We start from the raw sequence: 115,343 nt of genomic DNA, 5'->3' as shown, positions 1-115,343 counted from the left end.
CCAAAATGTGTAAACTTGCTTCGTGACTTTTTATTTTAAAGAGATAGTTAAAAATATTTTCCCATTAGCCCCGAATCATGACTTCATACAAGCGATACAAACTATTTTTGTGCCTTTTTTTTATTTATGATTTTTCTTTCTTTGGTGCCCATTCTTTTAAGAAATTCATGATCTTTTCTGCATCATAAGATTTTTCTTTTTCTAACTCGCCCGTATTCTTAGAGAATAAAAACTTTCCGTCAATTTCTAGAATAAATATGTGCGGAAACCCGGCTACCTTTGGATACTGAGAAAGAAATTTTTCGTTCTTGTTTTCCGGACTCCAATTTACTTTAAGCACCACAAAATTATCATGCATAAAATTCTTGAGTTCCGGGTGTGCATCGAAAAATCCATCTAAACGATGACACCAAATACACCATTCCCCTCCAACATCAAGCAAAATTCTTTTACCTGTAGTTTGCGCATCAACTATTACTTCTTTCAAATCCTTAAAAGAATCTCTTGCCGGATCAAATTTAGGTGTTGTATTTTCTGATTTATCTTGAGCAATTAAATTTGTCGTAAGAATAACAATTAATGCAAAAACAATAAATGATACTTTTTTCATATTCTCCTCTAATTTCTTAATCAAAAATTAATTTGAATATTATTAATATTAAGTTGGTTATTACAAAAATAATATTATTTTAATTAATAGAAACATGTTGAACAAATCATCAATCACAACTTTATTGTTAATATTTTTTTGTTTAGATTAATTTTGTAGAACATCATCGAGGTTTATATGTCATTATTTGGATTTCTTCTTCTTCTGTTGATTGCTTCCATTTGCGGTGCAATCGGTCAAAGTCTTGCAGGTTATTCTTTGGGTGGATGTTTTGTTTCAATAATTGTTGGATTTGTCGGCGCCTGGCTCGGTCCATTAATTGCTAAAGAACTTGAATTACCAATGTTTTATACTATTAGTATTCAAGGAAAAGACTTTCCCGTTATTTGGTCGATAATTGGTTCAGCTTTGTTTGCACTTGTTGTCGGTTCAATTACAAGAGGTCGTAAACAACACTCATAACAACTACTATTAATATTTAAAGTTATACGATCAATCTGAGAAGTATTATTTAATGATATCACAAAATAAAAATCCTAACAGTCTTATCAACGAAAAAAGTCCTTACATTTTACAACAAGCACACAATCATGTTGATTGGTTCCCATGGTACGATAAAGCTTGAAGGCAAATCTCCTTTTTTATTCATAAAATATTATTTATAATTTTCCATAAGAACTCTCGTTTGACAGCTTCATTGAAGAGTTACAACTTATGAATAAAATCAAAGGATATATCATGAAAAAATATTTCCGCTTACCAGCAGCCATATTAGCATTTGTATTCCTTCCTTCTTTATTTCTTAGCGCACAAGAATCAAGTGGAGTTAGTGCTATCAAAAAAGAAGAATTAATGAAAACTGTTAATTACTTGGCAAGCAAAGAACTTGCAGGAAGACTGTCGGGAAGCGACGGTTACACCAAAGCTGCGAATTTTATAGCAGGAGAATTAGCCAAGTTAAATTTCAAACCCGGCGGTGATGATAACTATTTTCAAAAATTAAAAGTTGAATACAATGAAATATTAGCTCCCGAACATTTTTCTATTATTAAAGATGGAAAGACGACCAATTATAAAATTGGTGATGATTACGCTTATCGTGGATTTACCGGTGCGGGAAAGTTTATAGCTTCCGTAGTTTTTTGCGGGTATGGTTTATCTCAGCCTGAGTTGGGTTATGATGATTATTCCGGAATAGATGTTAAAGGAAAAATTGTTTTAGCATTTAAGTACAATCCAAAATGGAATATTGACGGAAAAAATTTTACAAATGGAAATCCGCGTGAGAAAGCAATTGTTGCGGCTAATCATGGTGCTATTGGAATATTGTTCGTTTCATTTCCTAACGATGCAGAACCTCAGAGACCGATTGGAAGTGTTATACATGGCGAAGGTGAACAAATGATAAATTTTCCGGAAATACATATTGATCTGCCTGTTGCAGATGAAATATTTATCGGAAGTAACCGCACATTAAAAGATTTGCAGACATTAATTGATTCAACAAAAAAACCATATTCCATTCAGCTCGTTCCAAAAGTTGATCTTGAAGTTCACACTAAATATGAAAAAGAAAAAGAAGTAGTAAATGTTGTTGGAATAATCGAAGGAAGCGATCCCGATCTAAAGAACGAGTATTTGATTATCGGTGCGCATCTTGATCATGTTGGTAGTCAAGCGGGTAAAATTTATTTCCCAGGCGCTAACGATAACGCATCAGGTTCGGCTGCTTTACTTCAAATTGCACGTGAATTTTCTAACACTAAAGAAAAACCGAAGCGTTCAATAATTTTTGTCTTTTTCGCTTGTGAAGAACAGGGATTGTACGGTTCAAAATATTTTTCAGAAAATATGAAATTCTCAAAAGAAAAAGTTAAAGCAATGGTAAATCTTGATTGTGTCGGTTATGGAGATAGTATTCAGATAGGCGGCGGAGAAAGTGCACAAGCGCTTTGGAACATTGCAAAACAGATTGATAACGAGAACGATAAACTTTTAGTAACAAGAACATGGAAGGGCGGCGGTGCTGATGCAGAACCATTCTTCGAAAAGGGAATACAAACTTTATACTTTGTTACAACAAATAGCTATAAACATCTCCACATGCTCTCCGATAAATCCGAAACACTAAATCAAAATCTTTTAGAGGCAATTACGAAATTAATTTTTAAGACTGCACTTCATATTTCTAAGATGTAAGTAATGTTTAAAAAACAAAACCCCGCCATAGGCGGGGCTTTGTTTGCTAATAGCTAAAAGCTTATAGCCAATTGCTGATTACTTCATCAATAACATCTTCTTAACTTGTACAAAGTCACCAGCTTCGATTCTGTAGATGTACATACCGCTTGAGAGTTTTGTAGCATTGAAATCAACAGTATGATATCCAGCCGGCATTACTTTATTAACCAATGTTTCAACTTCTTGACCTAATACGTTATAGATCCTAAGTGTAACATTAGATTCTTTTGGTAATGCAAATTTAATATTGGTTGTCGGGTTGAATGGGTTCGGGAAGTTTTGATAGAGTGCGAACTCAGTCGGAATAGCCTCACCTTCAACATCTGTCAAACCAATATTAACAGGGAAACTGTATGCAAAGAAATCATTGTTAGCAGCATCAATTGCTGTAACTGTTATAACAGCATCACCAATTGCAACCGGTGTAACTGTTAATGTTGAACTAGCAATAGCTACAGTAGCAATTGTATTATTTGATGATTGTGCTGTGTATGATAATGTACCAATGTTTCCTTGGAAAGTATTTGTTAAGGAAATTGTCTTAGAGCCAGCAGATATAACTAACCATTGTTTTGGAATTGCATTCTTTACAGAAATATTTGACTGCATCTCCGACAATTGTCTTCTCCAGATTATTCCACCGCCTCCTCCAGAACCGCCTCCTGATCCTGCAAATAAGTAAGAACCAATAACGGCTAAAGATGAAATAGTAATACTATTTGGAAATCCAGTGTTCACTTGTGACCAGCTTGCCCCATTATTAATAGTTAAATAAACACCACCTAAAACAGTACCCGCATAGATATTGGAACCACTAACTGCAAGCGCATTTATAGTTAAGTGAACTTGATTGGTAAATCCATTTATTACGTTTGTCCATCCGCCACCATTGTCATCAGACAAATAAACACCACCGCCTGCAGTACCTGCATAAATCTTAGAGTTACTAATAGCAAGAGCAAGAATATTTATATTCAAGTTATTGCTAACTTCTGTCCAATTAGTACCTTGATTTGTAGTATGAAAAACACCGTAATATGTACCAGCATATAAGTTCCCGCCATTGACTGCAAAAGAATAAACACGGTTATCAGTTAAACCATTTATAATTTGTGTCCAATTGCTACCATTATTAGTTGATATAAAAGCACCTCCGCTTTCAGTTCCAGCAAAAACATTTGTTCCTATGGTCGCTAGTGAATAAATATTTTTATTACTCTCCATTCCGCTCAGAACAGGTTCCCACATAGCTCCATTGTCTGTCGAACGGCGGTTCACACCACCGCCGTAAGTACCCACATAAATATTTGTGTTATTGACAGCTATCGAGTTAATGAGAGTATTATTTAATCCCGCCGAAGCATTAGACCAATTATTTCCATTATCTGTTGATAAATATACTCCCCCGCTATATGCCCCAATAAAAATATTTGTCCCGGAAGATGCTATACATTTAATATCACCCGGGAAAGCTGCATTTGTTGCAACCCACTGTGCGGTTAAACATTGTGACATAAAATAAATTAATAAAAAATATTTTTTCATATTAATCACCTAAAAATTAATTCGGTATTTCTAAAAAAATGAAAATGTTTTTAGTTCATTTTTTCTACTAAAGATAATTTAGGGAATACTTTATGTCTTTCAAACAAATATTCCAAAGATGTTTAAAAAACAAAACCCCGCCATAGGCGGGGCTTTGTTTGCTAATAGCTAAAAGCTTATAGCCAATTGCTGATTACTTCATCAATAACATCTTCTTAACTTGTACAAAGTCACCAGCTTGGATTCTGTAGATATACATACCGCTTGAGAGTTTTGTTGCATTGAAATCAACTGTATGATATCCAGCATTCATTACTTTGTTAACCAATGTTTCAACTTCTTGACCTAATACGTTATAGATCTTAAGTGTAACACTAGATTCTTTTGGTAATGCAAACTTAATATTGGTTGTCGGGTTGAATGGGTTCGGGAAGTTTTGATAGAGTGCGAACTCTGTCGGAATAGCCTCACCTTCAACATCTGTCAATCCAACATTAACTGCAAAGCTGTAAGCAAAGAAATCATTATTAGCAGCATCACTTGCTTTAACTGTTATAACAGCATCACCAATTGCAACCGGTGTAACTGCTAATGATGAACCAACAACAGCTACAGTAGCAATTGTATTATTTGATGATGTTGCTGTGTATGATAATACACCGATATTTCCTTTGAATAAATTTGTCAATAAATAACTCTTTACACCAGCAGAAAGAACTAAGTATTGTTTTGGAATTGCAGTTTTAATACTCATATTAGACTTCAGACCTAATGTAAAGATAGCTCCACCACTTCTTAAACCGGCATTAGAGTTTCTGTTTATGATTGAAGGAATTCCATTATTTAATTCGTTATCATAAACTAATGTACCGGCAAGCATTGCAGCTAGATCACCCTGGAATAACCATTGGTTAGATTGATCTGCACCAGTGTTTGTACCATGACGACGGATGATTCTTACGTTGTTAATATCATCATAATCTGAAAATCCGGTAGCACCAAGTTCTAGATCGAAGAATACATTGCTAACACTGGTTGGAGATGTTTTAATGTTCCAGTAGAAAGCAGGATATCTTGCTATATCAATACCTTGAGCAACACCGTTTGTAATAGGTAATTCAACAGCACCAGTCGGGCTTGCATCTACATGATTTGCAATTATTGTAATGTTTGGAACTGTAGGTACACCAAATTGCGATGGGAATGTTAATGCAACCTTACGATATCTGTTTAAACTACCAATCGGGAATTCACTTCTTGTCTCTGTAGCACCAGCTAAAAGACCAGTTGTGTTTCTTAGAGTCTTAGATAATAAACCAACAACGTGACTAAGATCAGTTGCTGCAACAACATGTGTAAATCCTTGACCACCACCAAGAAGTGGTGCTGGAATGTTAAAGATCAAAGGATCAGGAACAATGAACAACCCGTTTGTGAATGTTACTGTACCTGTAGCTGCAAGATTACCACCAGCTAATGTAATTTTATAGATTGTACCAGTTGTTTTATTGAATGTAACTGCGCCAACAGTTGCACCGGCAGTTGGAATTGTTAATGTTGCATCAACAGAACCAAAGAATGTTAAATTAGTAGCAGCAGCAAAAGAACCACCTGTACCAACTGTAACATTGCCACCAGCTGCTAATGAACCGCCTGTGTAAGCGCCGTTAATTGTTGTATTACCGTTAACCGTCAAGTTGCCATTGAATCCAGCAACTGTTGCATTACCTGTTACTGTCATTGTTGGTAAAGTTGCAGAAACGTTAGGAGCTGCACCAGTACCTTCATAGTCTTCTGTGCCGAATGAACCAGCTAAAGTTGCTGTTGCTGCAGTAACAATAACGTTCTTAATGCTAGCATTTGCTGTTTGTGTCAATGTACCTGCAACTGCTAATGTACCATAAGTATAAAAACCGCCAGCATTTGCATAACTAACCAAAGCACCGCGTGTTAATGTAGCAGTTGGTACATTGGTAACTGTTAAAGTAAAACCAGCAAGATCAAATTGCGTTCCGTTTTGTGGTACTGCTGCACCATCTGTAACTAATTCGAAATCACCGCATGATCTGCTAGCATGAAGCGCTAATGGAGCTGCTGCACCACCAACTGTAGGAACAGCAATGTTTGTAGCTACTGTTAATTTAAGAATAGTATTAGTGGTTGGGTATTCTCCACTAAGAGTAGTTGTAGCTGCTGTGTTAATGTAAGTTAAGTTATACGGACCGCCAAGTAAGTTTGCACCCGTTGTAGCAGCCACATTAATTTTACCATCAACTCTTGTAACCAATGTATTGGCAGCCATTGTCATTGTTTTTACGGCTGTTGTTAAAAGGTTACCGCTTACTAATCTTAATTCATTATTTACTGTTGTTGCAGCATTTAAAGTTACTGCATTAGCACCACCAGGAGCGTTCCAGAATTGTTGGATTTTAGTAGCACTGGTTGTTAATTCTTTTCCGGTAACAAATGCACCGGCAGTATTATATACATAATTAATACTTGTACCAAAAGCAGGAACTAAATCCATTGTACCTGCAACCATTTCAATCCAAGCACCATCACTAAATACCAAATTACCTGCAGTACCCATTACAATATTTGCACCCTGTTTCAAATACTTAGAAACAGTAAAAGTTGGTGCGCCAGCAACTCCGCCACCTGTATAGGTTACTGGAGAAGCAGCATTTATTGTAAGATTTGGAATGACCAACCCAGCAACAGTATTAAATGATTGAGCAGCACCGGCAGCAAATGTTAATTCGCCATAACTATTATCTACCAATGGAACTGTTGTTAGTGAAGCAGCTGGTGTAGTAGCGTTGATTGTTCCGCCAGCGTAACTAAATGCATCACCAGGAATACCTGCTGTAGTACCAACTAAAAGAATGTCAATGTTCTGCATGTTAATTACACCAGAAGTCATTGTAAATACACCTGCAGTGCCAAGACCTACCGTTAGGTCAGGAACTGTTCCAGCTACACCGTCATTATCAACTAATGTAAATGTTCCGGTGGTAGTGTTATCAACTTGAAGATTTGGAATGATAGTACCAACACCCAAATTCATTGTTACAGGACCAGTAATATAGAACAAGCCTGCGGCTCCAGTATAAAGACCGGAAGTGTTCCATTGTTTAACAGGACCAGTACCAGAGAGTGTTAAAACATTACCGCCTGTAGCAAGAGTACTTGTAGTCATATTGTTATTAAATATATCACTGATAACGCTATTACCGCCTAAAGTAACGGTGATAGTACCAGCGAGAAGTGGGTCAATGTCAACTCTCGGAACAGCTACTGTACCGCTATTAAATGTAGCACCTGTTGTTCTAAATTGTAAATAACCGCCAGTAGTTGCACCGGTAGTTAAGAATGTTCCGCCGGTTGCAGAGAAGGTACCAGCAACTGAGAACCACAAGTTGTAATTAGCAAAATCAAATGTACCGCCTGTTAAAGAAAATTGCGAAGCAGCGATACCGGTTGAAATTCTTGCATTATTAGCAAGTACAACAGTTCCACCTGATTGAACAAAATTATAAAGAGGCGATGGAACTGGTGCCGCTGTTTGATACATATTAAGAGTAGCTGTACCAGCCGTCATATTAAATGTTGAAGTAGTACCTGTTTTACCAAATGCATGGAAATTGTTGAAAGTATATGCAGCAGATACTGTTGATGTATTAACAATTAGATTTTCAATTGTAGCTACATCTGCAGCAGTAGTGCTACCAGTAACAGTACCGTCGCCCGTTAATGTAAATGCATCAGCAAGAGCTGTTGAACTTAATAATCCTGCAACATTATGAGCAGCGCCGGTTTTTGAGGCAGTTAAAACACTGCCATTTAAATTCAACTGGGATCCAGCTGGTATTGATAAGTTACCAACCATTGTATAAGCTGCACCGAATTCAACAAAATCTGTTGCAGTTGCACCGGTTGAAGTAACTGAAAGATCTCTAACATAAAGAGTTTTAAATTCATTACCGGCAACTTTAGCGCCAGTTGTAATATTTCCCCAATATGTTAAATCATAAGGTACATTCAACACATCAAAACTACCAGTAGTATTGAATGAATTAGCACCACCAGCATAAGGTTTACCTTGCGGGAAACCTGTTGCTGCATAATTTGACATATTAATAACTATTGATGCAGCGCCATCTATTGGGTTAAGCTGAGCGCCACCTGCTGAGTTATCAATACCGCCTCTTGTAAATCCTAATCTGCCTGTCCAAGAAACAACATTGGCAGCGCAAGTTACAACGTCGGATGCGTCAGTTAATCTTATTTCAATATTTGAATATTTTCCTGTTCCACCAATTGTAGAAACTGATCCGGTTGTACCAACACCACCAGCATCAGGACCTGAAAATATTACACTGCCTAAACCTGAAGAGAAAATCTGTCCGCCGTTGGTTATTGTACCACCAGCGCCAACCATATTAATATTTAAAGATGCAAGTTGTAAGCTTGTATTTGCAGCAATATTACAATCACGTACAACTTCAACAGAACCGGTTGATAAAGTAACGCCGGTTCCAACACCTGTAATTGTTAAGGTGTATACTCTAAAGTTAGCACCGCCGGCAAGAATCTGACCTTGACCGCCTGAGCTAAATTGAAGTACACCGGCTGCATTTGTTACATTACCTGTTGTACGTGTAAAGTTTTGTTTACAATCTAATGTATTAGCACCGTTAAAATTGAGTGTGCCGGAATTTTGAACATAATTACCTGATAAGGTTACATTGCCACCCATTACGAATGTACCGCCGCTCAATGTTAATGAACCAGCTATGGTAGCATTGCCACCCATTGTTAAAGTACCAAGAGTAAGAGAAACATTACCGCCAATAGCAGTAATGCCGCCTAAATTAGTTACTGCCTGGCCGCCAACTAAAGATATGTTGCCGGTAAGACTCGTTACTCCACTAAGGGTTAATATACCTGCTGTAGCGTTAACAGTAACGTTTCCGTTTACTGTTGTAGTAGGTGTCATGTCTACGCTTTGTGTTCCGTCTGTTTGAATATTAGGAACAGCACCGGTACCGGAAAAAGTAATTGTACCACTAGTACTGGGGTTGTTAAAATCAAGCAAACCAGCAGCTGTACTTGTAATAGAACCGGCATTTCTAATTGCGCCGGCAGCAGCCGTTGCAATCTTTAGTGTATTTCCGCCAAGTGCAATTATGCCACTAGCAGAATTATTAGAAAGAGGACCAACTAAAGCGCCTGCATTTGATTTCATTGTAAGATTGCCAACCAAGTTGATCTTACCAGCCGCACCATCATTTTCTATTTTGCCATACCAAACTGATGTTGTGTTACCAATTTCAGTTGTAGCACCGGCAATGTTTGATAATGTAACGTAAACATACCAATCGGCTGGTACACCGTCAGTATATTTACCAAATGTAATTAAACCTGATAAAGATAGTTTACCAGTAGTATTATTATTCTTTACAATATTTGTACCGCCAGCCCATGCACCGTAAGCGGCTCCGTCATCTAAATCTGATCCGGTAGTACCGCCATGGTTAATATTAAGAGCGCCGCTTATAGTTAAAGTACCTGCGCCGTTTTTATTAATGAAAGTTCCCCATGTTTCATTCCGTGAACTGATTGTAACTGTATTTGATAAAGTTAAAGCACCTGTGCCTGTTAAGGAGATTGTACTTGGAGCTGCAGCGGCACCGGCAATTGTAACTGTACCGGAAATTGTTGCAGAACCTGTACCTGTATTTCTTAATGTACCGCCGGTTGTCATTGTAAGATTTTGTGTAATACTTAATGAACCGCCAGTTTTTGCAATATTTAAATCACTTGCGCCACTCAATGCTGTCTGTAATTCACCGCCTGATGTTTGTGCATCGGCTGCAGCACTATTATATAACATAGTTCTAGCAGCTGCGCTATAAGTAAATGAACCAACAAGGGTACCGCCCGTTCTTGTCATAGTAGTAACAGAACCACCAACATTAAAGCTAAGAAGACCGCTAACATCTAATGTACCTGCTGTTAGAGTAATAGCATTTGTTGCTGTATTAAAGAATGGGCCATTGTTAATGCTTACTGATTGTGTGGCCGGATCTGCGCCTTGGAATTTAATTGTTTTACCAGGGGCATTAACTACAAAAGCACCCGCAACAGTTCCATTCAAATAAACTACGCTAGAACTATTATAAGTTTGGATTATAAAAGTCATGTTTTTAGCAGGACTGTCAAACTGAACACCATTATCATCATTACCACCAGAAGCACCATTGGCATCTACTGCGGTTATTTGATTGTAATGATATTCGCCAGCCTTCATATAAACAGTACTATTAGTAGGGAATGCGGAATATGCACCCTCAATGGTCTTTTTGGGACCAGTACCGAGAGGGCTATTAGTCTCATTCACTCCCGTATAGCTGTCATCACCATCAGTCGAGTTCAAATATCGAACCTGAGCGAATGATAATGAACTTAGTACGATCGTAAAAAGAAAGGCGAGCGTACTAAATTTTAAGAGGTTTTTGAAATTCATTTGTTACTCCTTAATTAATTAAATATTCAAATTCAGTTTTACACACACACATTAAAAACTCTAACGTCCTTAAGTTGGTAAGAGTTCTTGCATGTATATCCTCCTTTGTTTTTGTTATTACTTTGTTATTTAATTTCACACACTCTCCGTCGAGATAAAAACTTAACTTCATTTATTTTATATGCTTATGTTAATTGATCTACAACTTTACTTTAAAAAAATAAAATGAATATAGATCTTCATCTATTTTCATCACACACAACAACGATAATTTGAGCATATTCACTATATTTTTTCTTTGTCCTTACCAAGGACAACAACAAAATATGAATTCAAATATTACTTGTCAACATAATTTTTAAAGAAAAAATCTTTTTAGGAGGTATATCACAGAGACAGGAGGACACCAATTTTTTAAGAATTTCCCGTAAAAATCTCTATCCCGGATTCTTTAGCACAAATAATTTGATCAGCTAATCCAATAAACAAACCATGTCCCACTATTCCAGCACGATCATTTAAAATATCCGAAAGCTCTTTCACCTTTCTTATTTTGCCAAAGTTTGCATCAAGTATAAAATTGTTTTCGTCCGTTATGTAATTAGATCCATCAGAATTTTTTCTTAGTTCAACTTTAGCATTGAGAGATTCTAAAAATTTTTTTTCTGTACCGACAGAGAATTTCAACACCTCAATAGGCACCGGCCACTTTGTTCCAAGATGTTTGGAATGTTTTGATTCGTCTGTAATGATGATCAATCTTTTACTTGCTTGTGCTAATATTTTTTCGCGTAATAGCGCACCTCCGCCGCCTTTTATAAGATTAAGTTCATCATCAAATTCATCTGCGCCGTCAATGGTTAAACCAATTGAGAATTGCGAACCTGCCTGTCGGCAGGCAAGGTTGAGAATTGAGGATGATCTTTTACTTTTAATTCTCCATTCTCCATTCTCAACCTGCCTGCCGGTAGGCAAGGTTATCAATTCATTAAGAGTCGTAAGCGGAATTCCGAGACGAATTGCTTCCTTTTCAGTTTTTGAAGAACTCGGAATACCAACAATATTTTTAAGTTCGCCATTTTTTATTCTTTCAGAAATTTTTTCTAAGGCAAATTGAACTGTACTGCCTGATCCGAGACCAATTACCATCCCCGATGAAATTTCTTCTACAGCTTTTTCTGCGGCAAGTTTTTTAAGCTGATTTATATCCATAAATTTTTTCTCAGTACTAAATCATTTATATAAAGATAACAAATTAACAGAATACTGATAGTGCCGTATGTATTCATAAAGGGGAATAATATTGTAAATCTAACCCAATCTTTATAACTTTTCACCCCCGTTTTATTGATAGTGTTTCTATCACGAACAAGTATAAAGACCATGAACAAGAGCAAAAATAATATATACATCGAAACTTACGGCTGCCAAATGAATTTTGCTGATACTGAATTGGTAATGGGCATTTTGAAAAATCAAGGATATGAATTAGCAAAAGAAATTGAGGATGCTAATGTAATTCTTCTTAACACATGCAGCATTCGCGATAATGCCGAGCAGAAAATTTATTCCCGACTTGAACATCTGCGCGGTATCAAAAGAAGAAAACCTGGAACAGTTATAGGTATATTAGGATGTATGGCAGAACGCCTGCGAAAAAATTTGATCGAAGAGAAAAAAATTGTTGATCTTGTTGTTGGTCCGGATGAATATAGACGGTTGCCTGAATTTATAGATTCTGCTTTTGGCGGAGAAAAAGGAATTGGAGTTAAACTTTCCCGCACAGAAACTTATGATGATATTATTCCGTATCGTGAAGACGGATTGAATGCATGGATTTCCGTTATGCGCGGCTGTGATAAATTTTGCACATTCTGCGTTGTTCCATTCACCCGAGGGCGAGAGCGAAGCCGCTCGTTAGAATCAATTATTGAAGAAATAAAACAACTTTCAGCAAGAGGATTCCGCGAAGTAACTCTTCTTGGACAAAATGTAAATTCTTATTCTGATAACAAAAACGATTTCGCCGATCTTCTCGCAGCTTCGGCAAAAGTAGATAATTCAATTCGCATTCGATTCACTACTTCTCATCCGCAGGATTTATCAGACAAACTTCTTTACACAATTGCCGAACATCAAAATATTTGCAACTATATTCATCTGCCTGTTCAATCCGGCTCTAACAGAATACTTGAATTGATGAACAGAACTTATACGATAGAACATTATCTTAACTTAATTGAAAAAGCGCGCACAATAATTCCGGGTGTAAGTTTTTCAACTGATATCATTGCCGGTTTCCCGGGTGAAACAATTGAAGATCATTTGATGACACTTGACATCATTCAAAAAGTTCGTTACGATGGAGCGTTTATGTTTAAGTATTCTCCTCGTGAAGGGACAAAAGCATTTGATATGATTGATGATGTTCCCGAAGAAGTAAAAGCCAAACGGCTCAACGATATTATTGATCTTCAGCATAAAATTTCTTTCGAAATAAATCAGTTGGAAATTGGGACTGAAAAAATTATTCTTGTTGAAGGCAGTAGTAAAAAATCGGATGATTTCCTTGCCGGAAGAACAGATACGAATAAAATTGTCGTGTTACCGAAGAATGATGAATTAGTTAAAGGCGATTATGTAGAAGTGAGAATAAATCGCGCTACATCTGCAACTTTGTTCGCTGACGTGGTTGAAAAGGAAATCATGGTTAACTAATTATCATGATCATGAACATGATCATGAAATAAAATAAATAACTTCAAGTTTTTCTGCGACTTTATGAAAAAAATTTTTGTTATATCATTATTTTTTTACTCTGCCCTTGTTGCTCAAGAAGTAGATATTGTACCGGCGCTTCAACAAATTGAAAATGGAAATATTAAATCGGCAGAAACAATTCTTCGCGATCTAAAAACAAAAAACGCAAATGATCCTTCCGTAATTTTTCTTGATGCGGTTCTTACAAAAGACGGCGATGAAGCACTTAAAAAATATTCTACCGTATTAGAAAAATATCCTGAATGCAAATATGCAGATGCGGTCATTTACAGGATCTTCTCTTATTATTATTCGCTCGGTTATTATAGAAAAGCGGAAACATATTTAGATAGATTAAAAAAAGATTTCCCTGAATCACCTTACATTAAAACTGCGGATAGAAAAATTCCCGATATCGAGGAACAACCATCTCCGCCGGTTATCACTTCTTCTCAATCTATTCAAACCGAAAAGAAGGAAACCAAGATCTATAATTTTACAATACAAGCCGGCGCCTTTTTGAATGTTGAGAATGCAAAAAAATTGAGCGAACAATTAAATCGCGAAAATTATTTTACCGAGATTACAACAAAAGATATCGGCGGCAGTATTCTTAATGTTGTAAATGTCGGCCGCTTTACTACAGAAGATGAATCTAAATCTGTTCTAGTTCTTCTTGAAAAAAAATTCAACCTCAAAGGAAGAACCGTCCCTATTCACAAATAGCTCATTATTGACTAATTAGAACAAGACAAATTCATTTAAGTTGTTCCAAAAACACTTATTTTTAGGGCGCAATTATTCTTACTATATAATAGATAATGAAAGTAGAAGAATTCCAGAAAAAATTCGGTATCATCGGTAAGTCACAGGAGATTCGCGATCTTGTTGATATTACTATGCAAGTTGCACAATCTGATATTTCAATTCTTATAACCGGTGAAAGCGGCGTAGGTAAAGAAATTTTTGCACGTGCAATCCATGGTTACAGCAACCGCTCCGGTAAAGAATTGGTTAGTGTAAATTGCGGTGCAATTCCGGAAGGAATTTTGGAAAGCGAATTGTTCGGTCACAAAAAAGGTTCGTTCACAGGAGCTATTGATCACAGAAAGGGATATTTCGAAATAGCTGATGAAGGCACGCTGTTTCTTGATGAGATTGCAGAAATGCCGTTAACAACTCAAGTGAAATTATTACGTGTTCTTGAAACAAAAGAATTTATGCGTATTGGAAGCGAGACGGTTACTAAAGTTGATGTTAGAATAATAACTGCGACAAATAAAGACCTTCAGCGTGAGGTTGATACAAAAAAATTCCGTAACGATCTTTATTTCAGATTAAAAGCAGTTTCATTAAATATTCCGCCGCTTCGAAGCAGGCGTGGAGATATTCTCGAATTGGTTGGTCATTTTTTGAAAAACTATTCTTATAATAATAGAAGGACGGAGCCGAAAATAACAAAGGAAGCCGAACAACTTCTTGTTAACTACAATTGGCCGGGTAACATCCGCGAACTAAAAAATGTAGTCGAAACTGCAATTGCTCTTAGTAGAAACGGTATTTTAGATGCTGAAACCTTTACTCCTTTATTAAATGAAACCCGATCAGAAGATGATTTCAGATACTTACCTGTTCACCTCAATCGTTCCGCAGAATCACTTGATAGAGAAATGATCTATCGGGCTTTAATTGAGATCAAAAAAGATTTGATAGATTTAAAACAGATCGCAGCCAAAAATCAAAATGAAGAAACTGGCACTCCGATTAATATTAATCCAAACGAAGTTGTAGCACTCGATGCAATAGAAAAACAAGCTATCATCAATGCTGTTAATTTTACAAAACACAACAAAAGAAAAGCTGCTAAGCTGCTTGGAATTAGCGAACGAACCTTATATAGAAAACTGAAGGATTATGGTCTCGATTAAATTTTTGCGTTACATTATTTTGTTTCTTGTAGGAATTTTTCTGTTAGGATTAACTGCGTGCAGTTATTCATTTTCGGGTGCATCTGTTCCTTCTCATTTAAAAACAATTGCGATTCCGATTTTTTCCGATAAAAGCGGATCAGGTGAGTTCGACTTAAATCAAAAATTAACCAAGCAGTTAATTCAAAAATTTATTGATGATAATACTTTGCTTGTAAGTGACCGGCTGAATTCAAATGCTCTCTTAGAATGTACAATTACGGCTCTTAGCGATGCACCGGCTATCATTTCCGGAGGAGAAAAAATTACAACAAGAAGAATCACAATTAGCGTTCGTGTAGTTTATAAAGATTTAGTAAAGAAGCAGCAAATCTTCGATAGAAATTTTTCTAATTATGGCGATTATACCGTCGGCGGAGATATTACAGCGGTTCGCAAACAAGCAATAGATATAGCTATTGAAAAGATCGCAGAAGATATTTTGCTAGGAGTAGTTTCAAATTGGTAATTAATTACAGGCTATTGAATGATATTTGATGAAATAATTCTTTTTACTTACATCTTCTCTCTATGTATAATATTGATTTTCGGAAGTCATGGATTCGTAATGATATTCTATCATTATAAATACAGAAAGAACATCCATCTACAAAAAGAAACCAACGATGAAGACTTGGTTACTATCCAACTGCCGATGTACAATGAAATGTATGTTGCAGAAAGATTAATCAACGCCATCTGTGAAATAGATTACCCAAAAGATAAATTGGAAATTCAAGTTCTTGATGATTCAACTGACGAAACAGTTGATATTGTTTCAAAAGTAGTAAAACAAAAACAAGATGAAGGTTTTGATATTCAGCACGTACGACGGGCTAATCGTCTCGGCTTCAAAGCAGGTGCGCTTAAAGAAGGATTGAAATTCGCCAAAGGAAAATATGTTGCAATCTTCGATGCAGATTTTATTCCTAAGGTTGATTTCTTACGAAAGACTTTAAAATATTTTACTAATGATAAGATTGGATTAGTGCAAACTCGATGGGAACATCTTAACCAAGACTATTCGATTCTAACAAAGATACAAGCACTCGCACTTGACGGACATTTTGTAATTGAACAAACTGTCCGCAACAAAGCCGGATTCTTTATTCAGTTTAACGGCACCGGCGGTGTTTGGCTTAAAGAATGTATTGAAGATGCCGGCAATTGGCACGCAGATACATTAACGGAAGATTTAGATCTAAGCTACCGCGCTCAACTAAAAGGATGGAAATTTATTTACCTCCGCGATTTTACAACTCCGGCAGAACTTCCTGTAGAAATGAATGCACTTAAAGCTCAACAATTCCGGTGGACTAAAGGTGCAATTGAAACAGGAATGAAATTACTTCCAATGGTTTGGAAAGGAAAAATTCCGCTTCGCGTAAAACTGCAGGCAACATTTAATTTAACTAACAATTTGGTTTTTCCATTTACTCTTCTTGCCGGGATATTAAATGTTCCGCTTATCTTTATTAAGAACGCGGGACCGTATTGGAACTTCTTCAATTTCATGGCAATATTTGTTGTAGCGTTCATAAGTACATTTTTGTTTTACTTGTTCTCCCAGAAAGATGTTCATGCTGATTGGAGAAAAAAGATTGCTCTCTTTCCTCTTTTCATGGCAGGAAGTATGGGCTTTGCACTTAACAATACACGCGCGGTTATCGAAGGATTAATGAGCAGAAAAAGCGAATTCGTCCGTACTCCTAAATTCAATGTCGAAAAGAAGACAGATCAATCAACAATAAAAAATAAATATTTAGTTAAGACAAAAATTCAAGCGTCCACATATATTGAGCTATTGCTTGCATGTTATTGCTTAATCGGTGTTGGTGCAGCAATATATTTTATGGAAATTGCAGCATTACCTTTTCAGTTGATGTTCTTTATCGGATTCGCTACAGTTTCTATAATGTCTTTAAAACAAAGCTTTACCAAAAAACATAGGTTAGTATAGTGAATGGAACAGAAAGAGATCTAACTACAGATAAGATCAAGTTGATCTTCGAATTCAATAATAGTTCTCCTCTTTTTGCCCGCGTTGCTGCTTCTGAAATGGAAAGTGCTAACATTTTGGATGCAATCAAAATCCTTGAAACCGGTTTGGAAATGCATTCACATTATCCTACTCCCTATTTACTACTTGCTCTTGCCAATGCTTATGCCGGAAGAGAAGATGAAGCAAGAAGCAATGCAATAATGGGAAGTGAACTTCTCGGTTCATCCGATACGCTTGAATTCTATCTGAAAAAAATTTCAGACATTATTGCCGAAAGAAATTCGTTGAGCGATGCAAAACGTCCAACATTTCTTACAGAAGCGAAAGAAGAAAAAGTTGAAGACGAATTTGAAAACCTAGAAGACAAACTTGATCTCCTTGCAGAAAGATTAAGCAAAGCTAAAATTGTCCTTAAAGGAATGGGCGAAACAATGCCGGAAATTTCTCAGCCTGAAGTAAAAATAAAACGGATCGTTTCCGATACTATGGCAGAAATTTTTCTCTCCCAAAAGAATTACCAGGAAGCAATTTCCATATACGAAGAACTGCTCGAGTTAAAACCGGATAAAGCTGATTTCTATCTTCAAAAAATTGCCGATCTTAAATCTCTTCTAGAATAATTTTGTTATTGTTTTATTCCGTTTAATAAATGAAACCGCAAAAAAAACTTCCGAGAAAATTTTACACACGTGATGTTCACATCGTTGCAAAAGAACTGCTCGGTAAATTCTTGGTTAGAAAGATCGGGCGAAAAAATCTTGTTGGTAGAATTGTAGAAGTTGAAGCTTACGATGGTTCGGTTGATGAAGCTGCTCATACTTACATAGGGCAGACAAAACGGAATGAAGTAATGTTTAACGGTGGCGGATTTCTTTATGTTTATTTCACATACGGAATGCACTTCTGTTCTAATGTTGTTGTGGGAAAATTAAATGAAGGCAAAGCTGTTTTACTCCGCGCTGTTGAACCTGTTAACGGTTTAGATAAAATGGCGGTTAATCGTTTCGGGAAAAAAAATGTCTCTGCTGTGGAGTTGAAAAACCTTACAAATGGACCGGCAAAAATTTGCCAAGCTTTTGGTATAGTGCGAAGTGAGAACGGAATGGATCTTACAGGGAAAGAAATCTTTATACTCGATTCGCCAAAACTAAGCAAGAATAAAATTGCAGCTTCTACAAGAATCGGCATTAAAAAATCTGTAGATTTGCCGTGGAGGTATTATATCAAGAATAATTCTTTCTTATCGCATAAATGAATCAGCCAAAAAATATTTTAATTGTTCGCACAGACCGGATCGGCGATGTTGTTCTGTCTCTTCCGTTAGCTGCAATCATTAAAAAACATTTTCCGGATTGTAAAGTAACTTTTCTTTTGCGCGAATACACAAAACCTCTCGCTGTTAATAATCCGAACATAGATGAAGTAATAATTCTTAGAGAGGTTGAATGGAAATCTTCCATTAGAGAAAACATTGAACTCTTAAAAAATAAATTTGATATTTGCATCGTGGCTTATCCGACTTATCCTATCGCTCTGATTCTTTTTCTATCAAATATTAAAACACGCGTTGGAACCAGTTACCGCTGGTATTCTTTTCTTTTTAATAAAAAAAATTACGAGCATAGAAAATACGGCGAGTACCACGAACTTGAATATAATGTTCATTTACTTCGGCAGTTAGGGATTGATGAGAACGTAACTGAAGAGAATGTCTCGTATGGAATTACACCATCAATTCAAGAGGAAGAGAAAGTAAAGAAAGATTTAAATGAGTTGAAAATAAATTTTTCAAAACCGATTATTATTGTCCATCCCGGAAGCGGCGGAAGTGCAGTTGATCTTCCAATTTCAAAAATGAAAGAGATTGTTAATAATCTTTCTAATGAAAGAGTTGAGATATTAATCACTGGCACAACTGCCGAGAAGGAACTTTGTCAATCGCTGGTTGTTAATAAATCAATAATTAATCTTGCGGGAAGATATAATTTGAGTGAATTGATCGCTTTGATTAACCAATGTAATGTGATGATAGCAAATTCTACCGGACCTATTCATATTGCGGCAGCTCTCGGGAAAAATGTTGTGGGCTTCTATCCGAAATTTACAGCTGCATCAGCAAAACGATGGGGACCATATTCAAATAAAAAAAATATTTTTACGCCGGATATTGATTGTACAAACTGTACACGTAAACAATGCGAGGAACTAAATTGCATGGATAGTATTCGATCTAATAAAGTTGCTCAAACGGTTAAAAGCATTCTTGATAAAATTGCTTCGGAGAAAAAATGAAACCTATCGAGAAGAGCAAGGACAAAAGCAAGATCATGAGTGGAGGGATTTTTTTTAAAGTCTTGATCATGATCTCATTCTTGATCTTGCTCACTTCTAATTACAACGCTCAAACCAAATCTGAATTCCGCAAAATTGAGAACAAAGCTTTTAAGCTTGGCGAAAAATTAACCTTCGATGTGAATTACGGTTTTGTTACAGCGGGTATTGCGGAATATTCAATTCCAAAGATTGTTAAACTTGCAGGACGCGATGTTTATAATGTTGTGTTCAATGTCAGTTCTCTTTCAGCATTCAATCCTTTCTTTAAAGTGCACGATCATTATGAAACTTACATTGATGTTGAAGGAATTTTCCCGTGGCGTTTTGAACAGCACATTAGAGAAGGCGGATACTCAAATGACTTCTCGGCTTTTTTCGATCAACGCAAGGGAAAAGCAAAAACTTCTGAAGGTTCTTATGATATACCGAAGTATGTTCATGATATAGTCTCCGCATTATACTTTGCTCGTATTTTTGATTACACAAAATTAAAAGACGGTGATAAAGTTCACCTTGAGAATTTTTATAAGGATAAAACCTATCCGCTTGATATTCTTTTCAAAGGAAGAGAAACAGTTTCCGTTAAAGCCGGAAAGTTTGACTGCATAATATTAGAACCGCTTGTTCAAGAAGGCGGACTTTTTAAAAGCGAAGGAAAAATTGTGGTTTGGTTAACCAATGATGATTTAAAAATTCCGGTTAAAGTTAAAACAAAAATTTTAATCGGCTCCATTGATGCGGAATTAAGCGATTACGCAGGACTTGCGGGAGAATTGAAAGCAAAGAGAAAGTAAATCCCAAAATATTAAAAGTGATCGGGGAGATATTTTTAGCAAGTATCTCCCCTTTTTTATAATTTGGAATCATCATGAACGAAGAATATCAAAATCAGCAAAAACCCATAGACGAAAAGCACGAGGAGATAAAACCGTTTTCAACCATGTCACCGATCTCTGCTGCTTTTATTGCATTGATCGGAATCTTTCTGCTTTACCAATTTGGCGGAGCGTTACTTACACTTTTGATCTTCGGATTTAATTTTGAAAAAGCAGATGTTAATGCGATCCGTCTGCTTACAATGGGCGGACAAATTCTTTTAATGCTTCTTCCTACTTTAATTCTGGCAAAATATGTTTACCGGGATAATATTTCTATAATTCTAAGAATGCGGTTCCCGTCATTCAAAGAGATAGGCGCTTTTGTTCTTGGATTAATTCTTCTAACGCCCCTACTTCAAAATTTTCTTTACATTCAAAATTTCTTGCTGCAAAAACTTGCGGCATTCAGTCCGTTCGTAAAGAACATAATGAATTCACTTGACCAATTAGACACTTTAATTGAAAAAACATACGGCAGTCTGCTTACTTCCCACTCTGTGTTTGAATCGTCCTTTATAATTTTTGTCGTAGCGGTCATTCCGGCACTTTGTGAAGAAACTCTTTTCCGCGGATTTGTTCAAAAAAGTTTTGAACAAAAATTAAAACCGTTTTGGAGTATTTTCATTACAGCAATATTTTTTGGTCTTTACCACTTCAATCCATATGGATTGATAGCTCTAATTGCACTTGGAGTTTATTTCGGTTATGCGGCTTATGCAAGCAATTCTATTTTCGTCCCAATGATACTTCACTTCTTTAATAATTTTATGGCAGTCTTAGCATTTATAATTCTAGGCAAAGAAGAAATAATAAACACCTCGGCAACAAAAAATGATAACGTTTTCCCGCAGCTTATCAGTTTATTAATTTTTTCAATCCTCTTCTTCTCTTATATTACTTATGTGAAAATAAACTATCATAAATTATTACCTAAGCATTCGGAGGAGTTATGATTTGTCCAAAATGTGAATGCGAATATGTTGACGGGATAAAGGTTTGTTCGGACTGCGGAATTGATCTTATTCCTGTTGATGAATTTGAAGGAAATCTTAGTCACCCTAAAGATTGGGTTATTGTTTACACCGGTAATGATCTTATAGAAACCGAAATGCTGAAAGCAAATTTAAACGGTGCGGAAATAGATTCTATTATTCTTTCGCAAAAAGACCGGAGCTATATATATTTAGGTGAAGTCTCCCCCATAAAATTACTTGTTAAAAGAAAAGATGCCAATGAAGCTTTACAAATAATAAATGATATTTTTGAAAGCAAAGCCGATGATGAGGAATAGATGGCAAAAAAATTAGGTAATTTATCTACGCGTGTTATTGTTGGTCTTATCGGAATTCCGTTACTTGTAATTTTAAGTCTCATCGGAAAAATTCCGTTTTTAATTCTTGTGCTTGCAATCGGTTTGGTCTCTTATTTTGAATTTACCCGGATGATGCGTAACAAACACAGTTACACAAACAAACTGATCGGTTATCTTTCCGTTGCTGTGATAATTGTAAACGAGTACAAACCCATTATTGATTATCATATACTATTATTATTGATCATAGCTTTACTTTTGCTTTTTGAATTGTTCAGGAATAAAGACTCGGCTGTTTCAAATATCGGATCAACACTTTTGGGAATTTTTTATATTGGATTTTTTTCAGCTGCAATAATTGACTTGCGAGAGTTTTACAGAGATTCCGTTTTTACATATCCTCAAGGAGGATATTTGATCATCTCAATCCTTGCATCAATCTGGATTTGCGATTCAGCCGCATATTTTATCGGATCGGCTTACGGTAAGCATAAATTATTACCTCGTGTTAGTCCTAATAAAAGCTGGGAAGGTGCTATTGCCGGTTTTGTTTTTGCGATTGCGGGAATGATAGCCGCACATGAATTCATTATTGATTTCATGGAATTAAAAGATGTAATCGTTATTGGATTTATTGTTGGTCTATTTGGGCAGATCGGCGATCTGATAGAAAGTTTAATCAAGCGTGATTCTCACGTAAAAGATTCATCGTCAATAATTCCCGGACACGGCGGGATTCTCGATCGGTTTGATTCATTACTTTTCACTGCACCGGTAGTTTATCTTTACCTCACATTAATTCGCTAGAAAGGTTTATTATTTCTTGTTCTTGCTCATGATCTTAATCTTACTCTCACTTAAGATCATAATTAAGATCATGAACAAGAAAAAATTTTTATTATGAAAAAACAAAAAATCTCAATTATCACACTCGGCTGTTCCAAAAATACCGTTGATTCCGAACGTTTAATGAGCCAGCTTAAGCTTAATAAATTTGATTTGACCGATGATCCTAATCAAGCGGATTCTGTTGTAATAAACACATGCGGATTTATAGATGCGGCTAAAGAAGAATCCGTAAATACAATTCTCTCTGCAATCGAACTAAAGAAACAAGGAAAGTTAAAAAAAGTTATTGTTGCAGGATGTCTTTCCGAACGATATATGGATGATCTAAGAAAAGAAATTCCTGAAGTGGATTCTTTCTTCGGCACTGAAGCATACGAAGGAATTGTACGCGAGTTCGGCGGCAACTTAAAATATGAACTTCTCGGCGAGAGAATAATTACGACTCCGAAACATTTTGCTTATCTGAAAATCTCCGAGGGATGCGATAATCCGTGTTCATTCTGTGCAATCCCTTTAATGCGCGGACTTCATAAAACAAAACCAATGGATCAGTTAATCCCAGAAGCAGAATCTCTCACTCGTCAAGGCGTTAAAGAGTTGATTCTCATTGGTCAGGATACAACAGATTACGGAATTGATCTTTACGGAAAAAGAAATCTTGCCGAGTTAATGAATAAACTTTCAGAAATTAACGGCATAGAATGGATCCGTTTACTTTATGTTTATCCGTCTCACTTCCCCGATGATCTTATGAATGAAATTGTAAACAATTCTAAGATCTGCAAATACATTGATATTCCACTCCAGCATATTTCCGATACGGTCTTAAAATCTATGAGGCGCGGTATAACGCAACGCAGAACAAAAGAACTTTTATACAACCTTAAAGAAAGAATTACAGATCTCTCTTTGCGAACAACTTTCATAGTCGGTTATCCTAACGAAACCGAAAAAGAGTTTGAGGAACTTTGCGATTTTATCCGTGATATAAGGTTTGACCGTTTGGGTGTTTTTACTTATTCGATCGAAGAGAATACTCCAAGTTTTATTCTTGGCGATCCGGTTTCTCAAGAAATCAAAGAGGAGCGGAAAGCAGTATTGATGGAGATTCAAAAAGAAATTTCTGAAGAAAAGAATCGATTTTTTATTGGAAAGAGAATGAAAGTTCTTATTGATTCGTTGGATAATGATTACTATGTGGGACGTTCCGAACGCGATGCGCCCGAAGTAGATGGTGAAATTTTAATTGATGCAAAAAGTAATACACTAAAGATCGGAGAATTTTATCACATTGATATTTACGATTGCAATGAGTATGATTTATTTGGTAATTTACCTGTAATAGGCAGGTTTAATTGAGAATAAAGGAGTTGAATAAGTGAAAAAAATCTTTTTAATAGTGATTCTTCTGGCTTCTATCGCTTCAGCACAAGTTGAATATTCTTCTAACTTGGGGAATGCAAAATCAATGAGTTTTTCTGTAGATGTCGGCGGATTTAAAAGTTCCGTTTCAAATAAAACACGAATGGATTTCTTTGTTCAAGTTCCTTATTCAAGCATTCAATTCGTTAAGAAAGACAGCGGCTTTTATGCTAACTATAATATTACATTGTCTTTTGCCGATGAAAGTAAAACAAATATTATTTTTGAACGGAATTGGAAAGAAAGGGTAAAAACAACCGATTTCGAACAAACACTTTCCGTGGAAAATTTTAATCTTAGCTATAAGACTTATGATCTCAATCCGGGAAAATATTTTGTTAAATGCATTGTTGAAGATTCTGATTCAAGATCTGCTTCATCAAAAGAAATCCCTTTAGTAGTAAAACAAATATCTGATTCACTGGGCGTAAGCGATTTAATATTAGTTTCAGAATTTGTCAAGGATTCAGCAGGCGAAAAAATTGTTCCAAACGTTACAGCATCCGTAACTAATAGAAGTACTTCAGTACCTCTCTATTTTGAAATTTATTCCAACAAAACACGCGAGATCAATATTGAATACTCGTTGGATGATCTTAAAAATAGTACATCATTCAAACAGATGGAACATTTGACGGTAAAGCCCGGAACAAATTTGGTAAAACATACAATTAACAATGTAAGTTTTTCCGTCGGAGGATATCTTCTTAATGCGGTAATAAAAGACAATGATTGGAAAATAATTACTTCAGTAGAGAAAAAAATATTTTCAAAAATTCACGGCGTTCCATTAGTGATTACAGATCTTAATAAAGCAGTTGAACAAATAGTTTACATAGCTTCTCCCGAGGAATTAGATTTCATAAAGGAAGGAAAAAACTACGATGAAAAACTGGAACGGTTTTTAAGTTTTTGGGACAAGAAAAAGCCAAATTCCAAAATAGATGATAACCCAATTCTATATGAATATTTCAGCCGTGTTGATTATGCAAATAAACATTTTAAAGGATTGGTAGAAGGATGGCGTTCCGATATGGGAATGATCTTCATTACATTAGGTCCGCCAAGCAGTGTTGAAAGACACCCGCTAGACTCTGATTCAAAACCATATGAGATTTGGGATTATTATGAACTGAATAGAAGTTTTGTCTTTTCGGATCAAACAGGATTTGGTGATTACCGATTAGTGGATCCCGATTACAGCAGATGGCCAGGTTATAGACCGTAAAAAATTATGAATTTTTAGTATAACTAAAATCTTATTGTAACTGCCTATTATTATAGATTACTGATAACTGACAACCGATAACAGATCACTGAAATGATTCTCACTGTAACATTAAATCCTTTGTTGGAACGAAGATTATTTTTTGATTCCATCGAACTTGGAAAATCAAACCGTTCCGAAAAAGAATTTTTCACTTCCGGCGGCAAAGGAATCAATGTAAACAGACAATTAAATATCCTTGGCGAAAAGAATTCCGCACTAACATTTCTTGGCGGAAAAAACGGAAAGATTTTGCGCCACTGCCTCACACAAGATAAAATTGATTTTACTATTGTCTCTACAAAATCCGAAACGCGTTCTGCTGATTTAATAATTGAAGAAAAAAATAATCGTGTTACCGCTTACTTCGGCTTGAATAGCAATGTCACTGTCGAAGAAGCCGCGGACTTCAAACATAAACTTGATAAAATGATACAGAACTGTTCGATCGTAGTTTTCGCGGGAAGTTCACCATGTACTACGACTGATGATATTTTCCCATATGGAATTGAACTTGCAAACCGGTACGATAAAATTTCTATACTTGATACTTATGGTTCTCATTTAATGAATTGCATAAATGCGAGCCCGACTGTAATCCACAACAATGTTGATGAAGTTGAGAGATCACTCGGTATTGCCCTCCGTGATGAAAAAGAAAAACTTGAGTGTTTACATCAGCTTTATGCAAAGAATATTAAGTTGATGTTTTTGAGTGACGGTGCAAATTCTCTTTATGCAGAAAAATTTGATTTCAATTATAAAGTTGATCCGCCGAAAGTAAATGTAATTGATGCAACCGGAAGCGGCGATGCTTTTGTTGCTGGGGTCGCTTACGGTTTGGAAAACTCTCTCGTGTTCGATGAGTTTTTGAAAATTGGAATCTCGTTAGGAACTGCTAATTCCGCTAAACTATCAACTTGCGAAGTATCTTTTGATGAAATGAACAGATACATTGAACATATTAAAGTTTCTGCGATCGGTAAAAAGATGAAGATAATAGATGACTCCCCGAATTATTAAACAACTTTTATAACTTAAGAGGTATTGTCATTTTGAGCGAAGCGAAAAATCTCATACTTAATTTTACATTGAGACTCTTCACTACGTTCAGAGTGACATTACTTTTACTTTCATTAATTAATTCCTTTCTTTACACACAAACAATATCCAAAATCGAAATCAGCGGTGCAAAAATCTTTTCAGAAAATAATTATCTGAGTTGGATAAATATTCCTCCCGGACAAAAATATTTTAAGGGAATAGAAGATTCTGTAAGGATAAGAATAGCTTCGGCGTTGAATAAGCGCGGATATTATAGTTTTTCCTTCAACAATATTTCCACAGAAAAAATTGATTCACTAAAAACACTATTAAGAATAAACATAACCGAAGGGACGCCAACTCTTATAAATAAGATTCACATCAGCAGTTCTGCTAAAGATTCTGTCATCGTAAATAATATTCTCTCGCAGCTAGAAAAAGAAATTTTTACTAGAACAAACATAGAATCTGTTTTCTCAGAAATTATTGATCACTACGAAAACAAAGGATTCCCTTTTGCATCTGTCAAAATTGAATCTGTAGAATTTATCCGCGATTCGACAAGCGATAATCATTTTGTAAATTTTTATTTAAGTATGGATGTAGGAACAAAAAGCACAATTGATAAAATAGAAATTGCCGGCAATGATAAAACAAAAGATTATGTAATAACACGTGCCGCTCAGATTCGCATAGGAGAAGAATATTCTCAAAAAAATATTGATGCGGTTCCCGAAAAATTAAATCGTCTCCGTTTCTTTGAACCAGTTGAATCGCCGGCTTTTTATTTCAGCTCTAAAAAAGAAGGTGTGTTAAAAATTTCCATCAAAGAAAAACAAACAAATTTCTTTGACGGCATTGCCGGATATGTCCCAGCGACGAATGATAAAGAGAGCGGTTATTTAACCGGATTTGTAAATGTGAACATGCGTAATCTTTTCGGAACGGGACGCGCTGCTTCTTTCCGATGGCAGCAGGAAAACCGCTTCTCACAGGAGTTGGAACTGCGTTATCTTGAGCCATGGCTTTTTGGATTTCCATTCAATTTAGAAGGCGGATTGTTCCAACGAAAACAAGACTCAACTTATGTTCAAAGGAATTTTGATGGACGTTTGGAGTTTCTTGCAACAAGCGAAATATCAGCATCGGTATTGGTTGCCGTCCAATCAACAATTCCAACACAACAAAATGCAAATACATTTACCGTATTTAATTCTTCCGCCTTTACAAGCGGAGTAAATTTGAGAATTGATTCACGGGACGATTTCTATTCGCCGACCGAAGGAATATTTTTCAACAACACTTATTCATACACCTCTAAAAAAATAAACGGTCCGGTTGATTTCATCACTCCTACAACAACCACTAAAGTTACTTTACAGCGGCTCGAATTTGATTTTGTATTTTTCAAACAGTTCTTCAGCAGACAAGTTGCAGCACTCGGAGTTCACGGCAGAGAATTACGCGGCGATGATGTTGAATTAAGCGATCTCTATTTTCTCGGCGGAACAAATTCTCTGCGCGGCTACAGAGAAAAACAATTTCAAGGGAATAGAATTTTGTGGTCTAATCTTGAATACAGATTACTTCTTACGCGCCGTTCTTTTGCATTTTTATTTTTTGACAGCGGATATTTTTTACGTAATGAGGACAAGCAAAAAAGTATACCGGAGAATTCATCTTTTAAGATCGGTTACGGATTCGGTTTGAACATTGAAACCGGACTCGGTGTTCTCAGTGTAAGCTTCGCTCTTGCAAAAGGTGATTCTTTCGGCGAAGGAAAAATTCATTTCGGAATTATTAATGAGTTCTGATGAACACACTAAAAACATTCGATAACAAATTCCTTTCCCGCAAAATAAAACTCCTCTCCGGAGTTGATGAAGCGGGACGAGGACCGATAGCCGGACCAGTTGTAGCGGCGGCGGTTATATTCAATAAAAAAACTTTTCATAGAGAGATCAATGATTCAAAACAAATTCCAGAGAAGAAACGTGAAGAATTATTAGATTGGATTACAAAAAACTGTTTATGCTACGGAGTTGGTATTGTTGATCATCTGGAGATTGAAGAAATAAATATTTTACAAGCATCGCTAAAAGCGATGAGGATTGCAGTTGAACAGCTTTCTATCAAACCAAATCTGATTTTAATTGACGGGAATAAATCTTTCCATTCTTCGATCCAAACAAAAACAATTGTTAAAGGCGATGCAAAATCATTTTCTATTGCCGCTGCTTCTATAATTGCGAAAGTAACACGTGATAAGATTATGAAAGAAGCGCATGAAAAATTTCCGATGTACTCTTGGAACCACAACAAAGGTTATGCAACTTTAGAACATAGAATTGCCGTTAAAAAATTTGGCGCTTCTCCTTTTCATCGTAAAAGTTTTTTAAGAAATATTCTAAAAGAAGAACAAGAAAAACTTTTTTGACCTCCCCCATATCCCCCTCCTTAACTAAGGAGGGGGAATTAAAGGGGGTGGTTGCTAAAATTATGGAACAGAACAAACGTACAACAGGAAACTACGGCGAAGAGCTTGCATGCAGGTTCTTAAAAAATCTTGATTATGAGATCGTCGAACAAAATTATCAGTTCGGGCATGGTGAAATTGATATCATCGCAAAGGATAAAGAAACACTTGTCTTTGTGGAAGTTAAATACCGACAAAATTTGGAATATGGTCCACCGGAATTGGCTATTTCCAGCTCAAAGCAAAAACAGATAAGAAAAACCGCAGAAGCTTATCTATATAAGAATAGAATCAGTGAGCAAACTTGCAGAATTGATGTTATAGCAATCTTGCATCTCAAAGATTCAAAACCGCAGATAAATCATATCCTTAATGCTTTCTAAATCATTATGGCTACGAATCTGTGTTTTAATCTATTCTATACTTTTGCTATTTTGATCTGACTAAAAAAATTAATACTTATCTAAATGAATTTACCTCGCATCAGATACGGAAGAAGATTAAACTACTCGGACTATATCTACAATTTCTTCGCTACGATTACCGGTTTAACAATATTCAACTGGGAATTTTTCAAGCAGGCTTTTGTTCCTCCATATGAAATTAGTGAAGTTAGAAAACATATGGATGAGCTTGGCGTAAAAACTTTTGGAATTGTAAGCGTCACGGGATTCATTATAGGACTCGTTCTTGCAATGCAGAGCCAGCCTGTTATGCAGAGATTCGGTGCAAGTGATTTTCTTCCCGGAATGGTTTCACTTTCTGTTGTGCGAGAATTAGGTCCGGTTATTACTGCTTTGATTTTTGCCGGACGTGTAAGTTCGGGTATCGGTGCGGAACTTGGTTCGATGAGAGTGACAGAACAGATTGATGCAATGGAAGTTTCTGCGATCAATCCTTTTAAATATCTTGTTGTTACACGGGTTATCGCAACAACTATGATACTTCCCATTCTTACAGTCTATGTTATATTTATTGCAATCATCGGCGGATATCTTGCAATAATTATTACCGAACCGATGAGCTTTGAATATTACAAATCTTCGGTGATTCAATCTATCGAGTTCGGGGATTTTATTCCGGGAGTTGCAAAAACATTTGTCTTCGGTTATTTAGTCGGGCTTGTTGGTTCATACAAGGGATTTACAACCGAAGGCGGAACTGAGGGAGTTGGACGTGCATCTACAACTTCTGTGGTGCTTTCATCCTTACTCATTTTAATTTTTGATATGATACTTGTAAAAATTAGTTTATGGTTATGGCCGACACTCGGGTAGTAGAAATATTAAATCTAAGTAAACGCTTTGATGATCTTGTCGTACTTGACAACATTTCTCTAAGCGTAACACTCGGCGAGAATCTTGTTGTTTTCGGAAAGAGCGGAACGGGAAAAAGTGTTTTGCTTAAATGTATAATAGGATTGATGGCGCCGGACGGAGGAAAGATCTATATCAACAGACAGAATATTTTCGAGCTGTCAATTAAAGAGTTGAACAATATCCGTAAGAATATCGGTTTCTTATTTCAAGGTTCGGCTTTATATGATTCAATGACCGTTAGAGAAAATCTTTCGTTTCCGCTTAAGAGACATTTTCCTGAGATGACAATGGATCAGATAGATGAAAAAATAAAAATTGCACTAGATAATGTTTCTCTTGAAGAAGCAATTGATAAAATGCCGTCGGAGCTTTCCGGCGGAATGAAAAAAAGGATCGGACTTGCTCGATCAATTATTACAGATCCTGCGCTGATGCTTTATGACGAACCGACTACGGGACTCGATCCGATCACTTCAAAAGAAATAAGCGTACTTATTTTAAACTTACAGAAAAAACTGAATATGACATCTATTGTAGTTACTCATGACCTTATCTGTGCGGAAATTATAGCAGATCGCGCAATCTTTCTGCGTGATTCTAAAATTGCTTTTGAAGGAGAGATAAAAGAATTGACAAGTTCAAACGATCCTTTCTTGAAAAACTTTTTCAGTCATGAATTAATAAAAGTTTAATGGAGAAGAAATGTTAAAACAACTTGAAGGCGCTCGTCTTGGAATTTTCATTTTCCTTGGAACTATATTATTGATACTCGCGATTTTTCTTCTTGGCAGTAAGGAAAAATTATTTACGAATACAATCGAGATCAAAGCATACTTCGATCAGATAGAAGGATTAAAAAGCGGAGCGCCCGTCCGCCTAAGTGGTTACGATATTGGAAGCGTTAGTTCCGTTTCTTTTGCAAACGACGCATCGGCTAAAGTTGAAGTAAAGATGAGGATAGTAAATGATCTTAAACATTTGATCAGAATTGACAGCGAAGCATCTATCGAGACGGAAGGACTGGTAGGCAAAAAAATTGTCGCAATTACCCCCGGCTCTACAGATGCTGCTGAAGTTGCAAGCGGCGGAGTCATAAAATCAAAAACACCAATGAACATTGCTAAAATAATTGAAGAGACGGAATCTGTAATGGGATATATGAAAGATCTCACAAAAGATTTTTCTGAAATTTTTGCTAAAGTTAATCAAGGCAAAGGTTCGATCGGTAAACTTGTGAATGACGAACAGTTATACAAATCAGCAGTTAGTGTTACACAATCTGCTGATAAAAGCATGACCACAATTACCAAACGATTGGATGAGATCTCGGATATTATAGTTAACACAAGCGGAAGTTTAAAATCAATTGTGGGCAATGTTGATGCTGCAATTATCGATCTTAGAAGCCTTCTATCAAACATTAAAAATGGAGAAGGTGTTCTTGGAAAATTAATCTCCGATAAAAAAATGGCTGATTCTGTAAGTTCTGTTGTCCGAAATTTAGTTAAGATATCAGATCAAACACGTATAGCCACTTCAAGTTTAGCAGAGAATATGGAAGCGCTCAAACATAACTGGCTGTTCAAGAGTTATTTTGAAGAGCGTGGATATTGGAGCCAATCTGAATATGAAAAAGCGATTGATCTTCAATTAGGTGAATTGAAAAAACAGCAAGAAATTGTAGATCAGAAAATGAAGGAACTGAAAGAATTTGAATTACGTTTGCAGAAAAAATAAATTCTGTTTACGAATTACGATTTTTGATTTACGATTCTTTTCATGTTTCATTTTAATTCGAAAATCATAAATAATTCATGTCAAAAAAATCCAATACAAATCCTAAAGACAAAATAATTGTTAAGGGTGCACGCCAGCATAATCTAAAAAATATATCGCTGGAAATTCCCCGCAACAAATTAGTTGTGTTCACGGGAGTAAGCGGCAGCGGAAAATCTTCTCTCGTGTTCGATACGATTTATGCCGAAGGACAGCGCCGCTATGTTGAAAGCCTTTCCTCTTATGCGCGTCAATTTCTTGAGAGGATGAACAAGCCAGAAGTAGATTTTATTTTCGGAATCTCTCCTGCCGTTGCAATTGAACAGAAGACCGGCGCTAGAAATCCCCGCTCAACTGTTGGAACAAGTACAGAGATTTATGATTATCTACGTTTGTTCTATGCACGTATTGGAAAAACAATTTGCTTTAGCTGCGGTAAAGTTGTCAAAAAAGATACTGTTGCTACTGTTTCGGAATGGCTTGAAGAACAAAATGAAGAAGATAAATTTTATCTCGGCTTCCCGATTCATTCTCATGAAGGAAGAACTGTAAAAGAAGAAATGGATCTTCTGCGCAAGAAAGGATTCTTCAGAATTTTTGTTAAAGATAAACTTATTGATCTGAACGAAACAAAAACACTCCCGAAATCAAAACAAGAAATAATAATTGTTTTGGACAGATTTAAAATTAAAAAAGGGAAAGTAAGAGAATCTTTCGCTGAGTCAATCGAATCAGCTTTCAAAGAAGGCGAAGGACGGCTTGCAATCATTAATACAGACACCAATTCAATTAAGAAGTTTACAAAATTTTATGAATGCTGCGGAATTCGTTATGAAGAACCCGAACCGAGATTTTTTTCTTTCAACAATCCGTTCGGCGCTTGCCCCGTTTGTCAAGGATTCGGAAAAACTATGGGCTATGAAATGGATCTCATCGTTCCGAATCCTAATCTAACTCTGATGGAAGGAGCAATTGCGCCATGGCGGACGGTTAAGCACAGTAAATATATGCGAGATCTTATCCGTAATAATAATAACAGAATTCTTCTTAATGTTCCCTTCAAAGATTTATCATCGGAACAAATTTCATTTATCAAAGAAGGTTTCAAAGGATTTGAAGGCATAAACGGTTTCTTCAAACATCTTGAAACAAAAACTTACAAGATGGGAATCCGAATTCTGCTAAGTAAGTATCGCGGCTACACAATTTGCGCAGCATGCCGCGGTTCACGTTTACGACGCGAAGCACTTCAAGTTCAAATTGACGAAAAATCAATTCACGATATTGTGCTGATGTCAATCGAACGTGCTTTAATATTTTTCAAATTACTTTCACTTTCTGATTATGAAAAATCTATCGGGCAAAGAATTTATGATGAGATTGTAAAACGTCTTACCTTCTTAAATGATGTTGGATTAGGTTACCTCACTCTCGATCGTTTAAGCAGTACGCTTTCCGGCGGCGAAACCCAGAGAATAAATCTTGCAACTTCACTTGGCTCAGCTTTAATGGGGACACTTTACGTTTTAGATGAACCTTCAATCGGTTTGCATCCGCGTGATAATGCTAAGCTGATCAACATTTTAAAATCGCTTCGAGATCTTGGCAATACCGTCTTAGTTGTAGAACACGATCCGGAGATGATGAAGGAATCAGATCTAATCTTTGATATGGGTCCGCGTGCGGGAATAAACGGCGGAGAAATTGTTGCATTCGGCACTTACGATGAAATAATTCAAAACGAAAAATCGCTTACTGGGAAATATCTTTCCGGAAAAGTAAGTATTCCAATTCCGGCAAAACGTAATACAAAAGAAACTGAAGTAATTAAGATTAATGGTGCCAGAGAAAATAATTTGAAGAACATAAATGTTGAATTTCCTCTTAAGAAATTTGTTGTTGTAACAGGAGTCAGCGGTTCGGGTAAATCAACTTTGGTGCATGATATTCTTTACGGCGGAATTGTTAAAATGAACGGCGGCAATCCGTCAAAACTCGGCAAGTATGATTCGATCGAAGGTTCGCGTTACATAGATGAAATTGAAATCGTTGATCAGTCTCCGATTGGAAAATCTCCTCGTTCAAATCCTATCAGCTATGTAAAAGGTTATGAATTGATTCGAGAGCTTTTTGCAAATACGCCACAAGCCCGATCACGCGGATATAAACCCGGTTATTTTTCTTTCAATGTAACGGGCGGAAGATGCGAGACTTGCCAGGGTGAAGGTGTTATAACAATTGAAATGCAGTTCCTTGCCGATCTTCATCTTGAGTGTGATGACTGTAAAGGGACACGTTTCAAAAAAGAGACGAGAGAAATTACCTACCGCGGAAAAAATATTGTTGATGTTTTAAATATGACCGTTGACGAAGCAATTGATTTTTTTGAGAACAACAATAAAATTGTTTCCTTACTTCAAGTTCTTTCGGATGTTGGCTTGGGTTATATCAAACTCGGTCAACCGTCAACAACTCTTTCCGGCGGCGAGGCACAGCGGGTTAAACTAGCGCTTCATCTTTCTCAGCAGAAAAAAAATCAGCATACACTTTTTATTTTCGATGAACCTACAACCGGCTTACATTTTGACGACATCGGTAAATTATTAAAATGTTTTCAGATGCTGATACAGAACAATAATTCTGTTGTTATCATCGAGCACAATCTTGATGTAATTAAATGTGCGGATCATGTGATCGATCTTGGACCTGAAGCGGGAGAAAAAGGCGGAGAAGTTGTTGCAGTTGGTACACCTGAAGAGATTGCCGCAAATGAAAGATCACACACAGGTAAATTTTTAAAACAATATTTATGAAAGGGCAAAATCATGGCAAATGAATTAATGGTAAGAAAATCCATAAAGATAAATGCAGATAAAGCAAAAGTGTGGGATGCTTTAGTTAATCCGGAAAAAATAAAACTCTACTTATTTGGAACAGAAACAATCTCCGACTGGAAAGTTGGATACCCTATTGTTTTTCAAGGTGTATGGGAAGGCGCAGTATATAAGGATAAAGGTACAATCCTGGAATTTATTCCTGAACAAAAATTGAAGTATGATTACTGGAGTTCGTTTTCCAAATTGGAAGATGTACCGGAAAATTATCAGCAAATCACATTCGATCTTATGAAACAAAATGAAAAAACAATTCTTACCTTAACCCAGGAAAATGTTCCTAATAAAGAGGCAAAGGAACATTCCGAAGCAAATTGGGGAAAGGTGCTGGATCAACTTAAAAAAATTGTTGAAAGTAACTAAAAGAGAAATTATGACTGCTAAATACTGGCTTATAAAATCCGAACCGGAAATTTTCTCAATAGATGATCTTGCAAAAGCGCAACCGCTTATCTGTAATGCCTGTAACTAAAGAGAAATTCGAAGAGATTGAAAAAATGGCAAGTCCCTAAAGCCTTTCCTTACGGAAAAGGCTTTAAGAATGTTCCTATTTTTTAATTGTTCCAATTACTTTTTTAAACTCTTCATAAGATTTACTGCCGGAAAGAAAAACTTTCTTATTCCCTTTTGTATCAAAAATAAAAGTTGCGGGTAAAGCTCCGTTCCATTTTTTATCAAGAGCATTAATTAATTCTTCGTCACCGGAAAACCCGTTAACATAATTAGTAAAGTTGACTTTGTTCGATTTTAAAAATGGAATAATCTTGGAATCAACTTCATCGGGAAAGTCAATACTTATACCAACAAATTCAACATCTTTCATTTCATCTGCTAGTTTAACTATAGAAGGAAATTCCTCTCTGCACGGAACGCACCACGTAGCCCAAAGGTTTAGAAAAAGAATTTTCCCTTTTCTATCTTTTATGAGTTTTGTGAGTTTTGTTTTGTCAATTGTTTCAACTGTTATCTTTTCAGACCGCTGCGGATATACGTTAGCAGAATTAAAAAGTAAAATGATCATTAAGAGTGATATAAACCTTATCATGAATTAGTTCACTCTCTTAATTGAACAGCCAAATGCTTTTGTTTCCGACACAGAGACTTTCTTCCCGGATAGAATTTCGTCTAATGCTGCACGTAAATCTTTGGTCTTCACATCTGATTCGCGGCGGCCGTCATCTATTCTTCCATGATATAATATTTCCGAGTTGCTATTTAATACATAAATCTCAGGGGTGAACGAAGCATTAAATTTATCGGCGACAACATTATTGAGATCTTTCAGAATAATAAAATCAAGCTTGTTGGATTTAGCATGGTCTTTTATTTCATCAACACTTTCTTGCTTATTGGAATTAATTCCTAAAAATGTAACACCCTTTCCTTTATAATCTTGATAGAGTTGTGCCATACGGGAATTGTAAGCATTTGATACCGGGCATTGGGTTGCAATAAACATTACAACTACAGCTTTAGAGTTTTTGAAATCATTAAGCTGATATTCTTTACCGTTGTAATCTTTCAGCTTAAAATTTTCTGCTTTCCTGGGTTCACTACCGTACAAAAAAGCTGTTAGTGATATTGTTAAAAGTAGTAATAATGAAAGTGTTGAATATATTTTTTGTTTCATAAATTATCCTTTCCAATTATTGATTCGGCGGTAAATATATTCAGTCACACTATATGGGTCAACTTAAATTCAGTTAAGAAATGTTAAAGATAAATTTTTACATCAACGATTAACTTCGGACAATACAATCTCAAATAACGGTAACATCTTAGTTAATATTAAGATTGAGATAATCAGTACAAATCTTTTTCATAGCTGTATTGGACGAATTGAAAGCCCAAATAATAGAACCGCCTTTTGTGCCGGCAGTTAAATCACCAAGCAAGAACAATCCTTGAACAGACGTTTCGTAATATTCTCTTAGAATCGGTTCAGCTCCATCGAATTCAATTCCAATCATCTTTAGAAAATTATTTGGTGTGGTACCGCCCAAAGCATAAACAACAAAATCAAAAATTTGTTCACCTAATTTTTCCTCTTGAAATTTTACACAAGGTTTTCCGTCTCTATCTTCGACTGCAACAATCCCTGATCCTAAAAGGATTTTAACCTTTTCTTCTTTTTCAAGTTCAAGCAAACTTTCGCGGTTAATTTCGTTCATTCTGGTAAATTCATTTTTGCGGTAGCTTAGAGAAACTTCATTCCCGTTCTGAACTAAATATTGGCAATATTCGGATGCAGAATCGCCGCCGCCAATAATCAAAACTTTTGAGTTGGCAATCTTAACAGAGGTAACATTAAATAATGCTTTCTCTTTTAGAACAAGTGGAATTTTATATTCCGGTTTGTTTGGTTTGCCAAGTATTCCGATTGCGATAGTAACAATTTTACAACGGTATTCACATTTGTCGGTGTAGACAATAAATGATTTGTCATCATTCTGATGGAGTTTCCAAACAGTCTCGCTGTAATGAACTATAAGCTGATTATCTAATATTGCTTTGTCTAAGTAAGAAATAGTTTCATGCTTTGTCATATCAAGAATGCACATTACTCCCGTACACTTTGCTTCGAATCCTTTATAGTTTGCTGAAACAAGTTTGGAATCAGGATAATACTTTTTAATCGAAAAGGAATGTTCCTCTGTTTTTTCAATTAAAAGAATTTTTGAAGGATCTACTCCGGCATGGCGTGCTTCTGCTGCCATGCTTATTCCTGCTGGACCTGCACCGATAACTAACAAATCGTACATCTATCCACCTTTAAGATTTTCTGAAAATGAAATAATTTTATTTGTTCGAAATCTAACAAAAAACTATGAGAGAAAAAGTTATCACTTGGTGATTAACTCTTAAACTTTTGAAAATCACTTTTCGTAAGTTTAGGGCAAATTTTAAGTGAGAAATGAAAACTTATAAATATTCATTTTTTTCAAAATTGATTTACAGATATGGAAATATACCTGTTACAATTCTACTGTTGATCTATCTCGCCATATCAATCATCGGATTATTTTCTTACTGGTATTATATTTTTTTTACATTAATTAATTTATCTCTGCTGTTTTTACTCAATAAATACTATACCAAAACCTATAGACAGTTTCCGTTTGAAATTTCCGCCGACAATGAAAAGATTATCTGTACAAATTTCCTATTTAGCAAAAGAAAGATTGAGCTTCGGATTGAAGATATAGACAAATTAACCGGTGGAATATTTTCGGGCTACCCGACACGGCCGGTATACATACATGATTCAAGACAAAATATTACAATCGGCTTATATGCAAATGTCGGAAAGTTTCCTGAACTGCTTAAAATCATTTTGCAAAATGTTAAAGAAGACTTATATAAAGATCTTGTAGGAAAAATTAATGAATTGAGAAAAAAGAAATGATTGTTAAAAGAAAGCCCATCTTTTGATGGGCTTTCTATTTTGAATAATTATTTTTTATAAATAAGAATGGCATCTTTTGCTTGTTTAGCAATTCTGAATTTAACAACTTTTTTTGCCGGTATTGCAATTGCTTCACCGGTTTTTGGGTTTCTTCCCATTCTTGCTTTTCTATCAACAAGAACTAATTTGCCCAATCCGGGAATAACAAAAGATTTTTTTGCTTCGTGATAAGCGAGAACAACTAATTCCTGAATGAATTCTCCGGTTGCTTTTTTACTTAATCCGGATTTTTTTGCCATGTAAGTTAACAGTTGGCCTTTTGTCATTGACATATTGTTGCCTCTTATTATTTGTGGATTAATTTCGCTTGAAATTTAGTATTTTTTTAATTGAAAACAAACACTTTTTGTCATTTCTAAACATTTTGATTTAGAGCCGGACGTTGATATCAGGCAATAGATGTGCGGGTAAAATCCTGCTGGAAATCTTCTTTTGTTTGAAAAATTATAAAGATTATTTTGTGAATGAATTTATGAACAACCTACTGAAAATATTTTCTCGAAAAAAAATTTTATTAATACTTCTTTTTTTTTCATATCAACTTTTTGCTCTTGATGATTTCCAAGTTAAGAATGAAAAAATTTCCGCAGACTCTTTAATAATTAAGACTACTGTTCCTAAAGATTCAACTTCTGCGGTAAAACGAATTCCTGCCCGCATTCCTTTAAGAATTACTTCTCTGCTTAATGATAATTTTAAAACTTCAATCATCAGTAAAAAAGCTTTAGAAACAACCGACTACAGAACTACTGCCGATTTCTTTACAAACGTTCCTTTCGGATTTGTAAGAGATCTTGGTTCCATTGGGCAATCGAACGAAGTATTGATCAACGGACAAGGATTTGGAAATGTTTCTTTTCTCTCGGATGGTCTATCAATCAACAATAGATTATCGAATGCATTTGATCTTAACTTATTCCAATCTGAAAGTACTGATTCGATCGAAGTGCTTCCGCTTTCTCGCGGATTTCTGTACGGTGGAATGAATAATCCAGTCTCGGTAAATTTTATTTCCCGACAACCGGAATTACGTAAGCCGTATTCGCGCATCAAGTATTATCAAGCCCCAAACAGCGAAGGATTGATGGACGGAATCTTTAGCTTAAATCCTTTTAAGAGAATTAATGCGTTTTTTGAAATTACAAACCAAAACACAAATCCATCTTTTGTTAATACCGATCACAGCAATTGGATGGGCTATGCTCGGCTCCATTACTTTCTCTCAAATAATATAAACATTATTGCTAGTTACAAGTACATCCAAACTATCACGCAATTGTTCGGCGGAGTTGATGCAGATTCGATTAGTCGCGCGTATTTCCCTTCCCAGTTCAATCAAATTCTTTATGACATATTTAGTGCACCCGTGAGGTTTACAAACCGATACCAAAAAGTTTCGGGACATAATTTTAGTTTGCGTATGCTTGGGAATTTTATTGAACACTCTCCGACTGATATTTCGTTTTATTACCAAACTAATTTTACCGAGTTCAGACAAAATGAGAGTAATTTTATTTTTCAGAATAATGCTTCAGCAATTTTTGATGATAATGAAAGTAGAACAATAGGTTCAAGTTTACGCCAAGATTTTAATGTTGATTTTATCAAACTCACATCAGTCACAAATTTTGAAAGATCTAAATTCATTACGCCTCTCTTATCGCAAGAAATAAATAAAACACTCTTCTCAACAGCAGCAATAGCAAGTTTCAACTTGATAAATAAAACATTAACCCCTTCTCTGTTCGTAAAATATTTAAATTATTCCGACAACAGTTTTCTCGGTTTTGGAGCCGATGCGCATTTCTCTCCGGATCAATTATTTAACTTTTATTTAGGATTTTCTTCGTTCGAAAAACCTCGAACGATATGGGAAGAACGTTTTATCTTGCCAGGTATTCAATCCGGTAAACAAAAAATTACTTCTTTCGAACTCTCAGCAAACTTTAAGAATACATTTGTTAATGCATCTATCGGCTACTTCAATAAATCAACGGTTAATTCTCTGCTTCCAGCTTTGTTAAAAGAAGATGCAGTACAAAATGATAAGGTTGTTTATGCTGCAGTAAATGATTTGAGACTTCAAGGAATAAATCTAAAACTAGATTTAAGTATTTGGAAAATTCTAATCAGTACAAATATGAGCTACTATTTTTCTTCTGATGACAGACATAATTACAACTTGCCCCAATTCTCTTTATATGGCGGTATTTATTATGTAGATACTCTCTTCAACAAAAATTTACATCTGAAATCCGGATTTAATTATTTCTCAATTGGAGAACGGGATTTTACTTCAATAGATTTTGAAAAAAATATTTCTACAAATTTTTTGTATGATCCGGCAACACAGAATGTTTCATTAATTTCATCTTCGCCTATTTCCACTTCATTCCAAATAGATTTCTTCCTTGCCGGAAAAATTCAGAACTTGGCAACAGTTTATTTCGTGTTTGAAAATCTTTTTAATGCGAAATATTTCATTGTTCCTTATTATCCCAAGCAAGCTCGCGGTATTCGTTTCGGATTGGTTTGGGAATTTCTTGATTAGCACCACTGCCATACCTAAATTGACACATCAATTTTTGAAAATATAATTGAAGACCGAACTTATTATGAAAATTAAACTGATAGCTTTGTTAACATTCTTTTCTGCATCTGTTTTCGCACAAACGACCTTTGTAACTACACCTACTTACCCAACTCAAACCGATCAGATTACAATTTTATTTGATATTACAAATGCAACCAGAATTGCCGGTTATATCGGTAACGTTTATGCACATACTGGCGTTACAATTGTAACAAATAATGGCGCTCCCCAACGTTGGCAAAAAGTAAAAGGAAATTGGGGAGATAATGGTGTACAACCACAACTAACATATGATAGTTATAATCATTATAAAATTGTTATTAGTAATCCGAGAGCTTATTATTTATCTATAGCTGATCAAAATAACTCTAATATTAAAATTACTGAGCTCTGCTTCGTTCTAAGAAGTTCAGACGGTACCAAACAAACCGAAGATATATTTGTTCCTCTTTATTCGCCCGGAATTTCTGTTGTGCTCAATTCTCCAATAGTAAACACAAGTTTCGGTGATCCATCTCGCTCACCGGTTTTTGTTTTGCCAGGCGGAACTGTTTCGATCTCGGTTTCAACTTCAGAACTCGGAACGAAAACAAAATCAATAACATTATTTATTAACAATATTCAGAAGGCACAAAGCTTATCCAATTCCTTAAACTATTCATTCGTTGCAAATGAAAATCTGACATCTAAGAACGAAATAAAAATTATTGCTTCTGATACTGCCAACGTGAAAGACTCATCAAAGTTTGTGATAATGAGAAATCCGACAATAAAAAATCTTGCACCTCCTCAAGGAACAATTCAGGGAATAAATTATGGAAGTGATCCAACTAAAGTTACACTTGCACTTTATGCACCACAGAAAAGTTTCGTTTATGTGATAGGTGAATTCGGAAACAGCGATTGGAAAGTTGACACAACTTATTTTATGAATAAATTTATACCTAATTCCGCTAAACCTGATAGCGTGATTTGGTGGACTACTATTTCGAATCTAACATCAGGACAGGAATATGCTTACCAATTTTTAATTGACGGCAGTTTGCGCATCTATGATCCTTACACAGATAAAATTCTTGATCCTTCAAATGACAGTGGAGTTATTGCATCAGGTGTTTATCCGAATTTAAAATCATATCCATTAAATAAAACTGATAATGTCGTTGGCATTCTTCAAACAGGGCAACCAAGTTACAGCTGGCAAGTTCCATCCTTCAATCGTCCTTCAAAAGAAAAGTTAGTTATTTATGAATTGCTGATACGCGATTTTGTAAGCACACATTCTTATAAAACATTAATTGATACACTGAGCTATTTCAGAAAACTTGGTGTGAATGCAATTGAGTTAATGCCGATATCTGAGTTTGAAGGAAATAATAGCTGGGGTTATAATCCGATGACATATTTTGCACCGGATAAATATTACGGAACGAAAACCGATCTAAAAACATTTATAGATGCATGTCATCAAAACGGTATTGCAGTGATAATGGATATCGTGCTCAATCATGCGTACAATTCAAATTCTATGGCACAGATGTATTGGGATTCGGCAAACAGCAGACCTTCGGCAAATAATCCATGGTTCAATACTGTCGCACCGCACCAATGTTATTTTTGGGGAAATGATTTCAACCACGAAAGTTCTGCTACAAAATATTTTGTTGACCGCGTTACATCATTCTGGCTGACCGAGTACAAAATGGATGGTTTTCGTTTTGATTTTACAAAAGGTTTTACAAACACACCATCGAGCAACACTAATAACAGTTGCGGATCAACCAGGGATCCTTCAAGAATTGCAATCTTAGAAAGAATTGCCAGCAAAATTTGGAATGTTTCTCCAAACGCTTATGTGATACTAGAACATTTTGCAGATAATGATGAAGAAAAAGAACTTGCAAATTTTGGTGCGATGCTGTGGGGAAATTTTAATTCTGCTTACAATCAAGCAACAATGGGTTATGCAACAAATCCATCGTGGGATTTTTCCTGGATTTCCTATTCAAACAGAGGATGGAATTTGCCCGGCGTTGACGGATATATGGAAAGCCACGATGAAGAAAGATTGATGTTCAAGAATCTTTTTTATGGAAATTCTTCCGGCAGTTATAATGTAAAAGATCTCGTCACAGCCCTCAACAGAATAAAATTAGCTGCAACTTTTTTTATTACAGTTCCCGGTCCAAAAATGATCTGGATGGGCGGTGAGTTAGGATACGATGTTTCAATTAATACAAATGGTAGATTGGGAGAAAAACCATTTGCATGGAATTATTTTTCTAACACTGATAGAAAAAGTTTGTTCAATGTCTTTGCCGGATTGATCCGATTAAAGAAAGCGTATCCGGTATTTTCCAGCACATCATTTTCTATTTCGGCTTCACAATCTGCAAAGAGCATCCACATAAATGATCTTACAATGGGTCCTTCTTCAATGAATGTAACAATTATCGGCAACTTCGATGTGATTCCCGTGAACATCACACCTGCATTTCAAGGCACCGGAATGTGGTACGAGTTCTTTACCGGAGACAGCTTAAGTGTAACTGATGTTAATGCACCAATAAATTTTCAACCTGGAGAATATCGTCTTTACACGTCCAAGAAAGTGCCGAAGTTAGATGTAATCACCGATGTTCAGAATACAAATGGGCAAACAATTCCAAAAGAATTTAGTCTTGCGCAAAATTATCCCAATCCGTTTAATCCGTCAACTATCATCAGCTACCAAATTTCTATTGCCGGACATGTTTCATTAAAAGTTTATGATTTACTTGGAAGAGAAGTTGCAACATTAGTAAATGAATTTAAGCAGCCGGGAAATTATACCTCGCAATTCTCAATTCTCAATTCTCAATTATCTTCAGGAGTTTATTTTTATAGAATTTCAGCAGGAGATTTTGTTGAAACGAAAAAGATGATCTTTCTCAAGTAGTGAAATAAAATTCAAAACTTACTTAACGCGGAAAGTATAACGGCAGAAGCGCTGGCAACATTAAGCGATTCTGCTTTTCCTATTCTGGGGATTGTAATTTTAGAATCGCAAATTTCTAAAAGATTATTTGTCGGTCCGTTTGCTTCATTAGCCAACACAAGAATTGTCTTTTTGTTAAACGCATAATCATAAAGATTTTCTCCAGTCAAATCAGCACATAGGACGACAAATCCATTTTTCTTTTGTTCCTTCAGCGCATTATAAAAATCTTTCTCTTCAAAAATATTCAGATGAAATACCGAACCTGCCGATGCACGAATTACTTTCGGGTTATATACTTCAGCACAATCTAGATTTAACAAAATATTTTTTACACCAAACCAATCACAGTTGCGAATGATCGTTCCAACATTACCCGGATCTGAAATGTTTTCCAATGCAACAATTAGTTTTTCGTGTTCAAAGTCTGAGGAGAATTGCTGTCTAAAATGAAATACTCCTATAGTACCTTGAGGATTCTTTGTGTCGCATAATTTTTCAAAGTCGGTAGATTTTACAATTTCTGTGTTGATCTTTTTTCTGTTTAATTGTTTTATGAGATTTTGATTTTCTGCGGCAGATTCTTTGAGAGCTAAAATAATTTCGCACGAGTAACCGGAGTCCAATGCTTCTGAGATCAGTTTAATTCCTTCAACAAGAAATTTCTTCTCTTGATGTCTAAATTTTTTGTTCAGAAGTGATGAATAATATTTAATTTGATTTTTCGTCAACATGAATTTCTTTTATTTCCATTTCAAATATAGAGTTTTTTGGAATATGCCGATTAAGAAGTGAGAATAAATCGGTTGGAATAATTGCGCTGAATGTGAATTTTATGTTAGATTTGCCCACGAAAAAACGCTGGCTTAGCTCAGTTGGTAGAGCAGCTGATTTGTAATCAGCAGGTCGCGGGTTCGAGTCCCATAGCCAGCTCTTAATAAGCTCGATTCTAAATCAGAATCGGACTTTTTTCTTTTCCGGCTTTCCAAAAATCCCGATTATCTTTAGCCCTAAAGTAGGGACTGGGTAGGGACTTTCCAGTTTTCTTCTTCTTTCCGAACAATATTTTATAAAATATCTCCAGGAAAGTTCTGGTTTGCCGTACCAATAATCCTTTCTGATATTTTAGAACAATAAATTTCTTTTACCGGCTTCGAACTTTTTACCTTTTAAATATAGTTAAATAGTCAAATAAGAGAAAGAACCGGAAGTTATGCAACTTCCGAATTTGGTTATCTTTTCTTTTTTCTTTTGTCTCAATTGCTGTTTTTGTTCTTCTGATAACATTTCTAAACTCCTTTAAGATTTTTTAAGTGATTTGATAAAAGCATTTAAGAAAGTATTTGCAGATGAATATGTTTTGAATGATTGTGAATGAAGTGAGCCTGATGGAGTAAATACATTTACAAAGAATTTTTCTTTTAATTGAATTAACCGAACAAGAAAACCTTTGTGCCTTTTTGAGTAGTGAACTATTACCGATGCCACGACTTAACCTTTTACGACGTTAAAAAACAAATTTTGCCCGCTTAGTCACGCTCTTGCGAAAAAATGATTTGTTACCATGATGGTGTAAGAAAAGATGATAATTCAAGGCAAGGGCGAAACCCGATTGATTAAAATTTATTGATATTAATTAGAGGGTAAGTTTCATATACCCTTGCCTCGATTGGTTACTAAGATTCGAATAACACTAAGCTTGTTTACCAGCGGGCAAAATTATGATGCCTTAGAATGAACGGAGTGAATCAAACAATTTGGAGAAACAAAGCTTTGAGGTTCTGAAAGAAAAGGAATCGTTGTTGTTTTTAGCAATTTATGAGTTTGGAAATTGGCACAGCTTTTTGATTCAAAAAGTGTGAGCAAGAGACAAACGAATAATTTGCGTTAAGGTTTTATGAGGGAAATATTTTTGAATGCTCTTGATGAAAAATTATTGACCGAACTGAAAGTTTAATTGAAAGTAGATTTTAGCCTTTTGGACTATGCGAACGAACATCAGCGAAGTATGAGCGCAGTGAGTGAGTATAGACAAATGGCGTTAAAGGGTTTGTGAGCAAAATATTTTTGGAGAGAGGAAACGAAAGACAATATTATTTTGCGAAATGGAATATTATTTTAAAAAGTAAAGCCGCCTATTGGCGGCTTTTTTGCATCTAACGTGGGGGGAACATTAGACACAAGTACCACATGAAATCTAAAAAGCTGTTGGTAAAAAAGCAATAGAAATATTAAATCGAAATACTCGAAATTCGTATGCATGAGTGCTTTTATTTTTGAATGTCTTTGATGAAAAATTATTGACCGAACTGAAAATAGGTCTCTCTTTTCATCGGGAAAAGATTCATGATGATGTTATTGATTTATTTTAATTGATAATTCAGTTATGTTAATTGCAACCCTAATTTAACAATGGAGTTTATATGAGAAGAATGAATTACTCATTCATCTTACTTATTTACCTCTTTTCGTTGAGCGTCAGCAATGGGCAAACCACAGAATTAAATCCCGGTGTTGAGAGATGGAGTATTAAAACAAGTCTTCCGAAAAAGTCTACTAAGATGACAATTCCATTAACTGAATTATTAGCACTCAACAATCCAATTGAATCTTATTCAGCTAAAGAATATGGAGCTAAGAGAATTCCTAACCCGGTTCAGAAAGGTTTGAAAGAAGGAGATATTGTAACTACGAGAGGATATTTGCACTTGGTAGCATTAGAAAATGATTCCAAATATCATAGGGATGGCGATTATCATGTACAGATTAGGAATACAGCAGAATGGAAGGATAGTTGTCTAATAGTAGAAGTTCCAAATCCGGATGCGCGATTTGTTTCAGATAGTAAGTTGCGTGAAAAATGTAAAGTTGTGAGAGATTTTATTAAAGAGGAATTCTTAAAAGGAAAAGAACCAGGTGCAGGTAATATAATGGAACATAAAATGTATGTGGAAATAACCGGTCAATTATTTTTTGATGCATCTCATTTAAAAGGAAATCCAAGGGGTAAAAAAGGAATGAAGTCATATACATGCTGGGAAATTCATCCGGTTACTTCTATAAAATTTATAAAAAGTAAATGATATATTGAATGAATAGATATGGGCGACGTGAGCCGCCCAAAATTAAGGATTAGCTAAGTTTTGTGAATGTCCCGGAGTTCTGGATTACTTTACCCTCAGCGGTTTTCGTTACTACACACACATAGAGAATACTGTGTTGATACTTCGCCGCAGTAGCTTTTTGTAAAACGTTGAAATCCATTTCTAGATCGTAAGTCTGAGCGAAGTTGAAATTAGCGACTTCTTTTGATAGCGGGATGATCTTGAATGGATCATCATTCTCATTCGTTGGGTCATAATAACAGACTAAAGCATTTGCAGAAAGATTAACTTCATCAGCGCCGAAGACAGATGCAGTATTGAGCGCCGGAAGTGAAGCTGTAATTTTATCAGCTTCTACTGCAGCAGTTGTGATCTGCAAAGGAAACCCTTCCGGGACAATAATGTTTTGCTCTGTCGGCTTCTCTGTGGAAGAGTAAGCAAAGTTACTCTGAAAGACTTCATTGAAAACTGAGCTGGCTACATTTCTTACTTTCTTCCAAATTGAAACTAGTGAAGCGAGAGCCAGAATTGCACTTGCAAACTTTGCAGTGACAGAGAATTTCTGTCGAACTTCCAAAACTGCCGGTTCTTGACTAGCGTTGAAACTGGATGGACGAGCTGCTAGAATTGTTCGACCATCAACTGTTCTCGCGGAAAGGTTGCCAAGCTTTCCGGATAAGTTACCGAGGACATTTCCATTTACGATTGCCATAATACCTCCATGATTAATTGATAATTGCAAATTGAGAATTGAGAATTTTTCTCGGAGGTAATCTTAGCATCTTTGGTTGTGGTGTTCACTGTAATAAAGGGAAAGTAAAAGAAAATTAATGTGGCACTTCGACAAGCTCAGTGCAGGCTTGGATGTGGCTGGTTACTGGCTTGTTAGGGGCTTGATTGATGAGGGAAAAGAAACCGGCTTGATTTGTCGTTTACGGAATAGGATTGTGTTTACGGAATCGTAACATAAATTATATTTTTCTGAGAGATGGAAAATTGATTCGATCTGGTTGTGAGTCATTCTTAACTCCAGGTATTCTGATTTGATTTGCAGATTCCGAAGCACCAATTCGTTGATCAGACCATGTTCTTTGTATAACCGGAATTTAGAATCAGATCTAATTCGAGTGATATCTAATAAGTTTTTGTGCATAGTAAAACAACAGATCTTTGGATTAAAACTATTTCTTATACGATAGTTTTTCAACGCTCGATGTTTGTGATTTGTTTTCTTTTGTTATCAGGAATGATCAAATACTAAGCGAGTTTGAAAAAATTGCATAACTGATAATTTTATGATACGATTAAGGAGTGGGCGTGTCGAGAGCACGAGCCGCCCACGACTGGAATTTATATTAGGTTAGAAAGAAAAATGAAATGACCGAATGACAGTTCGTAAATGTATGATGAGGTGATTAGTATTTTTTTGTGCCGAGTTTATATAAGACAACTTTATGTAAGATAGATAGAACTACAAAGTGAAAGCCCGCCAAAGGCGGGCGAGTTGGGACTGATTCAACTTGAACATAAAGTTACTTATGTAAAACTGGCTGTCCCCTACCCAGATGAGCTGAGACCTCCACATAAAAGTTTGACGATCAATAAAATCTCTTATTTGATGTAAAGTGAAATACAGTGGTTCTTTCCGTGAGAAGTGAAAAGTTAGACGTGGGAAGAAAAGGAATCATAATATGAAGCTCTCTGATAACACTTCGACTATGCTCAGTGCAAGTTTTAGTCTTGATGAGTTTACAATTTCTCAAGTTGCGGAAAGACATGGTTATAGAAATGATCCGAATGATACTCAGATTAAGAATCTGAGTTACTTATGCGTGAATATACTTCAACCATTGAGAGAAATTATCAATGTTCCGATTTTTATTAATTCCGGTTTTCGTTCATTCGATGTAAATGCTGCAGTAGGTGGAAGATTTAATTCTCAACACCTTGAAGGAAAAGCTACGGACTTTGTTGTTCCTTCTATGAATTTGGTTGATGTGTTCAATATTGTTCTGCAACGACTTTCTTTTGATCAATTGATTTATGAATTCGGGAAGTGGATTCATGTTTCTTGGAATGGTGAATTGAATCGAAAAGATGTGATGATTTCGAAAAAGTTTTATGGGAAAACGGTTTATGAGAACGTGAAAGGTGAAACGCTAGACGTGAGAAGTATTTAATGAGTGAGAACATTAATATCTGGATTATTGGAGGACTTTTAAGCTTGGTGAACTTCTTGTTTTGGTCAAGGATTAAAAGGATTGAAAAAGATGTTGATGAAACGAAAAAGAAATCATTTTCGATTGAGAAAAATTATTTATCTCGGTTTGAAGAGCTTCATAATAAATTGAGTGACGTTGAGAAAAATATTATTCGAGAGATTTACAATATTAAGCTTTCAGCAATCAGTCATCAGCATTCAGAAAAAGAAGGAGGTTAAAATGGGAGTGTTAGATTTTTTAAGTGGAATTGTAAAACCGATTACTGATTTGATTGATAACCTTACAACCACTGATGAAGAGCGTGGAAAGTTGCAAAATGAATTGACGAAAATTGAGAATGAGTTTTTGGGTAAGGCATTGGAGTATGAAGCAAAGCTTATTGATTCACAAAGCAGAATTGTTGAAGCGGAAGCGAAAGGACAAAGCTGGCTTCAAAGAAATTGGAGACCAATTACAATGCTTACATTTTTGGTTCTTGTTGTGTGTGATAGTTTTGGTTTGCTTGCATTTAGATTGAGTAATGAAGCGTGGTTGCTTTTGCAAATTGGTTTAGGTGGTTATGTTGTCGGTCGAACAGGTGAAAAGATTGTGGAAAAAATCAGAAAGTAATTTTTGTGCATGAAGGAATATTTGAAATTTTATATGCATTTTTGATCTGAGATGTATTGTTATTTTGTAATGAAGGTGAATGTATGCATAAAAATAAGAAAATTGGATTGGCATTATCCGGAGGCGGTTTTAGAGCAGCAGCATTTCATTTGGGTACATTGAAGAAATTGAATGAGCTTGGAATTCTTAAAAATATCGATGTGATTTCTACAATTTCCGGAGGTTCTATAGTTGGTGCTTACTATGTTTTCAATAAAGATAATTTCGATTTCTTTTGGAAAAACTTTCAAGAGATACTGAAAAAGAATTTAATTCTTCGTGCTTGTTTATCATCAGGTTTTGTTATTCGCGCACTTATTCTAACAGCAACAGTATTTGTATTCTATTATTTAACCAATAGCTGTAGTTGGACAGTGGTTTATCTGCTTCTTCTATTAATATTTATCGGATGTTTTTTCTACAAAATATTTCCGACAACTTATTTAATTCGGAAACAATATGATTCATTGATTTATAAAGAAAAAGAATTAAAAGATTTGCCGGAAAAACCACAGTTAATTATTAATTCTACGAATCTTGATACAGGTACACTATTTTCGTTTACAAAAGAATACTCGTTTGATTCTTCCTATAAATATCCACCATATAACATAGATCCAAATTTTGATACCAAGGATTTTTCAATTGCTGTTGCTGTTGCATGTTCAACAGCGGTTCCTTATGCTTTTTCTCCAACAGTTCTTAGATTTAAAAGTAATGGGAAATTAATAAGACCAAAATTAGTTGACGGTGGCGTATATGATAATCAAGGGATTTACAGGGTAGCGGGTAACGATCCAAAGTATAAAACCGATATAGTAATAGTAAGCGATGCATCCGCACCTTTTGTTAAAAAGTTTTACGGTATAAATCCGTTGCCGGTTTTGGGAAGGATAATGAGTGTGATGATGAAAAGGATAAAGAGCGTACAATTTCTTCAAAGCATTTATGAAGAAAAAGAAGATAAACTATGGGAGATCGGATATTATTCGCTTGATTGGAATTATGAAAATTGTCTTGCGGGTTTCTACACTGCTGCAAGCAAAGATAAGATTCGACCACATTTACTAGAATATCATAATATTACTGATGAGATGAAGAAAAATAAGAAGTTGATGACTGAGCATTTAAAAAAATCGATCGGATATGAAAAAATAATACAGAACGGACTTTCAAATGAAGAAATTAATTTCGTAAAAAAGATAAGTACTAGTTTGAAAGCACTTACCGAGAAAGAAATAGATTTATTAAGCAGACATTCTGAAGCGTTAACGGAAATACAGGTAAAGCTTTATTGCCCAATGCCTATAACCGAATAAGCCCTAAATATTGGGTTAAAAGTTTATAAAGTCCTTCTAAATAATAGTTCCATGTTTTACACAAATTTATTTTGCGAATTGAGTTTTATCAAAAACGAATCCCATAATGTTTTGTTCTTTTTTAGTATAAGCAATTATCAACAATAAAGATTTTGGTGGGCATAGCTCAGTAACGACTAACTCCATACTATGCTTATCTTTCCCGCTGTAATTTGGTGAGCCAAACGGATGGGAATGCCATAAACCGACAAAATAAGAGGAACCACTATATTTCTTTTTTCTTTCATCATTTAATTCTTTGGTTCCTAAAATACCACATACAAAATCATTTGCTGCGGCGATACTATCTTTTGGGGGTTCGGAAATATCATCAATATAAACCACCTTATTCAAATCATCCCATTCTCCGAAAATTAATCCGCCAGTTTCAAAGTGCGTATTTCTGCTAGAATTTTCTTTTTTAATTATCTTATTTATGTTTTCTATGGCTTGCTTATTGAGTATAACTTTGTAATTGTTCACCGGATCTTTAAGTAATAAATCATCTGAATAATTATCAAATGTTATCTCGTGATACTTTTCTTCGTCATAATTATAAATGTTCTGAGAAAGGAAAATACATTTACTCGCAGAATTTGTTACAACTAAATGTCTTGAGATGGAATTCATCATTAGGCCAGAAATAGTACTGATATCTGCTTCTGAACCAGAAAAAGTCGGGTCTGAACATCCAGGTTCAGGTTGAAATAGTTTTTGAGGAATACTCCCATTATCAGGATAAAAATATGGCAACCAATTATTATCATCACTATCACAAAGATGTAGTTTTGATTTTCTAATCAAATCAACAATGCCACAATATGACTTCTTAGATCTATAAACGACCATTCCTTTTTTTGCGATACTATCAACAACAAAAGAAATTATCTCTTTTTGAATATTCTCTTTTATTAACAAACCATCTAATTTGCGCAGAACTTTTTTTGATGCAGTAGTATCAATAATAATATCACTATTCTCTGACCAATGATTTTTATCCATTCGCTTTAAAATATTCTCATTAAATGACTCGACCTTTACATCATTGAGCAATGAATGAATCTTACCTATTCTATTTTTCATTGCCTCTGCTTTATTCAATCCTATATCATCTTCATAAAAAAGCTGGCGTGATAATAAACCAGGTTTTACAATATTATTGTCAAATAGTAAAAGCCTTTTCGGTTTGGCTCTAATAATTATTTCTGCTATATGACTTCCGACTGCACCACAGCCCCATATTTCGATAGTTTTATTAGTAAAGAAAGAAGTATATGCATCTCGGTCACGCGGGATAATTATTTCGGGTCTGTTCTCAAGAATACTGCACCAAAGAAGTTTAGACTTTTCAGCGTATTTTATAAACTGGTTTAGATGATTTTCGGCTTTACTTGGGTTTTGTCTGAATTTATTCGAGTCAAAACCACGCAGATTACCCGCAATTTTAGTTTCGAGATACCAACAAAGTAAGTGTTGCTTACGGTTATCACTATCCCCCCGCATAGGTGTTCCTATAATAATAAAAAGCGGAGTACCAGATTTATTGAATGCCATTACTTTTTGAAGATGTTTAACAAAACGAACTAAATCTATGCCTCGATCCTTTAAGAGATGTATTAAAGTAAAAAGAAAATACGGGTATTCAAAAGGCATGTCTTTTTTAAGAAGAATAACCGCGGCATAGCGGCTTTTGCTATTTAATAAATCTGTTCCATACCAATCAGAAATGAAAAGACAATCATCATTAAGTCTTTCTAATTTTGCCGCACCCAACCAGTAATCATCATTAAAGCTAGGGGAATTTTTATTTGGAATTATTTTATAAGAAATATTAGAGCTGGTATAGGCAACAGGTGGATGGAGTGGTGCGTCGTTCGGATCTAATTGATTAATAGCAGCTCTTTTAAGATAAAGATCGAGACGTGATATATACCCAAACATTCCTTCTGCAGGATCCCATTCAACATCAGGAGCTTGGTACAAGCAAAGAAATGAGCCCCATTGTACATGAGGTTTGCCATAATATCGAAAGTCAGAAAATAGAATATTAGGGATTTCGTACGGGAAATCTTTTGGAATTAACAATTTAAAACGTTCACGTGGACGAAAATTAAAACCAACGATCGATTTATTATATAATCTAGTGAGGATAGAAATATTAACACAAAGATAATCGTCATTGCTTCCATGTTGATAGTAGTCTATGATCTTAAAATTACCACGATCCTCAATTTCAATAGCTTTTAATTGTTCTAGAGCAAGCTTTTGATTTTCATTCATTGTATGAACCAAAACCAGTTCTGGTTGAAGGAGGATCATTTATTCCTCTAGCAGCTGTGATGGAAGCGCTTAATGTTTCTCCAGATTTTCCAGATTTACCTTCATCATTTATATTTATACCTTTATCGTCTAATGAGAAGATAATTGGACGAGGTGTTTTTTCATTTGGATATTCCATTGTACATATAAAATCCTTTGGGACTATCTCTTCATATCTATCTTTTGCAAGTGCATGAGGGGGATTATCACCATCTTTATTTTTTGATGGAACTGGTTCAGAACTTGAAATAATGTATCCGTATTCATCTGCATTCTTTTTGATTTTTTCAAGAATATCCTCTTTAAGTTTTTCTTCTTTGTCATCTTCAGATTTCCAGTACATAACACTTTTTGAGCAATGATGTGGTGCTAAGAATATGTTCCAATGAAGGTCTGTTTTTTCCGATTTATCAAAAATTCTTGTAAGTATTTCATAATGAATATCACCCAATAAAAGTGAACTCAATTCTTTATTTGAATTTTTCAAAGTAATTTGGAGACCAAGACAAGTCTCATTTCTATCACCTTCTAAATCGTCTTTAAATGGAGAATGAACAAATGCACGAAACTGATTTTTAAAACTGGATTGGTTGATTGAAGTTATTTCGTGACCGGGTACCGAAAGATACTCTTTTGGAAAGTTTTTGAATTCATCGTCTTTTAATAATTCATCATACCCAATAATTCTGACTCTATCACATTCTTTAACATTACCATTCAGACGTATCATTTCTTTAACGCGTCTTTCAGCTTCTTTTTTAAATGCACTTGCATCATCACATAGATCAATATGATACTCTCTAAAGATGCGTGGGGTAAACCAAATTTCACCAATTTTTATTTTATTTAATAATTCTTGAAATCCTTGGCAATGGTCTTTATCCGGATGGGTTAGAACAAATAATGCAAGGAATGGATTCTTATCTTTTTTAGGTAATATCTTAATTAATTCATCAATGATAGGAATATGAGGATCTTCTTTATCATCACTTTTTTTCAAATGGCGTAAGTCGATTTGTATAACAGTAGAAGTATCAATACAAATAGTTGTACTATCACCAGTACCTATTGGCCAAAACACAATTCCTTGTTCAGGTAATGAAATTGATGACATTTCGAACTCCTTTATATATTCAATTAAATTTATTTTTCAAAAAGATTACTATTTACCTTTTTATTCAAAGATACAACTGATTATTTAATAATTGTCATATCCTTTCTTTGTCCTTATATTATAAGCTAATGAAGAAATAAAATTTGCCATTACTATCTTGGATATTTTTTTACAGTGAATAGCTTATATAGTATAGAAGGTAATTATGGATGAGAACGACCTATTAGAAGAATTAAAGAATCAAGATTGGAAAACAATGATCTTGAAGGCGGCCAACTATGTACAGAAAAAGCTTCAAGCTACCAGTCTGGTTAAGGGAAGCAAACAATTTGCAAGAGGTACGGAAGCAAAAGAAATTGTTTTTAAAGCAATCGAATTGCTTTTTGTCGGCGAAAGGAAGTGGAATAAAAAAGTACATCCGGAATTATTTCAACATTTAATTAGCACCATAAATAGCCTTCTTTATGAACATCTTCATTCTTTTGAAAATAAAAAAAGAACGATTATCAATGAAACAGATAATGAAATAGAATCCGATTCATTCTGGGATAATATTTTGAGCGATTCTTCACCAAAAGAATTAATAGAGTATAAAGAGATCCTCGATGAATGTCTAAAAATAGTTGAAGATGAAACAGAGTTAACCGATCTATTACTATATGTAATTGATGATTATGACAGAACTGAAATTGCCCAAAAGATGAACAAATCTATTAAAGAAATAGATAACATGAAAAAGCGTCTTAGACGAAAATTAAATAATGAATTAAATGTTAGAAAGGTAGGGATTCCAAAATGAATCCAATAAAAAATAATAGTGAATTAAAAAATCTTTTTGAATTTCTCTCTGAAGATGATTCAAAAGATATTAATCATGTAAAAGAAGAATTATCGTTGGCAGGTATCCAACCAGATTTATTAGTTAGAGAAGGAGAAGAACTAATAAAAAAGTTTATCGGAAAGAGACAGAGAGAATTAACCAAAATCAAACTGTTCCAAATGAAAGAGAAACTAAACTCTTTCTTGGCAACTAGTAAAGAAGTGACCGGTACGAACGCAAAGGAATTTCTTTTTAATCTTTTAGGTGATAGGAATAGTGAAGCCTTCCAAGCTAGTTTCAGAAACATCGATAATCTTAGTGATAAAGAAGCTTTGGATATTTTGAACGAAAGTCAATTACTGGAATTCTTTTCAAAAATTATGAATGAAGGAAAATAATGTCAGTTGTAGCGATTGCTAAAGCAAATATTATCCTACAGGAATATGGTATTTCATCACCAGATGAAATTGAATTAGAGTTAATTGCTTTTGATAGAGGTCTACTTATTCAGGAAAAAGAACTCTTTGGTTGCGAAGGAAGGTTAATTAATAATAAGAATTATGGACTAATCATCATTAACAAAAGCATCAAGGAAAAAGGTAAAAAACGATTTATTATAGCTCACGAAATTGGGCATTTTGAATTGCAAAAGGGAAAAGACAATATTAGTATTTGTGAAGAGAGTTCGTTTATAAATTGGAATAAGAACGGACCACAGGAAAACGATGCTAATATTTTTGCTTCTGAAATATTATTTCCTAGAAGTCTTTTTCTAGAATTTTGTAAAGGAGTAAAATTCTCCAAAGAATTAATTCTTGATTTAGCAAATCTTTTCTCATGCAGCTTATCGGCTACGGCCTTAAGATATGCTGATGTTGGTAACATTCCAATTGCCGTTATATTTTCTCAAAATAAACAAATCAAATGGTATCGATGCCATAAAGATTTTCCATTCCAATTTGTTGATTTAAGAATACCGGTTAATTCATACTCATTTGCATTTGATTACTATAATAAAAAAGAATTGCCGTATGGTCCTCAAGAAATAATATCTGATGCTTGGTTTACAAAAGATTTCAGATTCAAATCTCAACGTAAATTATTTGAGCAGAATATTTCTTTCCCTTCGTACAATGCAGTTTTAAGTTTCGTTTGGGAGATGTGATTAAACGAAATTAAAGTGATATAAATGGATGGGAGAATTTTGCAAAGATAGTGTAATACACACCATAGTATTAAAATTCTGCAAACATGGTAATCGACTTTTCGTCAAGATAGAAAAAATTAAGTGTATTAATATAAATGTATTATTATTGAACTAATATATAACTGTATATCATATTTGAAAGTCATTTCAGTAGTTCATCAACCCAGCTTTTATATCTTTCAAAATGTTTCCACAATTGATCAACATCCTTTATTTCATTGTCTTGGGCATAAACTGTGATCCACTCAGTTTTTCCGAGTTCATCTTTTATTTTTTTTTGCCAATCTTTAAATGCTAAGTCTTTTGATGAGGACATATATTAAAAATTATATTTGTTGTTTACACTGTAAACACTATATTTACAGCGGAACTTCAAAAGTTGTCTTAAAATCATAACTCGCCCTTTGGCGGAGGTTGTCTTTCGGGACACGGGTTTAAGAGAATTTTTGGAGTTTTCTTTTTATATCACACCTCAAAATCAGATGTCTTTTTCAAATCAAAAGGATTTTTTTTCGGATAGTAATTACTGGTTCCTTTTCTTTTAGTAGTGTAGTTTTCCGAATCATACAAATCAATAATCAAATTATACTTATTAATTAATGCATTGTAAAAACGATCTTCTTTCAAAATAATATAACGTTGTAAAGCCCATAACAGATAGTCAATAATACTTAATTCCGGATATTGGCTGCTTAAAACAATATCGCATTGATAATTTACAACAATTGGCTTTTTACGTTTGGAATTATCTCTTTCAATTGCTTTTGCAACAGCAAAAGAAAAATTATCCATTTTTGTCCTTTGGCGTTGAGCTAAGAATAATTGATAAATATAATCCTCTTTGTTCATTCTGTCTTTTAACAGATGATACAATAAATCGTAATAAAATTCCGTTGGTTTATTATGATGCAATTTATGAAACCTATTTACATCCTTCCTACCGATAACAATAAATGTTTTGAATCCTTCCAAGTCTCTTAGAGAATTGATGAACTTTGTTCTAATATCAGGATGATCTTCGATTGCATGAAGATACCAGCCGGGTTTTACAGAATGCAATGATTTATATAAAGGGTCGTTTTCAATTTGACTCTTTATATCTAGGACGGCATTTCGCAAATGTTTTCTATCTTCGGCTACAATCATACCAATTAACAGCAACGGCTGATAACCTGGTGTACCGACTAATAACTTATGACGGTTGCCATAGAAGTTGGGATCGCCGCTCTCATCAATGAAGAAATTTTCTTTTGTCAAATCAACTGCCATCTAATTGTAAATAGTTCTTTGTTTCAATTCTCTGATGCAATCTTAGTTTATTATATTCAACAGTATTTTTTTTATAATTTTGACCAACCATCAAACAGGTAATTGATTGTGGTGTAATATCCCAAGGGCTGTTTTTAGTTAATTTGTTAATGTAATATTTTACGTGGTATGGTATCAACAATCCCTCAATTTGAAATGAAGTGTTATTATAAAATAAAGATAAATATGGCGAAAATCTGTAAATATTGGGACAAAGAATTGAACACAGTAATAGACTTTTTGCATTAGCAACTGGTTGGAAATGAAGAGCACAATTTCTTTTTTTGATTGCCCGGCAAATATAGTAGTGAATCTTTGACAAAATATTCTTATTATAAAAGAGGAGATTTGATAATTTCAGATACAGTTTATTTCTCATTTAAGGAATCATTCTTAACGAACCTTTCAACCGCTTAAATCCCATGACATAGTCGGGATTCAAATCTTAAGGGCCGCCGGCGTAAAAAATTGTGTGTATTAATTAATTATCTCTCTATTAACTGGGGTGGAATATGCGCATTGAAAGATTTTCGTTTACCGTTCTCAAAAAACAATTAGAGGAAATTGAACTTGATGTTGAGAAAATTGAATTCATCGCAGATGAAATCTTAAGATGTAAAGATGCAATCCTTGATGTACGCAATGGTGTAAGAAATATTGAGCCAAACGAAATAAAGATATCTCTGAAAACTACCAATCAAGAAAATTCATTAATTGATTTAGTGAATTGCAATGAAAAGATTAAACAAGCCGTCAAAATGGAAGCAATACAAATATGCGGAAAGACAGTTTGTGAAGAATACAATGAATTTTTAGAAAGAGCTGAATTTCTACGTGAGCATTACAAGACAAAACTTGAGATGAGAGCTACTTGGACAGACTATTCCAAAACCGAAAACGCTATTGTGAATGACTCCGGTTCGATTGAACGTATAATTTGGTATAGTGGAAAAGATAAGCTGTTAGAAATGTTCGACAGTCTTAATAAGAATGAGATTCTGCCAAAGTATTCGAAGGAAGAAATTCTTATTCATTTTTCCGACGATAAACAAAACCCATTCTGCAGAGGATTCAATTATTTCAAAAAATTTCTGTGGCACGACAGTGATAACAAATTTTCAATCTTTGTTGATGAATTGGCAAAGAGAGGTGTAATTGATGATGAGAATAAGTTTAAGATTTTTGCAAAGCACTTCTTAAATAAGAAAGGAAAACCATTCAAAGACTTAGCACAGAAAAAAAACTATACGAAGAATTATACTCAGACAGGAAATTTGATCGGAAGAATTCTTGATTCAATTAGCATATCAATCATAATTTTATTTTGTACCCTTCCTTTTTTGAACGATTCCATGTTTGAGGGAATAACGGAAACTTTATCATACTTTATCTAGCTATGGTAAAATGCCATAAAGTTTTGAAAATAGGACATGGAAATTTTATCATATTTTATCGATTTGGGATAAAGTCGCATAAAGTGCGATAAATTCTTTTTCTGGTTTTTCATTTTCATATTTGCTCTTGTAGGACAATCAATCATCAACAAGAGGTATGAAATGAAAAAGGAAATTCCCCCAGTAGATACCGAACAAAAAGAAATCCTTCAGAAACTCAACACACTTGAAGATTTACTCAAGAAGAAAAATGATAAGCCGCTGACTTTCAAAGAGGCGTGCGCTTATCTCGGTTACGCGCCAAGTTATCTTTACAAATTAACCTACCGAAAAGTAATACCGCATTACAAACCAACAGGCAAAATGATTTTCTTTTCGAAAGCTGAACTAGATGAATGGGTGTTTAAGAGCAGAAATCAGAATTCAGAAATCAGTAGACAGAATGAAACCAATGATACAAAAAAAGAGGAAACTCTTATAAAGGATTCTAATCAGATTGAGATGGAATTGAAAGATGAAGTTGTTGTTGAGTTTCCAAGAAAGAAGAAAAGATAGCGGTAAGCAATTAGCTATTAGCTGTTAGAAGAAGCGGAGTTAATAATGGATGAGATATTAAAAAATATTTCTGCTGATGATATAGAAAGACTAAAATTGTTGCTTTCAATCATTCCAGGTAGTAGACAAAAGGAAGTTGTAACGCTGAGGGTGTTTACTGAAGAGTATATAAATCTTATTCAACATAATAAATCAGCTTCTTATCTGCGGAGTGTAAAAATTGCGCTAAACTATTTGATTGAATATTTCTCAATTAAAGAAGGTAAACCAGGATTACAAAAACCAATTGATTCAATTGAGTTAAAAGACGTTGAAAACTTTATTATTTACCTACAGCAAAAGGTAAAGAAAGGGTATGTTGTTTATTATCGCAATCTTAAAGCAGCATTCAATAAAGCGAGAGAATGGGGATATGTTTCTGAAAACTTTTTTATTAAAGTAAAATTACCAAAGAGACAGAAGATTGCACCGGTGTTTATTAATAGTGATCAGTTGTCGGTTATCAGTGATCAGATAAAAAGCGAAACAGTAAAAGATTTTGTAATGATAGCGTTTTATACAGGAATGCGTTTAGATGAAATTGTTAATCTAAGATGGAAAAATGTTGATTTGCAGAATCGAGTTATTACAGTTGGTGATGAGAATTTTACAACGAAAGGAAGAACACAAAGATTTATTCCGATGAGTGAAGAGGCGTTTGAAATTCTCGTGAGACGTGAAAAGTCAAAGGTGAAAGAGACCCCCTCTTGTATTCTCCCCCTTATCAAGGGGGAGAAGCTTTTTGATTATGTGTTTTGTAAAAGTGATGGCGAGAAATTTACCGGAGATTATTTTTCCCGAAGGTTCAAAAAAGCTTGCAGAAATGCAGGAATAGAAAAATCAATTCACTTCCATTCGTTAAGACATTCGTTTGCTTCTAGTCTTGTACAGAAGGGTGTTCCACTTTACACAATTAAAGAGCTTCTTGGTCATGCTTCAATTTCAACTACAGAAATTTATTCCCATTTGAATATGGATTCGTTGAGGGAAGCGATTGGGAAGTTAGATGGACGAATTCCGAAGGACGAAGTAAAAGAACAAAACAATACTATCAAAAATGAAGTGAAAATATTTAGAATTAATTCCGGAGAAAAAAGATGATACAATTTCTTGAAATGGCAAAGATTTATAAAAATGTTTTCGGATTTAATGTTCTGCCTATCCAAGGTAAACGGCCAACTATTGCTTGGGAAAATTGGCAGTTGATTGAACAAACTGAAAAAGATGTAGTCGAGTTTGGCTGGAATGCAGGCGTAACCGGAATCGGTGGAATATGCGGAATAAATGATTTACGAAATATTGATTTCGATAAAGTGACAAACTTTGAAATCATTGAGATGATATGTAAACGATTAGGACTTGGTGAAAAATATTTATGGACTGTAAAAAGCGGAAGCGGCGTTGGTTATCATATTTGGATTAAGGTACGTGAGAGTGAAAAGATGAAGGAGAGATTGAATGGTCCTAAAAGTGTTTACAGATTGTATTTGAAAGATGATGGATTATGTGATCATATTGAATTGAGGTGGGGTCAATCGCAGACAGTGCTTCCCTGTTCTAACCATGATAGCGGAAACAGATATTCTTTTCTGTATGATGAACCCAAAGAACCACCGAAAGAAATTGATGCTGATGTGCTGTTGGAATGTTTGGAAGAGTTTTGTGATTTACAGAAAGAAAAAGAAATTCTTGAAATTGGTAAACGAACATTTGAACCGGCAAGTTTTGACAAAGAGAAATTAGAAAGTGCGATTGAATTTTTGGAAAACAATCTGCCGGTTAATTGTTATGAGGAATGGTATCGGATCGGATTCGGTTTGGTAACAATTGGTGAAGAAGGAAGAAAATATTTTTTGAAAATGAGTTTGGGAAACCAGCATTATCATGATTCAGAATTTGAGATAAATAAAAAATTCGATTCACTACAGAAAGATTATGATGGGAAAATCACACTTGGAACGGTTTACCACATTGCAGAAAAGTTTGGCTGGCAGAAACCGTTTGTGAAGTTCTGGTATATCGAGAATGACAAGACTAAGATTTCAAAACAGAACTTCAAAAGATTTCTTGAAGAAAATGGTTTCTGCAAGCTGCAGCTGGAACGTGGTTATATTCTGCTGAAGGTAAGCAAGAACATCGTTCGCGAAGTAGAGATATTCAACATCAAGGATTTTGTGATTGACTATCTGAAGCGATTAGATGAAGAGCATTTTCATGAAACTCCACGAATAAAAGTTATTGATGCTGTTATCAAGGGAGCTCCTCAACATTTTGTTCAGACATTTCTTGAATTCTTGGAAACAAGAGCATTAGATTTTTTGCGTGATACCAAAGAGAAAGGATTTCTCTTTTTCTCGAATTGTTTTGTTGAGATAACAGCAGATAAAATTTTCTTGAAGCGATATGAAGAGCTGGAAGGTTTTATTTGGGATAGACAAGTGATAAATAAACGGCTGATTCTAGATAAACGAGAGTCCGAATTCGAAAAATTTGTTTGCAGCATCTGCAAGAATGAAGAACATAGGATTTTATCACTGCGGAGTGCAATAGGTTATCTACTTCATAATTACAAAGATTCAACGAATGCAAAAGCCGTGATCTTTCTTGATGAAAAGTTAAGTGACGGCGCTTATGGAAGAAGCGGCAAAGGATTAGTTGCACAAGCAATTGGAAAGCTGCGGAAAACTATTCGTTTGGATGGAAGGAATTTTAATTTCTCGAAAAGCTTTAGTTTTCAATCTGTCACACTTGATACTGCGATTATTGAATTTAATGATGTAACCAAGAAATTCAACTTTGATAAACTGTTCTCCATCATCACGGATGATATAACTGTCGAGAAGAAAAACCAGAATGAAATAATCATTCCATTTCATCAATCGCCTAAGATTATCATTTCGACAAATTACACTATTGAAGGATCTGATGATTCAACGTTAGACAGGCAGTTCATAATTGAGTTTTCGGATCACTACAACAAAGCACATAGACCGATTGATGAATTTGGACACAGATTTTATGATGAATGGAGTAATGAGGAATGGAATTACTTTCTCAATTATATGATTGGTTGCCTTCAGCTGTATTTGTGTAAAGGATTGATTCAGTGCTCACACATTAATCTTGAAAAGAAAAAACTGATTGATTCTACGAGTGAGGAATTTGCAGAATATTTTGAAGCATTGGAACTTGGGAAAGAATTCCAGAAGAAAGAACTCTTTGAGAGTTTCAAAAATGAGTATGAAGAATATTCTGAAATGCAGTTGGTAAGGTTTACCCGGTGGCTAAAAGAAGCCGCAAAGATTAAGGGTATTAAGGTAACTGAGAGAAAATCCGGGATTGAAAGGTATATCAAGTTATCGACTTCACCCCGTCCATAATATGCCGGGCAAGCCCTACCCCTCTCCTTAAAAAAAGGAGAGGGAATTTTAAAGGACGAGATGGACGCAAATTTTTTCGATCCATAATGCGAAGTGTAAATGAAGTTGTCCAAGTTGGACAAATATGTAAGATCTTGAAGATACGGACACTATTCGAATATATATTTCGACACATTGTAAACTTATTTGGACTCACCCCCAGATAAAAATCAATTTGACTAGGTTCTTAGAAAACTGTGTCTATAGTGTGCAAAGCACTCAAAGCAAACTCGCCGTTTCCTTCAAGTTATTTTTTTTTGAAGATACAGAAGGTTTTTATTAAGATGAATTGGCTGTGTCCTCTAGCTTTGCTGGATTTCATCGGGCAGGTTCTCCTCAAAAAAACCATCAGTTATCACACCCTTTCTATAACGGAACTGACAAGCTAGTTTTCGAAACTATTATTATATTAATAAAGTGTTAATTAACATATTTGTTCTGACTTATATGTAACTGAAAAATAACGTGTTGCCACTTCTTTACCAAGTAAGAGAACCATGAAAATTAATATTCGTTTTCTGAATACATTAATTAAAAACTTTTTCGTTCTATTTTTATTTTTTACTGTTTGGGAATTAAGTACATATTTGTTTTCCTTTGAAGCATTAGTCATTCCCCCGCCTACGAAAATATTTACAGCGCTATTCAATCTCGCTAATCAGGGTGTATTATTTAATGACGCACTCGCAAGCCTGAAAAGAGTATTTGTTGGTTTCTCCATTGCCACATTGGTTGGAATATCTCTTGGAGTAACAATGAGCATTTCCAGGAAACTCACAACTATTGTTAGACCAGTTATCGAAATACTCAGACCTATTCCAGCAATAGCATGGATACCAATTTCTTTGTTGTGGTTTGGTTTTGGTGATCCACCGGCATATTTTATAGTGTTTCTTGGATCATTCTTTCCTATTGTTACAAATTCATTCTTTGGTGTTAGATCAATTGAAAAGTCTTACCTAAATGCAGCATATACGCTTGGAGTGAAGGGTAATCTTCTTTTTAAAGATGTAATCATTCCAGCCGCACTTCCATCAATATTTACGGGTTTAAAAATTGGAATGGGTGTCGGTTGGATATGTGTTATTACTGCCGAACTTGTCGGGTCACAATCGGGTCTCGGATATATGATTCAATTAAGTCGAGCACAGCTTCAAATGGAAAATGTATTAGCGGGTATGGTTACGATCGGAATTATTGGCTTTTGTTTAAACGGCTTAATGTCAAGCGTAGAAAGATTTTGTATCCCATGGAGAAGAAGCGATAGAGAAATCGAACCTAAATAATTATTACAAGTATCAAGATGATCACAATCGACATAGATAAAGTAACAAAAACATTTAATAAAATTAATTCTATAGAACCGATCACTGCACTATCGAATTTTTCTCTTCAAGTGCATGAGAATGAATTTATTTGTATACTGGGTCCCAGCGGATGCGGCAAAACAACCTTAATAAATCTCATCGCCGGATTATTGGAACCTACGGATGGATCAATAAAAATAAATGATAATAAAATCAATGGTCCAAGTTCTGATAGAACTGTTATTTTTCAGGATTATCAGTTATTCCACTGGAAAACAGTTTGGCAAAACATTGAAATAGGGCTCAAAGCCAAAAAGCTCGATAAACATAAAAGAACAGAGATAATAAAATATTATTTTGATTTAGTAGATTTAGAAGGATTTGAAAATCATTACCCGCATGAACTTTCAGGGGGAATGCGTCAACGGGCAGCCATTGCACGTGCTTTTGCAGTTGATCCCAAAATTATTCTTATGGATGAACCATTCGGGCAATTAGATATTGATACGAGAAAATCATTAGAAGAAAAGCTTATAAAAATATGGGAGCGTAAGAAAAAAACAATTATTATGGTAACACACAACATTGGTGAAGCAATATTCTTAGCTGACAGAATTGCATTGTTATCTCATCGGCCTGGATTTGTAAAAGAAATTATTGATATACATCTACCTCGACCTCGTGATTATTCTATCCGTTCCACAAAAGAATTCCTTGAAATCGAAGCAACCATTTGGAATAAATTCAGCAGTAAATCTTCGCAGAGCAATTAATATGATAAGGATAATACAATGAAAATTAATAACAAAAACAGAATACTCATACTGAGTCCAATAATAATTATACTTGTTTTCTGTTTCTTTCAATTAAGTTGTAGTAAGAAAGAACCGGAAAAATTAGCTGGAATAAGAATTGGATGGCAACCGCCTTGGGCAAACCAGGGACAGATAGCAGTTGTTTTAAAAAACTCGAATATACTTGAGTTAAACGGGTTACATGGAGAGTTTAAGCCTTTCACTTATGGCGGTCCGATGTCGGAAGCTGCGTTAGCAGGCGAAATTGATATAATGTTTGCAGGCTCGCAACCGGCGATCAATCTAATCTCGAAAGATAAGCGATGGAAAATTGTTGCACGGATGGCAAACTATAGATCTGCTATTGTAGTTCCTCTGTCTTCGCCGATTCAAACAATGAAAGATTTGAAAGGCAAAAATATTGCAACTGCTTTTGGATCTACAACTCACAGAGAAACTGCTCGCATATTAAAGAAGGAAGGATTTGTATTAGATAAAGATGTATTTCTAAAAAATCTTGATCAAGCAGAGCACGCCGGTTTAATTCAACGTGGTTCAGCAAAAGATAGTAAATGGGCAGAGATAGATGCGATTTCAACGTACGATCCTACGGTAGCATTAGTCGTTGATAAAGGATTCGCAAGGATAGTTAAAGAATTTGAGACCCCCGCTGTAGTTGCAATGCGAGAGGATTTTCTTACCCATCGACGAGAAGATGCTATTAAATTTTTGAAGTCATATATTTCAGCATTTTATTATTATGCAAAGCATCAACAACAAGTTGATAGTATATATGCATCGGAAGCTCGAATAGACCTTAAACCAGCACTTTACAAAACTATCTCGGCAGTGGAGCCGAACGTGAATGCTAAGTCGATAAAAGAATTAGATGTTAGGTTGACTGAAGCATTTCAAAAAGTTATTCAACAAGATGCTGATCTTGCCGTGGAATTAGGTCTGATAAAAAACGCACTTGACATGAAGAGTCAATCAGATCCTACTCTGATTCAAGAGGCGAGCGACCAGTCAGTTGATTTGATTGACAAGATCGTGATCGTAAAACAAGCTAAGTAATATTTTGCAGGGTGATAAATGACGCTAAATAACTCAAAACACCAGGCTGAAATGACGGTAAATATCTCAAAGCACTCCGCGGAAAAGAAGATAAATATCTCAGAATACCTCTCTCGAAAGGGGAAAACTATCCGAAAGTACTTTTCTCCGGCTCAATTGATCCTCTTTGCTCTGCTGGCAATTCTCATTTTTATCATCTTGCCAAAGAAGAATGAAAACAGGATTCTGCCACCAGTGCGTGTAGGCTGGCAACCACCATGGACAAATCAGGGACAGATTGCAGCTACGTTGATGTCCTCTAATATCCTCGAGAATAATGGCCTGAAGGGGGACTTTATTCCATTTTCGTATGGGAGACCGATGATCGAGGCTGCACTGCGCGACAGTTTAGATATTTTGTTTCTTGGCGATCAACCTGCCATTCAACTGATTTCCGCCGAACCCAGGTGGGTTATTGTTGCTCGATTGCCAATGTACAAGTCAGCACTCCTTGTCCGACCGAATTCAACAATTAAAGATGTTCATGGTCTTAAGGGAAAGAGAATTTATACGGCGATGGGTTCCTCAACCCACCGGGAAGCCTTGAGGATTCTCACAACTAAGGCTAACTTGGATCGTCATAATGATTTTCAAGTCAAGCAGGTTGATCAAAGCAAACACTGGGAGATCTTAAGCAAATGGTCCGCTCAATCGGATCCGTTTGATACCATTGATTGCTTGGCAACATATGATCCAGCAGTGACGTTCGGTGTGGGGAACGGCGTTGCACGGGTGATCGATTCTGCAATCACTCCAGGGGTCATCTTAATGAGAACTGATTATATAGAGAAATCCTGGAATAAAGCCCGTAATTTCTTGAAGTCATATCTTGAAGCATATTGGGAGTATATTAAAAACCCGGGGAGAGCTGATAGTCTTTACAATGAAAAATACCGTTCTGATCTTACTCTTTCATGGTACGAGGAGATTTCTGCCTGCGAACCGAACATGAAAGCAGAGACTATTGAGCAAATCGATGCGAGTGTAAATGCTACGCTTATCAGTATCTTTCAGGAAAACGTTCGCATCGCGAAGGAGGAGTTAGATCTCAAGACCAAATGGTTTGAAATGAAAAATCACGTTAACCAAGAATTGCTCATATCAGCCGAACAGGCTGTCAGACAGGGTTGGTTTCGCAAAACGCTTAATTCTGTTTTCTTTACCATTATTTCTTTTGTGACTCCAAGAAAGGGAGTGTGGGATGCAATCTTGGGTGGTTTCATTCTGACCATGGTTATTTTGTGGGTGTTGCACATGATTCCTAAGAAAGCAAGCTTGGGGCATCCCCTTATGGTAGCCTGCGCTCCAATTTTCCTTGCTCGTTCAAAGGATTTGTGGAGGAAACATTTTCTCCGAATGGATGTCGAATCAACGTTCGCTGGATTAGAAGCGCTTCAGAAAATGCCTAATGACGTTCCGTACTTTGCTGTAGCCACAGATGTTGCCATTGTGCATTACCTATATAAGTACGGCGAACAGTCAAAGTTTAAGGCGTTGAGACCTCTAGTTAAGGTCAAGGGAAAAATCAAGATAATGACTGATGATATTTCAGCTGTCTCTTCAAGCGTTGGTGACACCAATTCTTCAGTAACATCGACTTCCTCTCAAGTTCAATCTTTTGACACACCTCTAACTTCTGCGAAGTTCAATCCCAAAGAAGATACACTTATTCTACCTGATACAGTTCATGAGGGCTTTCTTCTTCACTTGATGAAAGACTTTTCGGAAGTTTCAAAACAGAAGGTAAAAAGTCAGTCACGGCTGAAGGAGACTAACAGCATGCTGGACATGGTTAACATTGTTCACAGGGCACAGATTAAGCAATGGTTGCTGTGGGAGCCGCACTACATGCCTGTCATAGAAGCTAAAATGTTTCAGGAAGTCAAGCCGGCGGATATGACTGAAAAGTATGAATGGACATTGTGGCTCGTTGCAAACGAAGTAGCATGGGAAAAAACAGAGTTGTTAAGAAGGTTAGAGGGTTGTCTACGGGAGGTGCTCCTTCAGTGCCGTATTTTGTCTTCCGAAAAATTAGCCGAGCTATGTTATCCCTATCTCTTTTCGGACTTTACCGGATTGACCAGAAAACATATCGAAAATATTCTCCACGATAAAGATACCACGTATGAATGGATCGTTGATCCAACAAAGAAGTGGTCGACATATAAGGAGAACCTGAGGAAGTTTGCGGATAAGTCTGGGCTTTCAAAAGTAGATTCAAAAGCCGATGAAAGACTCTGTTATTACGTCGAGGAATACAAATTAAAGCCATCTTCGTTCGTGAAGTTGTTAATCTTCCTGCGAGAAGCAATTCCAAGCGTACAGTCTTAAATTCTTTTTTATGGGATCAAAGGAATTGGTTTGATTATTGTAAAAGGACAAATAACACGAAAGTGTAATGTTAAGTTGGCGAAAGTCGTTTAAGGCGTGATTTCCAGTTTCCAATTTGAGCGACATGAAATCGGAGTGAATACTTGTTTGATGGTTTTGCGAACAAGTAAAAGTAATGTAGTTGATTATATTCCTTTTTTTTAAACAACGCTTTCCATTCTTCAAAATACCTTTCACTTTCAAAGATCTTGCACAACGGATCTAGATTTTTAAGAGGTCCACCATATAATTCAGTTAATTCAATTTTGTATTTCAACTTTCTAAAATGTTTGTTTATAAAATTAATTATAGTAGGTGACGCCCCGTTTTCAAGCGAAAGCGAAACCATTTGTAATCTTGTCCCCTTTTTAATATGAGAAGCAAGTCCATCAAAAATTTTTCCTAAGACATTTGTTCCTTCGGGTCCTCCATTTGAATGCAACCAAAAATTAGCATTCCTTGGAGTTGGAACGACTGGTGGATCAGAAACAATAAAATCAAATTTTTCATTCGTCAAGTCATCATATGTATCTCCAAGAATGAACTCTACTTTATCTTCTACTCCATTTAATAACGCATTAAATCTGACATACTCAATTACTTTAAGATTTATATCTATTGCAAATATTTTTTTTTCTTTTTGCGCGGCAACAACTGCATAAATTCCTGAACCTGTACCAATGTCTATTCCTATTTCATTTTCTTTTACGATTAATTTTCTTGCAAGAAAGCCTGATTCATCATCTGAGATTGGGAAAACACGGTCTAAATTTCTATTTGAGAACTGATCTGTAAGAATAAAACAATTCTTTATTGGATATATACTGTATTTACTGAAAAAATAATTGTTGGATTTCTCAATAAGCCCTGTATCAAGTAAGGGTTGGAAATCAATGCTACTTGATCGGACTTTTTCCCCTTTTATAAAAACACGCAGATAATAATTTGGCAACTTCTTATAAAGATATTCGAGAGATTTTCTTATTTCAATAATGGTTTTTCGATCAATTTGGTTGAGCATTAAAATTCCGCAAAAAAGTAGTTTAATTGTTTATTCTTCATTTTTAATAAACCTCTGGGCAAATTAAGATTTAGTGAATATTCAATAATTATGCTTTTCTCGAACAACATTTGATAACCATTATTTTTTTCCATCTATCATTTAATGTATCCTTTAGTTTCAATAACAAGTTCCTTTTGAACCTACAATTAAACCTATAAAAATTATCAGTCTATATCTATTAGTATATTTCACCTAAAAAAGTGAACTACCTTTCTAGAGTTAAATATTGTGAACGATTTTTACAATAGATTAACAGCATCCCTCAAATTCTGCTGCTGAAGGTGACCGTAAACCCGCCAAAAGGACGGCGGGCATGTTTGAGTTACTAGGTACTATAGAAGATTAACAGCATCACGCAAATTCTGTTGTTGTAAATGAGAATATATCTGTGTTGTTGTTAATGACTCATGTCCAAGTAATTTTTTAACCACGTACAAAGAAACTCCGCGTTGGACCAACAACGAAGCAAAAGAATGACGCAAAGTGTGGAAGTGAATTTTATTATCAAGTTTGGCAGCACGAATTGAGACTTTGAATTGTTTGCTAATTGTTTCTTGGTGGAGCTTTCTCCCTTTGATACGATAAAATACAACTTTATCAGGTTGATGAATTAAAAATTAAACACAAAACATCATATTCTTTAGAGATAGGAAGAATTCTAAAAGTTCTTGACAATATAAAAAATGTTCTTTAATTTAATCATAGTTAATAACTGTCGTTATCAATAACGACAATATAATAAAACAACAATATGATAAAAACACAAAATATTATTCAAAGATGTCTTCTCCAGAAGGACGAGGTTTCAATTAATGAATTTATCGATCTCGGTTGTAGAGTAAAAAAATCTGAGCATTCTATTCGCGCATCTGTAAATAGATTGGTAAAAGAAGGTACTCTTACAAAAAAGAAAAAAAATGGCACTCTTTTCTACAAGTTGAGTAAGGAAGGTGAACGTAAAATTCAAATTGCCATTGATAAACATTTACATATTGATTCTCTGATAGAGGGAAAATTTCCAGAAGAAAAGTGGGAGGGGACCTGGACGGTGGTTGTTTTTGGTATTCCGGAAACCTTAAGAAAGAAGCGGAATTCATTGCGGAATGAATTGATTACGATAGGTTTTGGTATGCTTTTCGGCAGCACTTGGATCTCTCCGTACAATAAATCTGCTGAGGTTGGAAAACTAATTACTTCCCTTGGACTCAAGAAATATGTTGCTGTATTTCAATGTCAAACAGTACAGCTCGAATGTTGCATTGATGTAAAAGAAATTATTTATAGAGTTTGGAATCTTAAAAAACTTGAAAAGTTATATAAAACGTTTGTTAAACAATGGGAAAATCTCGCGCGTTTTCTTGAAAAAAAGATTAAACAAAAGGAAAAACTAGAAGCTAGAAAACTTTTCCCAAAAGTTCTCCAACTGCAACTTGACCTTATGGATATTTACCTTGAAGAACCAGCACTACCTAGGGAACTATTACCAAAAGATTGGATCGGATTGCATTGCCACGATTTGGTTCACTATGTTTTTGGCCTGTTAAATAAAATGGAATTTTCTGACGAGTATGCGCATCTTGTACAAGTTCATGAGATTCGAGGTTTGATGCTACCACCATCTAAACTCTGTGCGGAAATTGTGAAAAAATAAGTTCGTGAATTAAAAACCCGGGTTTAGTGCTACGAACACTTTACCCGGGCATTGGCAAACAATTGGTGTCCTGAGAAGACAATGCATACACTTCCCAAAAGAAGTGTTGCCCTTTTTGTTTGCTTTACAAAGCTAAATAAATACTGAAATACATTCAATCATAACAGAGGATAAAGTGAATATGAAAGAGAATATCATTAATAATGGAAAACAAAAATATTTTTTCTTTGGCGGAAAAGGCGGAGTAGGCAAAACTACTATGGCTGCTTCCTCTGCCATTCATTTTGCTAATGCTGGTTATAAAACACTAATAGTCTCCACTGATCCCACGGTGAGTCTTTCGGCAATTTTTCAACAAGAAATTTCTGAAATCGAGCCGACTGAAATTAATGGAATACAAAACCTTCATGCTCTGAATATAAATCCAAAATCGGCGGCCGGACCTTTCCAAAAAAGACTGAGCAACACGGTTACACAATTCACCAACCTTTTTGGAAAAGAAACTCTCAACACACCGTGCATGGAAGAAATGGCAGCGTTTGATCAGTTCGTTCGATTCCTGAATGATGATGCTCATGATATTGTTGTTTTTGATACAGCGCCGACTGGGCACACACTTCGCGAACTGGCTATGCCGTTTGATTGGGCTAATTTTCTTACCAATCAAATAAAAAACAGAAAAGAACTCTCTTCCATTTTAGGTGGAACTGTGGATGAAGGGATGCTCGAAGATTTAAAACAGGAGAAGGCACGTTACGATGCCGCACTAAACACACTCAAAGACGAACGCCAAACTTCTTTCATTGTTGTTTTACTTGCCGAGAAATTACCTATAGAAGAATCTTCCAGAGCAATCGAAAACCTTGGCACGCTAAGTATCAACGTCTCTACAATGATTGTGAATGAAATTATTCCATATAAAGTATTGCAAGGAAATTGGTTCTTAAAACGACGGCGTGAGACACAGGATCGTTACTTGACGATAATTAAAGAACGTTTTAATGGACTAACACTTGTGCAAGTCCCGTTATTTGAGACGGATATTGTTGGGATAGAGAGTTTGAAAAATATTGGGAGAACACTTTATGGCAACTGAAATCGTAGTTCTCTCGTTGGCTTGTTGTTCCCCAACAATGAAGAAAATAGACGATCGTCTTCTTGAAAATATTACGGAAGCGGTAAAGCAAGCAAATGTCTCTGCTGAGATTAAAGTCGTATCGGCTGCTGAACTGTATGCAACGAATCAACTTGACAACAAGTATATCAATCAAGTACTTCCTCTTGCACAGAAGTATGGGACTGCTGTTGCACCGTTAGTCTTTGTGGATGGAAAACTAAAACTTTACGGAGGAGTTCCCTCAGTAGAAAAAATTATCGAGACTTTAAATAACACACAATGAAAAAGGAGTAATAGTGATGACGTTTCATCTTCGAATATTTTTAATCTTGTTTTTCTTCTTTTCTTCACTGCTCCAACTAAACGCACAGATAGCGAACAAAGAATCAAACAGCAGTTTAACTCTTGCCGAAAGCGTAAGACTTGCACAGGAAAACAATAAAAGCATTCTTCTGGCAAGAGAATCTATTTTAGGAGCCGAAGCCAAAATGGATGAATCTCGCAGCGTTTATTTTCCACAGCTTCGCTTAGATGCGAACTATACCCGGTTAAATACATTCTCTACATTCAAGTTCGAGATTCCGGGTTTGCCGGCTGAAGAATTTAAGCTTGGAACGCAAAATAATTACAATGCGCAAGTGGCTCTCAACCAATCGCTTTTCAATTGGGGAAGAAACGGCAAAATGGTTGAGATGAATGAAATTGAATTATTGCAAGCGAAACACAGTGCAGCTTTCACGGAACGTGAAGTAACTTATCTAACGGTTCAACTATATTATCAGATACTGATGATGAGTGAAGCAATTAAAGTAATTAATGAAAACCTTTCACTTCTTGAACAGCGGCTTTCTACCATGAAGAAAAAATATGAAGCCGGGGAAACATCGTCCTTTGATATTCTATCCATGGAAGTTCAAATCAGTTCGGTTAATGGTGAAATACTGAACGCTGAAACAAGTCTTAGAAAACTAAAGATACAGTTCAACAAAATCATCGGTCGTTCGCTGGATACTTTCGTACAGCTGCAAGATTCACTGACGTACATTAAAATTTCGATGGATGAAAAAATGTTGTTTCAGGAAGCATTCGCTAACAGAATTGAACTCAAGCAGTTACAAGAGAGAGAAAAACAAGCATCGCTGCAAAAAGATATTTCTTCAACGATGAACAAGCCAAATGTTGATCTTTTCTTCAATTGGGATCTTCGGAATGGATACCTTCCTAAAGTAGATATCTTCAAAGGAAGTTGGAATGCCGGGCTTTCTTTTTCTCTTCCATTATTTGATGGTTTTAGAACAAGTTCCCAAGTTCAGCAAGCGGAAGTATCGCTAAAGATAACTCAAATGCAATATGACAATACTAAAGATCAAATAGCAATTGAAATAAAAAATGTGTTACTCGATTTGCAAACAAAAGAAAAACAAATTGAAATTGAACAAAAGAAAATAGAGTTGACGAAACAATCGCTCGCAACTGCCGAAGAAAGATACTATCGCGGTTTAGTAAGCACTTTGGACCTACTCGATGTTCAGCAATCTCTTCAAACCGCAAAACTTAATTATGTACAAGCTGTAGGTTATTATATAATTAGTAAGTACAGCCTGCAGAAATCAGTAGGCCGCAATGTTTTTTAAAAATGAATATCATAAAAAATTTAGTGGGGCTATAAATATGAAAAAGATTCTCTCATTTATCATTCTATTATCACTGTTTGCTATAAATAGCTGTGATAAACAAGAAGCGGCAGGAAATAGAAAAGCTGAAGAACTTGCTAACCATCCGCTGCCTGTAGAGATAAGTATAATAAAACAAACCGAATGGATTGAAGATGTTTCTACTTACGGTTCTGTGAAGAAGCCTGACGTAGTAGATATTTTTCCAAAAATGCCGGGAAAATTAGTCCGGCTGCTTGTACTAGAAGGACAAAAAATAAAAAACGATGATGTTATTGCAATTGTCGAGCGGGATGAAGTTGGCTTATCATTCAAACCGGTTGAAGTGAAATCTACAATCGCTGGAAAAGTTGAGACGTTGTATCTAAAGGAAGGCTCTCGCGTTTCAGACTCTAATCCCATTCTCTCAATCTCAAAGCAAGAAGATTTGAAGCTACTAGTTGAGCTTTTTGAAACCGATCTGGCAAAAGTCCGTGAGGGTCTGGAAGTTATTATTACTCTTGATGCTTTGCCGAACCGCGAATTCACCGGCAAAGTGAGTTTGATTAAGTCGAATCTCAATTCTCATAGCGGCAAAGGCGAAGTTGAAATTACATTCGATAAAAATTATTCGGAAATCATATCGGGAATGTTCGGCCGAGCGGGTATAATCATCAATAGAAAGCCGGCTCTGGCAATTGTTCCCGATGCAATAAGACGGATAAACGGCAATCGAGCTGTGTATGTTGTTAAAGACGGTATTGCAAAATTAACTTTTGTGGAACTTGGAATGCAGAAACAGTCTGCAGTCGAAATAAAAAAGGGTATTAGCGCCGGAGATACTGTTATTACATTCTCTTCGGATGAATTGAAAGACGGCTCGCGTGTGAAAATTATTGGGGGAAACCAAAAATGACAATTACAGAATTATCCATCCGTCGCCCCGTTTTTCTTTTAATGATCTTTGGTGCCATAGCTGTTTTCGGATTCATCTCGCTTTCTCGAATGGGATCTTCAATGTTCCCGGAGACCGACTTCCCAACCATTACAGTTACAACATTATACCCGGGAGCTAATCCGGAAGAGAATGAAACATCAATTACGAAACCGATTGAAGAAGCGGTCAGCACAATCAACGGCATCAAGAATGTCAGGTCGTGGTCTCGTGAAGGTGTTTCGACAGTAATTGTGGAATTCAAATTAGGACTTGACGGAAACAATGCCCGATTGGATGTGCAGAAAAAAGTTGATGAAATACGGTTCTCGCTTCCTGATGACGCCGAGATTCCAATAGTTTCAAAATGGGATGCCTCCGCCATACCGATTTTGAATATCGCAGTTTATTCTAAAACACGAACGCTTGATGAGTTGTATCTCATCGTTGATAAGCAAGTGAAGAATAGATTCCAACAAGTGGAAGGGGTTGCTGATATTCTGATCTCGGGTCAAAAAGAACGACAGATCAATATTGCTGTTGACCCGGAACAATTAGCCCAATACAAGTTGTCAATTTTAGATGTTGTGAATTCCCTGAAGATGGAGAATCTTGATGTACCGGCTGGTTCAATAGAAACAAAAACGAAAGAGCACGGCGTTAGAGTTCTGGGCAAATTCCGGAATGTTGACGCCATCAAAAAGGCGCCGATCTTTACACCCGTTGGCAAGGAAATTTACCTGCAAAACATTGCAAATGTAGATGACTCTTTTAAGAAAATGAAGAGTTTGAATCGAATAGATGGTACTTCAAGTTTGGGAATTGCAGTTCGACCACAGCCGGGTTCCAACAGCGTTCGTGTGGCTGATTTAGTAAAGCAAGAAATGGAACGACTGAAGACTCGTCTTCCTTCCGATATTCAATTCGCTATCGCATACGACCAATCGTCATTCACAAAAAATTCTATTTCTGAAGTACGCGACAATCTGCTTGAAGCTATTGTGTTGACCGGGTTCATTATTTTTATCTTTCTGCGAAACATACGGAATACAGTCATCGTTCTTTTAGCAATACCTACTTCGATTATTGCAACTTTTTCTTTGATGTACTACGCAGGATTTACATTTAATATGCTCTCGCTAATGGGACTGGCAACCTCGATAGGAATACTCGTCGACGATTCAATTGTAGTTCTTGAAAATACAAATCGGCATTTGAGTTTGGGAAAGAATCCATTTCGAGCTGCACTTGATGGAAGGAATGAGATAGGACTTGCAGCTATTGCCATCACATTGACACACATTGCAGTGTTTATTCCTATCGCTTTTATGGGCGGAATTGTCGGAAAGTTTTTTGCGCAATTCGGACTCACGATAACATTTGCAATACTCTTCTCACTTTTTGTTTCATTCACGCTCACGCCAATGTTAGCATCACGTTGGTTGAAAAAGACGGTGGATGAATCTTCTTCCAAAGAGAAAAACAAAGTGATGGAACTTCTCAAAAATAAGTATGGGAAATTAAGCGGCTGGGCACTTAGGCACAGAAAAACTGTCCTCGCCGTTACAACATTAGTATTTATAGGAAGTATTGCTCTTATTCCTTTAGGTGCAGTGAGCACCGAGTTTTTCACGCCACCTGATACAGGCGAGTTGATGGTGGAAGTTGAAACTCCTGCCGGTACTTCTCTTGAAAAAACTGACGCCGTTACAAGAATGTTGGAAGCTAAACTTGCCGCTGTGCCGGAGGTGAAATCACGATTTGTTACACTCGGCAAAGTTTCCAATGAGGAAATGACTTTAAACGGCAGTCAAGTTGGACAACTAAAACTTCTCCTCTATCAAGGCAAAAAATTTCGTTCAACTCAAGAAGTTGCCCAGGCTATACGGGAATTGGGAAAGGAAATTCCCGGTATTGCTATGCGAGTTTATCCACCCAGTATTATGGGAGGTGGCGGAGGAAATCTTCCGATTCGAATTGAAGTTGCCGGCTCAGAAACTAGGGACTTTAATATTGCATCAAAAATGATTGTGGATGCGATAAGAAACATTCCAGGTATTTTGGAAGTGTCATCATCTTGGAAAGCTGGCGCTCCGGAAATCAAAGCTGAAATTGATCCATTAAAATGCGCTGCATTAGGAATTCCTTCAGCGGTAGTTGGCGCTACGTTACGTACAGGTATTGACGGCGACATCTCAAACAAATATAAAGAAGGCGACCGCGAATACAATATGATGGTCACACTGCCGGAAGCAAAAAAGAAAAGCGCTGAGGATATTTCATCTATGAACGTCAAATCAATTTCCGGAGAGATAATCACATTAGGCCAGCTTGCACGCATTTATCAAGATTATGGTCCTGTTGAAATTCAGCGTAAAAACCACAACCGACAATTTGTTGTTACTGCGAACGTTGTTGGCAGACCTCTTGGCGATGTGAGCAATGATGTTACTGAAGCAATCAACAAATTGAATCCACCGCGAACAATTACAAAAGTTGGTCTGACGGGAGATGTAGAAATGATGGATGAAACTTTTACCAACATGACTATCGCGCTTGTGCTTTCGATTTTGTTTGTGTACATGATCATGGCTGCTCTTTTTGAATCGTTCCTCTATCCATTCGTCATCATGTTCTCACTGCCGGTCACTGTAGTCGGCGCCATCCTTGGACTAATGATAGCGGGCAAAACACTCAATCTGTTTTCAATGATTGGCGTTATTATGCTAGTGGGATTAGTTGTGATGAATGCGATCCTTTTAGTTGACTTTACCAACACATTACGCAAGCGTGGTCTGAGCCGGAATGAAGCGTTAATTGAAGCAGGCAAAACACGGCTCCGCCCAATTTTAATGACAACACTTGCGCTTATATTCGGTATGTCGCCACTTGCGTTGGAATTGGGAGCCGGTTCAGAAATGAGATCCGGTATGGCAGTAGTTATTATGGGAGGAATGATAAGTTCATCGCTTCTTACTCTAGTTTTTATTCCGGTTGTCTATTCGATTGTGGATGATATGAAAGTGTGGGTTGGGAAGTTATTGAATTTGAGAAGTGCTGAAATAAATATTGATGAAAGTCTAAAATAGCTATATGTGGAATGCAACCAATTAGCACGTATGAAGAAAAACCACATTGAAAAAGGCGCCAATGTTTTTGATTATATTTACAATTACTATTTTTAGTTTGCAATGCAGCGTTTTTCATAGAATGCAGACTGTGCAGACAGTTGAACAAGAATTTTTAATTGATAATAATTTTGTAAGAGTCATGATGTAATCTGACACTGATGACATGATGTCCACAGGCACCAGAGAAACGCCAGACTGCTAAAAAACTGGAGAGAAGATAATGAAGCACTTGTTGAAAGAAACCACTGAACGCGCGTGGCGTTATCTGGATGGACTGAATGATCGGAACGTGGCGCCAAAGCCGGAAGCCATTGCTAATCTGCGACTGCTTGATGAGCCGTTGCCTGAAGCACCCACCGACCCGGAAGCGGTCGTTGCGTTGTTGGATGAAATCGGTTCACCTGCGACGGTGGCGACGGCCGGCTCGCGCTATTTCGGCTTTGTTGTCGGCGGCTCACTCCCGGCAACGGTTGCTGCTAATTGGCTGGCTACGGTGTGGGATCAAAACGCAGGCATAGTAACTCTCTCACCGATTGCTGCTAAATTGGAAGAAGTCGCTATGCGCTGGTTGCTTGATATGCTAGGGTTATCGTCTGATTGTGGTGTAGGTTTTGTCACCTGTGCAACTCAGGCGAATTTTTCTGGTTTAGCCGCTGCAAGACATGCTCTTCTCGCCCGACAGGGCTGGGATGTCGAAGCCCGGGGCTTATTCGGTGCACCGCCGATTACAGTAGTAGTCGGAGATGAAGTCCACGTGAGTGTGCTGAGGGCTCTCATGACACTAGGTCTGGGACGCGAGCGAGTCATCAGAGTTCCAGTTGATGGTCAAGGTAGAATGCGTGCGAATTCTTTGCCGCCACTTGATGAAAATACAATCGTCTGCATTCAGGCGGGTAACGTCAACACAGGCGCATTCGACCATGCAGATGAGATCATTCCACAAGCAAAAGCTGCGGGCGCATGGGTTCACGTGGATGGTGCATTTGGATTATGGGCGGCTGTAGCACCGAATCGTAAACATCTGGTCAAGGGTTTTGCAAATGCCGACTCGTGGGCAACGGATGCCCACAAGTGGCTCAACGTGCCTTATGACAGCGGGATTGTCATCGTTCGTGAACAGTTGCACCTGCGTGCAGCATTCTCGATTACTGCCGCCTATTTAGTTCATGGAGAACAGCGTGAACCAGAAGACTATACACCGGAGTTCTCGCGCCGGGCACGCGGAGTTGAGGTGTGGGCAGCGTTACGCTCATTGGGACGAGAGGGACTTGCCGACATGATCGAGCGTACCTGCCGACATGCAACGCATTTTGCCAAAGGGTTGCACGCAGCAGGCTATAACATTCTCAACGACGTAGTCATTAATCAGGTGCTGGTTTCATTCGGAGATGCAGCGACAACGCGTCGCATCATCGCTGCCATTCAGGAAGAAGGTACTTGCTGGGCTGGTGCTTCGGTCTGGCAGGGGCACACAGCCATGCGGATCAGCATCTCGTCGTGGGCAACGACGGATCAGGATGTAGAGCGAAGCCTTGAGGCGATAATTCGCGTAGCAGAGGAGGTAAGGCAAAGCGGGTGTTTACTTCCCTAAACCTGAACTTCAACCTCTTCATACACTACATTTTATCAAATCGTCGTATACATGCGGAACGCTAGCTGAAATAGCGCGCTACTCAATCAAAAAAATGACCAGTTTTTTTACAAAGTAAAATTTGATGGGAAGAATTTCGCTAATGGTGTTTATCTCTACGGATTGCAAGCTGGAGATTTTTCACAAACTAAAAAACTTGTACTGATTAAGTAATTTTTTTAATATAAAAAATCCCTCTGATAAAGAGGGATTTCCTATTATAGAAGATTCACCGCATCTCTCAAATTTTGTTGCTGAAGGTGACTGTAAATCTGAGTTGTCGAAATCGTTTCATGACCAAGTAATTCTTTAACCACGTACAAAGAAACTCCGCGTTGGACCAACAGCGAAGCAAAAGAATGACGCAAAGTGTGGAAGTGAATTTTATCATCAAGTTTGGCGGCACGAATTGAGACTTTGAATTGTTTGCTTATGAAGTCTTCATTGAATTTTACTCCAGGGGATTTTGAAAAAACATATTCATCATTTTTAATATTGAATACTTTTGGAAAGCGATTAATAATAATCGTTTTGAGATTAGGATTAAACGGGATGATCCTTTCTTTTTTACTCTTGGTTGTGAAAAACTCTGAGCATTGAACAGTAATTTGATTCTGTTTCAGATCGACCCAAGACCACTTCATATTTACTAATTCACCAAGGCGCATACCAGTATAAAAAGCGGTAAAAAATAAATCTTTGAGATATACATCTTGTGTATTTTCCAGAATAGTTTTCAATTCAGTTTCGGAGATGAAAACCGGAAAAGCTTTAGAAACTTTTGGAGTTTTAATTTTCTTCAGTGGATTTTCTGAAAGATAATCCCAAAGAACAGCTTTACTAAAAGCTGCTTTTAGTGTACGGTAATAAAGAGCAGCTCCTCTCGGAGTTCGTGAATAAGTATGAGTGATGAATTTATCGATTGTGTGAAGTTCTAATTTACTTAATTGAAGATCTCCGGTAAATGCAATCAGCATTTTGAAAGAAAGCTTTATTGAACGAAGATAGCTTTTAGATTTTGTTGACTTAATGTGGTCAACATATTCCTCCTTGAATTTTGATAGTGAGGTAGATTTGATTTGTTGTTTGGTTTCTTTCCTTTCAGCATGTGTTAATTTACCAATACGAGAAAAGTTAGCCATGAATTTGTAGGCATCTTGAAGATTTTTCGTTTTGGTGGAAACAGTCGTTCGCTTTCCATCAACTTCATAAGTGAGTTGATAGAACGGTGATTTTTTAGATGTTGAAATGAACATAAGGTTTTACTCTCCTTATGTTCGGAAAGAATGAAGTAGGGACTGGGTAGGGACTTTGCAAAAAACTAATAATGCAAACAATAAAGCAAAGAATCCCGATTATTTGTAATCAGCAGGTCGCGGGTTCGAGTCCCATAGCCAGCTCAAAAGCCCCGAAATTCGAAAGGATTCGGGGCTTTGTTTTTATCCAACTTTTAAAACTAACCTAGACAGACCTCATTTATACACCATAACAGACGTGAACTGGGGCAAACACTATGGTAGTGATCATTATCTTTTAAAAGTCTTTTCACATTTTGTGACTAAGAAAAATTTTTCTACAGTTATATATGATTTGCAAGAAATAAATTTTCAAATAAGTAGCACAAAGTATTTGCATTTTTAAATGCGTGCAAAGTTTTGGATAACTACAACTTTCAACTTATTCCGCATTCGGCAAATTAAAATAAAAAGTACTTCCTTTTCCTAATTCACTTTCAACCCAAATCTTACCGTTATTTTTTTCAACGAATTCCTTGCACAGAATTAACCCGAGTCCGGTTCCGGACTCACTCTCAGTCCCACTTGCTGAACTAGTTACATCCAATCTGAATAGATTATCAATAGTTTTTTGATCCATGCCGACCCCAGAATCAGCAACTGCAATTTCTATATCATGTTCATTTGAAACTGCTTTCACAGAAATTGTCCCACCTTTATTTGTAAATTTTATTGCATTAGTCAGAAGATTTCTAATAATAGTGTTGAGCATATCTTCATCAGCAATAAGCGTTATATCATCGGGTAGATCATGGTTTAATTGAATCTGTTTTCTGTCCGCAGTTGCTTTAACAAGATCTAAATTTTCATGAAAAATATTGTGAAGGTTAAGTTTTTGCGGATTGAATTCAATACGGCCAGTTTGAGCACGCGACCATAGTAATAAATTCTGCAGCAAATTATGAGAAAGATCAGCAGATTTTTTCATCTCTTCGATATAATATTTTCTTTCTTCATCGTTTAGTTCTGCATAATCTGCAAGAAGCAGTTCAGAAAACCCTAAAATAGTAACAAAAGGATTTTTCAAATCATGTGCTATTATTGAAAAGAATTTATCTTTTTCTGAATTAAGTTTTGATAGTTGTTCGTTACGTTTTTTAATTTCTTTTTCTGCTAGCTTGCGTTCAATAACAATAGCAATTTGACTTCCAACGGTGTCGAGAAATTTAACATCTCGTTCAGTATATACATTCTCCTCTTCATAGTGTTGAAGAACTAAAACACCAATTGTTTTGCTTGGTGTTTGCAACGGCACACCAATCCATGACGGGCTATTTGTACCAACTAATTCGACTTCGTCTTGTTCTACGAGTTGGTCAAATAATTTTTGTGTAAGCAGTAACGATTTACCTGTCTTGAAAACGTAAGCGGAACAGCTTTTCCGCATAGCTACAGGTTCGGGAGTTGGATCGAACTTATCGACAAAATATGGAAAGCTAAAAAGTTCTGTGGTTTGATCATTAAGTGCAACAAAACAATTCTCCGCATAAATTATTTTCTTTAGAGAATTATGTATCAACTTCAGCAGTTCATCGAGATTGGCAGTTGTAGTAACGCCGTGTGTTATTTCATATAATACTCGTCGTTCTAATTCCGCCCGCTTCTGCTCCGTAACATCCTTAGCCATCCCCCGCACTATTGGCTTAGCAATACCTTCGGTTCGGAGTGTGTTATTATATTCCCAAATACGTTTTTCACCGGTTTTAGTTTGAATTATCATAAGTCCGCGTGCATGTCCAATTCTTTTTATATTATCCAAATAAACATTAAAGAGCCTTCGGTATTCCGGGACTATAATATTTTGCAAATTCATATTTATTATTTCGTCTTTAGAATAGCCGATAATTTTTAACGCAGTACCATTCGATGAGAGAAGATTTCCATCCAGGTCGTGGGTTATTATCAAGTCGCTACTGTTTTCAACCAGATCGCGGTAACTATCTTCGCTTTCGCGTAATGCTTCTTCTGAATGCATGCGCGTAGTAATCTGGCGTTCGATTGCAACAAAGAATATTATAAACATGCCCATAATAATTATGATAAGCGTTGTGCTATACCAAAGTAAGTTTGTTGAACGTTGTTCATACTTGGCGACATCTGTGGCGGTTCGTTTTTCAAACATAACATAGAATTCATCAATCGGCTTCATGATTTCAGCTTTGTTTGTATAATATGCCTCATCATTCATTATTCTTATTGCCATCTCGCGGTCGGGTTTTTTCTTTACTGTAAAGTTTCCGGAACCATCATCAAACAAACCTTTTACTGCATTCATAGCGATCATTTCTGTTTTGACCAACCCATCCGAATTCTTCTGCGCTAAGGATAATTTCTCAAACTCAGCTTTTGTAAAACCTTCTTTGATCATCAAATCTTGAAGTGATATTGCTTCACCATCGGGGCGCGGTTTCTGTCCTGTTGCCACTTTGAAATCCCAGTAGATGCGGTTGTAACTCACCGGACGAGGGCTTTTGCCATTGCGGATGTCGAGAATAGTCCAGTAGTCGCGTTCATGCTCAGTGTTGCCGGTTACAACATAAGTCCGCGCCATACGTGAAAGATCGTCCGAGCTTTGGCGCAGCTCATCCGCCAGCAAATAGGATTTGAAATGAATGTCTCGGCTCTTATTCAGATCTCCTTGATTCTGGAATTGAAAAAGAGTCAATACCATCAAAACAACAACTAATATAAATTGAATCCCCAAAAGAACTATGAATAGTTTCTTTAGAGACATGTAAACCTCTTATTTGCATTACCTGTCCATATCCAGAACTTCGTGCACATATAAAAATGCAAAAATATTTCCTTTTTGTTGGATAAAAATATTTCTTAATAAACCCAGCTGTAAATACTGCTTTAATTTGCAGCTGGGTTAATTGGTTGTGTGTGCTTAATAATTATATAAATAAATGCATTGCAGTTCAATCGGGCAAAGGGATGAAAAAGGAACTACATCTTTTAGGCAGTTAAAGGTAGTGGTTTACTCGCCAATTAATGAAGTCGTTGTGGCTATCCAAAATTCCATGACTCTTTGCACTTTTCAAAATTAATTTAATTTTCACTATGGCAAACACTATGGCAATGATTTTTCAATTATTATTTTGTTTATAGTTACGAGTTTTTGAATATTCTTTGTAATCAGCAGGTCGCGGGTTCGAGCCCCATAGCCAGCTCTAATGACCCCAAAACGAAAAGTTTTGGGGTTTTGTTTTTTAATCGCTATCAAAAAATCTATCAACTGATAATAAAATTTCTGTAAAAGGGAATTAGCGATTTATTGCTCAGCAATAACTAATAACAAAAAGTTAATCCATTCATTTTATTAATTAGGGTAATCAAGTTTGACGATTCGGACTCGAATCTTTTAGATAGAGGAGTAAAATCCCTAGACACAAACCAGAAAGTGAAAATGTGAATGTGTCTGTTTTAAGTCAACTGTACTTTTTCAAACATATTTTAGTGCTTCCTCAGCTTCTTTGCGGACGGTAAAGGCTCGATCCCAATCATAAGAATCATCTGTGCCTAAAATACGCTGACATACCAGCCGGAGTTTCTCTCGTTCCGAAGTTGTTAGATGACCATATTTAGCAAGTTTACCTAAACTCCGTACAGCTTTTGTACGAATGTTTGCATTTGTATCAGCCAGATTGATCTCCAACTTTTCTCTGAATTCTTTTCGTAGAGTCTCCGACAACTGTGACGGTGGTATAGACTCGGCAAACTTTCCAATCGCCCGGGTTGCTGTATCACGAAGTTCGCGATCGGGTGATTGAGTTGCATCAAGTGCCAGTTGAGCAGCCTGCACAATTGCGGGAGATTTTATTTTACTCAACGCATACAATATAAAGGTATGACGATCCGGATCAGATGAAGATGTGTATTCAGTAATTAATGGTTGGATCGCATCTGCGCCTATTCGTCCTAAAACATGGCTGATAACCATTTGAGCTTTCAGATCACCGGCTTCTAGATTTTCTATCAACACCGGAACAACCCACTTGCCAAAACCAACAGTTAAACTAATGGCTTCTTCAAGTACCGGAACTAGATCAGGCAGATCTAATGTATCTATATAAAAAATTGCTGATATCATTTCAAATAACGGTCTTGCTTCAGAAGATCCGATCCTAGCAATTTCTTTTTTTACTAATTCCATCCCACGGCGTAACTCTTCCGGATTATTGCTGGCTAAAAGTTTCTTTATAGTATTATATGAATTTTCTTCCATGGTTGTTTCTCCAAATTAGTTGACTCATCAGAACACTTAGGATGAACGATGGATATTAATCTTAACAAAATTTTAGAACAAAAATACTCAGTGCTAGTTGTACCTATTCAAAACTTCATCCAAATAAAAAGCACTTAATTCGTGTTTTAATCTATATTTTTATCCTCCTTAAAACAACATATCAAAATTCATTATGCTACAAAATTTTTGTTCTTTAGGTGCAATCAAATATGAGTCAATCAAATACAATCGACAAAAAATCTTTAACTTTTTAACTTCATTCACAATGCAATCAAGTTCAAAAAAATCCTCAAGAATTTTCCTATGAGGATTTGTTGTTTTATACAACATACATAAATTATTAATTACAGGTATGCTTTCAATATTTGGTGTCAAGTGTTTATAATTAGTTGTTATTTCTATTTCTTTCTTATTTCATTATTTTGATTAAAGAAAAGGAATGTGAGTATAAAAAACATTACTCTCCAAGAGCTAGCAGAAAGGATAAAATCAAAAAGATAGATTGAAATAATTTGCAGTAATTTTTTTTAAGATCGAACTGAAGACAAATTCTTTTATTGATAATATATAAATCATAATAACAAAAACGGGAGAATTGTATGTTCGATCTAATTAGTCAATACGAAATTAGTTTCGTTTGGATATTAGTTATTGCTATCCTAATCTTAGCAGGCTTTTCATATTGGTTTACAAAAGATAAGTTCGGCTATGCTTTTCTTGGAATCCTCAGAATTATAGCTTCAATTATCTACAGCCCTCTCCTCTATTTCAAAAATCGTTTTATAAGTCTCACTCAATTTGGAGAGATGGGAGATACTGGAATAACCGAGAACAAACAGTATCTCCTTAACAAGTTGTTGATTATACTGGAGGGGTTTGCAATAATAATTGGTGTTTTTGTAATCAGTACGGGATCAATTTCATCGTGGAATTCATTTCTTCCTCCTCAATATTTGCGTGTTCAGATCGAGGGCGCGGAAAAGTATATCCATTCATTGGACAGCACATTCCAGGCAGCAAAGACAAAGCTGGAGAGTTTTGATAAAGACTGGAACGGAAAGAAGGATCAATTGATAAAAAACTTCATAGATGAACGGGGGAAGAACAGATCCGCCGCAGAAAAAGAGAACATTACAATCGCAGCACAATTATCGAGCAATGTACAATTTCAGGATTTGAAAAATTACCTCGACGTGAGAAACTATCTTACAGATAAAAATTCCATTGAATATACACGGACGGATCTGGAAAATTATTTCTATTATAATTCGCCGGATGAAAATCTTAAGAACACATTTAAGAAATACGGAGATAATTGGATTACAATTAAACTTGCCGATATAGATGTTTCCAATTTTTCCGATGATGATCTACGTAATGGAATCCAGCCGGAATACTCTAACCTGAAAAATCAAGAGAGCGGTTACAACAGCGAAGTGGGCGGCTACAAAGCAAATCTCGAAAACATGAAAGCTGAAGCTAAGTACAGTTTTAAATCATTACTGATTGGACTGTTGATAACATTTCTCACATTTGTTTTATACATGTGGCTCTTAGGTTTATTGCTGGAAATGATTTTCTTAATGGTAGATTTGGCTGCCAATGTTAAGAAGATTAGATCGAATTTAGAAAGTCGTCTATTAGAAAAAAAAGAATAGTTCTTATAGAAAAATTATTCTTCTCTCTTTTGAACGAAGCGGGAAATTATTTTTTGCTAAGCAACAATATTTTTCGCTTCGTTTATAAACATATCTGATGGATACAAGTATTACAGACGGCGTAAGAGTAGGTTCAGCTTGATGTATAAGCAAATCGCAGCTATTAAAAAATTAAACATATTTCAGAATGGGATTTCTCTCTTGAACAAAAGGTAACTGCATGAAAATTGTTTTATCGTTTCTGATTATAACCATATTGTTTTTTTCTTGTACCTCTCAGCAAGAAACCGTTAAACAAAAAGAAGATAAGCCGATTGTAGCAGAGAAAAAGGGAGAATTATTTTTTTCTTTTGAGATGCAAAAATCTAAAACTAATTCTTCGCTGCGTGGTATCTCCGTAATTGATTCCTTAACAGCTTGGGCATGTGGGTCCAATGGAATATTTCTTAGGACAACAGATGGCGGCAACACTTGGACAGATGGAAAGGTTAAAGGATTTGAAGCACTTGATTTCCGTGATGTAGAAGCGTTTAATAAAAATACTGCAATTTTAATGAGTACGGATGCGCCGGCTTTCTTTTTCAAAACTACTGATGGTGGTAAATCTTGGAAAAGAAAATATATGAACAGAGATCCAAAAGTTTTTTTTGATGGGATGGCATTCTGGAACGAGAAAAACGGTATAGCTTTAAGCGATCCTATTGATGGAAAATTTTTTCTTGTGGTTACTAAAGACGGCGGCGATAATTGGGAACAATATCCTTCATTATTTATTCCTTCTCCGCAAAATGGTGAAGCCGCTTTTGCCGCAAGCGGAACATCCATTACAGTTGCCGGAAAAGATCTTGTTTGGTTCGGTACCGGCGGTGGCGAGCAAGCCAGAATTTTTCTCTCTGAAGATAACGGGGAAAATTGGAGAGCGTTTGATTCACAAATTAAAAGCGGCAGTTCTTCAAGCGGAGTTTTTTCTATCTGCTTCAAAGATGAATTAAACGGAATTGCTGTTGGCGGAGATTATAAAAACGATAAAGATAATATTGCAAACATTTCAATAACCGATGACGGCGGTTTAAGCTGGCAGTCTGTAAAATCAAATCAGCCGAATGGTTTTAGATCTTGCGTTAGCTGGAACGAGAAATACAAATTTTATTTAACCACCGGTACATCGGGAACAGATTATTCAATTGATAACGGAAAAACTTGGAAGGCAATTGACTCGCGTAGTTTTAACAGCATCGGTATTTCTAAATCAGACGGCAGTTGTTTTATGGTTGGTGATAAAGGAGTGATCGCAAAAATTAAAATAAAATAATTATTTGGTCTTCTTTAGTTTCTCGTGAAAGTTATTAATCCTCTCTACATAATTTAATGTCTCTTCGTATTTCCATCGAGGCACTTGCTTGGCTACATTTGTAATTGATTTCCAAGAAGTATGATCTAAACTATTATCTTTTGCTTTTGATTGAGCTTTCATTATAGTTCCGCGTCCGGCATTGTAACTACCGTAAGTAAAATTCAGCTTATTAGAATCTGCTTCGATCTCCTTCCAAGCTTTATATAAAGTTCTATCATAATAGATTCCGGCGCCAATATTCCATTCCGGATCTTCAATCTGTGTAAATTCTGAATTAATACTTTGAACTTCTTGAAAGGTTGAAGGCATTAATTGCATTATTCCTCTAGCTCCTACTTGACTTACTGCATCGGGAGTTAAACCGCTTTCAGCCATTCCCTGTGCCTTAAATATTTTCCAATCAAATCCGGGACCGAAAAATCTCTTGCTGTACTTTTTAAAAGTATCATCGTACTTGGAAAAATGTTTTTGAGGATAGACATTACCGCACAAAAAGAGAATTAATACAATGCACAATACTTTTTTCAATTTAACGAACCTCCGATTATCAAAGCGATCGCAATAAAAAGAGCGGCGATAAAAATGGCTACGGCTATATTGCCCTTTTTCAATTCGTCTTCAAAATTTATTTTAGGTGACAAAAGATCAAACACCTTGTAAGAAGCAAACATCAAGACCACACCTATTACGGCATACATAAGATTGAGTAAAATGATTGTCCATTCCATACTAACTCCAATTAGTTCTTATTAACTGATATGAATTTACAGTAAAAGCCGTTGATAAATCAAGCATCAACAAAATGAAACAACGCCAAAATCCACTTGCTAATCTTACCAATAGCCGATAAGTTTCGGGCGCAAATATTCTTTTTAGAACAAATCAATCACAGGTTAAATATGAGTCTAAGTCAAATCGCAAGAGCAATTAAAGCTTCCCCAACATTAGCATTGAATGAAAAGGCAGCGATCTTAAGAGAGAAAGGAGATCCGGTAATTCATCTTGGCGGTGGCGAACCAAAAAGCAGAGCCCCCATGGATGCACTGCTCGCAGCAGTTAATTCACTTAATACCGGAGAAGTTCGTTACACACCTGCCGATGGAATTCCGGAATTGAAAAAAGCAATTATCCGTTATACGGAAGAATTTTATCATCGTAAAGTAAATCCGGAAAATGTAATTGCATCCGGTGGAGCTAAACAATCCATTATGGTAGCAATGCAGGCAATCTTAAATCCGCAGGAAGAAATTATTTATCCAGCTCCTTATTGGGTTAGTTATCCCGATATGGCAAAACTTTGCGGCGCAATTGGAGTTGCTGCATTACCGGAAGACGGAACTTTTTATCCACGACTAAAAGATATTGAACTGCGTACTGGTTCATACACAAGAGCCGTAATTATCAATAGTCCGAACAATCCTTCCGGCGCTATGTACTCAGAAGAATTTATTTCTGACATTGTTAATTTCTGCGAAAAGAAAGATCTCTATTTGATCATGGATGATATTTATCATCGTCTTGTATTCGATGGAAAGAAACCGTTCAGCGCTTACGATTACACAAAAAAATCTGTTGAGAATTCTAAGATCATTATTGTGAACGGGGTATCAAAACAATATGCTATGACAGGATTCAGAATTGGCTGGGCTGTTGGAAATAAAAAAGTTATCGAAGCAATGTCGAACATTCAAGGACATCAAACTTCCGGACCTTCGGTTCTTCTTCAGAAAGCAGCAGCCGGCGCTCTTAACGGAATTCAATCAGGCGTTGAAAGTTTACGCGTTACGTTAGAAAACAACCGCAATGTTTTGATCGAGCAGCTCCGTTCATTCAGCGGAGTTAAAGTTCATGTACCGGATGGAACTTTCTATTGCTTCGCAGATTTTTCGGCTTATGAAAAAGATTCTCAAAAACTTTCTTCATTCTTAATTGATAAGGTTATGGTGTTAACCGTACCGGGAAAGGAATTCGGTTTAGATGGTTATTTAAGAATTAGTTACTGCGGAACGATCAAAGATATAACTGAAGGAGTCGAAAGAATGAAATGGGCTCTCGATCCGAATTCACCTAACGAACTTTATATTGGCGATAGAAAATTAGTGAGGGATTGGTCATGAGTAAATATTTAGAATTCAATACTCCTGCAACAAAGCAAGCTTTAGATCTTGCTTCTGATTTCCGTTTGAAGAATCAAGGGTTAACAAATCTTGATCGTGTTTTTTGGAATCTACCCGACGAAGCTTTGTATGAAGAAATAATTTTTAGAAATGAAGGCAGGATTGCTAAATCGGGACCTGTTATTGTAAATACAGGAAAACACACTGCTCGTGCGGCGGCGGATAAATTTGTCGTTCATGAAGAATCAACCGCGAAAGATATTTGGTGGGGAACTTACAACCGTCCTTATACTCATTCAATGTGGTCTCAATTAATGGGACGTTTGCAAGCTTGGGTTCAAGGTGAAGAATTGTTTGTTCAAGATTGTTACGCCGGTGCAGACCCTGAATACAAAATGCCAGTTCGTATCATAACAGAAAAAGCATGGCATAGTTTATTTGCACGTAATATGTTTTTAACTACGAACGACAAAGATGAATTGAAAAAATTTGTTCCGGAGTTTACTGTTATTGCAGTTCCCGGATTCAAAGTAGATCCGATAACTGACGGCACACGATCGGACACAGCGATCATTCTAAACTTCGACCAGAGAACAGCTATTATAGCAAACACACTTTACGCCGGTGAAATCAAAAAATCTGTTTTCTCCGTTTTAAATTTCTTACTTACTTATGAAGACGTACTGCCAATGCACTGCTCAGCAAACGTTGGAGATAAAGGAGATGCTGCATTATTCTTCGGATTAAGCGGTACCGGTAAAACAACTTTATCTGCAGATCCAAAACGTAAACTTATCGGTGATGATGAACATGGCTGGAGTAATCAAGGTGTATTTAATTTTGAAGCCGGATGCTATGCAAAAGTTATCCGTCTCTCTGCTGAAAATGAACCACAGATACATGAGACAACGCATCGCTTCGGAACAATTTTAGAAAATGTTGTTTGGGATCCGACAACACGCAATATTGATCTCGATGATGATACAATAACAGAAAATACACGCGCCTCATACCCAATTGATTTTATCCCGAATGTAATTAAAGAAGGTTACGTTCACACTCATCCCAAGAATATAATTTTCTTAACTTGTGATGCATCAGGCGTTATGCCCCCGATCGCAAAATTAAATCCGGAACAAGCACAGTATCATTTTATTAGTGGGTACACTTCAAAGATCGCCGGAACGGAAATTGGTTTAGGCATTGAACCACAGATAACTTTTTCTGCATGTTTCGGCGGACCTTTTATGGTTCGTCATCCTTCGGATTATGCGGCAATGCTGAAACAAAGAATGTTAAAACACAGCGCTAATGTTTGGCTGGTTAACACTGGCTGGGTAGGCGGAAGATTTGGCGTTGGTAAACGCATTAGTATTCGCCACACAAGAAATCTTTTAAACGCAGCTCTAGAAGGAAAATTAGACAAGGTTAAATATCGCAAGGATAAATTATTCGGCTACGAAGTTCCTGTAACTTGCCCTGATGTTCCGGAAGATGTTTTATTCCCGGAAAACTCATGGGGAAGTAAAGATGAGTACTGGAAAAAGTATGATGCACTTGCGGCACGTTTCCAAGACAACTTCAAACTATTTGAAAAAGGTTGTTCGCAAGAAGTTATTAATGCCGGACCAAAGAGACTTTCACAAACAAAATAGATTTATTACCGGAGTTTGTAAAAGCTCCGGTTCGATTTTTTAAGGAGGATAAAATGAGAATTACAAAATCATTTTTGATTCTAGGAATAGCGGGATTGATTCTTGTCTCCGGTTGTAATAATAATGTTGATTTAGTAACCCCTTCTTTAAGCGACAGCTTAATTGAGAACACACCGGCAATAGTTAACAAACAAGATAATTTTACTTTTGCAGTTAAAGCGAAAAACTATGACGAAACTTCTGATTACACTTTAACACTTAATTCTACAAACTTAGATGTTGCATTAGCAGTTGGTAATTATACATTAGGCAGAATTGTTATTGAAATTTATAACAAAGACAATATTAAAATATTTCAAGGTAATTATGTTGGGGGTGTTGCTTTGGTTCAAGGGGTAACTTCAGAAACTTTTCCGACAAAGATTCATTTTACACTTACAAAAGTTTCTGCATCGGTTAGTCTGGCAATAAAAACAAAATAATTTTCTACTTTGAATAAATTATTTTTGAATTACATTTTTCCCGCTTGAATATGAGAAACCCCTTTTTATAAATCTTATCTAATTAATGAAGCCACAGCTTCTTTAAGTACTTTATTTGAAACTGGTTTAGTTATAAAAAGATCAGATCCGGATTCCATTGCGGTTTGCCTCAACTTAGTTTGTGCATGTGCGGTTAGACAAAGTATGGGTGTACCGGTAAATTGCGGTGCGGCTTTAATCTCTTTTGTTAATTCCAATCCATTCTTAATTCCTTTTAATGCTACATCCATTATTATTATATCGTACTTCTTTTCTGAGTATTTTTCATAATATTCTTCGGCGGATTCACAAAAAACTATTTCATAATCACTTTTAAATATTCTTCTTAAAACATTCTGAGATAAAATATCATCTTCTACAACTAACATTTTTTTCATTTGAATCTCCTAAATTGTCATTGCCCGCCAAAAGTACGACGGGTAAACTCTTGATCATGATCTAACTCTTAAATATTATTCTAAAAGTTGTGCCTACATTTTTTTCGCTCTCTACTTCTATTGCGGCATTGTTTATGTCACAATAGTTTTTTACAAGTGTTAATCCAAGTCCGCTGCCATCATAACTTCTCGTAAACCCTTGCTCTTCCTGAAGGAATGGTTCAAATAGTTTCGGAAGAAATTCTTTACTCATTCCTATTCCGGTATCTTTGATCTCTACCATAATATTATCGGTTTTATTCTTTAATAAAAGTATTTCTACTTTACCCTTTTTTGTGTACTTGATGGCGTTATCTATCAAGTTGGCGAAGATTTGTGTTATACTGTAAGAGTCGGCAATAACATTCGCATCTCTTTCTTTACAACTATATATAAACTCTAATCCTTTCTGTTTGGCTAAAAGTTGATGCTCTTTATATAATTTATTAAGTATCTCAGAATTGAGGTCAACTTTTATTTTGTAAGGATTATAACCGCTGGTTTGTAATTCTGCTACGTTAAGTATCAAATCTACAGTTCTAATAATTCTTTTCGAAGCCAGATCAATTCCATCAAAACATTCGCGAGTGTCGGAATTCGTTTTTTCACCATATAAATCTTTAAGGTAATCTACATTCCCGGTCATTATATTTATAGGAGTTCTAATCTCGTGCGACATTTGTGCAAGAAATTCTGATTTCAGTTTATCGGATTGTTCAGCTAATTCTTTTGCAGTTTTCATTTTTTCTTCGGCAACTTTCCGTTGAGTAAGATCAACGTACATGCTATAAATACCAACTACTTTATCATTTGCAATTGCCGGTACGCCAATGATTTGAACATAAACAAGAGTACCATCCTTTATCATACGGTAACTTTCTTTATTTATCTGATTGCCTCCGTGTGTTTCATTTGAATAGGTTTCTGCTTCTTCTTTCAATTCGGGTGGGACTATTAAGTCGTTAATAAACTTTCCTTTAATTTCTTCGAGGAAATAACCGAACAGTGCTGAAAACGATTCGTTGATATGAACAACTTTATCTTGATCGTCTAACAAAGCAATTGCAATCGGTGAGTTTTCGAATAATTGTGCAAATTTATTTTTTTGAAAAATAATTTCTTCTTCGGCACGTTTTCGCTGTGTAATATCGTGTGCTACTCCTTGTAGACCAACTACCTTATTATTTCTTATGATTGGGTTTTCATAGGCTTCGAGAAAAATAATATTTCCATTAGCGTGAGTTATTTCCAAGAACGCAGGTCCTTCAGTATATTCGCCGCGAAGATGAGCATGTGTTCTTCTCTTAGCCGACTGGTTTATTTCGGAATCGGTAACAAACCAATGGTTTTGCTCACACCACTGCTCAACTGTATGTCCAGTAATCTCTTTAACGGAAGGAGATATATATTGAATATTAGCATTAGCATCCTGCACATAGAAGAATAAATGGGGTGTGCCTTCCACAAGCATCTGCATTTTTTCTTTAATTTGAATTATTTCTTCTTCGGCACGCTTGCGTTCAGTAATGTCTTTCGCAACTCCAATTAGTCCTAAAGGTTTGCCATCTTTATCATTAATAGCTGTTGTAGAAAGATAAATAGGAAATTCACTTCCGTCCTTTCTTTTATTCCACAATTCACCATTCCATCCTCCGAGTAATGTGGCAGGTAATATTGCACTAACTAATTCCGGCGGATTGTTTGATGACCGAACAATATGCATATCCTTTCCGATTAATTCTTCTTCTGAATAACCATAAGTCTTCAAAAAGGATTGGTTAACAAAAATAAGTTTGTCTTTTAGATCAGTGATACTCACACATTCATTAACACTTCTGAGAGCATAAGCAAGCATCTTAATTTCTTCTTCTGCTTGTTTGCGTTCGGTTATATTTTGACAAGCGATGTGTATATCTATCCGACCGTTTTCTTCCACAACGCGAGCAACCTCATGCACCCACAGTATCTGTCCGTTTTTATGAACTTTGCGCAATTCCCAATCATATATTTTATCGGGATTCTGAAGACAAGTTTCTACTTGTTTGAGAACGATGGGTTTATCTTCATCATAGAAAATATCTAATACTGATTTGCCGACCAACTCCTCAACCGTGTAACCTAATTCAGCAGCACCGAATCGGTTTACCGAGATTGTTTTACCGGAGAGATCAATAGTGAAATTCATTACAGGCACATGCTCGTACAAATTTCGATAACGTGCTTCACTGGAAAGCAGTGCTTCCTCTGCACGTTTGCGTTCGGTTATATCTCTTGCAATCCCTTCGATAGCAAATACTCTCCCTTTATCATCATACAAAGGAGTTTCCGTAACCTTTAACCGGCGGATACTTTTATCTTTGTGGTAAATCTCTACTTCGTACGGAGCCTGCTGTTTTCCTTGAATACTCAATTCGGTACGCTTTACAGCTTCTTTATTGATAGAGTTGTCGGTATGATGCTCGGTGTGGTGAGCCAAGAATTCTTGTTTAGAATAGCCAAGAATATCAGTCATGGAATTACTCACATAGGTGAACACTCCATCTCTGCCATGTCGGTAAAAGAAATATTCCTTGCCAAGGTTTTCCACCAGATGTCGATATTTCTCCTCGCTCGCTTTTAGTGATTCCTCCGCTTGCATTTGTTCTGTGATGTCTCGTCCAAAACTGACAGTTTCTACAACACTGCCATCTTGATATATTGGTACAGTGTTCACAGAAAGGATTACAATCTTACCATGGATGTCATATATGCGCACATCAAAGCTCTGTGATATACCTTTTAGTGTTTGAAGAAATATTTCCTCTGCTTTCTGCAAATCCTCGTGAAAAATAAGAGGGATAAAACTTTTTCCAATCCAGTCCGAAATTTTGTGACCAGTAAGTTTTTCACCACTGCTGTTGATGAATGTGAAATTGCCTTGTGTGTTCAATGTCCAAACAATGTCATGTGCAAACTCAATCATAGTGCGGTACCGCTTTTCTGATTCGCGTATTTTATTTTCTAACTCATGGTTCTCCATCCATTGCTTTGCTTCTTCCTGCGCTCTAATCTTTAACCGATTGCTGCGGTAGATTAGTGAAAATCCTCCGATAAATGTTAGAGTGATTATACCTATAAGGAATATTGTCATATATAAATTCTTATTGACGAAGCCGGAAACTTCTTCAGAGGGAATGCTGATAACAATTTTCCATGAAATATTCATAATCTCTGTAGTAGAAAAACTCGCAAGTTTCTTTGGTCTTTCTTTAAGAGCATATTCAACGGCGCCTTCGTTCCCGGAAAGTATAGTTTTAACATGATCGAATGAAACATGACACTTAAAACAAGTTTCATCCTGCAAGCGGATATTTCTCAAAACCATTTCCGGATGTTCGCTGTGGAAAAGTACCGTTCCGTTTCTATCCAGGACATATGCATGTCCACTAGTAGTATATGCTCTCACAAACGGAAGAAAGGTGGAAACAATTTCCTCTAAATCTATAGTTGAAGTAACAATACCTATAAACTTATGCGTAGGTTGCTGAGAACGTGCATTCTTTACCTCTTGATAAATAGGTGCGGCAATAAGAAAACGAAAATAAGGAAGAGGCGTTGTTGTATCATCTGTCTTTCGTATGAGTGACGAAACGAATTGTTTCCCTTTGTTTTCTTTTTTGGTTGCCCACTGAAAGAAATCTAAATTTCCGTAATTCCGACCGATTACATCTTTAGCTGTTGAGTAGATGATAGTTCCTTTTTCATCATAAACACTAACCGCTTTGACGAAATCTTTCTTAACGTAATTGAAGAACGTTTGTATATCTGCTGTCATCTTTTTTATATCACGATTTTGAAACGATGGGAAATATGAGAATGAATTAACATCATAAGCTCTATCGTGTAGGTAAGATTCAATCTCTCTTGCAAGCCGGCGTGCATCTAACAGCTGTTCAGCTTGAAACCGCTGGACAACCTCTTTCTCGTTTGTTGAATGAAGGTATAATAAAATAATTACTGTTATTATTAAGATAACAGCAGTAGCAACAATGATAAGTTTTGTTTTCATGGCACTTTTCAAATTGTGTTTAGTGTGCAAATAAGCATATAAGCCTTTTCGTTTTGTCTTAGTATGTCACCTTAAGCAAGGTGTCATTCTGATCCCGATTCATCGGGAGAAGAATCTGGTTTTTGTAATTAGATTCTTCGTCACTGCGTTCCTCAGAATGACAAATTGATGCTTTTAAAGTGAACTCAAGATTTTCTTCTTAGCCAAAAGATACTCGACGATTTTTTATATATGCTTGTTTTAATCTAACACTAATTTGAGAGGTCGGATTTTCTTTAGTAGATATTCCTTAAGGATACCAATATTTAAACCAAGTATTTTAGCGGAGATCTGGTTTGAAACTGATTTCATCCCACCACCTTTAGTAAACACATTAGTTTTAAACTAATAAAATTGGACTTGAAATGTAAGTTAAAAATAGAAATGGCTTTTCATTGGTCAAAATAAACATTGTACTTATTTTCTTAAAAGCATCTCAACTCCAATAAATTATTGAAAAAAAAAGTTGTCCTCACTTTCTCTTAAACTTTTCAAATACTATATTCGTAAAGTTTCTATTAAAAGTTGGGTCAACTCTAAAAAGTCTAAATAATGATAGATGTCATTCTGAATGAAGCGGTAGCGAAATGAAGAATCTGGTTTTAGATTCTTCGTCTCCGGCTAATGCCAGATACTCAGAATGACAATCCGACGAAGGTGGAGATGTCATTAGAGTGAACTCATGAATAAAAATAAATTTAGGTGTTAGATGCCCATATCAAAACGCATAAATAAAATTGGTGCTTCGCCAACTATGAAGATAGCCGCCGAAGCAAAGCAGATGCAATCCCGTGGTGAAAATGTTATTGATCTTTCAGTTGGAGAACCGGATTTTCCTACACCGCAAAATGTTAAAGAAGCAGCAAAGCGTGCTATTGATAACAATCAAACCCACTACACGCTCAATAATGGAACGATAGAACTGAGAACCGCTATTTCTCAAAAATTGAAAAAAGAAAACGGATTAGATTATTCAACGAATGATATTATTGTTTCCACAGGCGCAAAACAAAGTCTTTATAATGCAATTCAATCTCTTGTTCATGATGACGATGAGGTTATTTTTTCTTCACCATATTATGTTTCTTATCCGGAGATGGTAACTTTAGCGCACGGTCATTCTGTAATAATTCCAACAAATGAAAAAACAGAATTTAACTTAACACCGGAACAGTTGGAAAGAGCGATTACTACAAAGACAAAAGTCCTGATACTTTCTTATCCTACTAACCCGACCGGCTCATGTTATACCAAAAAAGAGTTGGAAGCGTTTGCAGAAATTGTTGAAAGAAATAATCTCTACGTTATTTGCGATGATGTTTATGAGAACATAATTTATGACGATAATAAATTTGTGTGCTTTGCTGCACTAAATGAAAATATTAAAAACAGAACGGTTGTTGTTAATAGTTTTTCAAAATCTTATGCAATGACAGGCTGGCGACTCGGCTATGCTGCCGGATCCGAAGAAATCATAAAAGCAATGAACAAGATTCAAAGTCACAGCACATCGAACGCATCATCAATTTCTCAAGCTGCTGCTCTTGAAGCATTAAATGGACCGCAGGATTTTATTGAGATGATGAGAAAGGAATATGAACAGAGAAGAGATTTTATTTTTGAACAAATTATTTCCATCAAAGGTATTACATGTTTCAAACCGAAAGGAGCTTTTTATCTCTTCCCAAACCTCAAATATTATTTCGGAAAATCAACTTCGGTATTTAGGATTGAACATTCATTTGATCTAGCTATGTATTTGCTTTATGAAGCAAAAGTTGCAACAGTTCCGGGCAGCGCATTTGGTGCCGAAGGTTATTTGAGATTATCTTATGCAACGTCTATGGAAAATTTAAAAGAAGGTGCTGAAAGAATTAAAGAAGCGTTGGCAAGACTACAATAGAAAAACCCACCCTTCTATACAATGCTATCAAGTTAAGAAGAGAAACCGTTGAAACGGTTAACAATTTTTGTCTATTGTTTGTCTTCACACGGATAAATCCGTGTGTTAATAAAATAACACCTCGATTCATCGAGGTGCAGAACAGCTGCTAAAATATAATCTAACTGTTTCAACAGTTTATTATCACACACAAAATTATTAACCTGATAGCTTTTCTTCGAAATGAGGGGACGAAAGTGGTAGATAAATTTTCAACTCATTAGATATGATTCAAGAGCACGGTAAACTTTTTCAACAGGCATTTTCTCTCCGCACCATAATTCATAAGACTTGGCCCCTTGTTCTACCAGCATTTTTAATCCCGTGATTACGGTAGAACCTTGACTTTCGGCAAGCTTAAGCAGTTTTGTTTTTACCGGATTATAAACAATATCAAAAACAATCTGCCCTTTCATAAATGATTCTTTGATCGTTGTTGCGGAATCATCTATCTCAGGATACATGCCCATTGATGTTGTGTTTATAATAAGTTTCGAATCGCGGAAAGTTTCAACAAGATCTGAAGGAAAAAGAGGAAACGCTTTGAAGTTATTAAAAATCATTTTTACGGAAAAAAACTCTTTTAATGATTCTGCTGTTTGTTCGGTTCGGTTGATAATATTAATATGACCAACTTTAAAATTACGGATGAGAGCATAAATAACACTGCGCGCCGCTCCCCCTGCACCAATTACAGATACTTTCGCTCCTGCAATTTCATCCTTAAAAGGATTTAACGATTCAACCACTCCGGCAACATCGGTATTATATCCTCGCAAAATTCCATCTTCATTAGTTACACAATTTACCGCACCAATAATATTTACTTCTTCAGCTACGTCTTTTAACAATGGAAGAATTTTTTCTTTCAACGGAAGTGTAACATTGAACCCATTTATTCCAAGCGCAACAATTCCTTTAAGAGCATCTTTTAATGAGTTTGCCGGAACATCAAAAGGAAGATATATATAGTTTTGTCCTGTCAATTCGAATGCAATGTTTTGCATTAGCGGCGAGTAAGAGTGTTTTACAGGATGACCTATTATACCGATAATTTTCGTATTGTGATTAAATTTATTTTGAGATTGCATTTTCAATTATTGTTTGTTTTCATCAAGTAATTTGATAAATAGTTTTGAAGTTTTCACTTCAGGATAATCTCTCGTAAACTCGTTTCTTATACTTGGATCAAGCTCAAAAGCTAATTTAAGATTATTGATTGCTTCCTGAGTATGCCCCAATAAAAAATTGATCTTAGCTTTTCCATAAAATGAATTTGCATGTGAAGAATTTATTTTGATGCATTCGTCGAAAGATTTTAATCCTTCCAGCCAAAGGCCAACTTCTGTATAGGTCTCTGCCAATTTAAACCAAGCATTAAAATTATCCGGATTAAGTTCAGTAGCTTTCAAATAATTATTGATTGATTCTTGAAGATTGCCAAGTGAATATTCCAAATCTGCAATTGCAAACCATGCATCTTCGGGATTTCCAGTTAATGAAATGGCTTTGTTAAAATCTTTCAAAGCCAATTGATATTTTCCGACCAGATCATAACAATAACCACGCGAGAGATATGCTTCGTAATATTCGGGATCCAGCTTTATAGATTCTGAATAAGAACGGATTGCCAGAGCATACGATCCGAGTTCTTCGTAAGTCTGCCCCATATTAAATAGAATGGTTTCATCAAAAGGATCAAGATCAAATGCTTTTTTGTAGGACTTAAGCGCATCGCCATTTCTTGCAACTCTTGAATAGGCATAACCTACATTGAACCACGAACTAGAAAAATCATCTTTCAAAGCGATTGATAGTTCAAAACAATTAATTGCTTTTTCAAATTGATCAAGACGTAGATGAACAATTCCTTTATTATACCATCCGGTAAAACTATTAGGATCATATTCTAAATATTTATCGTAAGCAAACAATGCTTTATCCAACTGATCAATATTTTCAAAACAAAATCCAAGTTCATACCAGGCCTCTAAATACTCTTGATCGGCGGCGATTGCTTTATTAAAGTATTCGATTGCTTCGGTATATTTTTCTTTTTTCTGATAAATAACACCAAGACTAAACAATGTTTCTTCGTTATGCGGCTCAATCTCTAATGCTCTTTTCAATGATGCGACTGCATCTTCGAACATTCCTAAATTATCTTCAGCGATTGATTTGTTGATATACGTTTCAACATCATTTGGATTCAAAGAAAGTGATTTATCAAAGCAGTGATATGCTTCTTCAAAATTAAAAGTGTTGTTTAAAAGAATTCCTTTGAACTGCCAAGCATCAGAATTATATGGAACAGCTTTCAACAGCGCATTGGTTAGATATAAACCGTCCTCAATAAGATCATATTCAAGACAGTGCTGAATAACTTCCTCGATAAAATCCAAGTGAGCAAAAGTATGTTCGTTATCTATGTGTTCACGGCATATTTTTATTTTTGATTTTACTTCTTCTTCATCACAATATGAATCATAATTGTCGTCTAAATAATCTTCAGAAAAACTCATTAATACTCCTTCTTAATTCGGAGGAAAATGTATAGCTAACAAAAGTGAAAATCAAGTTGAAATTAAGCAGGTAATTTCGGGTGTGATTAAAAATATTATTTTTATAAGAAAAGAATTATTGAATGCCGAATTCGTATTTACGCAAAGGAATCTTCTTTACTCCGCCGGCTAGTTTAACTACATATGTTTTAAGCTGTTTGTGAAATTTTTGTTCGTATAATCCTTTCATGGTTTGATTGAAAAGATCAATTTTATCATCTGCTACAATATTAAATGTGCTTCGTATCGGAGTGCAGTTTATCATTTTTGAACAAAGAACTTTTTCCAATTTAATAGCTTCATTTACAAGAAAATCACAATGTTCGTTTTTTAATTCATAATTTTCTGATAAATCATCGTGAGATTCAATTACGAGATTCCCCAGTTCTCGGAATGATTTTTTACGAATTAGTTTAACCGCTTCCTCCGCTCTGTTTCTTTCTTTTACGTTATAAAGAATTCTGTTGAATATTTTATGCGGCAGCATATGATAATGTTTGTACAAAAAGTCCATATTAACATCGCGTAAATTTTTTATTCCCCAGATATATAATCTTAACCCTTTCACTCCAACTTCACATTCTTCAATTCTTTCATTACATATTTTTTGTGGTTCAATAATTTCTTCACCGCTGTCACAAATAATTAACGAATAATCGTCCCTGTCAATAGACAGCATCTTATGTTCTTTTGTTCTCAAATCCATAAAATATAATTTTTTCTCTCTTCCAAACTGAACAGAATAGTGAAGAGCAATATTCGATATCTTGCCGAGAAGATTTAGTTCATTCTTTCTTACATAACTCAACAGCTCATCATTGTTGATGTGAAGGGAAAATGATTTTTTTATTGCATTTAAAAATCCGACTTGCTCTGCGGCAATTGATCCAAGCCCAAGACACTGGGGAACATTAGATGAGATAACGCAATCAAATCCTTTTTTTAATATTCCATCTTGTTTAAGTATTCTTATCAATCCACATAAAAGTTTAAATTCTGATTTCTCATTTTCATCTATTCTATCTAAACTAATTTTCAATAATTTATTAGAATCTGCTGAAGCAATATTAATTTCAGTATCTCTTCTTCGCCGCATAAGAAAGGTCCAATATTTATCTATACCAACCGATATAAGCACTCCTTCATTATAATGCGTGTGGTCACCTAATAGAATTAAACTGGCGGGACAAATATTTAATAATGCTTTAGAAGTATTTCCGAAGAGACTTGAAAATAATTGTTTTACTCGAATTATATTCTGTTCACTACCATTACCATGTATCATCTTTTTCTCACAAAAATCTATAACATTACAAAATCTTAATCATCATTGACTGTACAAAAGAACAAAGAATGAAATGGTCTTATTAAAATTAAGAATTTCTTTTTTTTTCAGCTAATTCATTTTTTGTTTTTCATAAAGAAAAAGGATTTGAGGGTTTATTCAAATTATTTTTTTTAGGATTTATTATTAAGGTATGCCAGTTTTGAAAGTCGAGGTTATGAAAATACTAGTCTTCGTTAAAGCGTTTGTAAAACAGCTTCAAACTCAATTGTAAGAATATATATTTTCTTTCAGTGAATCTTGAAAACAATTATAGATTGGGTCAAGTAATTTTTTGGCTTGTTGCGATGTGTAAAGTAAAAATTCCTCTCGATGAAGAACTTTTGCAAGTGCACGCACAGTACCAGTAATTATTTGTATTAGATTTGTCTCTGATGTGATCAGATCAACCGGTAAAAGAAAGACAGTATCGAAGACCGATGCTTCAATTAAATTAAGAAGATCTTTATAAGTTAGGTTTTCCAATCTTAGACCTGGTTTAAGAACACCCTGCTTCTGACGTAACTTTAATTCGAACTTCATTCTATCCAGAAGAAGACTTAAAGCAGTATCAATTGTAATTTTTATTTCAATCATGTTTTCTCTTTACAATCCAATTTACAATTATTTTATGCAACAACTTCGGCAGTAAGAACAGATGTAACTTTCTTTGCTGCATCTTGTAGTGTAGCTGCAACTTCAAAATTTAGCCCTGAGTTTTCTAAAAGTTCTTTTGCTTCAATTGCATTTGTTCCTTCAAGACGAACGACAACCGGGACAGTAACCGAAATTTCTTTCACTGCATCAATTACACCTTGAGCAACGCGATCGCAACGGACTATGCCGCCGAAAATATTTATCAAGATTGCCTTTACATTCGGATCAGACAAAATAATTTTGAAACCATTTGCAACTGTTTCTTTATTAGCTCCGCCGCCGACATCTAAAAAGTTTGCCGGTTCACCGCCTGCTAATTTTATTATATCCATTGTAGCCATTGCCAATCCCGCTCCGTTCACCATACAGCCAACATTACCATCAAGTTTAATGTAATTGAGATTGAACTTCGATGCTTCAATTTCCAGCGGATCTTCTTCATCAAGATCACGGTAAGCAACAATTTCGGGATGACGGTATAATGCGTTATCATCAAAATTCATTTTTGCATCAAGTGCAACAATCTTATCATCGTTTGTAATAATGAGCGGATTGATTTCAAGCATGGATGCATCTGTTTCTTCGTATGCTTTATAGAGTTTCATCATGAAAGGAACAAAACTTTTGAAAGCGTTTCCTTCAAGCCCAAGTCCGAAAGCAAGTTTACGTGCTTGATAAGATTGAATACCCACGGATGGTTCGATCCATTCTTTAATAATTTTTTCCGGAGTTTCTTCGGCAACTTTTTCAATTTCAACTCCGCCTTCTGTTGATGCCATTATCACATTCTTTGAAACGCCGCGGTCAAGAAGTATTCCCAAATACAATTCTTTTTTATAATCGAGTCCTTCGGTAATGAAAAGTGTTTTAACTATTTTTCCTTCAGCTCCGGTTTGATGAGTAACCAATAAATTACCAAGCATTTTGCTTGCATACTCACGTGCTTTATCAACCGATGTGGTAAACTTAACTCCGCCTTCTAAAACCAATTCTTCTCTATTATTTGGATTGTAAAGTTTCCCCTTTCCTCTTCCGCCGGCATGAATTTGTGATTTAACTACAAACTGATTTATTCCTCTCGCTTGAAGTTGTGAAATTGCATTGTCAAATTCCGATATTTTTTTTATCGCGACTCCGTCTTGAACAGGTACGCCGAATTTTTTTAATGTTTCTTTTGCCTGATACTCATGAATTTTCATATTTACCTTTTTAGAATTATTCCCATTCGATTTTCATTTAATTAATCGTGATGAAAAATTAAACCATTTCAAAGTAAGATTCAATTTGATAACAGCATTGTTGCGATGATTTAATTATCTATTATAGTATATTCTTGGTGCAATAATTAGATCAAAAGGATTCACGATGAATCAAAAACAGAAAAGAACCCTTATTGTTTCTGCAATAATAATCGTTTCATCATTAATATTATGGATCGCTTTCGGTGGTCATCTTTTTACAAGGACACACGTTCTTGTCGAAAATAAAGAGGTGAATAAATTTATTTGGGGACTGAATTTTAGTATTGTACTTAGTGTGGTTACTATTTTCATCGGCAGTATTGTATTTTTTCTTTTTAGGGATAAGAAAAAAAATTGATTTCTTTAAGTAGTTGCGATTTTTATTTTTTCCAAACCTCAATCAATCGTTTTCTTCTTCTCTTTTTCTTTCTCAATAAAAAAGCTATCCGCAATCCCTTTGTTAATCTGATAATTTTTATAATTCATAGTAACACTTCCTTTGAGAGACATCCCTTCACCGATTGCTTTGTTCCTTTTCCTGCCTTTGTCATCTGATTCTTTATTTTCATTTGTTTGATTAGAAAGTGCTGATGGTATTTGCATTTCACCTAAATTGAAAAATAGTTTTACCTGTGCGGGCAACCCGAATTTAGTGTTATCATAATTCAATTCAACTTTTGTTGTTCCACCTTTTTTGGAAGTAGTTTCTGCTTTGCGAATTACAAATTCTGCAGCATCAATCCATAATGTAGAAAGTATAACATCCGATGAATCATTATTTGGAATTATTTTTACAACATCAATTTTATGATTATCAACTGTTTCCGAGCGGACATAAATAGTTGTGAAATCTCCTTTAAGTAATTGAGCGGGAGAAAAATTTAAGCCTTGCTTGGGAACCATTGCAAATCCTTCCGACTGAATTTTTACTTTGTCAGGCTGCTTAAAAAATACTTTCACATTCATATCCGGAATTTTAATAAAACTCATATCGAGTTTTACGCTTACATCAACCTGATAATCTTTTGCCTGATTAAATTTTTGGCGTACAGCATCAAGTATTTTATTAGGATCTTTTGTTTGCGCTGAAATGGATACCGCATTAATTATGCAAAGTGTTAATAAAATCTTTTTCATGTTATTCTCTCTAACTTAAAATATCTTTTTTAATGAAGATGTAAGTTGTAATTCCGTAAATAACAATTATATGGGCAAGCAGATACCACATTGAATGAAAGATCTCTTTGTAATCAACGGGGTCACCAAAAAACCCATCCCACTGCGACATATGATTGGTAAATAAATATGGTTTAATGGTTTGGAAAAAATCAACCGGTATTGCTGATAATATTAAGAATATAATTAACACAGCCATAGTTGCTGCAATTGGTCCAATTGCATTCTGAACAAATGAAGAAAAGAAAATAGAAATTGAAATAACGGTTGACATGCTTATAAATGCAAATAAATATGCACAAGCGAATCGCCAAAGAATATCATTCTCAGCAAAAACGACTAACTTCATTCCTTGAAATGAAAGAAGCGGACCGGAACCGAAAAGTAATAGACTTACTACAAGACTTAAGAGCAATAACCACACTAAGAGTAAAAGTACAGAGATCCATCCTGCAATAAATTTTGCTGTAACAACTTGAAGACGGGAAACGGGACGAGTAAGAAGCATTCGATATGTTCCCGCAGTAGCTTCACCGGCAAGAAGATCGCCGCCGACAAGCACTATTAAAAACGGAATGTGAATGATCAATGCCATCAGAATAAAACGAGCGATGAAATAACCGTTGAAAAGATTTCCAACCATAACAAATGATTGTTCCATTCCGCGCATTTGAAAATCAATCATCTTTGAGCCGGCAAAATAAAGTGTAACTTGAACTACAATTGCAAGGAATCCGATTGCGATAAAACCAATGTAAGTTCTCCACTTCCTAAACATTTTTTGGAGTTCAAGCCAAATTAATGTAATCATTTAGCGCCTCCTTCCGTAATTCTTAAGAAGTAATCTTCAAGAGAACGAACCGGCACAACTGCACTGACTAATATTCCTTTCTCAATTAAATATTTATTGAGCATGGCAATTTCATTTTTTGTTAACTCAAAATTAATTTCACTTTTAGATGTTGACTTAAAATTTTCTTTCCACTTAGATTCATTCACTGTTCTCATCGCATCTTCAATATTATCTACTTCAAATGTTACAACAACTTTTTCGCCTTTTAGGAGTTCTTCAACTGTTCCTTCTACTTGAGCGGTTCCTTTACTAATGATAATCATTCTTGTTGCTATCAGCTCAACTTCGTGAAGAATATGAGATGATAGAAAAATTGTTTTCCCTTTTTCTCTGCTAAGATAAATTATCAAATCACGGATTTCTTTCATCCCTTGAGGATCGAGACCGGTTGTTGGTTCATCGAGTATTATCAATTCCGGATCGTGAAGAAGAGCTTGTGCAAGACCGAGCCGCTGTTTCATTCCATGGGAATAAGTTTTCACTTTGCTTTTGTACCGTTTCTCAAGACCTACCAACGCCAGCATTTCCATAATTTTTTTCTTTGAAGTATCTGCACCGGAAAGTTTACCAAGAATTTCTAAATTCTTATATGCAGATAGATAAAGATAAAAATCAGGCTTCTCTACAATTGCGCCGATCTTTGAAAAAATTTCTTTTCTGTTTTTTGTAATGGACTTACCAAAAATTTTCATCTCGCCGCTTGTTGGTTTAATTAGCGAGAGCAGCATTCTAATTGTTGTGCTTTTACCGGCCCCGTTAGGCCCTAAAAATCCAAACACATCTCCGCGGTAAACATTTAAATCAAGATTATTAACTGCAATTAGACTTCCAAATTTTTTAGTGAGTCCGCGAACTTCAATTACTTGTTCGGAATTCAACATAACTCCATTTGTTTGATGATTAAGACGAATGGGCGGTGTTAATGTTGTAATGACCGTCCTGCAATTAAACAAATTATTCTGTCAGCTTCTTCTTTCCGAATTGATATTCTAACGGAAGAAATTTAATTATAAATATCGATGGAATAATAGTGATCAGAAGCCAAATAAAGAAAAATTTATAACCGATTGCTTCTTGAATAAATCCGCTTAGCATTCCAGGCAACATCATTCCGAGCGCCATGAATCCTGTTGCTATAGCGTAATGAGAAGTTTTATACTCGCCATCGGCGAGATACATCATATACATCATATAAGCTGTAAATCCGAATCCATATCCGAACTGTTCGCCCGCTACGCATGACCCGATAATCCAAATATTTGACGGTTGCACATAAGCTAAATACACATAAAGTGCATGCGGAATATTGATTGCCAATAACATCGGCCACATCCAGAATCTCAATCCTTTTCTTGAGATTGCAAATCCTCCAAGAAGACCGCCTATCATCAAAGAAATTATTCCGATTGTACCATATACCCATCCAATTTCAGTAAGCGATAATCCGAGCCCTCCGGCATTTCTAGAATCGAGTAAAAATAATTTTGCCATAGGTAAAAGCTGTGCTTCTCCAAGTCTGTAAAAAAGAAGAAACAAAATGACCAGAATAATTTTTTTCTTTTCAAAAAAGCGGGCGAATGCACGGAAAAATTCTTTCATTACGGAACTTTGTCTGTTCACTCCTACATGTTTATCGGAGACCGGTTTAGGTAATATTACTTTGTGATAAATAAAAAAGAAAACAAAAAGAATTCCAATTACTGAAAATGTGAAAACCCAGGCGAGAGGTACTTTATCTACCTGAGCTTTAAATGATGCCTCGGTTTTTTTTGCAATCGTGGAATCCAGTTGGAAAACTGCAAAGGCGGGTTTATTCCAATTGTTAGCATTGAACTTTAAGGATTTCCCTTCGATTATTTTTATTCCGTGATTCCCTTCTATATAATCTAAGTTTACTATATACTCATCATCTTTATCCGGCTGCTTGGAAAGATAAAATTTCACTATCCCAATATTTCCAACAAGATCAGTCCGCGTAGTTGTATCTGAAATAACACTCGGCTCTTTTATAAAACCGTTCATGATATTAAAATTATGAGCAAAGTTTGAATAGAAATCCGCAGACTCTTTTGTTTGAGGACGAGTACTGATTTCTAAATAAGAAGGATTCGCTATCAATCTTAAATTACCGCTTAACTGTTTGGCAGCTATTGAATCAACTTTAATCGTCTGTTCAAAAAATTTATTCGGATTGGCAATTACTTTAAGTTCTGCAGGACCAAGTGCCAGCGTGCTTTCCAAATACCCGGCAAATATTACAAGCAATCCTTGTCCTGCAATCATAGCAACTCGATAAAATGTACTTCTTATTCCGACAAAAAATGATTGCTGATTTTCGGAAAGAGCAAGCATATAGAAACCATCGGCGGAGATATCATGTGTAGCGGAGCTGAATGCGATCAACCAAAAAAATGCAAGTGTAAATTGAAAGAAATTGGGCATCGGAATTGTGAATGCAACACCGGCCATTCCCGCCCCGATAAGAAGCTGCATTGAGTAGATCCAAAATCTTTTTGTTTTAAAAATATCAACGAAAGGACTCCACAACGGTTTGATCACCCACGGCAGATAAAGCCAGCCTGTATACAATGTAATATCTGCATTAGAAAGTCCGAGACGCTTATACATGATCACTGAAACCGAAATCACTATTGCATATGGTAACCCTTCTGCAAAATAGAGAGTCGGGATCCAGCTCCATGGACTTTTATTCTTCTGAGTTTTTATTTTTTCTTCGGTCATTTGAAAGCAATTGAATTATAGCTTCGTCAAATTTATAAAAACTTTCTTATGAATCAGATTTTTTTGCTAATAAAATTGCACCTGTTTCCGGCGGGTATGTAGCTTGTTTTATATTTATTTGGTGGAAAGATCTCCGAATTTTATCTTTCAAACGTTTGGAATAATAATTTGTATTTGTTAATAAACTTCCCGAAAGACAAAGATCTAATTTATTAACATTCATCTCTTTCATCAGAGCAGAAATGTGGGATAACAATTCATCAGATTCTTGATCAAGAATATTTATGCAAATCTCATCTCCTTCATCAGCGCAATCAATAACAAGTTTTGCTATAGCGGCTATATCAAAATTCTCTAAGTGCATTTTATTTATTAATTGATTCGAATCTTGAATACCGAACTGCCCGCTGATTTTTTTTACGAGCCAAGTTTCCTTCCCTCTTCCGTCAAAATATTTTGCAATTGCAGCTAATCCTTTCCTACCGATTGTGTAACCGCTTCCTTCGTCGCCGATAGTTTTTCCAAATCCACCAACGCGGAAAATTTTCCCGCTTTCATCTTTTCCATAAATGATCGAACCGGTACCTGCAATAAGTATTGCGCCGGCTTCTCCATTAAACGCTCCTTCTAAAGCAATTTCAGCATCAGTAAAAATTTCGATTTTTTGAACTTTGTCTTTTGCAAAAGAAAATTTTTCTAAAATAATTTTTTGCAGCTTCTCCCTATTTTCTATTCTTCCAACTCCTGCAAGTCCAATGCCGATTGATTCGATCATCCCAAAATTTAATTGCTCTTTTTCAATAACACTCATTATCAAATTGAGCAAACATTCCGCTGCTTTTTCAAAACTAACTGCTAACGGATTAGCGGCACGGCTCTCTTCGGTTTGTAATACTTTTAAAAGATCGTCTGTTAAGACACATCTTGTCTTAGTTCCTCCACCGTCAATGCCTATGTAATATTTCATTTTCTTTTTGTGTGATTTTTCGAATCTAAGATATTGAAAAAGACAGCAACAATAAAAACCAGAATGTTGTATTTTTCAAGTGATTAAATTACACTCGAAACAAAATGTTTAATTATTGAATAAATAAATTTGCCCATTATGTTATTGAAATTTAAGTCTTCAATCTTCATTTTATTTTTATTTGTGCCTGTTGTAATTGCCCAGCATATAACTATCTGCAAAGCATACACACAAGCCGGCGAACCGATAGATATCATTTACTCAAAAAATATTTCGCTCAACCAAACTATTTGTCTTCTGTTTAATACCGGAAATAAAAAAATTTCCGGCAGTAATGTTTTTCTTTTTATAGATAGAACTGCCGACGGATCAAAACAAAATCAATTTAATAAAGTTTATAGGATTGAAAAGGATAAGAATTGGCTCGCGTGCAATTTCAAATTTGCAAAAGAAGGAAAGTTTGATATTTATTTTACCGATGCCAACCAAAACAGATTAGCTACAACAACTATTATTGTCGGTAATTATAAAGAAACTTCATCAGAAAAATCCGTTAACGTAAACAATTATACAAACGTTGAAGCTGTTTTTTGTGAGAATGTTTTATCAGGTATCCCGGTCAATCCAAAGCGGAATGTATCAATGAAATCAGAGGGCGGTTTGGTTTGTTTGTATTTGAAAAGTAACAGTCCTCTAAAAACAGAACGTATTCATGTTACTATTATGCGTAAAAGTAATTACAGTATTGATTACGATGAATTTGTTGCTTCAAAAAAATATCAGCTAAACCCGGATTGGGAAGATGTTTTTTTCAAATATACATTTACAAAAACCGGGGAATATAAGTTCTCTGTTGCCGATGAAAAGGAATTATTAATCAAAACGGCTTATATTACAGTTACAAATTGAACAAAGTAGAACGGAAAAAATTATGAAAGGAATTGTCTTAGCCGGCGGCTCTGGAACAAGGATGTATCCCGTAACCCGTGTTTATAGTAAACAACTTGTAACGATTTACGATAAACCACTTATCTATTATCCGCTATCTATATTAATGCTTGCCGGTATAAAAGATGTTCTGATCATTTCCAACGAAGGAACAATTCCTCTCTACAAAAAATTATTTGGGGACGGTTCTCATGTTGGACTAAGAATAGAATATGCAGTTCAATCTGCTCCTAACGGTATAGCAGAATCGTTCATCATCGGAGAAAAATTCATAGGCAAAGATTCCGTTTCTTTAATTCTTGGAGACAATATTTTCTACGGAACTCTAACTTTTTTCTACCACTCAGTTGAGCAATTAAAAAACGGAGCTACAATTTTTGCTTATCAAGTAAATGACCCCGAGCGTTATGGTATTGTTGAATTCGATAAGAACGGAAAAGCAATAAGCATTGAAGAAAAACCGAAAATGCCAAAATCTAATTTTGCGGTTCCGGGATTATATGTTTATGATAATAAAGTTGTTAGTATTTCAAAAAATCTAAAACCTTCTTCAAGAGGCGAACTTGAAATAACCGATGTAAACAAAAAATACTTAGATGCCGGTGAATTACATGTTGAAAAGATTGGACGTGGTGTTGCTTGGTTAGATACCGGTACACCGGAAGCTCTATTGAAAGCATCAAACTTTTTCGGAGTTATTGAAGATAGGCAAGGGTTGAAAGTCGCTTGTATTGAAGAGATAGCATATCAAAAAGGATTTATAAATAAAAAAGAATTTTATTCTCTTATAGATAGCATACCAAAATCTTTGTACCGTGATTACTTAGAAAAAATTATCAGTGAATAATTAAATGTAATCACGCTTTTCACCGCAAGAAGAATAAGGCATTAAAGTCATGCTGCCATTAATAAAAAATAGAGATACATTTCACAAAGTTTATTATCTTTACCAAGAATAAATCTAACCAGCCAATCATGGGAGTAGCTAGAGGATGAGTCTGTTTTCTTCTAAGAAAAAAAGTGAAATAGAAAAACTTGTTGAAGAGAATGATGAACTTAAGAATACCCTCCACACAGTTCTTCAGAAACACCAGAACCTTGTTGAACTAGACAACAAACTTACCGAAGCACGCAAACAGTTTAACGAACTTCAGAAGCAAGCTGAGAAATTTAAAAATGAAATTGATTCCAAGACCGGAAAAGTTCGTGAACTCACCGATTCAATAGAATCCTTAGAAGAGAAAAAATCTTTTTTTGTAACTCAAACTGAGGAATATTCTGCGAGTGGTCTCGATACCCGTAAGGATGAAATTGATAATCTTAATAAACACTACAACGATTTAAAATTTTCCTACGAAAAACTATTAAACGAATATAATTCGGTCCAGTATAATGTTGCATCGTTACGTCTCGAAGAAGAAAAACTTAGCGGAGTAATGGGTCAATTTGGCGGAAACATTGATGAATCCATAACCCGAGTTAAAGGATTCGAAGCTGAACTTAACGAGCGGGTTGCTCAGCTAAGAGCCGACGAAGCTAAGCGCAATGCAACCATTAAAGCATTAGATGAAAAAATAACTTTATCTGAAGATATTAAATCCAATCTTGAATTATCTCTTTCTGCTATTGTTGGACAACTTGCCGAAAAAGAAAAATTATTTGCCGAGTATTCCAACCAAAAAGATTCTCTTACTGAAGAACTTAGATCAAAACAAAAAGAATATGACGGATTTGATTTAAGATTCAATTTTGCAAAAGAGAATATTCAAAAATTGGAAGATGACGTGCGTGCTTTATCAGAAAGAAGAAGTTCTCTTTCCGATGAAATTCATAAGTATGAAGTTGTTAGGAATGAAATTCAGGAAAAGATTTTGACTTATAGAAATGAAGAAGAAAATTTTTCTGAATCACTTAAGCAAAAACAAAATGCAGTCGAAGAGATTGAGAAACGTAAATTCGAAGTTGAAGAGGCACATCTTATTGTTGAAAATAGTTTTTCTCAAGTGCTTCTCAAATTTACCGAAGAGCTTAGCGCAGCAAAAAACAGATTAAGCTCTCTACGGCAGGAAGTTTTAGATAAAGAAAAGGAACTCAACAGCAAAGAGAAAATTCTTCTTGAAAAAACTACTCAGATTGCCGAATACGGCGGTATGACAAAAGTATTACAAAAAGAACGAGCCGCAACAGAACAGTTCATGAGGAATCTTAAAGAGGAATTTTCTGAATTAAATGACGCGGTTCTAAAACTTAAAGACGAGGCTAACAAGCAAAGAATTAATTTGCAGCAACTTCGTTCGGAATCTTCTTCCCTTGAAATAAAAAAAGAATCTTTGGAAAAAGAAATTAAACAGTTACTTAATCAGACCAGCGAAAATTTTTCCGGATTAAATGAGAACAAACAAAAGTTGAGTCTTGAGGTTGCACAAAGCTCACGCGAGCTTGATGAATTAAAAGAACAAATTTCTAAAATGAGAAATGAACTGCGCGATCTTAAAGCCGAAACAGCAAATGTAGAAACACACAAAGAAGAATTTACTGCAAAAATTTCCGAATTAATAGCTATGGAAAAAAATCTCAAGTTTAAAATCTCGGAACACGAAAAAAAGATCAATAATTCAGAAAGTAAAAAGTAATTTTAATTCTGTTGAATAATTATCCCCGCATTATTACAATTCTTTATAGATTTTTGATTTTTTACCGATTAACATTATCTTGCGTGTAATTTAACCTTAAGAATTTCCGGACTTAATAGAATGAAAAAAATAATCTCTTTATATAAAATAATATTTGTTGCAGTGTTTTTGTTTATAACTCCACTGTCGGCTCAAAACGCAAAATTAACGCAGCCCGGTAAAGATACTTTGCGATACCGCACTAATCCGAACTACCAGCTTCAAACTTCAATGTATGATATTTATAAAACCCATCAAGCAGATATTGTTATGTTCGGCAATTCATTAACACACGGCACCGCTTGGAATGAATTATTGGGAAGACCTAATGTTGTCGAGCGCGGCATTACAAGCGAT

Annotated in this window: 96 protein-coding genes and 1 tRNA gene (1 of these 97 running past the window's edge); 64 read left to right on the top strand and 33 right to left on the bottom strand. The window is 35.7% G+C overall.

Annotated features, from left to right (window positions below):
• Positions 1-124 precede the first annotated feature (124 nt).
• Positions 125-610: a thioredoxin family protein gene (locus NTZ27_11775; GenBank protein ID MCX6175422.1), complete on the bottom strand. Its 486-nt coding sequence runs from the start codon at positions 608-610 to the stop codon at positions 125-127.
• Positions 611-787: 177 nt separating this feature from the next.
• Between NTZ27_11775 and NTZ27_11770 the strand changes: the two genes are divergently transcribed.
• The 3 genes from NTZ27_11770 (at position 788) to NTZ27_11760 (ending at position 2,809) form a co-directional block, all read left to right on the top strand.
• Positions 788-1,072 carry a hypothetical protein gene (locus tag NTZ27_11770; protein ID MCX6175421.1) on the top strand — a complete coding sequence of 95 codons (285 nt, stop codon included), beginning with the start codon at positions 788-790 and terminating at the stop codon, positions 1,070-1,072.
• A gap of 52 nt (positions 1,073-1,124) precedes the next feature.
• Entirely contained in the window at positions 1,125-1,235 is a 111-nt protein-coding gene (locus NTZ27_11765; GenBank protein MCX6175420.1) for a DUF255 domain-containing protein, read from the top strand.
• An 89-nt stretch (positions 1,236-1,324) separates the two neighbouring features.
• The gene (locus NTZ27_11760) at positions 1,325-2,809 is read left to right on the top strand and encodes a M20/M25/M40 family metallo-hydrolase (GenBank protein ID MCX6175419.1); all 1,485 of its coding nucleotides are present in this window, start codon (positions 1,325-1,327) and stop codon (positions 2,807-2,809) included.
• 78 nt (positions 2,810-2,887) lie between these two features.
• Here NTZ27_11760 and NTZ27_11755 read toward each other — a convergent pair whose 3' ends face one another.
• From NTZ27_11755 to rpiA, 3 genes are all read right to left on the bottom strand, one after another.
• Entirely contained in the window at positions 2,888-4,396 is a 1,509-nt protein-coding gene (locus NTZ27_11755) for a T9SS type A sorting domain-containing protein (protein MCX6175418.1), read from the bottom strand.
• Between the two features lie 193 nt (positions 4,397-4,589).
• Positions 4,590-10,925 carry a T9SS type A sorting domain-containing protein gene (locus NTZ27_11750; protein ID MCX6175417.1) on the bottom strand — a complete coding sequence of 2,112 codons (6,336 nt, stop codon included), beginning with the start codon at positions 10,923-10,925 and terminating at the stop codon, positions 4,590-4,592.
• A gap of 414 nt (positions 10,926-11,339) precedes the next feature.
• A complete protein-coding gene (gene rpiA, locus NTZ27_11745; GenBank protein MCX6175416.1) occupies positions 11,340-12,137 on the bottom strand; it encodes a ribose 5-phosphate isomerase A in 798 nt (265 codons plus the stop codon).
• A 171-nt stretch (positions 12,138-12,308) separates the two neighbouring features.
• On the opposite strand from rpiA, the gene miaB reads away from it, so the two are divergent.
• The 23 genes from miaB to NTZ27_11630 all read left to right on the top strand — a co-directional run bounded on the left by miaB (position 12,309) and on the right by NTZ27_11630 (position 35,588).
• Positions 12,309-13,643, top strand: coding sequence for a tRNA (N6-isopentenyl adenosine(37)-C2)-methylthiotransferase MiaB (miaB, locus tag NTZ27_11740; GenBank protein MCX6175415.1), 1,335 nt, complete (start codon positions 12,309-12,311; stop codon positions 13,641-13,643).
• A 63-nt stretch (positions 13,644-13,706) separates the two neighbouring features.
• Positions 13,707-14,411 carry an SPOR domain-containing protein gene (locus NTZ27_11735; protein ID MCX6175414.1) on the top strand — a complete coding sequence of 235 codons (705 nt, stop codon included), beginning with the start codon at positions 13,707-13,709 and terminating at the stop codon, positions 14,409-14,411.
• Positions 14,412-14,506: 95 nt separating this feature from the next.
• Positions 14,507-15,613, top strand: a complete 1,107-nt coding sequence (locus NTZ27_11730; protein MCX6175413.1) for a sigma-54 dependent transcriptional regulator — start codon at positions 14,507-14,509, stop codon at positions 15,611-15,613.
• Positions 15,600-16,121, top strand: coding sequence for an LPS assembly lipoprotein LptE (lptE, locus tag NTZ27_11725; protein ID MCX6175412.1), 522 nt, complete (start codon positions 15,600-15,602; stop codon positions 16,119-16,121). Before NTZ27_11730 ends, lptE begins: the two co-directional genes overlap by 14 nt.
• A gap of 99 nt (positions 16,122-16,220) precedes the next feature.
• Positions 16,221-17,612: a glycosyltransferase gene (locus NTZ27_11720; GenBank protein MCX6175411.1), complete on the top strand. Its 1,392-nt coding sequence runs from the start codon at positions 16,221-16,223 to the stop codon at positions 17,610-17,612.
• The gene (locus tag NTZ27_11715) at positions 17,612-18,274 is read left to right on the top strand and encodes a hypothetical protein (protein MCX6175410.1); all 663 of its coding nucleotides are present in this window, start codon (positions 17,612-17,614) and stop codon (positions 18,272-18,274) included. Before NTZ27_11720 ends, NTZ27_11715 begins: the two co-directional genes overlap by 1 nt.
• Positions 18,275-18,303: 29 nt before the next feature.
• The gene (locus tag NTZ27_11710; protein MCX6175409.1) at positions 18,304-18,909 is read left to right on the top strand and encodes a DNA-3-methyladenine glycosylase; all 606 of its coding nucleotides are present in this window, start codon (positions 18,304-18,306) and stop codon (positions 18,907-18,909) included.
• The gene (locus NTZ27_11705; GenBank protein MCX6175408.1) at positions 18,906-19,946 is read left to right on the top strand and encodes a glycosyltransferase family 9 protein; all 1,041 of its coding nucleotides are present in this window, start codon (positions 18,906-18,908) and stop codon (positions 19,944-19,946) included. The genes NTZ27_11710 and NTZ27_11705 overlap by 4 nt, the downstream gene beginning before the upstream one ends.
• Positions 19,943-20,782, top strand: a complete 840-nt coding sequence (locus NTZ27_11700; protein ID MCX6175407.1) for a DUF3108 domain-containing protein — start codon at positions 19,943-19,945, stop codon at positions 20,780-20,782. The genes NTZ27_11705 and NTZ27_11700 overlap by 4 nt, the downstream gene beginning before the upstream one ends.
• Positions 20,783-20,856: 74 nt before the next feature.
• A complete protein-coding gene (locus NTZ27_11695; protein MCX6175406.1) occupies positions 20,857-21,819 on the top strand; it encodes a CPBP family intramembrane metalloprotease in 963 nt (320 codons plus the stop codon).
• The gene (locus tag NTZ27_11690; protein ID MCX6175405.1) at positions 21,816-22,157 is read left to right on the top strand and encodes a DUF2007 domain-containing protein; all 342 of its coding nucleotides are present in this window, start codon (positions 21,816-21,818) and stop codon (positions 22,155-22,157) included. Before NTZ27_11695 ends, NTZ27_11690 begins: the two co-directional genes overlap by 4 nt.
• Complete coding sequence (locus NTZ27_11685; GenBank protein ID MCX6175404.1) at positions 22,158-22,985, top strand: phosphatidate cytidylyltransferase; 828 nt, start codon at positions 22,158-22,160, stop codon at positions 22,983-22,985.
• 93 nt (positions 22,986-23,078) lie between these two features.
• Positions 23,079-24,386, top strand: coding sequence for a 30S ribosomal protein S12 methylthiotransferase RimO (gene rimO / locus NTZ27_11680; protein MCX6175403.1), 1,308 nt, complete (start codon positions 23,079-23,081; stop codon positions 24,384-24,386).
• A gap of 19 nt (positions 24,387-24,405) precedes the next feature.
• Entirely contained in the window at positions 24,406-25,677 is a 1,272-nt protein-coding gene (locus tag NTZ27_11675) for a GWxTD domain-containing protein (protein MCX6175402.1), read from the top strand.
• Between the two features lie 93 nt (positions 25,678-25,770).
• Complete coding sequence (locus NTZ27_11670; protein MCX6175401.1) at positions 25,771-26,739, top strand: PfkB family carbohydrate kinase; 969 nt, start codon at positions 25,771-25,773, stop codon at positions 26,737-26,739.
• A 32-nt stretch (positions 26,740-26,771) separates the two neighbouring features.
• Complete coding sequence (locus tag NTZ27_11665; GenBank protein MCX6175400.1) at positions 26,772-28,574, top strand: BamA/TamA family outer membrane protein; 1,803 nt, start codon at positions 26,772-26,774, stop codon at positions 28,572-28,574.
• Positions 28,574-29,197, top strand: coding sequence for a ribonuclease HII (locus NTZ27_11660; protein MCX6175399.1), 624 nt, complete (start codon positions 28,574-28,576; stop codon positions 29,195-29,197). The genes NTZ27_11665 and NTZ27_11660 overlap by 1 nt, the downstream gene beginning before the upstream one ends.
• A 62-nt stretch (positions 29,198-29,259) precedes the next feature.
• Positions 29,260-29,619 (top strand): YraN family protein, encoded by a 360-nt coding sequence (locus tag NTZ27_11655; protein MCX6175398.1) that lies wholly within the window; start codon positions 29,260-29,262, stop codon positions 29,617-29,619.
• A gap of 84 nt (positions 29,620-29,703) precedes the next feature.
• Complete coding sequence (locus NTZ27_11650) at positions 29,704-30,513, top strand: ABC transporter permease (protein MCX6175397.1); 810 nt, start codon at positions 29,704-29,706, stop codon at positions 30,511-30,513.
• Positions 30,495-31,247, top strand: coding sequence for an ATP-binding cassette domain-containing protein (locus NTZ27_11645; GenBank protein MCX6175396.1), 753 nt, complete (start codon positions 30,495-30,497; stop codon positions 31,245-31,247). The genes NTZ27_11650 and NTZ27_11645 overlap by 19 nt, the downstream gene beginning before the upstream one ends.
• A 10-nt stretch (positions 31,248-31,257) precedes the next feature.
• A complete protein-coding gene (locus tag NTZ27_11640) occupies positions 31,258-32,292 on the top strand; it encodes an MlaD family protein (GenBank protein MCX6175395.1) in 1,035 nt (344 codons plus the stop codon).
• Between the two features lie 77 nt (positions 32,293-32,369).
• Positions 32,370-35,144, top strand: coding sequence for an excinuclease ABC subunit UvrA (uvrA, locus tag NTZ27_11635; GenBank protein MCX6175394.1), 2,775 nt, complete (start codon positions 32,370-32,372; stop codon positions 35,142-35,144).
• 12 nt (positions 35,145-35,156) lie between these two features.
• Entirely contained in the window at positions 35,157-35,588 is a 432-nt protein-coding gene (locus NTZ27_11630) for an SRPBCC family protein (protein MCX6175393.1), read from the top strand.
• A gap of 184 nt (positions 35,589-35,772) precedes the next feature.
• On the opposite strand, the gene NTZ27_11625 is transcribed toward NTZ27_11630, so the two are convergent.
• The 3 genes from NTZ27_11625 to NTZ27_11615 form a co-directional block, all read right to left on the bottom strand.
• The gene (locus tag NTZ27_11625) at positions 35,773-36,270 is read right to left on the bottom strand and encodes a TlpA disulfide reductase family protein (GenBank protein MCX6175392.1); all 498 of its coding nucleotides are present in this window, start codon (positions 36,268-36,270) and stop codon (positions 35,773-35,775) included.
• Positions 36,271-36,273: 3 nt separating this feature from the next.
• Positions 36,274-36,855 carry a thioredoxin family protein gene (locus NTZ27_11620; GenBank protein ID MCX6175391.1) on the bottom strand — a complete coding sequence of 194 codons (582 nt, stop codon included), beginning with the start codon at positions 36,853-36,855 and terminating at the stop codon, positions 36,274-36,276.
• 148 nt (positions 36,856-37,003) lie between these two features.
• Positions 37,004-37,987: an NAD(P)-binding domain-containing protein gene (locus tag NTZ27_11615; GenBank protein ID MCX6175390.1), complete on the bottom strand. Its 984-nt coding sequence runs from the start codon at positions 37,985-37,987 to the stop codon at positions 37,004-37,006.
• 152 nt (positions 37,988-38,139) lie between these two features.
• On the opposite strand from NTZ27_11615, the gene NTZ27_11610 reads away from it, so the two are divergent.
• On the top strand, positions 38,140-38,631 hold the full coding sequence (locus tag NTZ27_11610; GenBank protein MCX6175389.1) for a hypothetical protein: 492 nt from the start codon (positions 38,140-38,142) through the stop codon (positions 38,629-38,631).
• Positions 38,632-38,678: 47 nt separating this feature from the next.
• On the opposite strand, the gene NTZ27_11605 is transcribed toward NTZ27_11610, so the two are convergent.
• The gene (locus tag NTZ27_11605; GenBank protein ID MCX6175388.1) at positions 38,679-38,963 is read right to left on the bottom strand and encodes an HU family DNA-binding protein; all 285 of its coding nucleotides are present in this window, start codon (positions 38,961-38,963) and stop codon (positions 38,679-38,681) included.
• Positions 38,964-39,127: 164 nt separating this feature from the next.
• Between NTZ27_11605 and NTZ27_11600 the strand changes: the two genes are divergently transcribed.
• Positions 39,128-41,242: a TonB-dependent receptor plug domain-containing protein gene (locus tag NTZ27_11600; GenBank protein ID MCX6175387.1), complete on the top strand. Its 2,115-nt coding sequence runs from the start codon at positions 39,128-39,130 to the stop codon at positions 41,240-41,242.
• A gap of 64 nt (positions 41,243-41,306) precedes the next feature.
• Positions 41,307-44,222: an alpha-amylase family glycosyl hydrolase gene (locus tag NTZ27_11595; protein ID MCX6175386.1), complete on the top strand. Its 2,916-nt coding sequence runs from the start codon at positions 41,307-41,309 to the stop codon at positions 44,220-44,222.
• An 11-nt stretch (positions 44,223-44,233) separates the two neighbouring features.
• Here NTZ27_11595 and NTZ27_11590 read toward each other — a convergent pair whose 3' ends face one another.
• Positions 44,234-44,995, bottom strand: a complete 762-nt coding sequence (locus tag NTZ27_11590) for an RNA methyltransferase (protein ID MCX6175385.1) — start codon at positions 44,993-44,995, stop codon at positions 44,234-44,236.
• Between the two features lie 126 nt (positions 44,996-45,121).
• On the opposite strand from NTZ27_11590, the gene NTZ27_11585 reads away from it, so the two are divergent.
• Positions 45,122-45,194, top strand: a tRNA-Thr gene (locus NTZ27_11585).
• A gap of 366 nt (positions 45,195-45,560) precedes the next feature.
• Here the strand turns inward: NTZ27_11585 and NTZ27_11580 are convergent.
• The gene (locus NTZ27_11580) at positions 45,561-45,749 is read right to left on the bottom strand and encodes a hypothetical protein (protein ID MCX6175384.1); all 189 of its coding nucleotides are present in this window, start codon (positions 45,747-45,749) and stop codon (positions 45,561-45,563) included.
• A gap of 935 nt (positions 45,750-46,684) precedes the next feature.
• On the opposite strand from NTZ27_11580, the gene NTZ27_11575 reads away from it, so the two are divergent.
• The gene (locus NTZ27_11575; GenBank protein MCX6175383.1) at positions 46,685-47,344 is read left to right on the top strand and encodes a hypothetical protein; all 660 of its coding nucleotides are present in this window, start codon (positions 46,685-46,687) and stop codon (positions 47,342-47,344) included.
• A gap of 49 nt (positions 47,345-47,393) precedes the next feature.
• On the opposite strand, the gene NTZ27_11570 is transcribed toward NTZ27_11575, so the two are convergent.
• Positions 47,394-48,077 (bottom strand): hypothetical protein, encoded by a 684-nt coding sequence (locus tag NTZ27_11570; GenBank protein ID MCX6175382.1) that lies wholly within the window; start codon positions 48,075-48,077, stop codon positions 47,394-47,396.
• Positions 48,078-49,056: 979 nt separating this feature from the next.
• Between NTZ27_11570 and NTZ27_11565 the strand changes: the two genes are divergently transcribed.
• From NTZ27_11565 to NTZ27_11550, 4 genes are all read left to right on the top strand, one after another.
• Positions 49,057-49,545 carry a D-Ala-D-Ala carboxypeptidase family metallohydrolase gene (locus NTZ27_11565; protein ID MCX6175381.1) on the top strand — a complete coding sequence of 163 codons (489 nt, stop codon included), beginning with the start codon at positions 49,057-49,059 and terminating at the stop codon, positions 49,543-49,545.
• Positions 49,545-49,805: a hypothetical protein gene (locus NTZ27_11560; GenBank protein MCX6175380.1), complete on the top strand. Its 261-nt coding sequence runs from the start codon at positions 49,545-49,547 to the stop codon at positions 49,803-49,805. The genes NTZ27_11565 and NTZ27_11560 overlap by 1 nt, the downstream gene beginning before the upstream one ends.
• Position 49,806: 1 nt before the next feature.
• Positions 49,807-50,196, top strand: coding sequence for a 3TM-type holin (locus NTZ27_11555; GenBank protein ID MCX6175379.1), 390 nt, complete (start codon positions 49,807-49,809; stop codon positions 50,194-50,196).
• An 83-nt stretch (positions 50,197-50,279) separates the two neighbouring features.
• A complete protein-coding gene (locus NTZ27_11550; protein ID MCX6175378.1) occupies positions 50,280-51,554 on the top strand; it encodes a patatin-like phospholipase family protein in 1,275 nt (424 codons plus the stop codon).
• Positions 51,555-51,620: 66 nt separating this feature from the next.
• Here NTZ27_11550 and NTZ27_11545 read toward each other — a convergent pair whose 3' ends face one another.
• Both NTZ27_11545 and NTZ27_11540 read right to left on the bottom strand, forming a co-directional pair.
• On the bottom strand, positions 51,621-53,873 hold the full coding sequence (locus NTZ27_11545; GenBank protein ID MCX6175377.1) for a ThiF family adenylyltransferase: 2,253 nt from the start codon (positions 53,871-53,873) through the stop codon (positions 51,621-51,623).
• Positions 53,866-55,026 carry a hypothetical protein gene (locus NTZ27_11540; GenBank protein ID MCX6175376.1) on the bottom strand — a complete coding sequence of 387 codons (1,161 nt, stop codon included), beginning with the start codon at positions 55,024-55,026 and terminating at the stop codon, positions 53,866-53,868. Before NTZ27_11540 ends, NTZ27_11545 begins: the two co-directional genes overlap by 8 nt.
• Before the next feature lie 205 nt (positions 55,027-55,231).
• On the opposite strand from NTZ27_11540, the gene NTZ27_11535 reads away from it, so the two are divergent.
• From NTZ27_11535 to NTZ27_11525, 3 genes are read left to right on the top strand one after another with little or no spacing between them, the layout of a single operon-like run.
• Positions 55,232-55,825 (top strand): hypothetical protein, encoded by a 594-nt coding sequence (locus NTZ27_11535; protein MCX6175375.1) that lies wholly within the window; start codon positions 55,232-55,234, stop codon positions 55,823-55,825.
• Positions 55,822-56,244 (top strand): hypothetical protein, encoded by a 423-nt coding sequence (locus NTZ27_11530; protein MCX6175374.1) that lies wholly within the window; start codon positions 55,822-55,824, stop codon positions 56,242-56,244. Before NTZ27_11535 ends, NTZ27_11530 begins: the two co-directional genes overlap by 4 nt.
• Positions 56,244-57,011 carry an ImmA/IrrE family metallo-endopeptidase gene (locus NTZ27_11525; GenBank protein MCX6175373.1) on the top strand — a complete coding sequence of 256 codons (768 nt, stop codon included), beginning with the start codon at positions 56,244-56,246 and terminating at the stop codon, positions 57,009-57,011. The genes NTZ27_11530 and NTZ27_11525 overlap by 1 nt, the downstream gene beginning before the upstream one ends.
• Before the next feature lie 184 nt (positions 57,012-57,195).
• Here NTZ27_11525 and NTZ27_11520 read toward each other — a convergent pair whose 3' ends face one another.
• Together NTZ27_11520 and NTZ27_11515 are read right to left on the bottom strand one after the other, a co-directional pair.
• Entirely contained in the window at positions 57,196-57,369 is a 174-nt protein-coding gene (locus NTZ27_11520; protein MCX6175372.1) for a hypothetical protein, read from the bottom strand.
• Between the two features lie 149 nt (positions 57,370-57,518).
• Entirely contained in the window at positions 57,519-58,322 is an 804-nt protein-coding gene (locus NTZ27_11515; protein ID MCX6175371.1) for a DUF3800 domain-containing protein, read from the bottom strand.
• A gap of 551 nt (positions 58,323-58,873) precedes the next feature.
• Here NTZ27_11515 and NTZ27_11510 point away from each other — a divergent pair.
• From NTZ27_11510 to NTZ27_11475, 8 genes are all read left to right on the top strand, one after another.
• On the top strand, positions 58,874-59,755 hold the full coding sequence (locus tag NTZ27_11510) for a hypothetical protein (GenBank protein MCX6175370.1): 882 nt from the start codon (positions 58,874-58,876) through the stop codon (positions 59,753-59,755).
• A 162-nt stretch (positions 59,756-59,917) separates the two neighbouring features.
• On the top strand, positions 59,918-60,310 hold the full coding sequence (locus NTZ27_11505; GenBank protein ID MCX6175369.1) for a helix-turn-helix domain-containing protein: 393 nt from the start codon (positions 59,918-59,920) through the stop codon (positions 60,308-60,310).
• Between the two features lie 45 nt (positions 60,311-60,355).
• A complete protein-coding gene (locus tag NTZ27_11500; protein MCX6175368.1) occupies positions 60,356-61,450 on the top strand; it encodes a tyrosine-type recombinase/integrase in 1,095 nt (364 codons plus the stop codon).
• On the top strand, positions 61,447-63,729 hold the full coding sequence (locus NTZ27_11495) for a bifunctional DNA primase/polymerase (protein MCX6175367.1): 2,283 nt from the start codon (positions 61,447-61,449) through the stop codon (positions 63,727-63,729). The genes NTZ27_11500 and NTZ27_11495 overlap by 4 nt, the downstream gene beginning before the upstream one ends.
• Positions 63,730-64,265: 536 nt before the next feature.
• Positions 64,266-65,054 (top strand): ABC transporter permease, encoded by a 789-nt coding sequence (locus tag NTZ27_11490; protein ID MCX6175366.1) that lies wholly within the window; start codon positions 64,266-64,268, stop codon positions 65,052-65,054.
• A 17-nt stretch (positions 65,055-65,071) separates the two neighbouring features.
• Positions 65,072-65,848 carry an ABC transporter ATP-binding protein gene (locus tag NTZ27_11485; GenBank protein MCX6175365.1) on the top strand — a complete coding sequence of 259 codons (777 nt, stop codon included), beginning with the start codon at positions 65,072-65,074 and terminating at the stop codon, positions 65,846-65,848.
• Between the two features lie 18 nt (positions 65,849-65,866).
• On the top strand, positions 65,867-66,943 hold the full coding sequence (locus tag NTZ27_11480; GenBank protein MCX6175364.1) for a PhnD/SsuA/transferrin family substrate-binding protein: 1,077 nt from the start codon (positions 65,867-65,869) through the stop codon (positions 66,941-66,943).
• Between the two features lie 18 nt (positions 66,944-66,961).
• Complete coding sequence (locus NTZ27_11475; protein MCX6175363.1) at positions 66,962-69,313, top strand: PhnD/SsuA/transferrin family substrate-binding protein; 2,352 nt, start codon at positions 66,962-66,964, stop codon at positions 69,311-69,313.
• Between the two features lie 70 nt (positions 69,314-69,383).
• Here NTZ27_11475 and NTZ27_11470 read toward each other — a convergent pair whose 3' ends face one another.
• A complete protein-coding gene (locus NTZ27_11470; protein ID MCX6175362.1) occupies positions 69,384-70,373 on the bottom strand; it encodes a methyltransferase in 990 nt (329 codons plus the stop codon).
• A gap of 793 nt (positions 70,374-71,166) precedes the next feature.
• Between NTZ27_11470 and NTZ27_11465 the strand changes: the two genes are divergently transcribed.
• The 7 genes from NTZ27_11465 (at position 71,167) to NTZ27_11435 (ending at position 80,491) form a co-directional block, all read left to right on the top strand.
• The gene (locus tag NTZ27_11465) at positions 71,167-72,066 is read left to right on the top strand and encodes a hypothetical protein (protein MCX6175361.1); all 900 of its coding nucleotides are present in this window, start codon (positions 71,167-71,169) and stop codon (positions 72,064-72,066) included.
• A gap of 181 nt (positions 72,067-72,247) precedes the next feature.
• Positions 72,248-73,162, top strand: a complete 915-nt coding sequence (locus NTZ27_11460; protein ID MCX6175360.1) for a TRC40/GET3/ArsA family transport-energizing ATPase — start codon at positions 72,248-72,250, stop codon at positions 73,160-73,162.
• Complete coding sequence (locus tag NTZ27_11455; GenBank protein MCX6175359.1) at positions 73,152-73,466, top strand: hypothetical protein; 315 nt, start codon at positions 73,152-73,154, stop codon at positions 73,464-73,466. Before NTZ27_11460 ends, NTZ27_11455 begins: the two co-directional genes overlap by 11 nt.
• 16 nt (positions 73,467-73,482) lie before the next feature.
• Positions 73,483-74,817 carry a TolC family protein gene (locus NTZ27_11450; GenBank protein ID MCX6175358.1) on the top strand — a complete coding sequence of 445 codons (1,335 nt, stop codon included), beginning with the start codon at positions 73,483-73,485 and terminating at the stop codon, positions 74,815-74,817.
• Between the two features lie 37 nt (positions 74,818-74,854).
• Complete coding sequence (locus NTZ27_11445; GenBank protein MCX6175357.1) at positions 74,855-75,751, top strand: efflux RND transporter periplasmic adaptor subunit; 897 nt, start codon at positions 74,855-74,857, stop codon at positions 75,749-75,751.
• The gene (locus NTZ27_11440) at positions 75,748-78,858 is read left to right on the top strand and encodes an efflux RND transporter permease subunit (GenBank protein ID MCX6175356.1); all 3,111 of its coding nucleotides are present in this window, start codon (positions 75,748-75,750) and stop codon (positions 78,856-78,858) included. Before NTZ27_11445 ends, NTZ27_11440 begins: the two co-directional genes overlap by 4 nt.
• 262 nt (positions 78,859-79,120) lie before the next feature.
• On the top strand, positions 79,121-80,491 hold the full coding sequence (locus NTZ27_11435; GenBank protein ID MCX6175355.1) for a pyridoxal-dependent decarboxylase: 1,371 nt from the start codon (positions 79,121-79,123) through the stop codon (positions 80,489-80,491).
• Between the two features lie 257 nt (positions 80,492-80,748).
• Here NTZ27_11435 and NTZ27_11430 read toward each other — a convergent pair whose 3' ends face one another.
• The 3 genes from NTZ27_11430 to NTZ27_11420 all read right to left on the bottom strand — a co-directional run bounded on the left by NTZ27_11430 (position 80,749) and on the right by NTZ27_11420 (position 86,053).
• Positions 80,749-81,786 carry a tyrosine-type recombinase/integrase gene (locus tag NTZ27_11430; protein ID MCX6175354.1) on the bottom strand — a complete coding sequence of 346 codons (1,038 nt, stop codon included), beginning with the start codon at positions 81,784-81,786 and terminating at the stop codon, positions 80,749-80,751.
• A 421-nt stretch (positions 81,787-82,207) separates the two neighbouring features.
• The gene (locus NTZ27_11425; GenBank protein ID MCX6175353.1) at positions 82,208-84,559 is read right to left on the bottom strand and encodes an ATP-binding protein; all 2,352 of its coding nucleotides are present in this window, start codon (positions 84,557-84,559) and stop codon (positions 82,208-82,210) included.
• Between the two features lie 711 nt (positions 84,560-85,270).
• The gene (locus tag NTZ27_11420) at positions 85,271-86,053 is read right to left on the bottom strand and encodes a hypothetical protein (protein MCX6175352.1); all 783 of its coding nucleotides are present in this window, start codon (positions 86,051-86,053) and stop codon (positions 85,271-85,273) included.
• A 620-nt stretch (positions 86,054-86,673) separates the two neighbouring features.
• On the opposite strand from NTZ27_11420, the gene NTZ27_11415 reads away from it, so the two are divergent.
• Positions 86,674-87,732 carry a hypothetical protein gene (locus NTZ27_11415; GenBank protein MCX6175351.1) on the top strand — a complete coding sequence of 353 codons (1,059 nt, stop codon included), beginning with the start codon at positions 86,674-86,676 and terminating at the stop codon, positions 87,730-87,732.
• Positions 87,733-87,952: 220 nt separating this feature from the next.
• Positions 87,953-89,044: a YCF48-related protein gene (locus tag NTZ27_11410; protein MCX6175350.1), complete on the top strand. Its 1,092-nt coding sequence runs from the start codon at positions 87,953-87,955 to the stop codon at positions 89,042-89,044.
• Here the strand turns inward: NTZ27_11410 and NTZ27_11405 are convergent, their stop codons facing one another.
• Together NTZ27_11405 and NTZ27_11400 are read right to left on the bottom strand one after the other, a co-directional pair.
• Complete coding sequence (locus NTZ27_11405) at positions 89,045-89,614, bottom strand: transglycosylase SLT domain-containing protein (GenBank protein MCX6175349.1); 570 nt, start codon at positions 89,612-89,614, stop codon at positions 89,045-89,047.
• Positions 89,611-89,814: a DUF350 domain-containing protein gene (locus NTZ27_11400; protein ID MCX6175348.1), complete on the bottom strand. Its 204-nt coding sequence runs from the start codon at positions 89,812-89,814 to the stop codon at positions 89,611-89,613. The genes NTZ27_11405 and NTZ27_11400 overlap by 4 nt, the downstream gene beginning before the upstream one ends.
• Before the next feature lie 171 nt (positions 89,815-89,985).
• Here NTZ27_11400 and NTZ27_11395 point away from each other — a divergent pair, with 171 nt between their 5' ends.
• The 3 genes from NTZ27_11395 to NTZ27_11385 are packed head-to-tail and all read left to right on the top strand — an operon-like array spanning position 89,986 to position 93,340.
• Positions 89,986-91,203, top strand: a complete 1,218-nt coding sequence (locus NTZ27_11395; GenBank protein ID MCX6175347.1) for a pyridoxal phosphate-dependent aminotransferase — start codon at positions 89,986-89,988, stop codon at positions 91,201-91,203.
• On the top strand, positions 91,200-92,858 hold the full coding sequence (gene pckA, locus NTZ27_11390; GenBank protein MCX6175346.1) for a phosphoenolpyruvate carboxykinase (ATP): 1,659 nt from the start codon (positions 91,200-91,202) through the stop codon (positions 92,856-92,858). The genes NTZ27_11395 and pckA overlap by 4 nt, the downstream gene beginning before the upstream one ends.
• 53 nt (positions 92,859-92,911) lie before the next feature.
• Entirely contained in the window at positions 92,912-93,340 is a 429-nt protein-coding gene (locus NTZ27_11385) for a hypothetical protein (protein MCX6175345.1), read from the top strand.
• A gap of 74 nt (positions 93,341-93,414) precedes the next feature.
• On the opposite strand, the gene NTZ27_11380 is transcribed toward NTZ27_11385, so the two are convergent.
• Positions 93,415-93,777, bottom strand: coding sequence for a response regulator (locus NTZ27_11380; GenBank protein ID MCX6175344.1), 363 nt, complete (start codon positions 93,775-93,777; stop codon positions 93,415-93,417).
• A gap of 61 nt (positions 93,778-93,838) precedes the next feature.
• The gene (locus NTZ27_11375) at positions 93,839-97,864 is read right to left on the bottom strand and encodes a PAS domain S-box protein (protein ID MCX6175343.1); all 4,026 of its coding nucleotides are present in this window, start codon (positions 97,862-97,864) and stop codon (positions 93,839-93,841) included.
• A gap of 748 nt (positions 97,865-98,612) precedes the next feature.
• On the opposite strand from NTZ27_11375, the gene NTZ27_11370 reads away from it, so the two are divergent.
• Entirely contained in the window at positions 98,613-99,806 is a 1,194-nt protein-coding gene (locus NTZ27_11370; protein ID MCX6175342.1) for a pyridoxal phosphate-dependent aminotransferase, read from the top strand.
• Positions 99,807-100,057: 251 nt separating this feature from the next.
• Here the strand turns inward: NTZ27_11370 and aroE are convergent, their stop codons facing one another.
• The 5 genes from aroE to sucC form a co-directional block, all read right to left on the bottom strand.
• A complete protein-coding gene (gene aroE, locus NTZ27_11365; GenBank protein MCX6175341.1) occupies positions 100,058-100,936 on the bottom strand; it encodes a shikimate dehydrogenase in 879 nt (292 codons plus the stop codon).
• A 6-nt stretch (positions 100,937-100,942) separates the two neighbouring features.
• Positions 100,943-102,367, bottom strand: coding sequence for a tetratricopeptide repeat protein (locus NTZ27_11360; protein MCX6175340.1), 1,425 nt, complete (start codon positions 102,365-102,367; stop codon positions 100,943-100,945).
• A gap of 115 nt (positions 102,368-102,482) precedes the next feature.
• Entirely contained in the window at positions 102,483-103,691 is a 1,209-nt protein-coding gene (locus NTZ27_11355) for a hypothetical protein (GenBank protein ID MCX6175339.1), read from the bottom strand.
• 264 nt (positions 103,692-103,955) lie between these two features.
• Entirely contained in the window at positions 103,956-104,327 is a 372-nt protein-coding gene (locus NTZ27_11350; protein ID MCX6175338.1) for a hypothetical protein, read from the bottom strand.
• Positions 104,328-104,359: 32 nt separating this feature from the next.
• Positions 104,360-105,586 carry an ADP-forming succinate--CoA ligase subunit beta gene (sucC, locus tag NTZ27_11345; protein MCX6175337.1) on the bottom strand — a complete coding sequence of 409 codons (1,227 nt, stop codon included), beginning with the start codon at positions 105,584-105,586 and terminating at the stop codon, positions 104,360-104,362.
• Between the two features lie 166 nt (positions 105,587-105,752).
• Between sucC and NTZ27_11340 the strand changes: the two genes are divergently transcribed.
• Positions 105,753-105,986, top strand: coding sequence for a hypothetical protein (locus NTZ27_11340; protein MCX6175336.1), 234 nt, complete (start codon positions 105,753-105,755; stop codon positions 105,984-105,986).
• 38 nt (positions 105,987-106,024) lie between these two features.
• On the opposite strand, the gene NTZ27_11335 is transcribed toward NTZ27_11340, so the two are convergent.
• The 5 genes from NTZ27_11335 to NTZ27_11315 all read right to left on the bottom strand — a co-directional run bounded on the left by NTZ27_11335 (position 106,025) and on the right by NTZ27_11315 (position 111,366).
• Positions 106,025-106,765 carry a hypothetical protein gene (locus NTZ27_11335; protein ID MCX6175335.1) on the bottom strand — a complete coding sequence of 247 codons (741 nt, stop codon included), beginning with the start codon at positions 106,763-106,765 and terminating at the stop codon, positions 106,025-106,027.
• Positions 106,766-106,775: 10 nt separating this feature from the next.
• Entirely contained in the window at positions 106,776-107,615 is an 840-nt protein-coding gene (locus NTZ27_11330) for an ABC transporter permease subunit (protein ID MCX6175334.1), read from the bottom strand.
• On the bottom strand, positions 107,612-108,538 hold the full coding sequence (locus tag NTZ27_11325) for an ABC transporter ATP-binding protein (GenBank protein ID MCX6175333.1): 927 nt from the start codon (positions 108,536-108,538) through the stop codon (positions 107,612-107,614). The genes NTZ27_11330 and NTZ27_11325 overlap by 4 nt, the downstream gene beginning before the upstream one ends.
• A gap of 73 nt (positions 108,539-108,611) precedes the next feature.
• Positions 108,612-110,399, bottom strand: a complete 1,788-nt coding sequence (locus NTZ27_11320; GenBank protein MCX6175332.1) for an MFS transporter — start codon at positions 110,397-110,399, stop codon at positions 108,612-108,614.
• A 46-nt stretch (positions 110,400-110,445) separates the two neighbouring features.
• Complete coding sequence (locus NTZ27_11315; GenBank protein ID MCX6175331.1) at positions 110,446-111,366, bottom strand: ROK family protein; 921 nt, start codon at positions 111,364-111,366, stop codon at positions 110,446-110,448.
• Between the two features lie 129 nt (positions 111,367-111,495).
• Between NTZ27_11315 and NTZ27_11310 the strand changes: the two genes are divergently transcribed.
• The 4 genes from NTZ27_11310 to NTZ27_11295 form a co-directional block, all read left to right on the top strand.
• The gene (locus NTZ27_11310; protein MCX6175330.1) at positions 111,496-112,275 is read left to right on the top strand and encodes a hypothetical protein; all 780 of its coding nucleotides are present in this window, start codon (positions 111,496-111,498) and stop codon (positions 112,273-112,275) included.
• A gap of 22 nt (positions 112,276-112,297) precedes the next feature.
• Positions 112,298-113,161: a glucose-1-phosphate thymidylyltransferase RfbA gene (gene rfbA / locus NTZ27_11305; protein MCX6175329.1), complete on the top strand. Its 864-nt coding sequence runs from the start codon at positions 112,298-112,300 to the stop codon at positions 113,159-113,161.
• A 145-nt stretch (positions 113,162-113,306) separates the two neighbouring features.
• A complete protein-coding gene (locus NTZ27_11300; GenBank protein ID MCX6175328.1) occupies positions 113,307-114,947 on the top strand; it encodes a hypothetical protein in 1,641 nt (546 codons plus the stop codon).
• 120 nt (positions 114,948-115,067) lie between these two features.
• Positions 115,068-115,343 carry the 5' end (the start) of a GDSL-type esterase/lipase family protein gene (locus NTZ27_11295; GenBank protein ID MCX6175327.1) on the top strand. The gene runs 453 nt beyond the window's last position, so only the first 276 of its 729 coding nucleotides appear in the window; it begins with the start codon at positions 115,068-115,070; the stop codon falls past the right edge of the window.

The sequence above is a fragment of the Ignavibacteriales bacterium genome, from assembly GCA_026390775.1.
Taxonomy (GTDB): domain Bacteria; phylum Bacteroidota; class Ignavibacteria; order Ignavibacteriales; family Melioribacteraceae; genus Fen-1258.
The sequence above is the reverse complement of the archived record's forward strand: the minus strand, read 5'-3'. Positions and strand labels throughout refer to the sequence as shown.

Excerpts from the sequence above, each read along its gene's own strand:
- NTZ27_11605 (MCX6175388.1), bottom strand. The coding sequence starts at position 38,963 with ATGTCAATGACAAAAGGCCAACTGTTAACTTACATGGCAAAAAAATCC.
- sucC (MCX6175337.1), bottom strand. The coding sequence starts at position 105,586 with ATGAAAATTCATGAGTATCAGGCAAAAGAAACATTAAAAAAATTCGGC.
- NTZ27_11760 (MCX6175419.1), top strand. The coding sequence starts at position 1,325 with ATGAATAAAATCAAAGGATATATCATGAAAAAATATTTCCGCTTACCA.
- NTZ27_11430 (MCX6175354.1), bottom strand. The coding sequence starts at position 81,786 with ATGTTCATTTCAACATCTAAAAAATCACCGTTCTATCAACTCACTTAT.
- NTZ27_11620 (MCX6175391.1), bottom strand. The coding sequence starts at position 36,855 with ATGAAACAAAAAATATATTCAACACTTTCATTATTACTACTTTTAACA.
- NTZ27_11360 (MCX6175340.1), bottom strand. The coding sequence starts at position 102,367 with ATGAGTTTTTCTGAAGATTATTTAGACGACAATTATGATTCATATTGT.
- miaB (MCX6175415.1), top strand. The coding sequence starts at position 12,309 with ATGAACAAGAGCAAAAATAATATATACATCGAAACTTACGGCTGCCAA.
- NTZ27_11540 (MCX6175376.1), bottom strand. The coding sequence starts at position 55,026 with ATGTCATCAATTTCATTACCTGAACAAGGAATTGTGTTTTGGCCAATA.
- NTZ27_11525 (MCX6175373.1), top strand. The coding sequence starts at position 56,244 with ATGTCAGTTGTAGCGATTGCTAAAGCAAATATTATCCTACAGGAATAT.
- NTZ27_11315 (MCX6175331.1), bottom strand. The coding sequence starts at position 111,366 with ATGAAATATTACATAGGCATTGACGGTGGAGGAACTAAGACAAGATGT.
- NTZ27_11555 (MCX6175379.1), top strand. The coding sequence starts at position 49,807 with ATGGGAGTGTTAGATTTTTTAAGTGGAATTGTAAAACCGATTACTGAT.
- NTZ27_11660 (MCX6175399.1), top strand. The coding sequence starts at position 28,574 with ATGAACACACTAAAAACATTCGATAACAAATTCCTTTCCCGCAAAATA.
- uvrA (MCX6175394.1), top strand. The coding sequence starts at position 32,370 with ATGTCAAAAAAATCCAATACAAATCCTAAAGACAAAATAATTGTTAAG.
- NTZ27_11735 (MCX6175414.1), top strand. The coding sequence starts at position 13,707 with ATGAAAAAAATTTTTGTTATATCATTATTTTTTTACTCTGCCCTTGTT.
- NTZ27_11625 (MCX6175392.1), bottom strand. The coding sequence starts at position 36,270 with ATGATAAGGTTTATATCACTCTTAATGATCATTTTACTTTTTAATTCT.
- NTZ27_11385 (MCX6175345.1), top strand. The coding sequence starts at position 92,912 with ATGAGAATTACAAAATCATTTTTGATTCTAGGAATAGCGGGATTGATT.
- NTZ27_11530 (MCX6175374.1), top strand. The coding sequence starts at position 55,822 with ATGAATCCAATAAAAAATAATAGTGAATTAAAAAATCTTTTTGAATTT.
- NTZ27_11575 (MCX6175383.1), top strand. The coding sequence starts at position 46,685 with ATGAGAAGAATGAATTACTCATTCATCTTACTTATTTACCTCTTTTCG.
- NTZ27_11400 (MCX6175348.1), bottom strand. The coding sequence starts at position 89,814 with ATGGAATGGACAATCATTTTACTCAATCTTATGTATGCCGTAATAGGT.
- NTZ27_11445 (MCX6175357.1), top strand. The coding sequence starts at position 74,855 with ATGAAAAAGATTCTCTCATTTATCATTCTATTATCACTGTTTGCTATA.
- pckA (MCX6175346.1), top strand. The coding sequence starts at position 91,200 with ATGAGTAAATATTTAGAATTCAATACTCCTGCAACAAAGCAAGCTTTA.
- NTZ27_11350 (MCX6175338.1), bottom strand. The coding sequence starts at position 104,327 with ATGATTGAAATAAAAATTACAATTGATACTGCTTTAAGTCTTCTTCTG.
- NTZ27_11485 (MCX6175365.1), top strand. The coding sequence starts at position 65,072 with ATGATCACAATCGACATAGATAAAGTAACAAAAACATTTAATAAAATT.
- lptE (MCX6175412.1), top strand. The coding sequence starts at position 15,600 with ATGGTCTCGATTAAATTTTTGCGTTACATTATTTTGTTTCTTGTAGGA.
- NTZ27_11710 (MCX6175409.1), top strand. The coding sequence starts at position 18,304 with ATGAAACCGCAAAAAAAACTTCCGAGAAAATTTTACACACGTGATGTT.
- NTZ27_11590 (MCX6175385.1), bottom strand. The coding sequence starts at position 44,995 with ATGTTGACGAAAAATCAAATTAAATATTATTCATCACTTCTGAACAAA.
- NTZ27_11615 (MCX6175390.1), bottom strand. The coding sequence starts at position 37,987 with ATGTACGATTTGTTAGTTATCGGTGCAGGTCCAGCAGGAATAAGCATG.
- NTZ27_11340 (MCX6175336.1), top strand. The coding sequence starts at position 105,753 with ATGAATCAAAAACAGAAAAGAACCCTTATTGTTTCTGCAATAATAATC.
- NTZ27_11335 (MCX6175335.1), bottom strand. The coding sequence starts at position 106,765 with ATGAAAAAGATTTTATTAACACTTTGCATAATTAATGCGGTATCCATT.
- NTZ27_11325 (MCX6175333.1), bottom strand. The coding sequence starts at position 108,538 with ATGTTGAATTCCGAACAAGTAATTGAAGTTCGCGGACTCACTAAAAAA.
- NTZ27_11330 (MCX6175334.1), bottom strand. The coding sequence starts at position 107,615 with ATGATTACATTAATTTGGCTTGAACTCCAAAAAATGTTTAGGAAGTGG.
- NTZ27_11515 (MCX6175371.1), bottom strand. The coding sequence starts at position 58,322 with ATGGCAGTTGATTTGACAAAAGAAAATTTCTTCATTGATGAGAGCGGC.
- NTZ27_11395 (MCX6175347.1), top strand. The coding sequence starts at position 89,986 with ATGAGTCTAAGTCAAATCGCAAGAGCAATTAAAGCTTCCCCAACATTA.
- NTZ27_11420 (MCX6175352.1), bottom strand. The coding sequence starts at position 86,053 with ATGGAAGAAAATTCATATAATACTATAAAGAAACTTTTAGCCAGCAAT.
- NTZ27_11670 (MCX6175401.1), top strand. The coding sequence starts at position 25,771 with ATGATTCTCACTGTAACATTAAATCCTTTGTTGGAACGAAGATTATTT.
- NTZ27_11490 (MCX6175366.1), top strand. The coding sequence starts at position 64,266 with ATGAAAATTAATATTCGTTTTCTGAATACATTAATTAAAAACTTTTTC.
- NTZ27_11500 (MCX6175368.1), top strand. The coding sequence starts at position 60,356 with ATGGATGAGATATTAAAAAATATTTCTGCTGATGATATAGAAAGACTA.
- NTZ27_11505 (MCX6175369.1), top strand. The coding sequence starts at position 59,918 with ATGAAAAAGGAAATTCCCCCAGTAGATACCGAACAAAAAGAAATCCTT.
- NTZ27_11300 (MCX6175328.1), top strand. The coding sequence starts at position 113,307 with ATGAGTCTGTTTTCTTCTAAGAAAAAAAGTGAAATAGAAAAACTTGTT.
- NTZ27_11700 (MCX6175407.1), top strand. The coding sequence starts at position 19,943 with ATGAAACCTATCGAGAAGAGCAAGGACAAAAGCAAGATCATGAGTGGA.
- aroE (MCX6175341.1), bottom strand. The coding sequence starts at position 100,936 with ATGCAATCTCAAAATAAATTTAATCACAATACGAAAATTATCGGTATA.
- NTZ27_11570 (MCX6175382.1), bottom strand. The coding sequence starts at position 48,077 with ATGGCAATCGTAAATGGAAATGTCCTCGGTAACTTATCCGGAAAGCTT.
- NTZ27_11440 (MCX6175356.1), top strand. The coding sequence starts at position 75,748 with ATGACAATTACAGAATTATCCATCCGTCGCCCCGTTTTTCTTTTAATG.
- NTZ27_11355 (MCX6175339.1), bottom strand. The coding sequence starts at position 103,691 with ATGATACATGGTAATGGTAGTGAACAGAATATAATTCGAGTAAAACAA.
- NTZ27_11435 (MCX6175355.1), top strand. The coding sequence starts at position 79,121 with ATGAAGCACTTGTTGAAAGAAACCACTGAACGCGCGTGGCGTTATCTG.
- NTZ27_11645 (MCX6175396.1), top strand. The coding sequence starts at position 30,495 with ATGGCCGACACTCGGGTAGTAGAAATATTAAATCTAAGTAAACGCTTT.
- NTZ27_11655 (MCX6175398.1), top strand. The coding sequence starts at position 29,260 with ATGGAACAGAACAAACGTACAACAGGAAACTACGGCGAAGAGCTTGCA.
- NTZ27_11695 (MCX6175406.1), top strand. The coding sequence starts at position 20,857 with ATGAACGAAGAATATCAAAATCAGCAAAAACCCATAGACGAAAAGCAC.
- NTZ27_11610 (MCX6175389.1), top strand. The coding sequence starts at position 38,140 with ATGAAAACTTATAAATATTCATTTTTTTCAAAATTGATTTACAGATAT.
- NTZ27_11475 (MCX6175363.1), top strand. The coding sequence starts at position 66,962 with ATGACGCTAAATAACTCAAAACACCAGGCTGAAATGACGGTAAATATC.
- NTZ27_11535 (MCX6175375.1), top strand. The coding sequence starts at position 55,232 with ATGGATGAGAACGACCTATTAGAAGAATTAAAGAATCAAGATTGGAAA.
- NTZ27_11565 (MCX6175381.1), top strand. The coding sequence starts at position 49,057 with ATGAAGCTCTCTGATAACACTTCGACTATGCTCAGTGCAAGTTTTAGT.
- rpiA (MCX6175416.1), bottom strand. The coding sequence starts at position 12,137 with ATGGATATAAATCAGCTTAAAAAACTTGCCGCAGAAAAAGCTGTAGAA.
- NTZ27_11775 (MCX6175422.1), bottom strand. The coding sequence starts at position 610 with ATGAAAAAAGTATCATTTATTGTTTTTGCATTAATTGTTATTCTTACG.
- NTZ27_11545 (MCX6175377.1), bottom strand. The coding sequence starts at position 53,873 with ATGAATGAAAATCAAAAGCTTGCTCTAGAACAATTAAAAGCTATTGAA.
- rfbA (MCX6175329.1), top strand. The coding sequence starts at position 112,298 with ATGAAAGGAATTGTCTTAGCCGGCGGCTCTGGAACAAGGATGTATCCC.
- NTZ27_11450 (MCX6175358.1), top strand. The coding sequence starts at position 73,483 with ATGACGTTTCATCTTCGAATATTTTTAATCTTGTTTTTCTTCTTTTCT.
- NTZ27_11730 (MCX6175413.1), top strand. The coding sequence starts at position 14,507 with ATGAAAGTAGAAGAATTCCAGAAAAAATTCGGTATCATCGGTAAGTCA.
- NTZ27_11770 (MCX6175421.1), top strand. The coding sequence starts at position 788 with ATGTCATTATTTGGATTTCTTCTTCTTCTGTTGATTGCTTCCATTTGC.
- NTZ27_11465 (MCX6175361.1), top strand. The coding sequence starts at position 71,167 with ATGATAAAAACACAAAATATTATTCAAAGATGTCTTCTCCAGAAGGAC.
- NTZ27_11380 (MCX6175344.1), bottom strand. The coding sequence starts at position 93,777 with ATGAAAAAAATGTTAGTTGTAGAAGATGATATTTTATCTCAGAATGTT.
- NTZ27_11630 (MCX6175393.1), top strand. The coding sequence starts at position 35,157 with ATGGCAAATGAATTAATGGTAAGAAAATCCATAAAGATAAATGCAGAT.
- NTZ27_11690 (MCX6175405.1), top strand. The coding sequence starts at position 21,816 with ATGATTTGTCCAAAATGTGAATGCGAATATGTTGACGGGATAAAGGTT.
- NTZ27_11455 (MCX6175359.1), top strand. The coding sequence starts at position 73,152 with ATGGCAACTGAAATCGTAGTTCTCTCGTTGGCTTGTTGTTCCCCAACA.
- rimO (MCX6175403.1), top strand. The coding sequence starts at position 23,079 with ATGAAAAAACAAAAAATCTCAATTATCACACTCGGCTGTTCCAAAAAT.
- NTZ27_11560 (MCX6175380.1), top strand. The coding sequence starts at position 49,545 with ATGAGTGAGAACATTAATATCTGGATTATTGGAGGACTTTTAAGCTTG.
- NTZ27_11765 (MCX6175420.1), top strand. The coding sequence starts at position 1,125 with ATGATATCACAAAATAAAAATCCTAACAGTCTTATCAACGAAAAAAGT.
- NTZ27_11595 (MCX6175386.1), top strand. The coding sequence starts at position 41,307 with ATGAAAATTAAACTGATAGCTTTGTTAACATTCTTTTCTGCATCTGTT.
- NTZ27_11750 (MCX6175417.1), bottom strand. The coding sequence starts at position 10,925 with ATGAATTTCAAAAACCTCTTAAAATTTAGTACGCTCGCCTTTCTTTTT.
- NTZ27_11370 (MCX6175342.1), top strand. The coding sequence starts at position 98,613 with ATGCCCATATCAAAACGCATAAATAAAATTGGTGCTTCGCCAACTATG.
- NTZ27_11720 (MCX6175411.1), top strand. The coding sequence starts at position 16,221 with ATGATATTCTATCATTATAAATACAGAAAGAACATCCATCTACAAAAA.
- NTZ27_11320 (MCX6175332.1), bottom strand. The coding sequence starts at position 110,399 with ATGACCGAAGAAAAAATAAAAACTCAGAAGAATAAAAGTCCATGGAGC.
- NTZ27_11755 (MCX6175418.1), bottom strand. The coding sequence starts at position 4,396 with ATGAAAAAATATTTTTTATTAATTTATTTTATGTCACAATGTTTAACC.
- NTZ27_11650 (MCX6175397.1), top strand. The coding sequence starts at position 29,704 with ATGAATTTACCTCGCATCAGATACGGAAGAAGATTAAACTACTCGGAC.
- NTZ27_11640 (MCX6175395.1), top strand. The coding sequence starts at position 31,258 with ATGTTAAAACAACTTGAAGGCGCTCGTCTTGGAATTTTCATTTTCCTT.
- NTZ27_11480 (MCX6175364.1), top strand. The coding sequence starts at position 65,867 with ATGAAAATTAATAACAAAAACAGAATACTCATACTGAGTCCAATAATA.
- NTZ27_11550 (MCX6175378.1), top strand. The coding sequence starts at position 50,280 with ATGCATAAAAATAAGAAAATTGGATTGGCATTATCCGGAGGCGGTTTT.
- NTZ27_11705 (MCX6175408.1), top strand. The coding sequence starts at position 18,906 with ATGAATCAGCCAAAAAATATTTTAATTGTTCGCACAGACCGGATCGGC.
- NTZ27_11410 (MCX6175350.1), top strand. The coding sequence starts at position 87,953 with ATGAAAATTGTTTTATCGTTTCTGATTATAACCATATTGTTTTTTTCT.
- NTZ27_11375 (MCX6175343.1), bottom strand. The coding sequence starts at position 97,864 with ATGAAAACAAAACTTATCATTGTTGCTACTGCTGTTATCTTAATAATA.
- NTZ27_11415 (MCX6175351.1), top strand. The coding sequence starts at position 86,674 with ATGTTCGATCTAATTAGTCAATACGAAATTAGTTTCGTTTGGATATTA.
- NTZ27_11685 (MCX6175404.1), top strand. The coding sequence starts at position 22,158 with ATGGCAAAAAAATTAGGTAATTTATCTACGCGTGTTATTGTTGGTCTT.
- NTZ27_11425 (MCX6175353.1), bottom strand. The coding sequence starts at position 84,559 with ATGTCTCTAAAGAAACTATTCATAGTTCTTTTGGGGATTCAATTTATA.
- NTZ27_11520 (MCX6175372.1), bottom strand. The coding sequence starts at position 57,369 with ATGTCCTCATCAAAAGACTTAGCATTTAAAGATTGGCAAAAAAAAATA.
- NTZ27_11470 (MCX6175362.1), bottom strand. The coding sequence starts at position 70,373 with ATGCTCAACCAAATTGATCGAAAAACCATTATTGAAATAAGAAAATCT.
- NTZ27_11510 (MCX6175370.1), top strand. The coding sequence starts at position 58,874 with ATGCGCATTGAAAGATTTTCGTTTACCGTTCTCAAAAAACAATTAGAG.
- NTZ27_11495 (MCX6175367.1), top strand. The coding sequence starts at position 61,447 with ATGATACAATTTCTTGAAATGGCAAAGATTTATAAAAATGTTTTCGGA.
- NTZ27_11460 (MCX6175360.1), top strand. The coding sequence starts at position 72,248 with ATGAAAGAGAATATCATTAATAATGGAAAACAAAAATATTTTTTCTTT.